The organism is Thalassobacterium sedimentorum (genome assembly GCF_031127905.1).
Classification (GTDB): Bacteria; Verrucomicrobiota; Verrucomicrobiia; order Opitutales; family Coraliomargaritaceae; genus Thalassobacterium; species Thalassobacterium sedimentorum.
Map to the genome: position 1 here is coordinate 115343 of NZ_JARXIC010000002.1, position 115343 is coordinate 230685.

A 115343-nucleotide genomic window follows, 5' to 3' on the forward strand; every position below is an offset into this window, starting at 1 on the left:
TGACCTCACTCACCTAGTAGTATACCCTATGAGCGAATTCAAAACTGTCCAAGAACTCAAGCAACTCGACCCCTCGATTGCTGTCCCCTTCCGTAGTATTTTCATTCTGCGCCGAAAAACAGTAAAAACAGCTAAAAACGGCAACCCATTCCTGAGTATTGAACTTGGTGATGCGGGCGGTAGCTTTACAGCCAACGCATTTGGTGATTCCGCAGTCTTTGCTGCTTTGGAAAATGTACCTGAAGGCGCCATGATACGCCTCTCTGGCAAGACAGAGTATTATCAAGAACGCTTCTCGCCTCGCTTACAAGCAGCCGAAGAAGTGGCCCCAGAGGACGAAGAAGCCCAGAGCATGCTCAGCCAACTAGTGGAAGTGCCACCAGAATCTGAGAGTGAACTATGGGCTCATATCGAAGACGCCATCGCAGCGATCAAACACCCACAACTGCACGACACCGTACAGCGAGTTATGGACGAAGTGGGCGCTCAATTTCGCACCAGTACCGCTGCCATTAGTATGCACCACGCTTATCGCCACGGCCTACTGGAGCATACCACACACATGGTACGTGCCGCGCGTGCGCTGCTACCACTCTACCCACAAGTCGATGCTGACCTTGCAATCGCAGGGATCATCTTGCATGACATCGGGAAGCTAGAGGAATATGAAGGCGACTTTGCGGCCAAAGTTAGCCGTATAGGCACCCTACAAGGGCATGTCGTGCTAGGCTTTCGCACTGCCCGCAAAGCTGCACTGCAATCCAAATTAAATGCCGATCTGACCGAACGTCTCGAACACATCATTCTCAGCCACCAAGGTGAAAAAGAATGGGGTGCCGCGGCAATGGCAGCCACTCCAGAAGCCGTCTTTGTCTCTATGGTCGATAATCTCGATGCTAAAATGGGCATGGTACAACGCGTCTTGCGCAACACGCCCGAAGGCGAAGAATTCTCTGAATATCTGATGGGACTAAAAACCCGCGTCCTGCTCACCCCGCCCGACAAGAGCTAATACTGCACAGGCATCCCAAGTATCAATTAAGCATAGCCAATCAGTATAAAAGCATTCATTAACAATGACCGATGCATACCTCTAACCGAAGACCTCTAAAGACACGTTCCATGGTTTGGGCACAGAAAGCGGCAGCCTATGCCGCACACGCGGGCCTAAGTCCCAATCAAATATCACTTTTAGGTATCATCATAGCCGCGATCGGTGGCTTTATATTAGTCAGCGCAGGCCACTTGCACAACAATGCTTTCAGTTATGCGCTGCTCTGCATCTTAGCAGCCATCACCATTCAATTACGACTTCTATGCAATATGCTCGATGGCATGGTTGCCATGGAATTTAAGCAAAAAAGCGCCCTTGGCGACCTTTACAACGAACTCCCGGACCGGATTGAAGACAGCATCTTTCTAGTCGCCGCTGGCTACGCATTCGGCACCCCGGGATGCGTCACCCTAGGCTGGCTAGCAGCATTGTTAGCTGCCTGTGCCGCCTATGTTCGCGTATTAGGTGGGTCACTGGGGTTCAAGCAAGACTTTTGTGGACCTCAGGCAAAACAGCAGCGCATGTTCTTACTCACAGTCTCACTACTCATCGCAAGCTTTTGGTCGCCAATGATAGTGTATGGCCTCGTGCTGATCACTCTCGGCACGGTAATCACCATTGCACGCCGTCTATTCCGCTTAGCCAATTTAATGCAATCAAAATGATTGAGGAACTAGTCTGCTGGTTCATCAAATTATTCACAGGTGCAAGGGCGCAGTGGACGGTAGGATTTGATCAGTTGCAACCGGGGCAACGCGTTTATTTTGCCAACCACAGCAGTCACTTGGATTTCCTCATTCTCTGGGCCACACTGCCGCCTGCACTGCGTCATCACACTCGACCTGTAGCTGCCAGAGACTACTGGGCAAGGAGCAGGCCACGACTGTGGTTATCGCGCAAAATTTTTCGAGCGATCTTAATCGAACGTAAGAACATTTCACGCTGCAATAATCCTATCGATCAATTAAAAGCGTCACTTGAGCAGGGCGACTCCCTCATCATTTTCCCGGAAGGAACACGTAGCTCAGGTGATACAATTCACAACTTCAAGAGTGGCCTCTACCACCTGGCCAGACATTGCCCACAAGCTCACTTTATTCCAGTTTACTTAGAGAATTTAAATCGTGTGCTACCCAAAGGTGAGTTTATCCCACTCCCTCTAATCTGCTCCGTAATTTTCGGCGCTCCACTACGAGATGTCAGCGAACGCTCTAAAGACGATTTTTTGAACGAAGCTAAAAAATCCCTCGAAAGATTGAACCCATTATAACATGCCCGTCCTATCCATCGATTCTGAACTAGGCGCCATCATTGTTGGCGTCGTATTACTACTCTCTATCGCATCAATCATTGGATACGTATTGGCTCAACGCACACAGTCAGATAAGTCGAAAGCAGTCATCGACAACCTGAATGCTCGCATCCGCGCATGGTGGTTCATGGTCCTATTCTTTGGCCTTGCAGTGCTCTCAGGAAACACTGGCTCCATCATATTGTTCGCTCTCATTTCCTTCTTAGCCCTACGCGAATTCATAACTCTCACGCCCACAAGTCGAGGTGATCACCGCACTCTCTTCTGGGCCTTTTTCATCATCACTCCCCTCCACTACTTCCTAATTTGGATACACTGGTATGGACTGTTCAGTATCTTAATTCCCGTCTACGCGGCACTGGTTATGCCAATCCGAAACGCCACGACAGGCGACACCAAAGACTTCCTAGCCCGCACTGCCAAAGTACAATGGGCACTGATGGTTTGTGTGTATTTCGTCAGTTATGCGCCCGCTCTACTCACCCTAAAAATACCCGGCTATGAGGGACAAAACGCCAAACTCCTCTTATTTCTGGTTCTCGTAGTGCAAATGAGTGATGTGCTACAATACGTCTGGGGTAAACTGACTGGTAAACGGAAAATCGTCCCTCAGCTTAGTCCCAATAAAACAGTCGAAGGCTTTATCGGCGGAGTCCTTAGCGCCTCCTTACTGGGAGGCGCACTCTGTTGGATGACACCATTCAACTTTTGGCAGGCCACACTACTCGCATTCCTAATCTGCCTGATGGGTTTCTTCGGCGGATTAGTTATGTCCGGCATAAAACGAGATCGCAACATCAAGGACTTTGGCACACTGATTCAAGGCCATGGCGGCATTCTAGATCGCATCGATTCCATCTGTTTCTCAGCTCCATTGTTTTTTCACCTCGTCCGCTTTTACTTCGCCCTGTGAATACAACTAAGATGCTCTCCCAAAGCACGGCAAAATAGCCCCCCACACAGGTCATCCCTAGGCTTAGATACGTATTGCTTACTGTAGCTGGAGCAACTAGCCTCAGTGACGATGAATAAGTCCCTCTTCCTGCTGATCTTTCGGCGTATAACTCAGTCGTTTTGGTTTATACCTACCGGACTATTTCTCTTCGCTATCTTAATTGCTTTCGTACTCACGGGAACAGACCACTGGATCGGACTCAGTCAGAAAATCGACCACGTTGACTGGCTCTACGCAAATAGTCCGGATGGAGCACGTGCCGTGCTATCCACTATTGCCGGCTCTATGATTACCGTCGCAGGTGTGCTCATTTCGACGACAGTTGTGGTACTGACTTTGGCCTCTCAGCAGTATGGACCTCGACTGGTGAAAAACTTCATCGAAGATCGACCAAGCCAAATCGTGATTGGTTCTTTTGCAGCTTGCTTCATCTATAGCATCTTAGTCATGCGTAACATTCGCTCAGGTGAGATCGAATTTGTCCCGCAGCTGTCGATACTGGTCGCGGTGCTTTCAGCGGTGATCTGTATCGGAATGATGATCTATTTCATCCACCATATTTCGATCGCAATTCAGGTCCAATCGATTATGGAGCGGGTACATAATGATCTCGATGGATTAGTCGAAGCCGTCTTCCCTGAGAACTTATCACAAGCATTGGAAACACCTGGCAATCAACTGGACAGCGAAGTCGTCGCTAAAAAGCTGGCCAATAAAACACTGAGTGCAGTGAACACAACCCGGCCAGGCTATCTCCAAGCGGTTCGTAGCGAACGCCTAATAAAATTCGCGCAAGAAAATTCTCTAGTAGTTAAGCTGCTGGTTCAGCCTGGCTCATTTCTAATAAAAAATGAACAGCTCTGCCAAGCCCTGGCCGAGCAGTCCTTGTCCCAGGATGCAATAGATAGCCTACTCAGCTGCTTTGTTTTTGGCCGTTTTCCTACCTGTGAACAAGACATTCTATTCCCCATTAAACAACTGGAGGAAATGGCCATTCGCGCGCTCTCACCGGGAATCAACGACCCCCACACAGCAATCGAATGTATTGATTATCTGGCGACATCCTTACGTGCGATCGCCCTGCGCCCATTTCCGTCCCCCTATCGAGCGGACCCACAAGGAGAACTACGGGTCATTAGTCCCGTACATAATTTTGAAAAAATACTACGGGTTGCTTTCCAACAAATTCATCATTATGGACGCGAGGATATCAACGTGGTGAATCGCATTTTTATGGCATTACAGAAAATCGGTCAAAACGCTCAACTGACAGTAGCACGCCGTGATACTCTAGCCCTGTTTGCAAAAGAACTCTTAGATAAAAGCGAATCCTGCGCGAGTAGTGAAGGAGACAAGAAAAAGATCCGCCAAGCATATCAAGCCGCAGTGCGCACACATTTGAGTGAACGCACTGCTCAAGCTTAATCACTGGTGCAGGCTGACACCTTCAGCTACTCAACTTGCAAAATTAACCCTTTTAAATAACAACTTTCTGGGAAATTTAATAACACAGGAAAATCAAAAGGCTGGGCAGTGCGTGTAAAAATGCGAGCTTCACGGCCAGCAAGGCTGGCAGCACGTGCAATCGCAGCCTCAAAATCGACAGCCGTAGTCATGGTCGAACGACAATAAGTGGCCAGTAAACCGCCAGCAGGTAGGCAATTAAATGCATGCAAGTGCAGGGCTTCTACTGCAGCAGAATCCCATTCTTCGGAATGCGGTGGATCAAGTATAATGGCATCCAGATCTCCTAAGCTGCGCTCAGCTAAGAAAGCTACCACATCAGCCTGAATCGTTTCTACGAAACAATTGTTTTTCTGCGCCTGCGCTCCAATTGCTTTCACACAGATTTCCGAATTATCCACAGCGACCACGTGCTCGGCTCCATTACGTGCGGCTTGCAGCGCAAAAGCCCCACTATGCGCATAACCATCCAGCACGCTACGCCCCTCGCATAAACTCCCAACCAAGGCATGCTGCTCGCGTTGATCCAAAAAGAAGCGTGGTTTCTCGGGGTTCAAGAGATCGAGTCGATAAGCAATACCATCTAATTCCACCCAGCGTGCCTTTAAATTCTGCCCACTCAAAGTGCGCGCTCCGTCCGCTTGTAGAAAGACGATCTCTTTCGGCTCGCAAGCATCCTGAAGGCAAGTAACGATGTCTTCCATTACACTTTCCAGAACGGGATGCCTGTCCTGTATCGTCAGAATACCGTCATACCATTCGACGACTAAGCCTGGCACATAATCCGCATCGGAGCATACCAAACGCTGACAATGCTCATCACTGCGCCGACCGAGTGCATCATTAATGGCGGAAGCGATATAATCGGCATCAAAATCCGCGTGCTCGGCCAAACTAAATCGCCGCCAAGTCGCGATGGCGTTATCAGGATCATACAGCCCGGTACCAACAGCTTGCCCCGAAGCATCCAACAAAGTGGCCACACAAGCTGCCGTAGGCAAATCACCGGCAAGTTCTGCACGTGATACCCATGGATGGCCTAGCCGGAGTGGAGCGGAGGACAATTGAAGTGTAATTGAGTTTTCCATTGGATTGATTTAAAAGTTCGAAGTTAATTCTGATTCAGACCGTGAACGCGTCGCCATGTAGGATGCAGATGATACAGCTGGACAACTCCAACAAGCGGGGTAATCGCTATCGCGCCCGAGCAAAGAGGCGCAGCGACATCGCTAGCATGACAAGGTTTGGTATCCATGCGGCCAGTATCGCAGGGATGAGCTGCCGCTCGCCCATAATAGAAGCCACGCTGATTAATACATAAAATATCGCAAAAAAGCCCATCGCTTTGGAGACACCAATCATCGGGTTCGTGCGCACCCCCGCCACTGCAAACGGCACTGCAATGCCCACCACAACAAGGCAACTAAAGGGAGCTGCCAAAAGCGAATAATAACGCACTAGGTAAGCACGTACCGAAGGATTCTCCTCCGGGGTAACAGTATCAATGATGCGCCGCAATTCATTCAAAGAAAGCTCATTTGGCTCCTTGTGTAAGGCGAGCATCAGTGAGGGATCCTCATCAAAATCTTCAAATTTCTTTTCCTTAAATGTAAGCGAGCGCAGTGGATCCCCCGTGTGCGGGTCCAGCAGTAATTCTCTGCCATCGACAAAGACCCAGTGTCCTCGCGTGTTATCGAAGTATGCCTCACTGGCAGAAATTCGACTCAACTCCTGGCCACTGGCGTCTCGCGAGTGCACATTGACGCCCAGTCCCAACCAAGCACGTTCACTAAAACGATTCATAAACCAAAGCCGACCATCCTTTCGATTATCAAAGCCCAGATTATACAGCAGTCCCACCTCACGCGCATCATGATCGACCTCGTCAGCAGCGAATTCTAAGTTATCTAAAAAAGTTCGGGATTGCTCCACCGCCCGTGGGATCACCGAAGCAGTTAAATAAAGCAGTAACAAAGAGAGCACTAAGCCTGCTGCCCACAGCGAACGGCTCACCCGCAAGAGGCTCGCTCCGGAGGCGCGCATTGCAATAATCTCGTTATTACGATGTAAGGTGCCTAACGTAAAAAGCAGCGAGACGAGTAAGGCGATAGGTAAAATCGCAGGTAAATAAGTCGGCAGAGCTAAACTATAATAGAATATGATCTGCTGAATACTGGCATTGGTGTCCAGCAAGTCAGGCAACGAGTCATACATGTTTTGCAAGATCAGAATACCAACAATCACACCCAAAGTGAGTGTGAAACCGATAAGCCATTCCTTTAAAACATAGCGATCAATCAAAGACATGACCCAATCTAAAAGCCCCCGCAGACTAAAGTCACTCCGATAGCTGTAATTTTTTTCTGGCACCCCCCGCCTTCTGAGGCCTTGATAACCAACCAGATGGTAGAACGAATCAAAGAATCTTGGAATTCTCGACTGGGCGTTATTCTCGCCGTTGCAGGAAGCGCGGTAGGACTGGGTAACTTTTTACGCTTTCCAGGGCAGGCTGCCGAATATGGCGGCGGCGCATTTATGTTGGCCTACTTCATCTCCTTTTTACTAATTGGGCTACCAATATGTTGGGCAGAATGGGTCATGGGACGCCATGGTGGCCAAGCAGGCTTCAATTCCACCCCTGGAATATTCAACTACATCACCCGCAAGCCAGCCTTCAAATATATTGGAGTGATCGGGGTCCTCATCCCCGTAATTATCTACATGTATTATGTGTATATTGAAGCATGGTGCTTAGGCTATGCGATCAACTTTTTGGTCGGCAACATGGACTTTACCAACGTGCAAGAATCAGGTGATTTCTGGGGTAAATTTATAGGCATCGGTGCCGACGGTAGTGCTCTTGGCTTTGGACTGACTCAGGTGGGCATGTATCTCCTATTAGTCTTCATACTGAATTTTGTGTTAATTTACCGCGGCATATCCAGAGGTATTGAGCTATTTTGTAAGTATGCCATGCCCACACTAGTGCTCATTGCCTTCATCATCCTCATCCGCGTACTCACCCTAGGCACACCCAATGCCACACATCCGGAACGCAATGTTAGCAATGGTTTGGGCTTCATGTGGAATCCAATTAAGCATGTAGTGGAAATAAAAGATGAAACTGGGGCATGGGTCATCGATCGCGAGGTCGTCGATGAAGATCGGCTCATCGCAATAAAAGCCACCGCGCAACATAACGATACCATGCGAGTGCGCGAAATATCCATGCAGCAGCAATTATTCAATCCTCAGCTATGGTTGGCAGCTGCTGGACAAATCTTTTTCTCCTTATCGGTGGGCTTTGGTGTAATCATTACCTACTCCAGCTATATGTCCAAGAATGACGATGTGGTATTGAGCGGCCTGGCAGCGACCAGTGCCAATGAATTTTGTGAAGTCGCCTTGGGAGGCCTAATCACCCTCCCGGCAGCAGTCACTTTTCTAGGTGTCGCCGGTGTGGCAGGTATGGGCACATTTGGTTTGGGGTTTAACGTCCTACCAATGGTTTTTGCCAACATGGCCCTGGGCGAAATATTTGGTTTTCTCTTTTTCTTCCTACTCTTTTTGGCAGCCGTCACCAGTTCACTGTCCATGCTACAACCCGGCATCGCCTTTCTTGAGGAAGCAATGAAAATCAACCGCAAGCAATCTGTGATCTTCCTAGGACTAATCACTGCGATTGGCTGCGCATTTGTCGTCTACTTCAGCAAAGATGTCAAAGCACTGGACACCATGGACTTCTGGGTGGGAACCTTCTTAATATTCGTACTTTCAACGCTGCAAATCATTATTTTCGGTTGGATATTAGGGGTCGACAAAGGCTTGAAGCTAGCCGATCAAGGCGCCGCCATTCGCATTCCACGCTTTTTTAAGTTTGTTATGAAATTCGTCAGTCCAGTCTTTCTCCTGACTATTTTTACCCTATGGGCTGCGGCTAATATCTTTGGCCTCGATCTGCATACCGGTGAAACGCACTACAGCAATTACATCGTGGACCTATTCATTGAACCTAACAGAGTCGCCCGGTTGAGCGTCGTATTGATTGCATTGGTCGCCGCTCTGTTTACTGTCATCGCAGCACTCTCCCCCCGCTATAAAAACCTGAAACAGAAGCAATAAATAATTATGACTACCGCAGGCTGGATAATAATGGCACTCTCCGTAGGATCTGTGAGCTTACTGCTAAGTTGGTGTATTTTCAAAGTAATGACCACACCGGATGAAACTGAGCACATTCATGGCTTTGAGCAAAAAACTCCGGACACAAAATAAATCATCCCCCCCGAGACAGCTCCTGCAGCTTGACGTGGCAGCGAGAATCACTCTAAGCAGACCGCTAAAAAAGCACAGAAGAAGACCCAATAGGTTTATAAAATTATAAAAAGTTACAAATTGTACCCCGTAAGGAAGGCATCGCAGGCTAACTCAAACTCACCACGCAGCGCGGGTTCAATGTCAGAGATATCCGTTAACTTCTCATCGTCGATTGCATGTTCGACTCCGCGATAAAAGGCAGCCAAGCGTGCCAGGCCCAAATTCCCGGCACTCCCCGCAATAAAATGCACAATATTGCTCAAGTGCGCGCGGTCACCCTGCGCACAGACCTGGGAGAGAGCAGCCAACTTGGCTTCACTTTCACTAACAAACAGACCAAACAGCTCACGTGCAAGCTCCTGATCTTCCTCTCCCTCATCACACATGAATAGCATGTCAACCTGCTCCCGATCCAGGACCTGACTATTCTTATCATAATTAACGTGCTCTAGGTGTGGTGCTTCAGACATATCTTTAAGATCAATACAGACTAGACTACTTACCTGCAGCAAGAAGTGGCGTGATCTGCTTACAAAAAGTATCAATGCTCCGCTCCACTTGCAACCTTGCAATCAAATTCTCTGCAAGTTCTCGGCCAGAATCTTGACGGTTGAGAAATTCAACTATCGAATCCGCCAATGCCTCCGCATTATCAGGTTCAAACAATAAAGCATTCTGCTGATGCTGTAACAGCTCCTGATTGCCGCCGACGCTAGTCACCAAACAAGGAAGCTTCGCAAACATCGCTTCAAGCACCGTCATCGAAAAAGGCTCTCCCTGCCGGCTGGTATATAACAAAGCATCATAGTCCGCGTAAAATTTGGATAATTCGCCCGGACGAATCCCTCGCATAGTGACCTGATCAATCAATCCGGCAGCCTCGATACGCTCACGCTTGGCCTTACGCTCGCTGGGCTCCCCCATCGCAAAAAGGTCCAGCGAGACCTGGATTCCACGTGCCTTCAAAATACCAACCGCATCCACCGCAATATCGGCCCCCTTCACTTCCGTCAGGCGACCTGCCCACATAAAATGCCGCCGAGTCACATACGCTTCTTTAACCGTAATCTTCTTGGTATCTATCGCCGGATAAATAACAGGTAAAGCGTGCACCTGCTTTAGACCAGCCTCCGTCAATTGCCCACGCAACCACTGGCTCGTCACATAACTATTTTGAAAGCGCAACTTCTGAACCGCTCCAACTGGCATCATCCCCAATACACTACGCGCCTTTCCCAGCACACGAATCATGCCACGATACAGCTTGGAACGTCGGCTGGGATTATCCAACCACCAACGATACCAGGGGTCACGGTTAAAAAATTCAGGCATCAACCAATCCATGTGTAAATCATACACCACATGCTTCCCCTTGGCCTGTAGACGAAAAAGCAAGGACTTGGAAAGACCGCGCATGTTCCAGACATAAATCACATCCGGTTTGAAACGACGTATACGATACTCAAGCGACTCTGCATTATAACGCTCATGAGCATAAGTCGCTTTATAGGAGCGACCTAGTAATGAATCCTCCAGTGGCTCTGGATAAAGGCGTAGCTCTCTGAATACGCCTTTTTCACCAGGGACCCCCATTGGCGGTAAACGATGATCCGAAGTCAGCACCTGCAGCTGATGCCCCTGCCGAGCCAAACCTTGAACGGTCTGGCGGCAGCGCTCATCATGCCCACTATACCCCAATGGCGGATAAACTGACGTTAAAACTAGGATTCTCACATGGGCAATGAGTCAATGAAGCTAGAACCAATCCAGCCAAATCTCAACAAATCCAGAAATTCCCTAACCATTACTCAATTTAGCGCACAAAAATCATTAGTTTCTCTAGAAAAACAACGTATACGAATCCATCCCGTGAGCTTTAAACGATCCGGGGCCCACCAGTACCACTTTCTTTGCGCTTGCTGAAAGTTCAGGACATTGGCCTAATTCACTCACCAACGTTGATAATCCATTCAGACCTATGCCCGACTATTACATACGCACACCTGAGCAAGACGAGTCTCGCGGCCCCTTCGACATCTCGAAGCTACTCACCCTTGCTGAAGCTGGTCAGATAAATCCGAATACCCTGTATTATGATGAAAATAGGGAAGAATGGGTGCCTCTCGCTCTCAACGAGGAACTCCATGCACAAGTATTCCCGGAAAGGGAAAAACTGGCGTTAAAAGTAGATGAAAGTAAACAGACAAAGTCTAAAGCGAAGGCCCAGAGTCCCAGCGAAAAAGCGATTGACGTCGAAGCCATGCTGGCTGCAGCAGAAGGTAACACAGCTGAAAAGCGCAAACAGATCCGTCGCAAAAAAAGCTTTGAACGAGCCGCGAACCTCTCCTGCTCGGGCCTGGGCCTAATGATGCTGCTGTCTGCTCTGGTCATGGTGCTACCGCTGGTGCCGGAAATTCAAGGCGCACTCAACAATGGCAACTTTGCCGCAATATTTAATTATGTCAGTATTTTGGTCGCGATCTTCGACTTCATCATCGGCCTACTACTCTTTTTATCAGTGACCGAGGTATTCCCGCTAGCCCGCGGCCGCGCCATGCTCACCCTTGGTTTTGGCGTTTACGTGGGCTGGGCATTAAACGATCCCTTATTGATGCAACTCGCTGCCGCGGCAGGTGTTGGCGCATTTCTCGCCACAATTTCTCAACGCATGAGTACCATGCTACTTGCTTTCGTGCTCGGCATCGGAGGTAACGGCTACCTAGCCTACCTCGCTCTCAATGGGCGCTTCGATGGCTTCTTCGACAGCATCGTACTTAACTTGGTCACAAACTAGACCGCGCAGATCGCGCATATATTTTGCATAGTAAAGACAACAACTCACTGGCCTCCAGAATACGCCGTAATAGTGACAAGTTACAACTCTACGCGCTACGGCTACAAAGGCTACTGCGTAAAGAAATTTGGGAGCTTGAGCACTTGGGACGCCGCACGGTCAGGGCTCGCATTTATCACCTACTGCGTATTCTCACACTCACTGCGCAAGGACTGAAACGAAATCAGATTCCCATGCAATCCGCGGCACTGACTTTTTATTCGTCGATCGGCATCGGCCCTATCATCGCATTCGGCATCATGATTTCAGGCTTTCTAATCGATCGGGACATCGCGGATCCAAGTGCTGACCCACACGAAAGTGTGGTGGTCAGAAAAATCACTCAAGTCATCACCTTTGCAGCACCACAAGTCTCCGTTACCGTCAACGGAGACTCCCCCAATCAGACAGGCACCGAACTCGCCCCGGAGCTACTCGAACTGATCAGCAATTTTAGCTCGGTCGCCAAATCCGGTACTGTCGGTGTAATCGGCACCCTCGTGCTTCTGTTCATCTGCCTGCGCGTACTCACATCTATAGAAAGTTCCTTCAACACACTCTGGGGAGTGGAAAAAGGACGTAATTTCACCGAACGCATTGTCACCTATTGGACCTTTATCAGCTTAGGTGCCCTGATTGGCTCTGCCGCGATTTCCCTACAGATATTAAATGTGTTCATCAGTTTTGCTGAGAATTTACCCTTTGGCACCTCTATTACTGCAATCATACAGTTTTTTCTGCCCTTACTCACTGTGATCATGATCACTCTGCTACTCGCTGCTTTTCTACGTTTCATTCCCAATACACAGGTGAAGTGGAAACCTGCGCTACTAGGCGCGCTGCTAGTAGTCACCCTCCTTCAGATCTATAAAACACTTTCATTTCTATACGTCCAACAGGTAGTCAGTAATAATAGCCTCTACGGCTCAGTCGGGATCATCGTGGTACTCATGCTGGGACTCTATGTGTTCTGGTTGCTCATTCTCTTGGGCGGTCAAGTGACTTACGCAGTGCAAAACGCGGATTTCTTGACCAATGAAAACGCCTGGCAGAAAACCAGCGAACGCGCACGGGAGCTAATCTCTCTGAGCGTGCTTCTAATTGTGATGAAACGCTTCAAATCCGGGCACCCACCAGTCAAAACCAGCGAATTATTAAAAAAATTACGTGTGCCCAGCCACATACTCAACACGAGCATCCACCGTCTCTGCACCATAGGTTACCTCTACCAAATTGAAGATCACAATGCCGAAGAGGAGCGTGACCACGCCTATCAACCGGGCTGTCCTCCCGAAAACATCTCGCTAGCCGAATTCAAACAAAGCATTGAAACCTTCGGCAATGATGAAGGCTCCAACATAGCCGCCAGCACGGATCCGGCGACTCGTATCTATATCGACGAAGTGCTCTCGCTGAAGAATTGCCCCAAATCTGAAATGACACTCGCTGATTTAATTCAACTTAAAGATTCCCCTAACTAAGAGATCACAACCAATTGGTTGACAGAGCTCAATGGGCACCTAACCTCCACCGCTTTTTCGTATCTCATGATTTCTTGGATTCAACACCACCTCATCCGTCACGGACGCTGGATATTCCTGTCCCTGCTGGCTCTTATTATCGTCGCATTCGTCTTTACTATTGGCAATACGCCTGGTTGCACGACGGATCGCAGTGGCTATCAGGAGAATTTATTCTATGGAATAGACCTGAATGCCTCCCGCGAACGTGATGTCATCATCGAGAAGGTGCAGCTTAGTGCCTATCTCAACGGGCAGCAAATACGCAGCGATGAGCAATTTCAAAATCAACTGACCAGCCGCATCGCTCTACTACACCTTGCGGACGAAATTGGTGTCCCAGCTCCTGATCAGCAAACACTGGCTGATTACATCACCACCAAAAACGCTTTTCGCGGTGCAGATGGTGAATTCAGCGCCGATGCTTATACCAGCTTTGTCGATAGCATGGAATCAAATCCACGCAGCCAGCAAGGACTCATTCTCATCGTCTTGGAAGAAGATTACCGGATGAATCAAATTGGCTCCGTGCTCTCCGGCCCCGGCTACCTACTTCCCTCTGAAGCACTGGCACAAACACAGCGCAATCGCACCAAGTTGACGCTCGCAACCGCTGAACTCGATTACGCCGCATTCACTCCGGAAATCCCTGAAGACAAAGCTGCTCTGAGTGAGTACTACGAAAACAACAAGCTTCGCTATGAGATTCCAGAGCGAATACAGGCCAGCTATGTTGCCTTTAAAAATGATCAATACGCCACTCAACTACCCGAAGCAAGCGAAGCCGAATTGCGCGAGCACTTTATAGCCAACCGTGCTCAGTTTGTAGCCGAGTTCGAAGCCAACAAAGCCAGCTCAACAAAGAACAGCGATGATACAGCAAGCGATGATACAGCTGAAGCCCCCGTCACTTTCGCAGATGTGCGTGAGGCGGTTGCCCAAAGTTACCTGACTGAACAAGAAAGCCGCATAGCTAATCAAGCCGCACAGGCATTCGCCTACAAACTCTACCGCGACGAAATCAAACGTGACTCAGCAGCCTTTAACGAGTTACTCAACACGTCCAATGTCAGCCTGACTAAAATCGAGCCTTACACACTGGCTGGAGCCAGCCAACGCGCACTCTCAGCTGAGCTACTCGAGTCTGCATTCCAACTCGGAGGTAACCGTTACTTCTCCGATGCCTACCCAATCGATGGCGGATTTGCAGTTCTTATCTACCAAGGCCGCATCGCTCCTGAGGTACCATCACTTGAAGAAGTGCAGGATGAAGTTCTAGCCGATTATCAGGCCGAGGAAAAACGCCGCCTGTTCAATGAAAAAGGTGAAAACCTGCAAGCCGAACTGGAAGCTAAACTCAGTGAAGGTAGCACATTTACCGAAGCCGCTGAAACGCTCGGTCTAAACGCACAAAGCTTCGAGACCTTTAGCGCTCAAGACGCCCCCACTGAACTCAACCGTAGTGCCCTGCAAAAGGCCCAAAGCATGCAAGCAGGCGAAATCTCTCCAATGCTCACATCGGGAGGCACCGGAATCTTCGTCTATCTAGAAAACAAGGAAATTCCTGAAATCGCCAATGACGACGAAGATCTTACCCAAGCCGAAGAGTATCTGGCACGCTTCGCAGCCTACACCAGTGGCACCTCCTTTGCCAACGAACTAGTCTTCCGCGGTCTGCCCGACACCTCAACAGAAGAGCTCGCAGAGTAAGTACACACCGACTAAATAACATGGACTGGAGTCAATTCCAACGAATCGACCCTCACCTACTGGTCGGTCTGGTTAATACCGAGCTCCGCAATCATGCAGCCTCGCTTGACGACCTCTGCCGCACCCACGACATCGATCGAGATGCACTCTGCGCGCATCTCGCAAGCGCCGATTACCACTATAAATCCGAACAGCAGCAATTTCGCTAACCGCATCTTTAGTTAACCTCGAGCTTAGCTAAAGATGCGGTTACAAATGCTTTTGAATCGCCTGATTTAAACTAGCGGCCACGCTGCTGTCTCCAAAAGTGCCCACACGAATACTCATCTCATAGAACACCGGAGATTTAGTGCGGTAACTGACAGTAATTTTCTCGTCTCCCGCATTCCGGAAAAGATACTTACCCGCGGTCTGATCCCCGGAACCATTGATATACTGAAGTCCAAGGTCCTGCCCGCCTCGCTTAATCGCCTGCTCCAACTCTTGTGCACTGGCATCAACCGGAACTTGCAAGTCCCCGAGTACATACGCAGTACCACCAGCCGCAGCCCCACCGGCCACAACCGCAACACAACCCGAAAATTGAAAGGTAGCCCCAACCAAGAGAACTGATACGACGCCGACACGGATTAATTTATTCATACGAAAAACATAGCACACAATCTTTAACACTCAACACAAGTAAGACTCACAACACTTGATTTTTTCTGCAACAGCCCTAGGCTGCTGCGCCTTTTGAAAAAGTCATCATCGATCTGCGATAATGACTTCTCAAAATTCATGTTTTAAACTCAAAACAACCAATTATGACAACAAAAGCACCTGAACGCCACGAATTCCAAGCCGAGGTAAAGCAAGTCCTCGATATCGTCGTCCACTCGCTCTACACGGACAAAGAGATCTTCGTCCGCGAGCTCGTCTCCAATGCGTCTGACGCCACCGAAAAGTTGCGCCACACGCAAGTCGCCGAGAAGGATGCCGACATTTTTGACGCCGACCTCGATCTCGAAATCCAAGTCACTTCCGACGAAGAAGCTGGTGAAATCACCATCCGCGACTTCGGCATCGGCATGACTCACGATGAGTTGATCGAGAACCTCGGCACTATCGCCCACTCTGGCTCCAAAGCCTTCCTCAACGCGCTCAAAGAAAGTGGCGAGCGCAACGACAATCTAATCGGTCAGTTCGGCGTGGGCTTCTACTCCGTCTTCATGGTCGCTGATTCGGTCAAGGTATACACCCGTTCTTGGAAAAAAGAGGGCGGGTGCTACTGCTGGTCCAGCGATGGCTCGGGCGCCTACGAGATCGAGCAGGTCGAAGGCGAACGCCGCGGCACACGTATCGTCATCTCCCTCAAGGATGAATACAAGGACTTCGCAAAGAAGAACCGCATCGAAGAGATCATCAAAAAATATTCTGCCTTCGTGCAGTTCCCAGTCAAAGTGGACGGCGAAAAGCTCAACACCATTGGCGCGATCTGGCTCAAGAGCAAAAACGACGTCACCGAAGAAGAATACAAGGACTTCTACAAATTTCAGGCCAAGGCCTTCGACGAGCCACGCTTCTGGCTGCACTTCAACGCGGACGCACCGCTTGAAATCAACGCCCTACTCTACGCTCCCACCGAAAACATGGAAGGCTTCGGCTTCGGCCGTATGGAGCCCGGAGTCGGGCTTTACTGCCGCAAGGTGCTGATCGATAGCGAGCCCAAGAACTTGCTACCCGACTGGTTACGCTTCGTGCGCGGTGTGGTCGACAGTGCTGATTTGCCACTCAATATCTCGCGAGAGTCGATGCAAGACAGCAGCCTAATCCAGAAGCTGAACAAGGTCATTACCAAGCGCTTCCTCAAGACACTGGAAGAAAAAGCCAAGAAAGAGCCCGAAGTTTACAATGAGTTCTGGAGCAGCTTCGGCCTGTTCCTCAAGGAAGGTGTCACCACTGATTTCACTCACCGCGACCAGTTGCTCAAGCTCTTGCGCTACGAATCGTCGTACACCGAAGCCGGCACGACCACCAGTCTGGCCGACTACCTTTCACGCGCTCCCGAAGGTCAAAAGGAAATTTACTACCTCTTCGGCCCCAGCCGCGAAGCGATCGAGAGCGGTCCTTACATTGAGGCATTCAAGGCGCGTAACATCGAGGTGCTCTACCTCTACGAGCCGATCGATGAGTTCGTCATGAACCACGCCCGCGCCTTCGAAGAAAAGAACTTCGTCTCCGCCGACAACGATGAGATCGATCTCGACGCCATCGCGCCCGAAACCGACACTGACAAAGGCGAAGCTCTCGAAGCCAGCGCATCCGAAGCCCTCTGCAGCTTCATCAAGGAAAAGCTCGGCGAGGAAGTAAGTGAAGTTTCCGCCAGCGAGCGCCTGGTCGGTAGCCCTGCCATGATCGTCAACGCCGACAAGCAAATGACTGCTCAAATGCGCAAGATGATGAAGGCTATGCAACAAAAAGCAGGTGGCCCCGAGATGCCAGGCATGGGCGGCGAGCCTCCCGTGAAATTGCAAATCAACCCACGTCACGCCTTGGTCAAGAACCTCGCCGCGCTGCACGCAAGCAACGGCGAACTCGCTGGCCTCATCTGCCAGCAACTCTTAGACAACGCCCGCATCGCGGCGGGTCTGCTGGAGGACCCCAGCAAGATGGTGCAGCGCAACTACCAAATCCTCGAGCAACTTAGCTCGAAATAAGGGAAAAATTATAATATAAAGCCGCGAAGATTCGAAAAGCTTCGCGGCTTTTTTATGCCGAACAACTATTCGTAAAAGTTTGAGCTGACTCTAGATGTTTACACCTCAAGCGTCAGGACATCATTCTGAACCTTGAAAGTAACGACGCTCTGCTCGGCAATATCGCCACTCAGTATGGCCCGGGCCAAGCGTGTTTCGACCTGCTTCTGTAAAAAGCGCTTGAGCGGACGTGCTCCATAGACTGGATCATAGCCTCGTTCGCCAATCCACCGACGAGTGGCGTCGTCGAATTCAATAGTAATCCGACGCTCAACCATACGCTTATTCAAGTCAACCAATAGCAGATCAACAATTTGTGTGATCTCTTCCAATGTCAACGGCTTGAACAACACAGTATCGTCGATACGATTTAAAAACTCCGGACGAAAACCTTGTCGTAATTCCGCCATCACCGACTCACGTACACTTTCAGGAATGTCAGAAGCTGTAACGCCCTCAGTCAAATAACGACTGCCGACATTAGAGGTCATAATAATGACGGTGTTCTTAAAATCCACGGTGTGCCCCTGTGCGTCGGTGATGCGCCCGTCGTCCATGACTTGTAGGAGCACATTGAATACATCGGGGTGCGCCTTCTCAATCTCATCGAAGAGCACCACGCTATAAGGCTTGCGACGCACGGCTTCGGTCAGCTGACCACCTTCATCATAGCCCACGTATCCGGGAGGCGCACCGATTAAACGAGCCACAGCATGCTTCTCCATGTACTCGGACATATCAATCCGCACGATATTATCCTCGGTATCAAAGAGTGTTTGCGCAAGGGTGCGCGCCAGCTCGGTCTTACCCACACCGGTGGGCCCCAAGAAGAGAAAGCTACCGATCGGCCGCCGCGGATCTTTAATGCCGGCCCGTGCACGCAGGATGGCCTCAGTGACTAAAGTCACCGCTTCATTCTGCCCCACGACCCGCTCGTGCAACACTTCTTCCAGCCGGAGCAGTTTCTCTTTTTCCCCTTCCACCAAGCGTGTGACAGGTACTCCCGTCCACTTAGAGACGATATCAGCAATCTCGTCTTGCGACACTTCCTCTTTTAATAAAGCCCCCTCTTTTGCCTCCACGGCTTCCAGCTGCTTAAGCTTCGCCTCCAGTTCTGGCATTTTTCCATGCCGTAGCTGAGCTACAAGGTTGAGATCATAATTACGCTCTGCTTTTTCCATCTCGATTCGAGTCGCATCCAACTCCTCGCGCACTTGACGGATTTGGTCGATCGCCCCCTTCTCACTATCCCACTGAGTGCGTAGGACCGACTCTTTTTCACGAATATCAGCGAGTTCCTTCGATAGAGTTTTAAGACGCTGCTTAGAGGCATCATCCTTTTCATTTTTCAGAGCAGCTTCTTCAATTTCAAGCTGCAAAGCACGACGCGACAACTCATCCAACTCCTGCGGCATCGAGTCCATCTCCGTACGAATCATAGCGCAGGCTTCATCGACAAGGTCGATCGCTTTATCAGGTAAAAAACGCTCACTAATATAGCGATGCGAGAGCACAGCAGCTTGCACCAGCGCATTATCCTGAATACGCACACCGTGGTGCAATTCAAAGCGCTCACGAATTCCGCGTAGTATCGAAATAGTGTCCTCAACATTGGGTTGATCGACTTGCACCGTTTGGAAACGACGCTCTAGCGCAGCGTCCTTTTCGATGTATTTGCGATATTCATCGAGGGTCGTCGCACCCACACAGTGCAACTCTCCTCGTGCCAACATCGGCTTGAGCATATTGCCCGCGTCCATTGCACCTTCGGTCTTTCCAGCACCTACAATTGTGTGCAACTCATCGATAAAAAGCAATATCCGCCCCTCGCTGTTTTTAACTTCAGCGAGCACGGCCTTCAAACGTTCTTCAAACTCCCCCCGATATTTTGCACCCGCCACCAGAGAACTCATGTCCAGCGCAAAGATAGTCTTGTCTTGCAAGCCTTCCGGCACGTCACCACGTACGATACGCTGTGCAAGCCCTTCGACGATGGCCGTCTTACCCACACCTGGCTCGCCAATGAGCACCGGGTTGTTTTTAGTCTTACGCGAAAGAATGCGAATCACACGGCGGATCTCAGAATCACGCCCGATCACGGGGTCCATCTTGCCCTTGCGTGCCATTTCCACTAGATCGATCCCATATTTCTCCAGCGCTTCAAAAGTACTTTCTGGAGTACGGGAAGTCACCTTTTGGCCCGCACGCGCAGATTCAATCACCTTTAACACTTTGTCATAATCAAGCTCGAAAGAGTCAAAGAACTTGCCCAGTTTGCCTGAACTGCCCACTTGCAATAGCCCCAAGAACAAGTGCTCGGTGCTGACAAAGTCATCCCCCAACTGTTCCTTGGCCTGATCCGCCTCAGTGATTGTTTTTTGCAAAGCAGATGACACGTATACCTGACTGGCATTCACACTGCCAGAAGCTTTAGGCAAAGCATCCAACTCACGCTTCACAGCCAATTCAACCGCCGACGGTGATACTTGCATACGCTCTAGCAAGCCAGGCACAATCCCTCCCTCCTGTTGAACAAGAGCAAGTAGTAAGTGCCACGTATCCAACTCTTGCTGCCCGTGTTGACGTGCAATGTTCTGTGCCTCCTGCACGGCAAAAGCTGATTTTTCGGTAAATGTATTAAAATCAATATTCATACATGTGTAATCGCATATAACGTTCCAAACTGAATACAGTCACAAAAACCCGCAACATATTGATAAAGAACAAACACCAAAAAAACAAGAAAACAAATACTGTAGCAATTGACCTTAAAAACGAGACAACGACCCCGCCGGAGAGACATTTTGACTCACCGATTAAATCGTAACTTCACTTAACATAATAAAGTAGCAGCGAGCACATAGCCGTCGATCAATAAACTCGCCGCATCTCAATTCGCTCTTCTAAGGCTCGCTCGCCCAAATACAGCTCAACTAAGCCTTGAACACCTGCTTCGCCCGTTTTCGGCGAGGAAAGACTGTACGACAAATTTCACACACCGTGCCATCACAACCACGCGCGGTACAATACTCACGTCCATAGAAAATAATCTGCAAGTGCAAGTCATTCCAACTGGACTTTGGAAACAAATGCTTCAGATCTCGCTCGGTCTGGGCCACATTTTTCCCATTGGTGAGGCCCCAGCGCTGCGCAAGCCTATGAATGTGTGTGTCGACTGGAAACGCGGGCACCCCAAAGGCCTGTGCCATCACCACCGAAGCCGTTTTGTGCCCCACAGCAGGCAGTGCTTCCAGCGCCTTCATATCTGCGGGCACCTCGCCACCATGTTGATCCAACAAAATACGTGAAAGCCCCGCAATGCCTTTCGCTTTCATCGGCGACAGACCGCAGGGACGAATAATCGCGCGAATTTCCTCCTCCGGAATCTTCACCATCGCCTGGGGCGTATCGGCCCGCTCAAAGAGTAAGGGCGTGATCTGATTGACCCGCACGTCGGTGCACTGGGCCGACAGCAGCACAGCAATCAACAGTGTATATGGGTCTTTATGATCCAAGGGCACAGGCGGATCAGGATAGAGCTCCTGTAAGCGATTTTGAATATAAGCGGCGCGTTCTTTTTTAATCATTGGAAAAGGTAGTCTTGTTTCTTGCTCAGGATGCGATCTTAAGCCAAAAACTGAGCTAAGCGCTTCTACACTATTGAGCAATTTCAAAGCATAGATCCACACCAATGAAACTATCCGACTCCCTTCCCGAAGAACTGCGTCAGACACGTGCAGTCGAAGTGCTAGAACGCTCGCTCGCACAAAATCGACTCGGCCATGGCATCCTGCTACACGGCGAGAGTTTGGAAAACCTCGAAACAATTGTGCGCGCTATCGCCGCTCACCTGCTGGAAACGATGCGTAACCCCTTCGAACACCCGGATTGTTTCATCCTACGCCCCAGCGGCAAAGCTCGCTTGATCAAGGTGGGCAAGACAGAAGAAAACAACACCATGCGCAAGCTGGTCATCGATATAGCCAAGAGCTCCAATCAAGGCGGCCGCAAGGTCGGTATCGTCATCGACGCAGACCGCATGAACCCCGCCTCAGCCAACGCCTTTCTAAAGACCCTCGAAGAGCCACCTGCCGGCACCACCTTGTTTTTACTCACAACACGTCCTTACGATCTACTCGATACCATTCGCAGTCGCTGCCTCAATTTCCGAATTCCAGCGACGCTGGAAACCATTCAACACCCCGATTGGGCATCCTGGGTAGTCTCCTACCGTGAATGGCTCGGACGCCTGATAAAAGGTCCCAACAAGAAGACCATCCCCCACATTATGATGGGAGCCTACGGCCTCAACGCCCGCTTTCAAGCGATCCTCAATGAAATGACCGCAACCGCCTGGAAAACGCAAAAGGAAAGCCTGCCTGAGCATATCACCTCCGATGAAAAAGACGCGATGGAGGTCGGCCTCAGCAAGGGCTACCGCAAACAACTCTTCGGAGAAATCGAAAAAGCCACCGCCGGCTTCGCCCGCGACATCGAAGCCCTCAACACCGGTGAACTCCCCGCCAGCGCCCTACACCGCGCCACCGAAGCATTGGAAAAATCCGCGGGCTTGATGGAGATCAACTTCAACCAAGTCGCCGCCCTAGAGCTCTTCTTCCTAAGCTCCCTACGCATATGGACGACCGCGCGCTAGCGCGCGGAGTGAGGGTGAAAGTGAGAGTGAAAGTGGCCTCTTAGACGGAGTGACTGCTTCGCAGAGTGAAAGTGACAATCTAACGTAAAGTAGTGACAGCTGGGAAAAAAGAATTATACAGGCATTATGAAACTGGATAATTTTGGTGCTTTGATTAAAGCGAATAAGTTATTTGACCATGTGGTGAACGACCTGCGGCCTTTGAAGACTGAGTTTGCTTGCAAGCGATTAGTCGAACAACAATTTGCCTCCGCCGACTCAATTGCTGCCAACATCGAAGAAGGCTACGGTCGAGGAAGTCGTAAGGATTATCGTCATTTTCTTATTATTTCACGTGGCTCCGCCCAAGAAACCAAAGGCCGCTACGGCCGCCTAAAACACTGGTTGAAGCAAGAAGATATCGAAGCTCGCCAAAAGCTTTGCGACGAAATCATTGCCATACTTTCAAAAACAATCAATACACTCGGTCAATAGCCATATCCTTGATCACTCTAACCTTCACTCTCACTCTCACCTTCACTCTCACTCCGTGAGAAGCACGGCCTCATGTGCGGACGCTACACACTGCACGTACAAAAACAAAAACTGGCTGAAGCCATTGCCTTAGCACTGCCTGATGCCTATGAGCCAGACTATAACATCGGCCCGGGCCGTGAAGTGCTCAGCATTGCAAACCGCACACGCCAGACTCCAGCGGCAGCGATGATGCAATGGGGCCTGCGAACCCCGCAAAATTTCCACATCAACGCTCGTATCGAAACAGCGGATACAAGCCCGCGGTTCCGCGACAGCTGGCACACGCATCGTTGCCTGCTACCAGCCAACGGCTATTACGAATGGTATCAAGACGGCATCACCAAACAGCCCTACTACATCTACCCCGAACAAGGTGTGCTACATTATTTCGCGGGGCTCTGGTCCCCAGCCCCTAAAGATGAACCCTTCCCTTCGGTAGTCGTGCTCACAACCGTCGCTCACGATTCTCTGCGCGATATCCATGAACGCATGCCGGTCATTTTACCTAATAATTCTAGTGCCGACTGGCTGGGCGGCGCGCTCGACAAACGCGACGCACTCGCACTCTCGGATAAGGTTTCACTGCAAAAACATCCCGTCTCACGAAGAGTCAACAGCGTGCACAATAATGACAGTCAATTAATCGAAGCCACCGCGGCACTCTCGGACGATCAACTGATGCTGTTTTGACTGAATATCGGAACGGCACTTGTCTTCTGAATAAAACACAGACAATCTATCCACATGGAGCCCTGCAACACCCCAGCCTGCCAATCCGCCCGGGAAATTTTCCACGAATTGGATGATTACTACGATGATCACAACCTCTACTTCCAGACCATTAGCTCGGTGCTGGATGCAGCCAACCTGCTCAAAGTAGACCAACGTCTCAAACTCATCCTCTCACAGCCCAAGAACGAGATCATGGTGCACTGCCCCGTCAAAATGGACGATGGGCGCTGGCGCCTGTTTAAGGGCTACCGCGTGCAACACAATAACGTGCTGGGCCCCTACAAAGGCGGCATCCGCTATCACAGCGAAGTCAAGCTGGACGAGGTCAAGACGCTGGCACTGCTCATGACGATGAAATGTGCGCTGGCCCGCCTGCCCTTCGGCGGCGCCAAAGGAGCGCTTAAGATCGATCCACGCTCGGTCAGCCGCAGCGAACTCGAACGCGTCACTCGTCGCCTCACCGCTGCGCTGGGTAACAATATCGGCCCGGATTACGACATCCCTGCCCCCGACATGGGCACCAATGCACAAATCATGGCATGGATGGCCGATACCTATATCAATTTCGCCGAGTCCTCCACCAAGGTCACCGCCCGCGGCGTCGTCACCGGCAAACCTCTCGAATTCGGCGGCTCCGCTGGACGCGAAAAAGCCACTGGCCAAGGGTTGGTCTATGTGCTCGACGCCCTCCTCCCCGGCATGGACATGGACGTATCAAAGCTCAGTTTCAGCCTGATCGGCTATGGCAATGTCGGCTCATGGACCGCTCGCTTACTCCAAGCACGCGGCAGTCAACTCAAAGCAGTGATGGACCACACCGGTGCCATCCGCAACGAAGCCGGCATCGACGCCGAAGCACTGGCGCAGCACGTGCAAGCCACTGGCGGCGTGAACGGTTTCGCCCGAGCCGACGCAATCGACGCGCCCAATTTCTACAGCACCCCCGTCGACCTCTTCATACCTGCCGCACTGGAGCAGATGGTGGACCTCGAACACGCCGAACGCTTACAATGTAAAGTGGTGGTCGAAGCAGCCAACGCTCCCACCACCCCACGCGCAGAGCAGCATCTACTCCAAAAAGGCGTAGAAGTGCTGCCCGCTATCCTGTGCAACGCCGGCGGTGTGACCGTGAGTTATTTCGAATGGAAACAAAACCGACAATCCGAGACCTGGGATGAAGAACTGGTCGACGAGCGTCTGCGTAAAGTGATGACACGCTCCGCCGAGCGCGTGCTGGCCACCGCCAAGCGCCTCGACTGCAGCATGCGCCTTGCCTCCTACGCGGCCGCGATCGCACACCTGGATACAGTCTATGAGATGCGCGGCGTATTTCCGTAAAGGCCCGCTATGATTATCCAGTCTTCAAGTCCTGCTTATAGAAGTGCTTTGAACTGGCGCAAAATCCATTCTCACGCTTAATGGGCAGCTATGACTATAGATGAACGTCTCTCGAAATATCTTGATCAAACTCCGGCCATCGACGATTCGGCCTATGTAGCTGAAGGCGCCGTCGTCATTGGCGCCGTCTCCCTGGGGCTCAATTCCAGTGTCTGGCACAATGCAGTGCTGCGCGGCGACATCAATACCATCGAAATCGGCGAAGGCTCCAATGTGCAAGACGGCACTGTCGTGCACCTAGCCGACGACTACGGTGTAAAAGTCGGCAAATATGTAACCATCGGCCACTCGGCCATGATCCACGCCTGCGAAATTGGCGACGAATGCCTGGTCGGCATGCAGGCCACGATACTTGACGGCGCTGTCATCGGCGAACAGTCGATTATCGGTGCGGGCGCACTGGTGACAAAAGGCACGCAAATCCCCGCAGGCTCGCTAGTGCTCGGGGCTCCAGCTAAAGTGGTGCGCGCACTCAGCGATGAGGAACGCGCGGGACTGAAAGGACTCGCCGAAAAATACGTGACCGTATCGCGTGGCCACAAAAAGCGTTTTAGCTAGTACGCACGCAAGGCGAGCTTGACTCCAGTCTCACTGCCTCCGTGCGGAGCCTTCACGCACGATCCGGCTGCCACAAACCGCCTTGGCCTGAAAACTCTCACGCCTAAGACAGCTGAGGCTTGCAATTCAGTCATAACTCCTTCTCATCAACGAGCGATTGAGACTTATTCTCAGCCGATACTATTTACCATGCGACTGAACGAAATCAAAAAAGGCGGCCTGTTCCGCGTCAAAAACCTAGATTGCTGCAACGACTGCGTCTCGAGGCTAATGTCAATGGGCTTACTGCCAGAGCAAGAGATCCGTCTCGTTCATGAAGCACCTCTAGGAGATCCCATCGCAGTGGAATTCAACGACTGTCAAATCAGCGTGCGTCTGGAAGATGCCGCCCACGTCGAAGTCGAGCCAATTTAATGAGCGCTACCGCATCCAACCGCCGAATTGCCCTGATCGGAAATCCGAACACCGGCAAAACCTCGCTATTCAACACGCTAACAGGCATGCGCCAGCGCGTAGGCAACTACTCTGGTGTAACTGTTGAAAAAAAGACCGGAACATGGACAATGCCCAATTCCGAATCGGTCGAGTTGATCGACCTGCCCGGCACTTATAGCTTGAGCGCCAGTTCACTGGACGAACGCGTCGCGGTGGATGTCATCACGGGCCACGGCATGGCAGGCAGCGCGCCGGATCTAGTCATCGTGGTCGTGGACGTCGAAAACCTACGACGCAACTTGTTTCTAGCCTCGCAGGCCTCTGAACTTGGAGTGCCCATGGTGATCGCGCTAAATTGCTGGGATGTGGCAGAGAAAAAAGGCTTACAGATCGACAGTAAACTTTTGGAGCAGCGTCTCGGAGTCCCCGTGGTCCCGACTGTCGCCAAACGCAAGAGTGGGACCGACGAACTGGCCAAGGCAGTTGAAAAAGCGCTCGCCACGCGCCCGACACTGGTACGCCCCAAATGGCCAGAGCCAGTCAAAAAAGCGATCGCATCGCTACGCACGCAACTGGTCGATCAGCGTAATGAATCCCTGAGCGAAGGTGAATTACAACGCCTACTGTTTGATAACAAAAGCGCCGTGCGCGAACGCCTACAGACACCGTCCGATGAACATACACCGATCATCGAGGCTGCCCGCGATCAACTCTACAAAGACGGGTTTCAACCCGACGCTGCGGAGTCGACCTTGCGCTTTCGCTTTCTCAATCCTTTGCTCAACGACGTATTGGAGCGTCAATCGGCCCTAAAAAAACGCAGTAAGTCAGAAAGTATCGACCAACTCTTACTGCATAAGTTCTGGGGCTTGCTGGTCTTTGTGGGGATGATGTATGTCGTCTTCCAATCTGTATATACTTGGGCGGGGCCCATAATGGATTTGATTGAAGGTATTGTAGGATGGATGCAGGGCATCGCTTCCGACGCGCTGGTGGCGACTCCCATGCTGCAAAGTTTGATCGTAGATGGTATAATCGGTGGAGTGGGTGCATTTTTGGTCTTCTTACCACAAATTCTAGTGCTATTTTTCTTCATCTCCATCCTGGAAGCCTCCGGCTATATGGCCCGAGCAGCCTTCCTAATGGACAAACTTTTCCAATGGTGTGGCCTCAATGGCAAAAGCTTCGTACCACTACTAACCAGTTTCGCCTGTGCGATCCCTGGAATTATGGCCACTCGCACCATTAACGACAACAAAGCGCGGGTGATTACTATTCTGGTCGCTCCGCTGATGAGTTGCTCAGCCCGGCTCCCCGTATATCTTTTACTAATCGGTGCCTTCATCGAGCCCAACTACGGCCCTAACGTAGCAGGCGCAACACTCTTTGCCATGCATTTCATCGGCGCCTTAGTCGCCGCCCCCTTTGCATGGGTACTCAACAAAACTGTCAATAAAGGCCGTAAACCCCTGCCCTTCGTAATGGAATTGCCCCACTACCGAGTGCCTCAAGTCAAACTGGTCTTTCACCGTATGTATGAAAGTGGTAAAGAATTTGTCGTGCGCGCAGGCACTGTCATCTTTGCCATGACGATCATTATTTGGGCACTGCTCTATTTCCCACGTTCAGCAGAGCTCGAAGAAAATGTAACTGCAGAATACATCGGTCAAATCACTCAAGGCGCCATGAGCGAAATTTCCGGAGAAATCGAACTAGATGAAGTGCAAAGCACTGAGCTAGAGGAGCAAATTTCTGCGCGTTACCTAGAACAAAGCTATATGGGCCGCTTTGGAAAGTTCGTACAACCGATCTTTGCCCCTGCCGGCTATGACTGGAAGATAACCGTCGGCGTGCTGGCGAGTTTCCCTGCACGCGAAATCATTATTTCAACTCTGGGCATTACCTATGCCCTGGGTGGCGAAGTCGATGAGGAATCGGACGACCTCCGCAGCACCTTAAGTAAGGCCAAATGGGAATCCGGGCCGCGCAAAGGTGAACCCGTATTCAACATTCCGGTCGCATTCTCCATCATGGTATTTTTCGCTCTTTGCATGCAATGCGGTGCCACTCTTGCCGTGATTGCCAAAGAGCTGAACTGGTGGTGGGCGAGCGGTAGTTTCTTCGTTCTGACAGGCTTCGCCTGGATCGCGGCAGTGGTTGTCTATCAAGTCGGCATGCTCTTTGTATAGTAGCTAATCAAGATACGAAAATATGGAACGCATCGAAATCATCCTAGTCGCAATCATCATCCTAGGCGCGCTGCTGTATCTCTATAAAACATTTAAACCCAAGGGCAAAAATGGCGGCGGCTGCGGTTGCGGCACAGTCGACTGCAAAGTGCCCAAGCCCAATATTCAGACACCTAAAAAGCCGAACAAGTAAACTAGCATCCGCAGTTTATAACTACCGCTGGCTTAACCACAATGTGCTAAAGTGACAGCCGCTGTCTAAATTTAAGATAAATGTAGTCGACCTAGCCTCAATCACTCGGATCTTCAACACTCCGCGCTGGTAATTGACTTCCAAACTCCCTCAAAAAATCAGCTGATTCGCGAGGCCCAGGCCAGCGCCACCAACCCCATGGTCAGCAGTCCGACCCAGTATCGCTGCTGCTCGAGGTAGACAAATGCTCGCTGAAAAATTGCCCCAACGAAGCCCAATACCAAGCCACACAAAAAACCACTAATATGCGCCGCGACATCAACGATTCCATGTAGCGCACCATCACCAATTCCTGTAAGTCCAAGTAGAGTAATTCCACCAAAAACAGGCATGAACCAACGTGGCATCAACCAACTCTCCTGAGCCTCTGACAGCGCCACCCATAGCCCGACCCCAGTCAAAAGTCCTAAAGCACCAAAAACAGCCGTCGATGCACCAATAGAATAATGCGCTTCTGGATAATAAACCCAGGCGTTTAGCATATTGCCCAGCACACCACTGGTCAAAACCAAGAACCATCCCGATGCCGCTCCGAAAAAACGAGCGACAAAGAAAGCAAAGCCCATCCCTGCCACTAAATTGGAAACCAGGTGCACGAGATCACCGTGTAAACAAAGCGCTGTTAACGCGCGTGCCCATTCTCCATCAGCTACCATTGCGAGCGAATCGCTGCGCCCTTGCGATAAAACGTCGCCTCCCTGCTGCCACCGATAACAAAACACTAATAGGAGCGCATACAGCAGAAAGCTCAGATACCCAAAAGTGAATTCACGATAGCGGGTACCAGCGTATCGACGCGGGCTCGCGTCTAATTCCGAAATAGCACGCAACTCAGCAGCGACTGAGGTCGCATCAACTGCAGCCACACAGACGACATACTGCCCATCGTGCACGAGAGTCCAATACGCCTTCCCCATGGCAAGAATTGCCAAGCCCGCATCCCCAGCCGAAGCAAAGCTTCCATACACTGCCACCGGCACGAGGCCATCGGGCGCTTCAAAGCCTATCAAAGAAAACTCGCCCCTTACTGGATTATTTTTCAAACTCGCCATCGTAAGATCATGCTGCAAGCTATGTCCTACAATCAATCTATTAACTGAAACCCATTATGTTCAAAAAATTACTCCTCGGACTTCTTCTGATCGCGCTTGCCGCTGGTGCGGTAGTCTACTTTGTCCTTTCCGGTGGACTAAATAAGCAGATCAAAAACGCAGTCGAAACATATGGCCCCCGCGTCACGCAAACAGATGTCACGCTGGAGGACGTAAATCTCTCGATTCTATCAGGCAGTGGAACTCTAAAGGGTCTTAATGTAGGGAACCCGGAAGGCTATCAAAGTGAGCATATTTTTGCACTCGGGCAAATCGACTTAAAAATCGATACCAGTACGATTCTAGATCAAACCATTATCATCGACCATATTCTAATCAAGGCACCGGCCATCAGCTATGAGAAATCTCTAAGCTCTTCAAACGTCAAAGACTTGATGAACAATATCGAGGCATTTACAGGCCCCTCCAGCGGGCCCAGTCCCGATCCTGAACCCAGCACAGGCGCAAAGAAACAAGTCGTCATCAAAGAACTGCTCATTGAAGATGGCACGGTCTACGTAGGCGCACTGGGAGTCGGGCGCACCGTCACACTGCCTCGAATAGAAATGAATAATATTGGTGAAGGAGGCTCCATGACGATGGCTGAAGTCATGGACCTAGTCCTGACTAAATTGCTTCAGTCCATCGGCCCAGCGATCGCTGACGCTGGCGATCTACTCAAGGAGGGAGGCAAGGCTGCTCTGGACGCAGCGTCCAAACAAGCAACACAACAACTCGACGATGCTGCTAACGAAGCTGTCAACAAAGTCGGCGAAAGCCTAAAAGGCCTGCTAGGCAACTAGTATCCGGCTTCAGTCAGCATGAAGGCAATCATCTGGGGCTCTTGTGGCTCACTCCCCTCCCCGACTTCTTCGGCATCGATTCGCCAGAAAGTTAGGGACGCCATATGGGGAGCGCGTACAGAAAAATTTGAAAAGCGCGAGGATATCGACCGCTACCTCGAAACCTTACCGCACAGCGCGCGCGGCACCTACAAAGCGAATACTTCGTGTGTACAAATCGTAGCCGATACAGATGAATATATTTTCTGTGACGCAGGTACAGGGCTACGTGATTTTGCTCTCAGCTTAGGAAAAAAGCCCTCGGTTGCCACTTATCATATCTTCATCTCGCATTTGCATTGGGACCACATTCAGGGCTTCCCATTCTTCACTCCAGCCTACTTACCGGGGAACCGTATCATCTTTCACGGTTTCCATAAAGAAACTGAGCGAGCAATCCGTGCACAAATGCAAGCACCTTGCTTTCCAGTCCCCTTTGAAGCCATGCAGGCCACCATTGAATTTGATATCAAAGAGAACGGCGCAAACTTCAATGTGGGAAATGTCCACGTTTCAACCATAAAACAACAACACCCAGGCGACTCCTGGGGCTACTGCTTTCAGGAGAGAGAAAAACGTATCATCTTCTCCTCTGATTCAGAACATGGGCCTGAAGCACGTAATGCAGGCTACCCTTTCGTGGATTTTTTCAAAAACGCAGATGTACTCATTTTTGATGGACAATACACCTTCGAGGAGGCCACCAATGAAAAAAGGAACTGGGGTCATTCTGATCATATTACAGCAGTCGAACTCTCAGCCCGTGCAAAAGTGCGCCAACTTATCGTCTTCCATCACGAACCGGCCTATACCGACGCCGAAATTGAAGACATTCATAAAGACGCACTGAGTTATAGCGCCGAATACAATCAGCAATTATCCAACCACGCAAATAAACCGACTTACCCACAGCGTATCGAACTGGCCTTCGACGGCCTGGAGATTGAAGCCTAATCCTATTTTCACATGCCTAACACCACCGAAACTGAAAACCTCGCAAAGCGTAAAATCAGCAAAGCAGAAATCAACGAACTTCCACTCATCGCTTGGGAAGGCGAAATTCGAATACTGGAGGACATCGAAACAATGGAAACAGCGGTGGCCGAACTCATCACCGAATCCCACCTCGGATTTGACACGGAAACACGGCCTACTTTTAAAAAAGGTGAGTATTACCCACCCGCACTCATACAACTCGCGACCGAGCATTGTGTTTACCTCTTCCGCATCAGTAAAACAGAAAGTTTCGCCCCCCTCTTGCCAATACTCGAATCTCCCGACATTCTAAAGACAGGAGTCGCCATCAAAGATGATGTCAAAGAACTCCGAGCGATGGATGAATTCGCCCCCGCAGGCTTCGTTGAGATCGCAGATATCACACTCAAATTAGGTTACGAGAACCGTGGTTTACGTGCATTAGCGGGACTACTGCTCCAAGGACGCATCAGCAAAGCCGCACAAGTATCCAACTGGGCACGCGCTGAATTAGACCAAAAACAAATTCGATACGCAGCAACCGACGCCTGGATCAGTCGTGAAATCTATCGCAAAGCAATCGACGAGCGCGATGCCTAAAACATCTCCCGTAAAAGCAAAAACCAACTTGCTGTCAGCGCAAAAACCAAAAGTAAAGCCCCCAAAATTACCATCGTACGCGCAAACTTAGGATATGGTATGGCATTACTAACGCCAAAAAGTTTATTGCAGAGCGCATTTCGCAGTTCACGCTTACGTTCCTCAGAACTCGCAATCATAAAAATACCAAGCACTCCAGGTAGAATACAAATCACCATTTGTATAAGTAGTAGTGCGAAACTGAGGTTTAAAAGCTGCATAAAATTCGAATTTGTAAAAGAGCCTGCATGATACGAATTCTTGATTTTGCCAACTTTAAAATAACCGCATTGTTAATCTAAATTATAATTTAATTAACATTTGATTTTTCCGAACGTAGCGTCATTAGCTTATAGCCATGATTTCGTTCAAAAAAGGTTCTTCTCTCATTTTGACTGCCATTGCACTGCCGCTATTAGGCCAAACAGACACAGCGCAAATGCTGCCGACGCTCTACATCGATGCGCAGCAAACGGCGAATCTACTGCCGGTCGCCACCTATGAATCGCCCATCTCCAACTTGGAGTTTGAGCCGCGCGTGGATCTGCAATCGCGCGGAATGGCCGAAGCGCAAGGCGACGTCACCGTGCGGGGCGGGATTTTTGAAAATACGGGCTTCCGCGTGGGCAGTGCGACCTTGATCGACCCTCAAACGGGGCACTACTTCGCGGAACTACCCATCGCGCCGGAGATGCTCGACAGCGTGAAAGTGCTCACGGGCACCGAGAATGCGCTCTACGGCTTCAATAGTTCGGTCGGCACCCTCAGCTACAGCTGGAGCCAAATCAGCGACGGCGGCAGCCTGACAGTGGGCGGCGGCGACCACGATTTGAACTTTCAACGTATCCATCACGGCCAAACTGGCATGCTGGGCGAGAATGGTGACTGGAGCTGGGGCCTAGAAGCGGAAGTGTCGCGCTCTGAAAGCGATGGTACCATCGAATACGGCGACCACGACTTCAACCGTACGACGGGACGACTACAGATTCTAGGACCAAACTCGCAAACGGACTTCTTTGCGGGTTATCAATCAAAGTTCTTTGGCTGGCCGGAATTATATGCAGCCCCTTACGGAGCCAATGAAACGGAGAACCTGAAAACACGCCTCTTCATCATCAATCATCGACAAGAATACGACGAAAACAGCTACTGGGAGGCGACTGGCTACACGCGTCGCCACTCGGATCACTATGTCTTTAATCGTTTTTCTCCAGACGATGCCTACATCCACGAAACCGAAGTGCACGCATTCGCACTGGCCGGTAAGCACGCTTTTAGCTCTGTCTTCGCGCTGAACTACACCACGCAATTTACCGCCGACGAAATTGAATCGACGACTCTAGAACACAGCTTCACCTCGCGCAGCTATTTCAAAGCGAGTCTGATGCCAGAATATCGAATGCAGCTCAATGAGATCGACACGCTCACTGTCCGAGCAGGCGCCAGCTTCGACGATACCAATCGTAATCCGTCTTCTATTTCACCGGCCTTTGACATCACGTGGCAACGCACACACGGCAACGGAAATAGTGATAGTGCCTATCTCTCCTTCACAGAATCTAGCCAAGTCGCTGGCTACACAGCCATCGGCGGAAGAACTGCTTTCGGTCAATTATTTGCCAGCGATCCTGACCTGGACCGTGAGAGCAGCCAGAACTTAGAACTTGGCCTCAAACTCACACGTAATGATTGGAGCTTCGAAGGCGCAATTTTCTACCGTTGGGACGACGACCTCGTCGACTGGACTTATAGCAACCTCAGCCCCTCCGCTCGCACCGCTAACAATGTCGACCTAGAAACCTTCGGCGTCGAACTCATCGGCACCAAGCACTGGGGCAATGTCGAAGGCATTCTGAGCTACACGTTCCTGACTAAAGACGAAAACTACGGCGACGCGAATATTGATGCGAGTTTCTACGCGCTCAACTATGCAACGCACCGCGTCACCCTAGGTGCGATCTGGCGTCCAATCGATATGCTCGAAGTCCGCATCGACAACGAATGGCGCGAGAATGAAGATAATGCACTTCGCAATAGCAGCGACACTGCCCTCTTCACCAACCTGAGCCTGAGCCTCTATCCACCACAGATCGAAGACTTAGAGCTCTTCTTCGCCATCGACAACGCTTGGGATGACGACTTCGAAGACGTGCCCGGCACTCCTGGCCGCGGGGACCAATACTCCGCCGGTATGACTTACCGCTGGTGACTCGATTGCTCACTCTAAATCACATCAAAAAAACGGCGAGTGCTTCGTAGCACTCGCCATTTCTGTGTAAAATTTAGCGGCACTCCTAATACTGTCCGTTTTCTTGGCGTTCGAGTTCTGCCAACTCTTCCTGAGCCTTAGCAATCCGCTCCTGCGCTTCTTGAATGCGAAGCGCACGCGCCTGCGACTCCTCATAAGCCTTTTTCTTAGCGGCGAGTTCTGCTTCGACACGAGCAGCTTCACGCTCGGCAGCTGTGACATCCGCAGCGGTCGCCTTGCGTGCGATCTCGTCACGGATACGCTTCTCTTCTAAAGTTTTGATTTCGGACTCGAGCTTCTCCTGAGCCTGAACTTCTTGCTCATACTCATATTGGCGCTGTGCCTCCGCGGCCTGTAGCTCTTCTTGGCGCTTATCAATTTGATTTCCCCCGAGCCCGCCTAAGGCCCCACCAATCACGGCACCAGCCACGACATTTGCGTCGCCGCCATCGCCCATTTGAGCACCTGCAATCCCGCCGAGCACTGCGCCCGCCAAGATCCCGATATCACGTCCGCGATTCGGATTGTTCTGGCAACCCGTTGCAAAAATGAGAGCCAAGATTAAGATGGTAGAGGCAAAAAGTTTGTTCATAAAGCTATCAATAAGTGCCCTTGCAGAAATTGCAATGCACAGAATAATAAGACTTCCTCTCAATCTAAAGTTCCGAGCTATCTATGAGTCTACGAAATCCTGAACGCGGCCTCTTCTCTGTCAAAGGCCTCATTTTCACCCTTGGTTTGATCGCCTCCTTCATTTTTGTCGGCACTCTCTACGGACTCATTATACGCCCCGGGGCCAATCAGGCTGATCTGGCTAACAGCTATGGCGTCGATGTCGGCAGCTCTTTTTCCAGCCTATTCGTGATACTCAAAGACTATGAGCAGCAAATTTGTATCTCCCTCTTTCTCTGGGGGCTGATGATCCTGATCTATAAATTCATACTGCTTAACTACGAGGCCAAGACACTCGGCCGCTTCGCGCCCGAAAGCGAGGGGCTGGATACGGAGCCCGAAGTCGATCTACTGGCTGGCGCGCGCAGCATCACACGCGAGCGCGCAGGCACACTCTCTGCCGAGATTGATAGCAAGAGCCAACAGCACGACTTGCATAATAAGATCCTCCCCTACGTGATGGCGCGTGGACTCGAACGCTATCACATGACCGGCAGCGTGCCCGAAGCCACCGAAACTATCATGGGGCGACTTGAAGTGGCCTCCGAGCAACAAGAAAGCGAGCTCTCCATGCTCCGCTACCTCGTCTGGGCGATCCCTTCCATTGGTTTCATAGGCACCGTGCGCGGGATCGGCGTGGCACTGCAGCGCGCTGACGAAGCGCTACAAGGCGACATTTCCGGCGTCACCAGTGCGCTGGGCGTGGCCTTCAACTCCACCCTGGTGGCCCTCTTCATTAGCATCGTACTAATGCTGCTCATACATCTGCTACAAGGCGGCCAGGAAGGCTTGATTCTGCGTCTACAAACCTTCTGCCGCGAGCAACTGATCGATAAACTCTACGACCGCGAAGAAACCGCTATCCGTGAGCAGCAGACCGAGGATAAAGAGCAGAACTCAGCCAGCCAAGACGAAGCAAGGAACGAACGTTAAACCTCAGCCCACCGCCCAAGCACTTAAACTAGAGATTATTTCCCGTGAAACGTCGCCGCGAAACACAGAGCTCCGCACTCTCTTTTATGGACTGCATATGCTGCGGTTTCGGGGCCGTGCTCTTGCTTTTCATTCTCACGGCAAAGGCGCAAATCACCGATAGCCAGGAACAGGCCACTCAATCGCAAGCGGCCGCCGAAACACTGCAGGCCGCCATTCGCGAAACTGAAGCGAAGCAAAAGGCACTGGAAAAAGAGATCGAGGCTCTGGATCCGCAACCAGACAGCAACGCGACCAGCGTCGCTCAATTGGCCGCCGAACAAGAACGCCTCGCTAAAGCGATTGAAGCACAGGCCGAAGCCCTCGCAGCACTGGAATCCGAGGCCGACCCCAGCGAAGAGCCCGCGGCACTCGATCGCCCCTCTGCCGACAATAGCTACCTCTCAGGCCTACGCTTACGCGCCCCGCGTGCGGTCATTCTACTCGAAAGCTCCGGCAGCATGCTGGCAGAAGATGCCAACAGCGCCGTGAAAATCATCCAACAAGGCCGCGGCAGCAACGCCCCCAAATGGCTCCGCAGTAAAGCCGCCGTGCGCGCCGTGCTAGCAGCCATCCCCAAAGGCACCCAAGTGGCGATCTTTGCCATGGCTGAAAATACCCAAGCACTCTCCGGTAGCCCACAAAATCCTTACATCGATCCCTACGATAACAACGCCCTGCTCTCCTGCTTGGATCGCCTCGACAAACTCCAAGCCAGCGGGGGCGCAGACCTCGCCAAAGCCCTGCAAACCGTCAACCAACTCCAGCAACGCGCCAGCAGTTTACTACTGATCGGCGACGGACTCCCCAGCGCTCCGGCGCCCAGCAACGGAGCCCTCAGCGAAGCCGACCGGGTGCAACTCTTCAACCGCGCCATGGCCCAGCAATTTACCTATCCCTTCAACACCATCCTCTTCCCCTTCGAAGGCGATCCCTCCGCGGCAGGCCTATTCTGGAAACTCAGCGGCCGCACCGGAGGCATCACCCTCATCCCCGACAACGACTGGCCGGCCGCGCACTAACGCTAGCGCAATGACGGATGGCGGATGGCGGATGGCGGATGGCGGATGAATAATAACTGACATCATTTATCCCCCATCATTCATCACCCATCCCCCATCATTCATCATTCATCATTCATCATTCATCATTCATCCCCCATCCATAAATGATTAAACGCCGCCCCATCGAGGTTTTCAGCCTCTCATTTCTCGACTGCCTCTGCTGTGGCTTCGGGGCGATCCTGCTATTGTTCATCCTCTCGATCGGCTCAGGACCGCACGGCGTCGAAAGTGAAATCGACGTGCCCACCCTAAAGTCCATGCAAGCACAGCTCGCCATGCTGGAAGCCGATGTCGCTGAAAAGGCCGCCTTGCTGGAAGCCGCCATTCATAGCGAACAAACGAGCGCCGAGCGTGAACGCATCCTTTCCCTCATTCAAGAACTGGAGTCCCAACTCGCCGACTTACAACAAGAGTATGACAGCCGCAAGGCCAACCTCAGCACTGCCGCGCAAGCCGCCTCCGAGGCCAATCGCTTACTGCAAAGCTTTAAACACGAAGACCTCCCCCCCATTGGACTGCCAGCCGAAGCCACCCACGTCGCCTTCGTCATCGATACCTCCGGTAGTATGCGCAACCAAATGACCGCTCAATTGCACTACAGCGTGATTGACCAAATCCGAGAACTCTTGGACAGCCTGCCCGAGGTGCGCAGCATCCAGTTCCTCGATTCCAGCGGTAATTATATGATCGGCAACCGCGCAGGCTTTTGGCTGCCCGACACCTCTGGCCTGCGACAACAAGCCTTGAAGCAAATCCTCAATTATCGAGTCGCCAGCGTCAGCGATCCCGAACCCGGTCTACGCCGTGCCATACGCGATCTCAAGCCCAGCCTCAAAGCCGACGATTCCATGAGCATTTATTTCATCGGCGACGACTTTCGCGGCTCGACCCAGAGCCTCCTCATCCAGCTCGACCGCCTCAACCCACGCAATCCCGCCACTGGCAAGCGCCCCGTATCCATCAGCGCCATAGGATTCCCCACTCTCATCAACCCCTTCCGACTCGGCGCCGCACAAGGCAACGAGCGCTACGCCAATATCATGCGCGAAATCGCCGAAGCCCACGACGGCGTGCTGATCTTAAAGCCGAGCCTTTAGGAATCCACTTCGGTCAAATCCCCCGTCACGTAGCGGTGCAAGACGCTCGATACCAGCGTTTGATACGGCATACCGTAGCGATTCGCTTTTTTTTGCAAAGCACTCAAGTCGCGCGACGAAATACGAATATTGATCCGTTTATCTTTGTTGTAGGTCTGCTGTGCAGCCTCTTTCAGCAGCGCAGCCTCTCGATCGCTAGGTGCCCTTGCGGCATTTAAAATATCATCCTCAGCCTCAAGCAGTTCTTTTTCGTAATTATCTTCTTTCATCGCTTTTCCTCCAAGTAATGTTTCGTCGCTTTCCGACCCGGTATAATTGTTTTCAAGAATAAACCCGAGTCATTCTCAACATACGGCACCATATAGAAATAGTCATTCATACGGACATACATGATTCTCTGATTCGGATATTTCTCAACATTCGGGTGATCTGAAAGTGCCAAGACATCACCTTGACTAATGTGATAAATAACATCCTGAAAACTCACTCCACGTTCTCGACGAAGTAGAGAATCTTTTTCATCAGACCAATCGAACATCATTACACCTTTGCGAATGTGTGCCTTTTGTCAACACAAGCATCTCAATTGCCCTTAAAATCTAAAAGATCCTAGGCCCACACTTTACAGCATCCCAATTTCGGCCGAATCTGTTTAGGTGGACGTCCTAGAAACAGCTTTGACCATACCCGACCTGTGGCAACAACAGGCGGTCAACTTGCTGCGCGCGCAGCACGACGTCATTGTGGATGCCCCCACGGGTGCGGGCAAAACCTTCATTTTCGAACATCTGGTCGAACGCGCCTTTCCCGGCAAAGCGGTCTTCACCGTGCCCACCCGTGCACTGGCCAACGATAAATTCTGTGAGTGGCAAGCCAAGGGCTGGCGCGTCGGGATCGAGACAGGCGACGTCAGCTATCAAAGCGACGCTCCGATCGTGATCGCCACCCTGGAAACGCAAAAACGCGCCCTGATGACCGGGCGTGGTCCGCGCCTACTGGTAATCGACGAATACCAAATGGTGGGCGACCATGCCCGCGGCGTGAACTATGAGCTAGCACTCGCCATGGCCCCGCCTGACACCCAATTACTACTACTCAGCGGCAGCGTGGCCAATCCCCGAGACATCGAAGCTTGGCTACAAGGCTGCGGCCGCACCGTCGCCACCGTGCGCCATCGTGAACGCCCGGTCCCATTGGACGAGATTCACCTCGACGCCCTGCCCGAGCAACTGCCCAAGAACATCCATGGCCGCTGGCCACGCTATATCGCGCGCGCACTCGCGGCCGGCCTCGGCCCCGTCTTGATCTTCGCTCCCCGTCGCAAGGCAGCCGAAAGCCTCGCCCGCAGCCTGGCCGCCGCCCTGCCCGAGCCCGACACCATCGTGCTCACACCCGAACAAAAGGCCCTCGCCGGCAACGAGCTGGCTCGCACCCTCAAGCAGCGCATCGCGTTTCACCACAGTGGCATGAGCTACGCACAACGCGCCGCGCTGGTCGAGCCACTCGCCAAGGCCAACCAGTTAAAAGTCATCGTCGCCACCACGGGGCTCGCCGCCGGCATCAACTTTGCCATGCGCTCGGTGCTGGTGCTGGATCGCGAATACCGGGTCGCCGAAGCGCATCGACACCTGCGCCCCGATGAGCTGCTACAGATGTTCGGCCGCGCCGGACGCCGCGGCCTCGACGATCGCGGCAGCGTGTTGTTCACCGGTAATGCCCCCCGACTCAACGAAGCCAAAGCCCTACGCCTGCAACGCGAAGGCAACGTCGATTGGCCCTCCCTACTCACAGTCATTCAAACCGCAGTCGAAGATGGCAAGCAACCCTTGCAAGCCACCCGCGAGTTAACCGCCCGCCTTTTCGCCCGCGAGCCCATCCAGCTGGGCTTGGACGACTTTCTGCACCAGCGCAAAAGCAAAGCCCACCCCACCAGCACCCTCAATCACGAACAATCCCTGTCCGGCGGAGTGATTACAGAATTCAAGAACAGCGAAGGTATTTGGGAACGCAAACGAGCCCCCATCCTGTTCAAACTCAAAGACAGCTGGTACCTCGATCGCGGCAGCTGGCGCCCGGGACTCAGCAGCCCCAAAATCGTCGCCAGCCTGCGCATCGGCACCATCTGTAAATTCGGCACCGGCAAAGACCGCCGCTACGGCCTGGAAGTGCCCCTCGCCACCTTCCCCCAAACCCGTGACGACAACCGGCTCAGCCTGAGTAAGTGGCTGCGTAAGGCACTGCGCGAACAAGAGCGCCACCAGGGCAAAACACCCAACATTCCCAAGCTCTGGACACTGGAAAAAATCGAGCGCCGCATCGTGCCCAATCTCGCTTCACTCACTCGCGGCGGACGTTCCGTGCAGCTCGGCGAGCGTAACGGCAGCCTCTACGCACAACTCGATTACAGCGAAGGTGAAATCTACGCGCTCAAAGACCTCAGCGGCAAAGGCCTACTCAATCCCATCGAGCGCAAACGCGAAATCACCGGCAGCCACCCCAACAATCAACATTCTCCCCACTCCCCACCTTGTCACGGCGTAGCAAAGCGAAGACAGATCTCCACTTCCCAGTCCGCGCAGCGGCCCCACTCCACCCCACGCAGCGTCGCCGAACAATGGCATGCACTCGGTCTCATCGACCATCGCGCCCACCCCACCCGACGCGGGATTATCTTTTCTTTCTTCAATCACGGCGAAGGCCTCGCGGTGGCCGCCGCCCTCGAAGCCAAGCACTACCCGATCGAAGAACTTGTTTACGATCTCGCCAATTTGCGGGCCGGGCACCGCTTCAACGCACTCGCCCTTGCCGGTCGCCCGCTGACCGCCTTCTGCCAGGAAGCCTACGGCTTGCGCAGCATCCCCGGCTACCTAAGGCGCGGCGTGCCCGAAGACTACGGCGAAGGCGCCAGCGAAATCCTGTATAACATCGAGCACAAAAGCAGCCATGCCGCCGCCTACATCGACGACGAGCTCAGCCAAGGCGACATCGAACGCGCCCGCCTGGAATGGCGCAGCCTACGCTTGCACATCGCACACGCCCCCGACTACGAATGGGACCGCTGGCTCAAATTAAAAGAAACATGCATCCAATCCCTAGCCAACGACCGCCCCAGTCTCCCCTTTGAAAACCTGCCTCCACTCACACGACAACAGCGCCAAAGATAACTTCCTTACGAGCGTAGATAGACCCGACAGAGCTCCAGCAGCAACTCAGCCGCCATCAAACGAAGAAGTCACCACAGGCTCAACCTGAAGGTTCCGAAACGAGCGTAAATCCCCCCACTCCGCACAACGCATCGGATAGTCATCCCGTTTACGTTCCAAACCATGACTCTCTCGCAGACCAGTGGCCAGCTCTTTCAAAAACGAAGCCGAACCAATCGCAGTACCCGCCGTGAAATAGCGCACCCGTAGCCGCAACACATCTGACAAAGGCAGCTTACCATGATTCTCAATCACCCGCTGGGCCACCACAGGGTCAATCCGCCCATAATCTTTGCCCACAGCCCCCTTACTTTGGTAGCCCTTACCGTATAAAATCAAATTATACGAAGGCAGCACCGCCTTCCACGCAGCCGACAAACAAAACACCCGCTCATACCCACGTCGCGCCTCACGATTGCCTCCAATCGCACGCCCATAGCTGCTAAAGTGATAGTCCGCAGGGTCCGCAACCAAGCCCGCCCGCACTGGATTCAAATCAATATATGCCGCCACCGTTGAAAGCGCCTCCGCCGAGGCCTCCACAATCACACTGTGGAAACGATCCGACCAAATCGTCCCCTTATTCTGATGACGATAATTATACCAAATTCCAAAACGCTGTTTCAACTCTCGTACAAAAGCCGACAAATCATGCATCCGAGCCAACAAGCGCTCACGCACAGCTTGGCCCGCCTCCCCATTCACTTCAAGAAGCCTGGCCAGCATACCCGGCAGCGGAGCCGAAGGCGGGCAATGCCCCTCCGAATAAAGCAGCCGATAACGCCGAAGCAATTCACTGTCAGAGACATTCACATCTGAAGGCACAGAGACCAACAAATGAAAATGATTCCCCATCACGCAATAGGCTAAAACATCCACCCCACAAAAGCCCGCCTGCTTGCGAAGAATTTTAAGAAACACAGCCTTCGCCTCATCATCGAAAAGGAACTGTCCACAGGCCGTCCGACTCGTCACATGGTAGACCCCCACTGATCCCTGCACCAAATGCCTCCCCCGAAAACGTCCCTGCATCATAAATCCCATATCAAAAGCCTAAAACCTCAATTACAGCTGACAAGTTTATTTATTTTAAATACCCTGTGTAATATATAATAATTTACTTTTTCAAGCATAGCACGGTTACCTCGAAAAACTAAACCAGTTAGGAAGCAAGCACTACCGCTCCTTCTTTTTACTGTATTTCTCTCCTTTTGATTTCAGCTCACGACGATGACGACGACCGACTGTGATCTGATGCTTTTTTTTACGCTGACTCAAACGCTCTAATTCGAAGTCGAGTTTTAGATAATTAATAAAGCGCTCCTTGCTGAGTGTGCCCGCTGCGATGGCGGCCTGAACGGCACAGCCTTTATCAGAGCCATGCTTACAATCTTTAAATTTACACTGTGCTGCGATGGCATCGAAATCAGCGAAGCTGGCCTTGAGGCTTTTGGCATCGGTCCACATGTGAACTTCGCGAATTCCGGGGTTATCGATCAACATGCCGCCCCTTCTAAGGCAAAGTAACTCGCGCGCAGTGGTGGTGTGGGTGCCTTTTCCGGTAACGGCATTGACATCGCCAGTCCACAGCCAGTCCTGACCAATTAGTTGATTGATGAGAGACGACTTCCCTACACCACTGGACCCTATCAGTGCAATCGTAACTCCGGGTTGAAGGTAATGTCGAATCGCATCCACACCCGACTGGTCAATCGCTGAGGTAATCGCAACTTCAACGTCGGGGTTGAGCGCACGCAATGCATCGGCTGCCAATTGATTGGCTTCATCAGAATGTAGGTCGGCTTTATTAATCAACGCCACTGAACGTGCGCCGCTGCGCTGCATCACTTCAAAATAACGCTCCATACGACGCTCGTTGAAATCTTGCCCGGCATCAGTCACGACAAAGACGATATCAACGTTAGCAGCGATGACTTGCTCTTCCGTTCCTTTACCAGGGGCTTTGCGTGAGAGACAGGTTTGACGCTCTAAACGTGCACGGATCACAGCATCGTATTCATTCTCATCTGCACCCATTTCGAGAGCAACCCAGTCGCCGACTGAAGGAAGGGCGGCATCCGTTTCAGCCGCATGATATACGCTCCCCCCCAGCGAGACTTCGATCTCTTCGCCTCCCTCAAGCACCGCTCCATAAGAGATTTTATTATCGCGAATCAAACGCGCAGGCACCCAGCCCTGCTGTAAACAGTCTACAAATTCCGCCGCAAAGCGGTCGTTCCATCCTAGGTCTTCAAGTGTCATTTCGGCAGAATACTAAGTGCTTACGTCCGCAGCACAAACATTCTATTCGTAGGGACACGACAAGCCAACTCTCTCAGATTGCGAATCAAAAACAAATAAAGATGGGAGATAAAACCACAGATTCATGGAATTCACATAGAGCAAACGCTCCAACCAATAAACGCTAGCTATGTTTATCATCTGCGGTAAAACATAAGCAGGAGTATACTAAGATTACGATTATGACGCGAAAATTCTGCTAGCTCTGGCTCCAGCCATTCTCAAATCACGCCCCTACGTTTTAATTGCTGTGTTTATGCGTCGCATCAACCCGACATTTTGTTTTCCTACGGGATATGCCTACTTTTCAATCACTGGGACTTTCAGATGCACTCGTTGCCGAACTCGCGCGACTCCACATCCACACACCTTCAGACATTCAGACACAAGCCTACGCCACTCTCAGCGCACACAAGAATGCTTGGCTCAGTGCACCTACAGGTAGCGGTAAAACGTTGGCCTATCTACTCCCGTTATTAAACCAACTGGATGTGGTCGCAACAGACTTACAAGTCATGATCTTAGCGCCGACCCAGGAGTTGGCGGTTCAAATACACGACAGTATTCGTCAATTGGATGCAACCGGGAAACTTGCTATTCGTAGTCAACTCTTGATCGGCAACGCATCAGCTAAACGTCAAAAAGAAAAGTTAAAGAAAAAGCCTCATATCATTGTTGGTTCTTGCGGCCGCATGCTGGAATTAGCCAACAGTGGCAAACTGAAACTACATAAGTGCCAAGCCGTTTGCATCGACGAAGCGGACAATCTGCTCGCTGAAGACCACATCGAAGACCTTGAAGCATTGCTCAAAAAGATGCCGCGCGACCGGCAGCTGATCTTCGCCTCCGCCACGGTAAAGAGCGACACCTTTCGAAACGCCGAATTTATTGGTAAATCGGTGCAATGGATCAGTGGCCAGGCGATCGCATCTGACACAGAGATCGAACATGTCTATATCGAGTCTAGCTTTCACCGCAAGATCGACACTTTGGGCAAGTTATTGCGACACTTGCAGCCAGAGTGTGCCCTCATCTTCACCCACCGCAATGTCACCGCCGAAGAGGTTGACGGGGGACTGGAAAAATACGACCTATCGCACACAGTATTGCACGGCGACATGAGTAAATTCGATCGTCAAATGGCCATGAAGCAATTTCGCAAAGGCACCGCAAGGGTTCTGATCGCTTCCGACATCGCCGCCCGAGGCTTGGATATCAAAGGTCTAACACACATTATTAATTTCGACCTCCCCAGCCAATCGGACGACTACCTACACCGTGCCGGACGCACCGGACGTATGGGCGCAGTCGGCACGGCGATCTCCATCGTCACCGACCAGGAACTCCGACTCATACAACGCTACGAGCGCGACTTATGCATCACAATAAATATGCTCAAACCAATCACTTGAATTGCCAAGAGTCGGCAACTCTCATTCTGCCAGATTAAAGCGAAATCGTGCAATCGGACGGCAAGCGGAAGATGGCACATGCACCGACGCGTTTTGAAACGCTGATTGAACCAACATGAAGTTTCCATATTTAACTGAGAGTACAAAACCTACGCTCACTGAATTTCCCAGAAATCAGGACTTAGCATCAGAATAATACAGAACGCAATTTGGCCCCCGCATCGCATAAGTCTAGATTTGGGCGCCGCTTTATCTTGCTCCCAGAGCTACCAGAACCAGCTAGGAGCAATATAATAGATCTTCACGAGCAAACACACCTACTCAGCCTAGTAAATTCTTAATATCGTCTAAACTCACCTTGGAATTGGCTGCTTCGGACTCCTCAAAAAGTTCTTTTAGAATTTCAGCCTTCTGAGCCTGCAATTCCAAAACCTTCTCTTCGACGGTGTTCGCTGCGATGAGTTTGATACTGGTGACAACCTTAGTCTGACCAATACGATGAGCCCGGTCTGTCGCTTGAGCCTCTGCAGCTGGATTCCACCAAGGATCGTAATGCAGTACAGTGTCCGCTCCGGTCAAATTCAGGCCAGTGCCTCCGGCTTTCAGTGAGATCAAGAACACAGGAATACTTTCATCCTGATTGAATTCATCACAAATCGCCAAACGATTCTTAGTTTTGCCATCCAAGTAACAAAACTTGTGGCCTTTTTTCTCTAAATGCTCTGACAGCAGCTTAAGTGCAGTCACAAAGCTGGAGAACACTAAAATACGGCTTCCGGCGTCCAGACACTCGTCCAACACTTCGTCAAAAGCAGCGAGTTTCGCAGAATCCTTTTCAGGAAAATCTTCATCTAAAATGCGCGGATCGACACAGGCCTGACGCAGTCGTAGTAACTCTGTAAAAGCTGCAAACTGAACGCGTCCCGCATTGGCTCCAGACATTTCAAGATTGAAAATATCACGTCGGGTTTTCTCTAGGGTTTCTTGATAAAAACGCTGCTGCTTGCCACCAAGCTCGCAGAAGAAAGTCTTCTCAATCTTATCAGGCAGTTCAGGTGCAACTTCTTTCTTAGAACGACGCAGGATGTAGGCGGCGGCACGCTCTGCCTGCCGCTTATTATGCCATGCTTTATCATCTTGCGACAACTTCCCGGCAGGCTTTTGCAAGTAACCTGGCATTAAGAAACTAAATAGAGAAAGCAGGTCATCCAACGAATTCTCCACAGGCGTGCCGGTCAACAGGAAACGCCCATCTGCATGAAGGCTCATTAAAGTCTTAGCATTCTGACTCCGACGGTTTTTAATATGCTGCGCCTCGTCACCGATAACAACGCACCAATCCATCGTGCTCAGCAATTCCGCATCCTGACGGAGTGTGCCATATGAAGTAATAATGAGATCGTACTCCTCCAGAACCACTGGCTCCTTAGCTCGTCGCGGACCATGGTGCTTCAAAGTTTTCAGATTAGGCGTAAAGCGAGCGGTCTCACGCTGCCAATTCTCTACCAGACTAGCGGGACACACAACTAATGCCGGATGCCGAGCCACTGAAATATCCAATTCACCCGTATCCTGCTTCCGAATACACTCAATCAATGCAAGTGCTTGCAGAGTTTTCCCCAAGCCCATTTCGTCGGCGAGAACCCCTCCGAGCTGATGACGATACAGGTGCCACAGCCAAGCCACACCAATCCTCTGATAAGTGCGCAATATCGCATCGAAGCCAGGTCGCACCGGAGCCGCTTCCAGCGCACCGACTTCCTTTAGAGCACGGCTACGCGACTGCCAAGCTTGAGGCGGCTGCCAGCCTTCACACAACTCATCTAGCAGATCCTCTACATCACTTAAATCCTGTGTATCAAGGCGCTTGGAAAAAGTCGGCGTAAAAGGACGATCCGCCTGACCGCTGATCGCCCGTTCAATCTCATGCAACTGCTCAACAGATTGACTATCCAACAGGGTAATTCCTCCATCGATAGACTCTACATAATTCTTACCACTAGCCAGTGCACGTCGCAGCTCAGTTTCATCCGTTTGTTGACTAAGACTGATGTCCAGTGCAAATTTACCAGCATCCTCACGCGCCTTCACATCTAAAGCAGAGATTTCAACCTCTTTAAACTTAGCCTGAAAATTTTCAGTAAACTCAGCCCCCCATTCGACCTGGAGGGCCTTCCAATGAGTCGCGAGAAAATTAAGCGTCTTATGCCGATCACGCAACCACCACTTACGATTACTGGGCTCGAGCATAAAGCCCTCCGCTTTTAAAATCCGTCGCAGCGGCTGCACCGAATCCGCATCCCCTGCTGGCATGCGAATCGCAATATAATGAGTAGAGCCATCCACCACAATCCGACTCGTCGAATACCCCTCCATGGAATCAGCCACCGCACTCGCGACCGGATAGTCCTCTTTACTAGTTTTCCACAATTTCGGACGTTTAGCCTCGGCAATACGACGTAGATTAGGACGGGACTTCTCGCGCAGGCTGATATCCGAGCGAAATCGCTGCCGCGGCGGCTCTGGATCCAAGGCAACCGGTTCAGACTCCGATGCCGCCCCCTCGACCGAGACCTCGGGCTCAGCTTGCCCAAGAAATTCATAGACACCCGGCAAGGTCCCCTCAACCCATGCGATGGGTGCATTTGGTTTTTTAACCCAATAAACGACCGGTTCTCCCTTAAGCGTATCCAAAAGTCTGCGTAATTGACCGCCAGTCAGCTGCATGATGCTTGATAGCTTCCCCCCACACCAGGATTCCACCAGTTTTAGCACGGCGACTTGCTTCGGCACGACTGTGTATTTTTGCCGTGGGTTCAACTTATTTAATGGCAGAATTTCCCTCCCTGCTGCACCATCGAGCTTCAGAACTATGGCACCTCGCTGAGCTGCAGCTTCTAGGTTTGGCGGTAAAAAGACCAACACTCTCAAAGGGATGCCGCCTTCACCCAGCTTAATAGAGCGCACCCGTGGCAACTTAGGCTGCTCACGTGGCGCAGCCTCAGGCTCTGGTGCGGCTGCCAAAGATTCGGCGACTTGCGCGTGCTTCGCTTCTTCACGAAGCGCCTGGTAGTGCAACGCAGTTGCCAAGACATGCACACAAACCTTACGTTTGCGTCCATCTGGGCAGCTACAGCTACTCTCCGCAAATACCGTAGAACGCAGATTTAGCTCTGGAGTGAACTGACCATCTCCCCCATTGACAAGTCCTTTTAAAACCGGACTGTCCCACTCCGCCGATTCAACAGCGTGGGATTCAAAGAGTTTTTCAGCTGCACGGAAGACGATGCCGCCACCTAGATCGATCAAAAAATCGCGGTCAAATTTCGGTGCTGGTTTAGATGCAAATGCCATAAAGGCAGTGAATCGGACAAAATATTCAGGAAGTGGCAACCCCGCAAAAATATTTTCTATTTCCAGAATTGCAGGAACTCAATGATCCCCTATCGATGGCGTGATGAAAACCAAGGTTGCTGTTATACTATCGGGCTGCGGCGTCTACGACGGAGCGGAAATCCATGAATCCGTGCTCACTTTACTAGCACTAGCCAGGGCAGACACCCAAGTCTGCTGTATCGCACCGGATATCACGCAACGCCATGTCATTGACCATGCGAGCGGCAATGAACTAGAAGACGAAGACCGCAACGTAATGAGCGAAGCCGCTCGAATCTCGCGCGGTGAAATCCTCCCCCTTGACAACGTAAGAGCCGCAGACTTCGATGCCTTCATTTACATCGGCGGCTTTGGCGTGGCCAAAAACCTTTCGAGCTATGCCTTCGACGGTCGTGACTACGACGTCGATCCGGCAGTTCTGGACCTCATTCAAGCAGCCCACGAAGCTGGCAAGGCTCAGGGCTTCATGTGCATTGCCCCGATTTTAGCCGCTCGTGCACTGGGAGGCAAACAAGTGCAATTGACGATCGGAAATGACCCCGAAACCGCAGCAGCACTCAATGACAAAGGCGCCAAGGCCATTGACTGCCCAGTCGACTCGATCGTAATCGACGAGGCCAATCGGGTCGTAAGTACCCCCGCCTACATGCTAGCAGAATCCATCCTCGAAGCTGAGTCCGGCATCAATCAACTCGTCGAAGCAGTGCTCAAGCTGTGCTAAAGACTGAAAAATTATCCAGATTGAGTACTTGACGACGCGAATTTGAAGCATTTAATCCGCGCATTCCAAACGAGCCTAGCTCCAAAACCTTTAATCTAAGACACACATTCCATGGGACAGCCAAAACGCAAACAATCCAAGCAACGCAGCCGTAAACGCCGCGGTGCCACTACTTTCGCACTTCCACAACTGTCGAAAGACGCGCAAGACGGCACACTTTTCCGTCCGCACCGCGTAAATCCTGCCAATGGCATGTATCGCGGCCGCCAAGTGCTAGACGTTGAAGTCTAAGCATTCGACGCCTCATAACATTGATATCTGACTTCCTATATGGGCGCACCCGGCGGTAAATGCACCATCGCGGTTGACACCATGGGGAGCGACCTCGGGCCCACGGAATTCATCCGTGGGCTTTTGTATGCAACTGAAGAGCTCGCTCTTGATTGCAATTTTACCTTAGTCGGCAAAGGTCGTCTCATCGAACGATTACTCAAGGTTCGCCAACTATCAATCGCCCCTGCCAGAATCAACATCCACCATGCCAGCCAAGTGGTGGAAATGGACGAAAAGCCAATCCAAGCTTTACGTAAGAAAAAAGATTCTTCGATGGCGCAAGCGATTGAGCTGCTACGTGAAGGCAAAGCCGATGCGGTGGTGAGCTGCGGCAATACCGGCGCTCTCATGGCAGGCGGCACACTGCGCCTACGTCCACTCGACGGCGTAGATCGTCCCGCGCTCGGCATCATTATCCCGAGCAAACGCACTCCCTTTGTTCTAATTGATGTCGGCGCCAATCCAGAGTCAACGGCACTCAATCTTGTTCAAAATGCCGTATTAGGAGCCAACTACGCTAAAGCAGCCCTTGGCTGCGAACGCCCGAGAGTCGCGCTGCTGACCATCGGAACCGAAGAAGGCAAAGGCAATAGCCTGATCAACGCAACACATACCGACTTACAAAAAATCAACGGTTCTGTCATCAATTATATAGGCCCCATCGAAGGCTTTCAGTTGTTCGAAGGCAACGTTGATGTCGTCGTCTGTGACGGCTTCGTAGGTAATATCGTACTCAAATCCAGCGAAGCACTCTTCGGCTTTATCGGGGCCACCATCAAAGAAGAACTGGTGCGCAACCTCAAGCGTAAGCTCGGAGCCGCACTCGCGAAATCAGCCTTTCGCGATATGAAGGAGCGCCTAAGCCCAGATCACCACGCGGGAGCCCCACTGCTAGGGCTCAAAGGTAATATTCTGAAATCGCACGGTTCTTCCAATTATATTGCAATTGCCAACGCTTTACGGATTTCCCGCGAAGTAGTGATGCATGATATGATTGACTCAATCGGCTCAGATATCAATCAAGCTAATGACCTGATCTAAATCAAATTGCCTGTCGCTTGACAGACGCAGCGCAATTTCGAATTAGTCATTCAAGTAGAATCAATATTTATCAATGTCTCAGCCAACAAAATCCGTCATCATAACCGGCACCGGTGCCTTTACGCCCGACAATGTAGTGACCAATGATGATATGGCGCAAATTGTAGACACCTCGGACGAATGGATCCGCACGCGCTCGGGGATCAAGGAACGCCGCTTCGCTGCCAAGAACGAAAGCACCAGCGACATGGCATTGCTGGCAGCAGAAAAAGCCATCGATGCCGCCAAAATCGAACGCAGCGAGATCGACCTGATCATCGTTGCCACGATGACGCCCGACATGCCCTTCCCCTCTACGGCTTGCCTCCTACAAAGCAAGCTGGGACTCCCCAACATTACCGCGTTCGACATTCAAGCAGCCTGCTCAGGCTTCATCTACGCCCTAAATGTGGGCAACCAGATGCTACGCACAGGAACCTACAAGAAGGCACTGATCATCGGCGCCGAGAAAATGAGTTCTATATTGGATTTCGAAGACCGCAGCACCTGCGTACTCTTCGGCGATGGCGCTAGTGCCGTCATACTAGAAACAACAGAGGCTCCAGCAGTCGGCTTACTAGACACGATCACAGGCTCTGATGGTTCAGACCCCAGCCTACTCTATCAGGCAGCGGGGGGCTCCGCGATACCAGCGAGTGCCGAGTCGGTTCAAGCCCGCCAACATTTCATAAAAATGAATGGCAAAGAGATCTTCAAACTAGCCGTCCGTGTTATGGGGCAAGTGAGTCAGGATGTCTTAGACCTCCACAATTACAGTGCCGACCAAGTGGATCTACTGATTCCACATCAGGCTAATATGCGCATAATTGACAGCTTGGCCAAGCGAATGAAATTGCCGATGGAGAAATTTCACAATAATCTTGATCGCTTCGGCAATACCTCCGGCGCATCCGTCGGCATCGCTCTGGACGAAGCCTTCCGCAAGGGCCGCATTCAATCAGGTGACCTCATCTTACTGGTCGCTTTCGGGGCAGGCTTGACCTGGGGAGCCTCACTGATCAAATGGCAATAACTGACACTCGCACTCACTAACCTGCAACGCACACACTAATATGCAACGCACTCTCTCAAGCTTTCTTGCCCTCTGGCTCTTACTGGCCAGTTCACTACACGCTGAAATCGGGCTCAACCCATTCAGTTGGTTCTCAGGCGACGATGAAGACATCGTTTCGCTCAACATAGCCAGTGCAGCAGAAGAAGCCGAAGCCGCCAGCATGCTCAAACATGGCAAGGGGCAATTAGAGGCGGGCAGCACAGGCTCCGCGAGTCGCACATTTAAGAAGATAATCAAAGGATACCCCAACGCAAAAGCCACAGCGGATGCACGCTACTATCGCGCACAAATTTATATGACCGAAGGTAGATGGGTCAAAGCTTTCCGAAACCTGCAAGAAATTATTGCCAGACACCCAAACTACGAAAACTTCGATCAAGTCATCAGCTCTCAATTTGACTGCGCAACTGCGCTCATGGAAGGCGCACGTGGCCGCATCCTTTGGATCATTCCCGGATTTAAGCAATACACCGAGGCCACCCGTGAGTTCGAACAAATCGTTCGCAACGCCCCCTACAGTGACTACGCCCCCCTATCGCTAATGAATATCGCCATCGTATCCGAGCGACAGGACAAACCTGAAGAGGCCATCGATGCCTTGGATCGCTTGATCAATTACTACCCACAGAGCATGCTGGCGCCAGACGCATACTACAATATGGCAGAAACTTACTCAAACTTGGTCAAGGGCGCCGAATATGACCAAGGCTCCACCCGCCAAGCGATCAGCTACTACGAAGACTTTCTCATTCTATTCCCACAAAGCAAGCATCTCGGTGAAGTCGAAAGTAACCTGGACTCAATGGAAGATCTACTCGCTCGCAGCCAACTCAGTCTTGGCGATTTTTACTATAATTATCGTTCGAACAATACAGCGGCACTCGTGTTTTACAATGAAACCATTACCATCGCGCCGGAATCGCAAGCAGCGGAAGAAGCACGCCAGCGCATTGCCGATATAGAAGCAGGCGTTAAGCCCACCAACAGCGCGAGCATACTACGTAAAATCCTTTCAGACTAATTGGATTAATTAGACTAATTGGCAGTCACCTCACAAATATAGACAATGAAGATGCTCCCACACGCCCTGCGCGCAACACTGCTCGTCACATTCACAGTTCTGGCAACTGCCTTTACCAGTGCTTGCAAATCCTATCAATTAGGCAACCCCACGGAGCTCCCCTTCAAAACAATCTACATCAAGCCAGTTTCTAACGATAGTTTTGCACCCCAAGCACAAGCACTGCTGAGCACTCAAATTCGTAGCACCTTCATTCGAGATGGTCGAACTCAGCTAGTCACCAGTGCAGAAACTGCTGACGCGGTCCTGTTAGTCAATTTGACTGAATATCAACGAGCCGCCGCCGCAACTCGAAGCGATGACACCGCAACTGCTGCCGACTTCGACCTCACTTTGAGCGCCGAAGTCTCCTTATTTAACCAAAATAAGGGCGATTACTTTTTCCAAGAGCGCATCATTGAAGAGACTTCACACGCCTACGTAAGCAACCCATACCAATCAGCGACAAGTCCTGAAACGCAAGATTTCCTACAGTCTGAATATCAAGCCATGTCCTTGCTCACAAGAGACTTGGCACGTAAGATAACTGACGAAGTGCTGAGCCCTTGGGAAGCGAAATAAATCGCAATCAGCCTGTCCTCCCCTCCACACGCCTAACTTCGATGAAGCCACGATAAGCGCTTCAACGAATCGTGCGCATCGGCACAAGCTCGATCAGTGTCATTTCAGTCGGACAATTAAAGCGCAACGGCGGCAAACCATGCCTGCGATTAGAACCTGCACCAGCAGAAACATTCAGGTACGGAATCCCCACACGCCGAAAGCCCTTCGCCCACTCTCGGGGAATTTCACTATCGATCACCAAAGCTCCGTAAAAAGGTAAGTTGACCTGCCCTCCGTGAGTATGACCCGCCAGACACAAATCTATGGGAGATTCGGCCACTGAAAGCGCATAATTAGGTGAATGCCCAAACAAAATCCGAAAATCATTCGGATTTGACTGCTCTAACCATTGCTCGATTGAGCGCATCGCCCACTGCCCGGACTTTGATTGATATAAGCTCAAGCCATGCAAACTAATAGCCCCCTGCCCCACCTGAATACGTTGCTGACGCGAAGACAACATCACCAAAGGTCGTAAAGCCTCTGGCTGATAACGATATAACTCACGTTCCGTGTCACCAAAAACTGCATAACTCCCATAACGTGGATTCACTTTTTCTATGAGAGCGTGCAATTTTGGCCACTCGCTTTCAAAAGTCGCTGGAGCGACCACCTGGAGGAAATCGCCAGTATTGATAATTAAATCAGGCTGCAGCTCCTGAATCCGTTCAAAAATGCTCTCCTGATATGCACCTATTGCCCCTGCCTGAATATCCGCAATGTGCAAAATACGCACCGTCTGATCCAATTTTGGCGTCTCCAAACGCACCTGTCGCACCACTAGCCGCTCCGGCTCCACATAGGTGACATAATACCGCAACAAAAACAAATCGAGCCCTAAGAAGGCATAGATACCTGCCACCCAGATTAAGGAGCGCCGCGAACTCGTCCACGTCACAGCAAGCCCTAGACATAGCCCTGCGACTCCAAACAAAATCAAGGGAAGCTCAAATAAATTAAAATCATACGCACGGTGTATGATCGTAAAGTTCGGCGCAAGCATCCCATCCTGAATATATAAATAATTACGCACCAAAACATACAGTCCGATCACAAGAGCGATTAAGCTCCCCCAGACCCAAATACGTCCACTACGTGAGCGTGAAGCCACATCGGTCATTCCAAGGCCTGTCAGCTCCGTCATAATCCAGCCTGCTTTCTAACTACTAGACGAATACTAAACGGGATCAGTGCCAATGCCCCAAAAAACCAGCAAAGCGTCAACTCCACAGATGCCTGAAATCCACTCTGCCTAGCTTTTTGATACATCATAACTCCTAAAAACAAATTAATTATCTGCAAATTACAAAACAGCACTAAAAACGCAATCGGATGATCCGCAAAGCTACGCGCTGCATCATAGCTGGCGGTGGTCACAACTTCAGGCAATAATGCCGCTTGATAAGAACGCCAAAGTAAAATCAGCAAGATCAGCGAAAACAACGGCACCACCGACCATGGCTGAGCAATCCACCGCATATAACGAGCGCGCGGAAAAGCAATCATCGCGATCCAAAACGGGGCCGTCATCAAGGTAATCACCAAAAACAACGTATCCAATTCACGCGCTCCAAACAGCTCAATCAACCAAATCGGCATGCCTGCGATGGTACAATTACAATAAACGACCGAATGACACCCCGTTCAAACACAAGCTATCCGACAATCTTTGCATAAGCCTCAATATATCGCTCAAGAGTCCCCGCCAAGACATCCACTGGCAGTGCTGGCGGCGGCGGCGTCTTATCCCAATCCAAAGACTCAAGATAATCCCGCACAAACTGCTTATCGTAAGAAGGTTGCGCCCCTCCCGGCGCAAAACTACCTTTAGGCCAGTAACGCGAGGAATCTGGCGTTAAGATTTCATCAATCAGATAAAGCTTCCCCTCACTATCGGTACCAAATTCAAACTTAGTGTCTGCCAAAATAATACCTGCCGCATCGGCGCGCGCCAGTCCCATGGCATACAATCCAAGACTTAAATCATGCACCCGCCGAAAAAGGTCTTTGCCAATCAATTTGGCAGCATCTGCACAATCGATTGGCATATCGTGTCCGCTCGCCGCCTTTGTCGTCGGCGTAAAGAGAGGTTTAGGCAAGGCACTACTCTCCAACAAATCATCCGGCAAGGGATATTCAAATAATGCCCCGGATTGCTGATAGGCCTTCCACCCCGACCCCGACAAATAACCTCTAACCACTGCTTCGATAGGGAGCGGCTTCAATTTTTTAACGATCATACTACGATACTGAAGCTCAGGATAGGCTTCACCAAGTTTAGCAATACGTGCAGCATGATTATCAACCAGATGGTGTTCAGTCAGCTGCTCGGCACACCCAAACCAATAGAGGCTAATTTGAGTCAGTAAAATACCTTTCCCCGCCAAGCCCTCATTCATCACCACGTCAAATGCCGACACACGATCAGTCGCAACCATCAGCAGCGCGTCTCCCATATCAAAAACTTCTCGAACTTTCCCCGCAGCTACTAGCGGATATGGCAGCCCCTCCACTTTAAGGAGTGCTTTTTCAGGCATCGGAAACGGTAAATCAATATTGGACATAGCCCTTAGATGAGTAACTGAGGCCCGCCGCGCAAACGGATTTTAGAGGTAAAATGAGAAAAAATGCACTTTTTTGAAAAAAGGGCTTGCAGAGATGAATCCGAAACGTAGCTTCCGTGACTTCTCCTCACCTCCCGTTCGTCTAGCCCGGTCTAGGACACCTGGTTTTCATCCAGGCAACAGGGGTTCGAATCCCCTACGGGAGGCCATTTTAAATGGCAATTAGAGCGGATTTGCTAATTACATTTAGCAAATCCGTTTTTTTTTGTATCTACCAACTCCCAAGCGAATAATCAGGCCCAGAGCTCCCCTGACTCTATCAAACTGAAATGCGCCGACTTTTGTTCCAGCCGGCTACAAGTGCGATCGACGCTAATCACCGACATACAAATGTGAAGGCCTTGTAAAAAGGAAGCGCTCAAAGCTTATCCGATTTACAGGCATGTGCTAAAAACTCAAATACGTATCTTCACAGGCCCAAACTAAGGCTCCTACTTAGATCAAGCTCACTCCAAACCTATCAGATACAAGATAACCAAGCATTTCATATAATTTCCTTCAAAAGCGACCACGTAACTCAACAATTCGACGAATCAGACACGTGAGTCATTGGAATGGAACGGACAGCTTAAAATCGCGCCTCCCTCACAGCAGCGAGCGCAGGGAAAACGTGATCCCAATATGTATTAAGCGCCATTCCTAGGCTCTACCGTAAAATACAGGGCGAATGCAGCCAGAATAGGCTTGCTTCAAAGGCAACGCGAACGATCCACTCAGCGCCTAATCCATATCACATAAAAAAGAAACTTTTAGATGACTCCTTTGTCAGTTTGTAACAGGAACACCCTAACCGTTCCAAACCGAATAACTCAACTTAAGTATTTCCATAATCATGACACAGCTATTAGATGCCAATAAGCCAGAGACTCATCGCAACCCGAACCTAAATATCGCAATGAAAAAAGTAATCGTCATCGAAGATCAAACAATCATGCGCGACCTCATTTGTCAGTTGATTAGCGGTTACCCGAATATGCAGGTAATCGCGCAGTCGGGCGATGGTGCTGAGGGTTATGAGCTTTGCCTGGAGCAGGCACCAGATCTAGTGATATTGGATATCATGCTCCCAAAGCTGAACGGCAGTGAGGTGCTGCGTCGCTTAAAAGCTAAAAACCCTAAAATCAATATTCTGATATTCTCCGCGGCGTCGTCCAATACAATGGTCAATCGTCTCTTAAAGTCCGGTGTCACCGGTTATATTGAAAAAGATGCGGGACTGGAAGAGCTGGAAAAAGCAATCAATTTAGTGTCAGAAGGACGCTCTTACTTCAGCCCGCGGGTAGTCGATGCCATGCGTGAACTCATGGTTAGTGGTGGACAGGATGATTCATTGGAAGCGCTCACCACCCGCGAACGGGAAATCGTTCAATTAATCGCTGAAAGCTACAGCAATAAAGAAATTGCGGCAAAACTGGGCATGAGTGTTCGCACCGCGGATACTCACCGAACCAATATCATGAAGAAACTGGATTTACATGATGTTGCTGCACTGACCCGCTGGGCGATTGCCAATTTACTCGTCGACCCCAGCGATGGCGACATTAGCACAGCGCAGTCCTAGCGCCACACTTTCACCGCACACACTACGCGGCAGCATTGACTTCAGCGGCTGCAGTCTTTGCATGCAGGCAGTATGGGTAATTCTTTTGGCACACTATTTCGTATTTCCACTTGGGGTGAGAGTCACGGCGGCGGCATTGGCGTTGTAATCGACGGCTGCCCGCCACGCCTACCGCTTTCGGTTGAAGAAATACAAATTGAACTGGATCGCCGCCGCCCAGGCCAGAGCGATATTACGACACCTCGTAAAGAAAGCGACCGCGCCGAAATCGTGTCAGGCATCTACGATGGTCTAACCACAGGCACCCCGATCGGGATTTACGTACCCAATGGGGACCATCGCCCTGCTGCCTACTCAGAAATGAAGGATAAATTCCGTCCTTCTCACGCGGACTTCACGTACCAAACAAAATTTGGCATTCGTAACCACGAAGGTGGTGGCCGCTCCTCCGCACGCGAAACCATTGGTCGCGTGGCCGCAGGCGCCATTGCCAAGAAAATCTTAAAGCTTAGCGGCGACATTGAAGTACGCGCCTACATCACCCGCGTCCACGACATTGAAATGCCCGCAATGAACCACTTTCCAAGCCTGGAAGAGGTCGAGGCCAGCCCCGTACGCTGTCCACACGCAGCGACAGCCGAAAAAATGGTCGACCGTATTAAAGCGATGCGCAACGAAGGTGACTCCGTGGGGGGCCTCATCGAATGCCGCGTACGTAATGTTCCCGTAGGTCTAGGCGTGCCTGTCTTTGACAGACTGGAGGCCGACTTAGCCAAAGCCATGCTCTCCATCCCCGCAACCAAGGGCTTCGAAATCGGCAGCGGCTTCGCCGGCTCACTTATGCAAGGCTCCGAGCATAATGACATTTTCGTCAATAAAGAGGGCCACATAGGCACCGCCACCAATCGCTCCGGTGGTGTGCAAGGCGGAATCAGCAACGGCGAAGAGCTCATTTTCCGCGTAGCCTTCAAACCGACGGCTACGCTCATACAAAAACAGGCCACAGTTGACAAAGAAGGCAACGAGACCGAATTGATGGGCCGCGGACGCCACGACCCTTGTGTCGTACCACGCGCCGTGCCAATTGTCGAATCTATGGCCGCACTGGTAATCATCGACCACTGGATGCGCCACAAAGCACAATGCCAGAGCTTCGGCTTCGAAAATAAATAAAAACTCAGCTCTCAAAAACCACAATGTCCGACCTAGCCCCCCTAGTGTACTTAGTCTACGGAATCCCGAATTCAGGACGCCGCGAAGTCATTTTCGATTTAATCGAAGGCGGCATCCCCCAATCGGAGCAGGTGCTCTACTTTCGACCAGCTGATGAAGCAGACAGTACTCACGATGAACAGATCGAAGCACTCGAAAACGTAAGCGTCGTCGAATGGAGCTTAAAGGACAGTAAGGTAGCTCACGGCAAAATCACCGCAGCACCTGACAAAATTATTTTCTTAGCCCCCGGCCTCAGCGATCCCGCCGATTGCGCGGAAGCCATCAAAGCTTGGACGGATCACAATCGTTGTCGAATTGCACGCATCATTACAGTAGTACACTGTCATTTACTCTCTGTGCAGGAAAAAGCAAAATCATGGTTTGATGCCTGTATCCACTTTTCGGATGTCGTACTTCTAAACCGTCGCGAGGAGGCCGGCAATAAATGGGTCAAAGACTTTGAAACTGCCTATAAAAAGATGTGCAATCCAGCCCGCTTCATCATGGTTAAAAAAGGCCGCGTCACCAACCCTGCCGAAGTACTCGACCCCGAAGCACGGCGCGTCTCACTTTATTTCGATGAACTCATCCCAATTGAAGACGATGAATTCGAGGACGAACATCAGCCCGACGACATAAAGCCCGATATGTACATTGAGCGTCTGGAAAGTGGTCAACGTGCCAAGCCCATTCCCGAAATAGGCAAGTTACTCAGCTAGCCATCTCTTTCTCAATGGTCGTCAAGCGACGCTGCTTCTGCCCCAACTTTGGAATGCAGGCAATCAACGCCTTCGTATAAGGATGCTGCGGGCGGCTCAAAACCGTATCCACCGGCCCCTGCTCGACGACGTCTCCGCGATACATCACAATCACTTCATCGGCAAAACCTTTTACAATGCCGAAATTATGCGTAATCAACACGATACTCATACCTAGTTTCGCACGCAGGTCCCGTAACAAATCCATAATCTGCGCCTGAATAGTCACATCAAGTGCTGTCGTAGGCTCATCGGCAATCAACAAGTCTGGTTCGCAGGCCAAGGCCATCGCAATCATTACCCGTTGCTGCATGCCACCGCTCATCTCATGCGGATAGGCACTGTAACGCTGCCCGGCGTCCCGAATGCCAACTAACTCAAGCAGCTCCACAACCCGGCCTCTCACATCATTAATGTCGGGGCGGTGCAATTTAACCGCTTCCGCAATCTGATAGCCCACCGTAAAGACCGGATTGAGCGATGAGGATGGTTCTTGAAAAATATAGGCGATGCCATTGCCTCGGAGATTTCGAATCGCTTCGGCGTTCATCTTTAACACATCCTCCCCCTGAAATAGGATTTCCCCACTCACACTGCAACTCGGCGACGCAGGCAATAACTGAGTCAAAGCCATGCAGCTGACACTTTTCCCACTGCCACTTTCTCCAAGAATGGCCACCGTCTGTCCGCCCGCCTGCACTGAAAAATTGATACCGTGTACCACCTCGTTGGACTCGCCGCGCGAGTGAAAAGCAATACGTAGATCGGAAACTTTGAGCAGGTCGGTCATGAGAAAATAAACACTAAACATCGAACACCGAACGTCCAATGCTGAATTCTTAAAAAAGCCTGCTTCATTCCGACTTCAACCTTTGACCTTCTCACCGAGTTTGCATCTTCGGATCCACAATATCCCTTAGCACATCGCCAAGCACATTATAAGCGATCACAGTTACAAAAATCGCAAAACCAGGGCTTAGTAACCACCAGAAGTTCAAATAAAACACCTTCACATCCTGGGCTTGTGACAGCATAAGCCCCCAGGATGCAGAAGGCTCTTGAATGCCAAGACCAAGAAAAGAAAGGGCGGCTTCGCCCAGTACATAGCCAGGAATCGAGAGCGTCGCCGCAACCAGCAAATAACTGACCAGATTCGGTAAGATATGCTTACGCAAAATAACAAAGGGTGGCTGTCCCATGCTCTCGGCAGCCATGACGTATTGATTCTGTCGAATGGAGAGCGTCATCCCACGCAATATCCGCGCAGTGCCAGCCCAGCCAATCAAGGCCAGAATCACCACAATCACAAAAAACATCTGGTCAGATGCGAAGTGCGGAGCTAAAGCAGAACGTAATGCCAACAGCAAATACAGACCGGGCATAGCCATCATAAATTCCACCAAACGCATCGCCAAAAAATCAGCACGTCCCCCGAAGTATCCGCTCAGTCCACCGACCAAAAAGCCGAGTATTGTGGTAATGGTGATCCCGAGTAGACCAATAAACAGCGACACTCGCGAACCAAAGACCAAACGTGAGAACACATCACGGCCAGTTGAATCACTGCCAAGTAAATAAACGGGCCCGGCATCGTCTGCGACTTTGAATAAATGACGACTCATTGGAATGAAACCGAACAAACGATACTCAAATCCGGGTGCAAACAATTGTAGTGGATACGAAGTTCCCTCGATCGCTTGGTAACGCGCCTCAGTGGGATCAACGAGTTGGTAAGCTTGCACCCGCAGCCCACCATCGCCCCAGAAAATAGCCGTTGGTGGATGATAGGTACGCTCCAAATCTTGCTCGTTCGTCGCATAAGGCGCCAATACATCCGCAAAAATTGCAGCCACATACAGTATGATCAATACAGAGGCGGAAACGATCCCCAAAGGGCGTCGAAAGACCTCTCTAAATAATTTCCACAGCAACTGCATCTTACTTTTTACCCTCCAAACGTATACGAGGATCCGACCAAGCGAGCAGAATATCAGCCAAGAGATTCCCAACAACCAACATACTACAGCCCAACATCACCGAAGCGAGCACAACGAATTGATCTTCACGCAGTATCGATTGATACATCAGCTGGCCCAATCCTGGGTATTGCAAGACAATCTCCACCATCAGCGCACCACTCAAGAGTCCCGAAAAAGCAAATCCGAAGGCACTGACCAAGGGGTTAATTGCATTACGCAGCACATGTTTAAACATAACAATCCGCTCACGCAGCCCCTTGGCCCGTGCCGTCGTCACAAAGCCTGCCCGTATGGTATCGAGGAAATTGGCTCGCATAATACGCATAATACTGGCCACCGAACCGATGCCCAAAGCCAGCGTAGGCAGTATTAGATGATGTGCTCGATCAATAAATTTCCCTCCAAAGCTAAGATAATCATAATCGATCGAAGTAGCTCCACCGAGTGGAAACCACCCAGTCTGAGCCGCAAAGAAAACCAACAGCAGTGCTAGAAAAAACTCAGGAATCGAAAGCGCGGCATAGGCCATCGCCGCAGAGATACGGTCAAAAATCGAATCCTTATACACCGCTGCCAAGACCCCCAGTGGGATCGCGATCGCCCAGGAAAAAACAAAGGCACAAACCGACAGCAAAAAGGTGGCCCAAATGCGCTGACCGATCAAATCCGAAACTGGCAATTTATATGCCCAAGAGTGCCCGAGGTTTCCTTGTAAGACATTACCTAGCCACTTATAGTATTGCACATACCACGGCTGATCGAGGCCGAACTCTGTCTCAATAGCCTGAATAAGTTCAGCTGGCACATCACGCTGTGCTTTAACTGGCGTTAAGAAGTCGCCTGGAGCAAGACTCATCAAAAGAAAAACTAACATCGTGATCCCCAGCAACAACGGGATCAAGGTCAGCAAACGACGAATAATAAAGGCGATCATTCGCTCACCTCCGCCCAAAGTGATTCCGTATTCCAAGTCAGCCCACCGAGTGGCGTGGGCTCCACATTACGCCAGCGGTTACGATAGCCAGCATAATCTTTGGCACTGACCAAAAAAATAAAAGGTTGCTGCTCTGCGAGAATGGCCTGCACTTCATTAAAATACTTTTTGCGCGTATCGACGTCTGTGTGCCGCCCGACTTCACGCATCAATTCATCAATTCGCGCCTCCCACTCGGTGGCCGGCGCCTGCTGTTGTGGATACCAAAAATGCATGCGTCCCCCACTCATTAAAATATCTTTGCCCGCATAAGGATCCGGCGCCCCGCCACCGAGACCAAGCATGCAAGCCTCATATTCGAAAGCGTCGGAAATTTTAGTCACGATGGTATTAAAATCGAGAAACTGTAGCTCCACCTCAATACCCAGTGCTGCCATATTTTCTTTAAACACAGTGGCCATTTCGACACGCAATCCATTATTGGAATTGGTGATCAGAGAGAACTCGACTCGACGCCCGCCACCGTCAAATAACTGCTCATCGCGATACTCAAACCCCATTTCACGGAAGAGCTCGCGCGACTTTTGAACTTGGTAAGGATATTTTCGAATGTCATCGTTATACCAGAACTTACGCTTTGGGGATACGTAACCGTTCAATATGTCCGCACGATTAAAAAAGACACCACGGATAATACCTTCGCGATTAATTCCATAAGAAATCGCCTGACGGAAACGTTTATCCGAAAACCACTCAAATTTATAGGGAGCAATATAGGGCTGGCCCTCCGAGTTAGTCCCAGGGTTGAGATTAAACCAGATAAAATTAGTTGTATTGGAAGGCCCCATATCCAGGACCGTGTAATCAAAGCGCTCCTCACCGCGTCGCACCCAAGCCACGTTATCAGGACCAATAGACTCAAAATCGGTTTGCCCCTGCGCAAAAGCTACATTGCTACTGTTGGCGTCTTGCACGATTTTCGAGATAATTCGATCTACATAGGGCAGACGCTGCCCCTGCGAATTCACCTTCCAGTAATTAGGATTACGCGCAAAAACCATCCGTTCTCCGGGCCGATACGATTCTAATACAAACATATTCAAGCCCACAATTTTCCAAGGCTCGTTAATCGCTGTTTCAACACTCCACTGGTCCAACAGTGTACCGTCCTGATAAGATTCATACAATATATGCTTGGGTAGAATCTCCTCACCACCGCCAAATAGTAAAAACGGCGCATATACCTCAGGAGTCGTAAAGCGAACCGTGTAATCGTCGATCATTTCCACCTGTGGCTCCTGCCCGTTGATTTGCTGCCCAAAGGTCGAACGCGAATTATAGCGATAGAGTGGACGTCCGTCATCGCCCAACAACAGCTCTCCCGTGTCAGGATCACGTTTTTTAGCAAAAAATGTTTGCCAGGTAAACACCACATCCTCGGCAGTGAAAGGATGCCCATCACTCCAATACACCCCCTCCCGAATATAAAAAGTGTACTGCATGCGATCTTCTGAAATTTCCCATGATTTCGCCAAATTAGGAATCACCTCACCTGACTTTGGATCCAAGCTGATCAAACTATCCAGTATCCGACCAATCACCACCGAACCGCCCACCGATTCATTCACTAACGGATTCACCGTAGCAACATCACCCGCAACGGTCTCGATAATGTGAGCACCAAATTCTCCATCAGTGAATGCATCCACCACCAACGCATCCACCGGTACTGCCTGCACAACTGCTTCCGGCCGAACCGGACGCGGCTCCGACTCACAGCCAAGCAACCCAAACACCACCAGCGCAAGAATCACAACCAGAGGACAGGAGCGTATATTATGATGACGGTAGCATGGCATACAGACCCTCTACGAAAGCCGCAGCGGAGCTTTGTTCAACGCTTTTCACTGGTTTTTCACTTCTCTTTGAAAATTTGAAACTTTTCTTTCCTAAACAACGATCTATCTTGTTCTACTATAACTATGTCGCAATCTTCGCCTACCCCTCAAAATTTTGCCATCGAAGATGCCTGGAAACCCCTACCTGGCGGATTCTGGCGTATCGAAGAAGCACAACACTTCCTGCGACGAGTCGGTTTTTCAGCCTCTCCGGAAGCTGTAACCAGCGCCTTGCGCGGCTCGCCCAAAGCTTATTTACAACAAGCCTTTCGCCCCGACTCAGGCATGCAACGTAGCGACGCGCTTAAAGAATTCACGGCCAATATCCATCAGCGCTACCAACACATATACAGAGAAGTTGAAGACGAAGAAGAAAAACGTAAACTGCGCCAGGAAATTCAGCGGGAAGAAAATGAATTATTTCGAGGCTTTGCGATGGATTGGTTCTACTACGCACGCCAACCCCAACAAAGCGCCCGCGAGAAGTTTGTCGTCTTCTTGCAAGACATCTTTGTAGTCGAGCAAAACAAAGTAAGAGACACCGAACTACTCTTCTCCTTACAACAGACGCTGCGGGAAGGCACCACCAATAGTTATCCGGAGCTGTGTAAAAAAATCAGCCGTGAACCAGCCATGGTGCGGTATCTTGATTTACTGCAAAATACCGCCCGCAAACCCAACGAGAATTTCGCCCGGGAACTGTTCGAACTCTTCACCTTGGGCGAAGGCAACTACACCGAAACGGACATCAAGGAAGCCGCTCGTGCGTTCACAGGCTATCGAATCAAAAAACGACGCGAGTTCTACCAGGAGCAACGACTGCACGACGACAGCAAAAAGACCATTTTCGGAGAAACCGGCAAATGGAATGGCGATGATGTCGTCGATATCACATTCAGACAACCCGCGGCCAAAACCTTTCTGATTCGCGAGCTCATTAAATTTTACCTAACTGAAGAGGTCGTGCCCGAGCCCTACATTCAAGCACTCGGGGAACAATGGGCAGAGCATAACTTCAGCCTCAGCTATCTGATCGAGACCTTTTTTCAAAGCCGACTGTTTTTCCATCCCGCCTACCGTGGCAATATGGTGAAAAGCCCCCTACATTTCTACATCGGGCTCTGTCAGGATTTACGCATCGACATCGCACCTTTCGAAGCACGCGTGCTGCGCAGCATGGCTACCATGGGGCAGTCATTCTATAATCCACCCAATGTTCGGGGCTGGCTTTATGGCGAGCATTGGATCAACTCGACAACGATTAGTGCACGTCGCCAACTCGTCGACTATATCTTCGCCAAACTTGACGAAGAAAATCTAAACGCTAATGAACAGCGCGACTTGGAAGCTGCACGTGAAGCTGGCCGCGGCAACTTTCTTGTCACTCAAGAGCGCCTCCAACAGGTGCTCAGTCTCGCTGCTGACGATCTAGCCACCCACCTCACCACCTATTTCATTACCGCCCCTTCGCGTGCCACCTACCGCAACGCACTCCAATCCATACTGGGCAATACCCAAGACGAAGGCGCCGCAAAGCGTGTGCGCTACGCCATCATCGCTCTACTCCAATCCCCCGCCTATAATCTTTGCTAACACTAGATGCGGTTCACCAACTGCCCCACTCCACAGCATGCAAAACCTTCCTCTAACTCGCCGTGAATTCATCCGTGGTGCCGGCGGCCTCGGCTTCTTAGCATTTAGCGGCGTGGCCCCTGCGTTTCTAGCTCGCAGCGCCATGGCACAAACACCAGCACCCGAACGCGATCGCAGCATACTCGTCATCATTCAACTCGCTGGCGGCAACGATGGACTCAATACCGTCATCCCCTTCACAGACGACCGCTACTACAACCTTCGCCCAACACTGGGACTGAAAAACGGTCTGCTGCACCTAAACGACGATCTGGCTCTGCACCCCTCTTGCAAAGATCTACATAAGCTCTACAATGATGGCAAAATTTCCATCGTCCAAAACGTTGGATATCCCAATCCCAACCGCAGCCACTTTCGCTCCACCGAGATCTGGGAAACTGCCAGCGATGCTGACACCTTCCAACGCGAAGGCTGGCTAGGCCGTTATTTCGACAACGACTGCGCAGGAAATCCTGAAGCAGACAACATCAACGCGGACCCCACCGCGATCCATGTGGGTGACATGATCCCCCAGAGCTATTTATCGGAAAAGTCACACTCTTTATTTGGTATGAAACATCGCGGTCGCTTCGATCGCGGCAATGATCCCGCCGACCTCGCCTACGAAAAATTGCTGCAAGCCGACCACATAGAAGGCAACGCCAGCTATCTACAACATACCATGATGAACACGCTCGTCACCGAACGACGCGTCGAGAAAATTATCGCCAATTATAAAGCCCTGAGTTCCTACCCAGGCACAAAATTGGCTCAATCACTCAAACGTGTCGCCGCCCTCATTCACGCCGATATGGAGACCCGCGTCTATTTCGTATCACAGAGTGGTTATGACACACATGCGAATCAATTACGCAATCAAGCGCGTCTGTTGAGCGAGCTATCGACTGCGATGAGCGCATTCCAGAAAGACCTCAATGCCCACAAAAAAGACGATCAAGTACTCACGATGACCTTTTCGGAATTCGGGCGACGCCCCGCCGAAAATGGCAGCGGCGGCACCGACCACGGCACAGCCGCTCCACTCTTTGTGATGGGCTCAAAAGTCAACGGCGGCCTGCTCGGCAAATCTCCCGAACTAGTCAGCGACGTTAAAAAAGACCTCGAGTACTCCACTGACTTTCGCGGCGTCTACAGCAGCGTCCTCGATAAATGGCTGGAGGCGGACTCCAGCAATATTCTCGGCAAACAATTTGAGCCAGTACCCTTCGTCTAAACCCCAATGCGTTTAACTAAAACAATTATATATGGATGATTGTGGTTTTGATGTCACCGTACTGACTCAGATAGAACTTAGTTTTAGGTCGATTGATGACGTTTTGTCTCACAGACCTCGGACAGGAGCGCTTTCTTTTCTTCGGGATAGTTTCCTGTTTAAGCTCTTCGAAGGCCTTGGATATAGACAATTCAATTAATTCCGGGGTGATTTGATCATAAACCAAAGAGACAAAATCCCAGATCGTTCGCATTTTATCCAGAGTTTTTCGAAAGCTGACTTTAAGCATCGTCCCCTCGCAACTTCCTAATTCACGATTGACCGCACCACGAACGGAAGCGATGAGCGCACTACTCCAAACGGCGATGATGATTTCCTGCACAGCGCAGAGCACATTTTTACTTTGCAGTAGTGCCGTTTTCTTTAATTCGTTTTTCAACTCTCCAAAATACAGTTCGTGCTCCCAGCGCTTAGCATAAAGCTCAACCAGCTCAATGGCTGGATGCTCGCGGGCATCCAGTAAATTGGTCCAAAATCGTAGCGTAACGACTTCCCCCTGTCGTGTGGTCAGTTCAGCTCGGATTTCACGCACAGTCAAGTGCCCTGCGAGTGTTGCCGGACGCTTACGAGAGCGTAAGGGCACCTGGATCGTTGCCGAGCCATCGTCGTGACGCTCAATGACCTGCTGACAAGTGGTCGACTCGCTAACGCGTAGGACAAAAGCCCCATTGCCGGATTCGAAGCGTTTAACCAGTTCGTTCGCGAAATAGGCATTGCCGTAGAGTCGATCAGCCAAGAACAGGCAATCACGGGGGATACGATCCAACAATTTGTAACTCAAAGCTTGCTCTGATTCTCCTTCGCACCCGACCTCTACAGCCAAAGGGTTGTGCAGGCCTAATTCGACCAGACATACGACATTAATACGCACGAAGGCGACCTCCTTAAGTTCTGCCTGTTTACTGCGCCGTGAAGTGCCTTTTTGAAAATGATCAGCAACATCTTCGGTGTTTTTCAAATTAAAAGAGGTTCCATCAATCGCAACAAGCAGACGATCCTTATAGAAGCTCAACGGGTTATGCGCTCGCTCTGAACGGACTCTCAAGCAATACTCACTGACTTTCTGCATCGCTTCATAGCTTACGCGCTGACGACTCTTGAAGATACCTGCATCGCTCATATTCAGCTCTAGAGCGCGTTTCAAATTCGAAGACAAATTCCCAACACCATGAATGCAATGATAACTCAGCGCGCACAACAGCTCTAGACACGATAATTTCGAGCTAGCGCCACGACGATCGCGGGCATTAAGCAAGCTATCCGATAATTCATCGCTTATGCCGATGAAATTACGAAACGCTTCGTTGAAACGACCCAATAGATGGTAACCGCCAGAGGATGATGCGAACATCCTAATTCTAATCGACACTATTATATTAAAGTACAAGCATTTTGTTCACTGACCGCATCTTTTAGTTAAACGCATTGGTCTAAACCCCGAGCGACCTAGCCGCTCTCTGTTTGCCGAAGCGCCAGCGATGAATAACAAAGACCATCGCCACAGTAAACACGAAGTACCAAGCAAAAGCCTGTAGCGAATCGATAAAAATCGAATCCTGAATCCTATCCTCAGACAAATCGCCCTCGGATCGAGCTTGAATCCATACAATTGAACCCGAATACAGTAAGGACACAACGCCATAGCTAAAATTAGTGCTCAGCCCGCGAAAACTCAGCACAGTGGCACGCTGCTCAGAGGGTGCCGCCTCATTTAAATAGCGGCTCACAAAGAAGCCCGTCAATTGAATCGAAGCATACAAAAAGACCGCAGGTATAATGCCCCAAAGTGGAATCGCCAGCCCCAGTCCTAATAATCCCACGAAGACCGCTCCTGCTGTCAGCAAAAAATTCCAAACTGGCGTATTTCTTTCAGTCAAAATACGCGCGACTCGCGGCACAAAGAGCCCCATTAATGACATGCCTGAGCCAATTAAACCATAAGTTGCGATGGGCCACTCGATTACATTCCAATACTCACTCGCTAATGTCAGGAACTGGCGTACCACACTGTCAATCACCATTGCGGCCAGCAAAATACCGAAGGGCAGTGGCGTGGCCCAGATCCAACGCGCAGCCATGCCTGTTTGCCGCCAGCTCTGAACAAGCGTCGCGCGCACACTGAGGGCACAATCTCGTGGCGTCTCTCGCATACGCAGCGCCATACAAAAAACAATGACGCCCGAAAAGAAAGTCAGCAGTACCGGCAATCGAACCAACTGTGCTGGCTCCACCACCCAGTCGATTCCAACAAATTGCAACATTGCATTCACCATACGCGGATCATAAACGGCAGCACCGATCATCATTGCAAAAAAGAAGGCCAGCGAGGTATCTCGCTGCACCCGCTCCAATACACGAGGCCACTCATCTTTCAGCCCCGCAGCTTTGAGCGAATCATACACCAAAGCCTCATCCGCGCCGCTGGCGGCCGCCTCTGCCGTACCACTGAGCACTCGATTCAATACAAAAAATGCAAATAACCAGCCTCCGCCATCAATCGGTGCGACCAATAAAACCGCCATTTCCAAAAGCATACAAACACCCGCAAGCAACAGTAAATTACGCCGTCCGATCGTATCCGCTAAGGCTCCTGAAGGCACTTCCAAGAGGACAATCGTTGCCGCCCAAATTCCATTCAACAAGCCAAACTGCGCCAGCGTAAGACCGTAATCCAAAAACAAGAGCGCATATACCGGGTAATAAAAACGAGCCGAAAAGAACACACGAAACAGTGTGAAACTGCGTACATTGCGCCAAGCGATAGTTTCTAGGTTTACGATGTCCATAATCAAAAATTTGTGACAGCCCCAAAGCTTGCCACCCACAACAGCACGACATGCGACGCACTTGTCACTCAAATAAATGCTGAAATACAACACACACTGATAAACCTCACCCGGATCGCCTCAATATTCTTAAATTGCACAACTACAGACAAGTATCAGCTAATTGAATCAAGTGCTCAGCATCGTTTTCAGGTTTGCAAGCTGCGCAGAAAGCCACACAAACTTTCACCTCATTTTTATTTAACTAAATCCGAATAATATTATGTCCGAACCAAAACCTGTAAAAAAAGTTGCCCTGCTCACCGCTGGTGGCCTGGCGCCTTGTCTCTCCTCTGCCGTCGGTGGCCTGATTGAGCGTTACACAGAGCTTTACCCGGACATCGAAATCATCTGCTATCGCAGCGGTTATAAAGGTCTGCTACAAGGCGATAGTATCAGTGTAACAGAAGAAATCCGTGCCACTGCAGGCACACTGCACGCACACGGCGGCAGTCCCATCGGCAATAGCCGAGTCAAATTGACCAATGTAAAAGACTGCATCAAACGCGGCTTGGTCAAAGAAGGCGAAGACCCCCTAAAAGTCGCAGCCGATCAATTAACTAAGGACAATGTCGATGTGCTCCACACCATCGGGGGCGACGATACTAATACCACTGCTGCCGATCTAGCAGCTTACTTGGCAGAAAACGACTATGACCTGACTGTTGTCGGCTTGCCAAAGACCATTGATAACGACGTCTTCCCCATCGCTCAAAGTCTGGGCGCATGGACTGCAGCCGAAGAAGGTGCCAAATATTTCGAAAACGTAGTTGCCGAGCACAACGCCAACCCACGCATGCTGATCATCCACGAAGTCATGGGTCGCAACTGTGGCTGGCTGACTGCAGCCACCGCGGATGTATACCGCAAGCGCCTCGACCGCTTGGAGTGGGCCGACGAAATTGGCCTGAGTGCCGAGCGCAAGGAAGTACACGCCATCTTCATTCCAGAGATGGACCTGGATATCCAAGCAGAAGCAAAACGCTTGAAAGCCGTGATGGATGAGCACGACAACGTAAATATTTTCATCTCAGAAGGTGCAGGGGTCGAAACCATTATTAAAGAAATGGAAGCAGCTGGCGAAGAAGTACCCCGCGATGCCTTCGGCCATGTCAAACTGGATGCAGTCAACCCTGGCAAATGGTTCGGCGAACAGTTTGCCAAGATGCTGGATGCAGAAAAAGTGCTGGTTCAAAAAAGCGGCTACTTTGCCCGCGCAGCCCCTGCGAATGTTGAGGACATTCGCCTGATTAAGAGCTGCACCGACTTGGCAGTCGACTGTGCAGTCGTACGTGAAAGCGGCGTAATCGGCCACGATGAAGACGATCGTAACATCTTGCGCGCCATTGAATTCCCACGTATCGCAGGCGGCAAGCCGTTCAATATCGACACACCATGGTTCGAAGAACTACTGGACGCGATTGGCCAAAGCAAAGGCGCCAATATCGCCAAAGCCGGGCACTGAAATCTCAACTGAGTGAGCACTCCACATTCATCCAGGCGCGCTTGGCATCCGCTAATCGCGCCTGCGATGGCAGCGCTCTCAACTTATTGGCCGGCGATCTTACTGATTCAGTTCGCCGCACTGACGGTCGTATTGGCCTACTATTTCATCGATGGTACTGCTGGTCTCTTTGCCACAATTGCGGGATGGAAGCAATCGGGCGGCCTTTACTTTGCTGCAGGCTCAACGATCGTCAGTGGCGGCATTTTACCAGAACTGATTAAGCGGCGCTTTCGCCCCCCCGAAGTATCCGCCCCTGGTATCGGCGAGCTTTGCCATCAATTTACAATGTGGGCAACTCTTGGTATCGTAGTCGACTTGATGTATCGCCTACAAAGCCTATACTTCGGCAATGGTACGGATCCAGCAACACTCTTAACCAAGGTATTCGTCGACCAGTTCATATTCACTCCACTGATCAGCCTGCCATGCATTACGCTGTGGTTTGCCCTCAGAGAGGTCCATTATGCCCCCCGTGCATTCGTAGCCTATCTGCGATTCCGCACACTGCTTAACCGTGTACTTCCTTTATGGACGACCTCTTTATGCTTCTGGCCGGTCATGCTCTGTATTGTATTTTCGCTACCTGCTCCTCTGCAATTTCCACTCTTTCTACTAGGAAATGCCGCCTTTAGCATACTAATGATCTTCATTGTACGCCATCAGACTCACTGCGAGTGATACCATCATTAACACATCTGCTCAGGCGACAGCGGCCTGTAAACTATATGCGTGTCGAAAAAGGCCTAATACACCCGAGAAAACACGGTTAGTACTCGCCCCAGCTTAAGAAGTTATATTTCACGGGGAAGTGAACTCGCCTTTAATGACTCCCCCACTACCAATATCAGTAAACGAAAAAGCGCCTAATTGGCGAAAAATCGTCAAAAAATACCAGCAACCCTGCCTCAAGAAGAGTCTCTGGCAAATTGCGAATTCGATGGGTTCCTACATAGCACTGTGGGCAATCATGTATTGTACCGTTTCCTTTTCATGGCCACTCACACTGGGCCTTGCCGTATTGGCTGCGCTTTTCCTGGTACGAGTATTTATTATTTTTCATGACTGTGGACACGGCTCTTACTTTAAATCCAAAAAAGCCAACAACGCAGTCGGTTTTGTCGCAGGCCTGATGACCTTAACCCCTTATCGACACTGGCGCTGGCAACATGCGGTCCACCACGGCACTTCTGGAAATTTGGACGAGCGCGGCATCGGCGACGTTTGGACAATGACAATCAAAGAATACAAAGCCGCCCCACTCTGGCTAAAAATTCAATATCGTCTCACTCGGAACCCCTTCATTCTGTTTGTGCTGGGCCCCCTGGGTCTTTTTATCGTTTACCAGCGTTTTTCCTATAAAATCGCCAATCGTCGCGATCGAATCGATGTCTATAAAATGAACGCCTGCATCGCACTCTATGCGGTAGCAATGAGTCTGCTCTTCGGTTTTTGGAATTTCCTGTGGATACAACTGGTCGTCACAACTGTCTCTGGAGGCGCGGGCATCTGGCTATTTTACGTACAACATCAATTCGAAGATACTTACTGGCGAGCTGGCGATGAGTGGGACTACACCGACTCTGCCATGCAAGGCAGCTCCTTTTACCGCCTGCCTGCGATCTTAAATTGGTTTTCCGGTAGCATCGGCTATCACCACATTCACCACCTCAGTTCACGCATCCCCAATTACAATCTGAAAGCCTGTCACGAATCAGAGCCATTCTTCCAACAGGTACCAGAATTAACACTACGCAGCAGTCTGAAGTCCCTAAAATTAAGGCTCTGGGATGAAGAGTCAGGCAAGCTGGTGGGCTATAGCGCCTTAAAGAATTAGCCAGCTCACAGCAACAGAGAGTGACTTATAAATACTCTGCAATCACAGCTTGCAGTGTTGGACGCATCGCATTCGCTAACTCTGGATTGGCGTATGCGACCCAGCTAACAGGAGTCGTAGTATCCAATGGATAGTCCAACGGCTGACCATTTGGTTTTTCAATCACACAGCCAGACTCCTCCATAATCAGGGCAGTCGCTACGTCATAAGGGTGACAGGAAAGATTAGATAAAATGCCCAATTTAGCAAAAGCCTCAGGACGTAAATCGGCGATAAAGCGATCATGCCCAGCCAACAGTTCGTAAAACTGTCCACCCGTCGAAATGTATTGATCGTTAAATACCAAGGGTGAGGGCGAATCTGCTTGTCCATACAGACGCCCCCACAGTGCTTCCTCCACCTCGCTCAGCAGTGTCAAACCTGCAGGAAAGAAACGGGTGATCGTGCCAAAGGCATGTCGCACTTCAGTGGCACGGCTCGGTTTGAGAACCAACAACTCCGAACGAAATGCATCGCGAACATCCAGTGCAACAGTTCTCACTCCGCCGCCGCGAACAGCACTCACTTGATCCGCTCGCCACTGCCGCGTAGTGGGCACCTCAGTCATCACGGCCACCTCGATATCAGCAATGGTATTGGCCGCCCCACGCTGCGGCGCGATACCGGCAAGAATCCAGGCTGCACGTTTATCATACATAATACCACGGGTCCCATCGATAGGATCGATAATACACTTTAAAGTGGTTTCACTCACTGTACTACCAACGGGAAAGGAGAGTATCTCACCATCCTCCAAGCCCTCCATCACGATTTCAACCGGCCACTCGCTGGGCCAATTAGCTGTAAACCATGCAGTAATGGTTGCTTCTGCAACTCGATCGATCGCATAAATAGTGTCAGCAGCGGTCTCCTCGGAAACAGCCGCGAGCGCCTCAACTGTAGTACGCCCTCGCTCAACCAGAATCGCTTCTAGAATCGCCTGCTCTAAATCGCATAATAGCGTGCGGATCGTTTCCTGATTTTCTTTCACACTGAACAGATGTCCCCTGGGGAGAAGCATGGCAAGGCTATCTCCAGCACATTTTCTGATTGTAGCCATGGAGTGATCCCGCTCCTACTATGTCCCCAATCTCATGGATTTACTGTCAAAAAAAATCACTTTTCGCCACGCACTCGCCCAATGGTACGCCAAGGCTCAGCGTCCACTCCCTTGGCGGACGCAACCAAGCCTCTACCGAACAGTGGTATCCGAGCTGATGGCCCAGCAGACACAGATCAAAACAATGCTGCCCTATTTCGAACGCTGGATGCGGCGCTTCCCCAACTTCACCGCGCTGGCCGAGGCCTCGTCCGAAGACGTACTCAAGCATTGGGAAGGGCTGGGCTACTACAGCCGAGCCAGGAACTTACACAAGCTAGCTCAGCAATACATAGCCGCCGAATCAAAGCCACGGACCCAGGCAGCATGGCAAGCACTGCCAGGCATCGGCCCTTACACCTCCGCCGCTATCAGTTCCATCGCACTTGGCGAAGCCGCCGCGGTGGTCGATGGTAATGTGGTTCGCATCCTCGCACGCCTAAACGACGATGCCCGTGTTTTCAAAAACAACGGCGAAGCCGTAAAGGCCTTCACGACGACCGCTGATGCCCTACTAGATACAGCCAATCCCGGTCAACATAACCAAGCCATGATGGAACTTGGCGCCACGCTTTGTCTCAAACACAAGCCACTCTGCACAGTTTGCCCCGTCGCCACCTTCTGTGCTGCCAAGCGCAACGGCACTCAAGATGCGCGTCCAAAAATCGAGCGTAAAGCCAGCATAAAAATCGAGATCAACCGCGCCTGGGTGCTTCAAGGTGACAAACTATTACTCCACCGCATTGCCGAAAATTCAAGCCAACTGGCAGGCCAATACGAACTTCCCACACTCGAAGCTGTTAGCGCCAAGACAAGTAAAAGACGTCTACTCGCCAGCAGATCGCGTGCAATCACGCACCGCCGCATAAAAGAGCACATTTACCAAACAAAGCCTAAACGAACACTCGACCACTCAATCGAATGGATCGCAGTGAGGGACCTCCCACGCATCACACTCTCAGGCCCACACCGCCGCTGGATCAACGAGCTGATGTCCATGCACAATTCAGTTGCAGGCACACAGTAAACCTCCGAATAGGCTTTCAGTAAAATGCTGCATTCTAAGTTGGACCTTAGGCCCTAAACACCACTAGCTTGCTGCCTAACATGCCAAAGCCTCAAAAATGGACTGCAGATGATTTTGAAATCCGCACCTCTACCATCGAAGGTGCGGGCATGGGACTTTTTGCCAAGCACGCAATCGCAGCAGAAGACACGATCGGCTATTATACTGGTGAGATCATCACTGAGAAAGAATTCCACGACCCCGAACGCCCTTTTTCAGCCTATATTTTGTGGGTCTGCCGCACACACATTATAGTGGGCGAAGGCCCCAAGTCGAACTACACCCGCTACATCAACCACAGTGATACACCCAATGCCTTTTTAATAGTGTCCAGTCGCTGGAAAACTGCTCGCTTCGAAGCCCTGCGCGAGATCCAGGCAGGTGAAGAAATCTTCTTCAACTATGGTGAAGATTACTGGGAAACAGAAACCGCGGAATAGAACGAAATCGAATAAACCCACCACGCAGAACTACTAAAGCTCCATACCGCTCTGATCAATCCTCTACGCAAGCGTCCAGCCCTCGGACAAATCAAAAAAGTAATTAGAAACTTTGAAGCGTATTACTCGATTCGAAGCTAGAACTCCGCACTTTAAGCCATGCCTGTAAGCCTTAACCATTTTACTTCAACGCGTGTTCAAAACGATGTCGATGACGACACACAAAAAAGTCGTCTCATTCAGGTGCCCGCAGGATCAACTGCTTCTTAATTGTATCTGGAACAAACCCGCTCCACTTTGCTCAAAGACCTCAGCTATGAATATACATTCCATCTACACTGGCCTCGATGAGGAACAACGCAGTAGTATTTCCAATCTACCCCGCGGCGACCGCTTAGTGGAACTTGCCACCCTTCGTAATCGTCCCACACGTGAACTAATGACTGAACTGGCCGAGCTCGCCGAAATTCCAGTCATCAAGGATATCGAGTTAATCGAAAATCCAACGGCCACCCTTCCCTTGCGCATGATTCATGAGTATCAATGCATTCCGATCAAGACCGAGGCCAACGATCAATTTGAACAATCAGCTGCCGATCAAAACTCCCCCATTGCACTCGCCACGCTGTGGCCCCCCGACGATGCAATGGATCGCTGGATTTACGCTGTCAGTGGACGCCAAGCCCAATGGTTTATCGGTGACCCCGAACAAATAACTGAAACGATCACGCAACACTTCGGCGTCGGGGCCGGCAGTCTCGACGAATCCGACCTAGTGACCGATGTCTCTGAAAACGATGAAGCCGAAGACGAAGACGCCGCTGTGATCCGCTTCGTCAACGAAGTGGTACAAAAAGCTGTCAGTGATCGTGCCACCGATATTCACTTTGAGCCACATCGCGACGAATTACAAATTCGCTATCGAATAGACGGTGAACTCGTCCCAGTAAGGGTTCCTGACAATTTGATCCGCTTCCAGGGAGCCATTATATCGCGCCTAAAAATCATGGCTAAGCTCAATATCTCGGAAAAGCGCCGCCCCCAGGACGGACGTATTTCCTTCGGATCAGGCGGTTCTGAATTAGACATCCGGATCTCCACCTTCCCAACAATGTATGCGGAGAGCGTCTCGCTGCGTTTGCTCAATCAGAAGTCCAAACCGCTTTCAATGCGCGAGCTCGGGCTAGCCACTGATGAAGAAAAGAAACTCACTCAATCACTCGCCACACCACATGGCATCATCCTAGTCACAGGCCCGACTGGATCTGGCAAATCAACCTCATTGACTGCCTTCATCCGACTGATCAATAAGCCGGAGCGTCGTATCATTACTGTCGAAGACCCAGTGGAATACGAAGTGCCCGGCGTCAACCAAACGCAGGTGCACCCGGAGATTGGGCTCACATTTGCCCAATCCTTGCGCGCTGTGCTACGACAAGACCCCGACGTCATCATGGTCGGCGAAATCCGTGACCGTGAAACTGCTGACATTGCGATTCGCGCCTCACTGACGGGACACCTAGTACTTAGCACGCTCCACACCAATGATGCCCCAGGCGCACTAACCCGCTTGGTCGACATGGACATCGAGCCCTTCCTAATCGCCTCTTCAGTAGAAATGATCATAGCTCAGCGCTTGGTACGCCGTCTCTGCCCAAATTGCTCACAACCTGCCAACTACGACGAACGTCAAATCGCCAGCTTTTTGGCCACCATGCGAATCGATCCCAGCGAAGTTCAATTCGGCCCTCTGGCAAAAGCCGCCTGTGGCTGCGAACGCTGCCGTAAGCTCGGTTTCCGCGGACGCGTCGGTATGTTTGAAATCCTTCGGGTAACAGAAGAGATCCACGAGCACATTGTAAAACGTGACTCTGCTCGCATGATTCGACAAACTGCAGTCGCCCAAGATATGCGCACTTTGATGCAAAGTGGCTGGGCACACGTCAAAAGCGGCACCACCACGATCGAAGAAGTCATGCGTTTCGCTGAATTAGAAAGTGACGAAAAGTAATTTCGCTCACCGCCATAAAGTTTTGGCTCAACACTAATTCAACTAATTCAATCGGCCCGCTTACGCATCTTCGCTTTGGCTTCTTCAAACTTGATACGATTACAGTTACAATGCGGACAAAGTGGCGTATTATAAAATAACACCATCTTTTCGCCCAACTTGAGCGGCCGTTGCTGCCCCAGCTCTACCAAACGCATCGCCGGGCCACAACTTGGCACAATTACACCCAACACATCGAAAAACGCATCGATTGCAGAACCTTTTCCTTTCTTTGACTTTGGCGAATGACGCATACAGCAAAGATAGAACAGAGTTTGATGATTTTCCAATCGTCCTCTGCCTTTTTTTATCGCTCACTTGAGCCTGCGAAACGGTTCCTGCATAAACTGTCACTCGCCTCTCCTATTTTCATTCATGTTTTTTCGCGCTGTCATCCTGGCTCTTTGCCTGCATTCCACTTGCCTGCTGAACGCAGCCGCATCAACAGAACGTATCGAATTCTACTACGGGATTGCTGAAGGGAACTACCTCATCGGCGACCTCAAAGGAGCCGAACGTGGTGTCGAGCAAATGTTACGCCTCGACACCAACTACTTACCTGCACTGACACTGAAAGCACGAGTCATGTTGGACCAAAACAAATCCGCGGCAGCCCTCGTAGCCGCCGAGCGAGCCATCGCACTCCAACCGGCCAAACTCGAATACACCTTACTTAAAGCCTTGGTCTTAGGCCAGATGCAGCGCCGCGATGAAGCCAGCGTGCTTATTCAACAAGTTCTGGACAATGCTCCCCCCACTAGCGATGACGCACGCGTAGCAAATCAACTACTCGGCCTCATACGTATGGCCGAAGGAGAATGGGATCAAGCAGCTGCCGCATTCAATAACATCTACCTAGCAGACCCTGGCACCGCAAGCACCAGCCTTCGCCTCAGTAGCGAAGCCTATCTCGAAAAAGCCCGCACTGAAATGCAAGCAGGCGCTCACGACGCAGCCATAGCCGCCATCGATCAAGCTATTGCTGTCTATCAAAATAAGACCGGCCAAGAAGCCTTGCAGCAGCGCACCGCTCTACGCCTAATGCGCGCACGCTTGCTCACACAGCTAGGGCGCTTCGACAGCGCGATTAAGGACCTACAAGTGCTTAGCGGCCAACAACCTGAAAACTACGAAGCACTCATCACACTCGCCTCACTGTACGCCAGCGTTGAGCGTTGGGATTCGCTCGAAACAGTCATTGAGCCCATCGCTCAACGTCCCGAGCTCAGAGATGTAGCGCTCTACTTCGAAGGTCGCTCGGCACTCGCCAAAAACCGCGTCGGCACCGCGCGCGCAAAATTCGAGGCAGGCATCGATGCCCTACCAAAAGATGCAGACCAACTACGTCGCTCACTGTATTTCTATCGCGGTATCTGTCTGGACAGGCTCAATCGCCGGACGGAAGCACAAAACTCGATACTGGATGCCATCGATGCGGGCTTTCGCCCAGAAACCAGTGAAGAAGCCGTGATTGCCAGCCGCAGCCTTTTGCGCGCGGATCGCGCTAGTGAAGCGATCCCCCTACTCGAAGCGATCACATTGAATCGAATCGAACCGGGCGCAGCGATATGGGCGATGCTCGGACGAGCTCACATCGCCACCGAAACCTTCCCCCTCGCACTCAGTGCCTTAAACGAATCACTTAGCATCGATCCCAATCAGGCCGAAATCCGTGCCTTACGTGGATCCCTACTACGTAAGATTGGAGATCTGGAGGGCGCGCTCGTCGATTACAACGCCGCACGGCAACTTGCCCCCCAAGACCCATCCATTGCCTATGCCAGCGGTCTAGTCTACCTACAAATTGGACAACTAACCGAAGCAGAGAAAAACTTAGCGTTCGCCGCGCAGGCACTTCCAGATAATGCAGGCCTCCAACTACTACACGCCCTGCTTGCCTACGGCCGCGGGGATGTTAGTCGCGCTCGGAGCTCACTACAGACATACCAACAGCAAATTACCCAACAACAAAATCCCAGTGCCAGCTATCTCGACTACCTACTACGACAACATGATCATCGCAACTTACCCGAATTAGACACCGATGAGGTGAGCCAATACTATCTCGGCAACTTCACTCGTAAACAAGCACTTGACGCATCCGGAAGAGCCAACTCCCCAGAACAAGCCCGTCAACAAATGTGCGCCACCGCCTTTTGGCTCGCTCAATTCGAAAAATTAAATGACCAAGTCAAAGCTTATCGTGAACTTCTAGCCATCGCCGTGGAAATCGGCAACCCGGACCTCATTGAGTACCAACTCGCGAAATGGCAGTTAGAGCAACTTCAATAATGCTTCAAATCAAACTGTGCCACGGAATCACTGGTATCGAGCTGCGGCTCGGCAATACTTAAACGCTCCGCAGCAATCCCCTGTGCCGTCATTAAATGCTCGCGAACCGCCTCTGCACGATTTGCCGCCAAATGCATACGTGTGGCATTTGAAAGCTGAATAGCTGGCAGTAAGACTTGCAAGATTTGCTCCCGATCCACTTCGACATCGGCAACCGCAGCTACATCCGCATCCTTAGCACTATTCGCCCATTCGCGATAACGCTTAAACAGCCGTGTTTCATAAAGTTTCTCATCATTAAAATCCGACTCTCCCAATAGCTCTCGGCGCAACTGTGCCTCTGCAAGCGTCTGTTCATCTTCGGACGAAATCTGTGCAGTAATCACAAGCCTCAGCCCTGGACGCTCTTTCAGAGCCGCAGCCAAAGTATTTAAGCGCGTGATCATCGCCGGCGCGAGCTTTGCCGAACCCACATCAAACTGCACCAAGGAGAGGTCTTCATCCCCACTAGCGACCAATCCAGAAAGTAATTTGAAAGGTGCCGTCGCCACATTAGTAATCAATCCCACAATCGCAGTGCGTACAATCTGCCCAATCCCCACCTTGGGATCACTCAAATCTCCCGAAAGCGGCAGCGACAGATCCATCACCCCATTCGGCCCTTTGAGTAAAGTCACCGCAAGGTCCAGCGGTAACTTGAGCGCCCCCTCACTCTCGACCTTATCGCCAAACTCCAACTGCTCAATCCGGATTCGATTACTCGCCTGCAATTGATTTGCCTGAATCTGCCAGTCCGACTCTAAATTAAACTGCCCACTAACAATACGCCGCCCAACGGCCTGCCCGGAATATGACGAAAACGCGGGTAGAGATAGCCCATTTAACGAGGCCTTAAAATGTGTGCTCTCTTTCAAATGGCTGGCATTGAGCCCCCCTTCCAATTGAAAACTACTATCATTAATCTCACCACTAAAAATGAGCTGTGCCGGCTCAGCATCGGAAAGATCCAAACCGAGAAGCTCTAACTCCATGGCATTCATCACCATGTGTGAAACGGGCTGCACACTTTCATCGATCAAACTTAAGTGCCCCTGCCGAACTTCAATCGCATCAATACGGACGGGCTGTCGCACATTTTGAGATTCCTGCGCGCCCACTTCAACTGGAGCGGCTCCACTCTCGGGGGCCAGACCAATCTCAGGCGAACTCTTCTTAGTCACGAGCAGTTCAGGCTGCTCCAGCACCAGCGACTCCAGCGCAAGTGCAAACGGAGAAAGCTGCATACGTAAGCCGTCCAGTCCGAGCTTAGACCAGTTAGCCACTACATTCTCATCATAAATAAACGCAGCATCATTAACTATAACCTCCCCCAGTAAGAATTGCTCACCGGAGCCCGCATACTTCAAATGACCATCAAAGTTGAAAGTACCGCCCTCGATCAAAGTCCCCCCAAAGTGCTGCGCATAAGGCGTCAATACAGTAAGTGGCAACTGTTCAACTTGCAGCACAAGATCTAACTCGGGCCCGGCGGCCGCCACAGTGCCAGCAATATGCGCAGCACCAGACTCTTCGATCAAATAATCTGACGATAATTGAAACGGAGCCTCCAAGTCCGAAGTGAGACCAGTCAGCTGCAGGTGAGGAATCTCCACAACCAGAGATGCCCGTTCCTCAGGCAAGAGATCCTCCCAAACAATACGATAATTACTGAGCTCGAGCTGCTCGATACGATAACTCAAGCTAGGCAGCGTAGCCTCATTCACAGCAGGAGCAGACGCTGTGGGCCCAGATTCCTCAGCTGAATCTGGTCGGGCCAGCAATTGCGTTAGGTTAATCAAACCATCACTGTCACGAGAGACATGTAGCTCGCCAGCTTCAAACTGAATGTGAGCCACATCCAAGGCCATACTCGGGAAATGGAACTCCAGCCCCTCCAGCGTCACGGCATCCAAACTCAGGAATGAATCCTCCTGCCCCAGCGGCTGACAAAGTAGTTCCGTCAATGAAACTTGCCCGTTCTGAATTCGTAATAAATCTTCTAAATTAGAAAGATCGAGTCGGTAATCAAAGCTCAGTCCCAAGAGCGCCCGCTGTAAACGAAAGCGGATAAACTGAGCATAATATGGCGACAAGTCATGCACCGCCAAACCACTCAGCGAAAAAGTCCCTGCACTACGTATTGGTTGACTATGAAAGTCTCCCTCCCAACTCAACAATGCGCCATCATCGGTTTGCGCCACAAAACGCATAGCCGTCTCTCCCTCCACCACTGTAGTCAAATCACGCAACGTAAAATTAATCGGATCCGCAACTTTCCGATAGAGCGACTGAGCCGTTTGATCCACAAATTCAGCGCGTCCCTCGGCCACCTCTAATAAGTCCACACGTAACTCGGGAATTTCAGTTAAATTTAAGGTCTCCACTAACGCACGCCAGTCGCCCGCTGTTGCCGTATTATCAGTGGTCGCCGCAGTGGTGGACATCACGGGCCTTTTCTCATAGCGGATATCAGCTCCCACCAAGCGAACCAAGTCGAACACAGGATAAAAACGGATCAAAGTACTCATACTCACATTGACCTCTGCTTGCTGCCAGGCCAAGGACCAAGCGCCTTCCCGGTCCATCAGAGACAAGCCTTCAACCCGTAAAGAGCCCGAAAACGGATTGATACGAACTGCATCAATCTTGGATTCTGAACTAAACTGCGCCCGCAATTCACTCTCCCCGAAATGCCGAATCAAAGCTGGAGCAATCAAGAACCCAAGCAATGCATACCAAATCAAGAGAGCTCCGCATAGGACCAAGACCTTTGAAAATCGATTCATAGCACCAAATTAAGCCTTTGTCAGCATGATGCAACTCATAGTAAAATTTCCCGAGATCGCAGGCCCATAGCCTTCACGAAGAACGCCTTCAACTGCAATAAAGCCATGCCCACTTTTTCCTTGCACCCACCGGCTTAAGTCACATCTTCCTGCCCTTCAGCGTTAGAGCGCGCTCTGAGAAGAGCCCGTTCCTCGACTTCTCTCTTATCCTTCTGGATAGAAGAGTTCAACGGTTCAGACGGCTCAGTGGCGGTCTGGACGGCTTCGACAAATCGGAGCCCCCAAGTCGTGATCACAGCAATCAAAATAATATGTCAAAATCAGCACCCGTCGGGGATACAACAATCGATAAAGCAGCGATCATTAAAGAGTTCGGTGCCAATGAGCAGGACACAGGTTCTTCTGAAGTGCAAATCGCACTACTGACAGCCCGCGTTAAGCACCTCACCGAGCACTTGCGTGAAAACCGCAAAGACTTTCACTCACGCCGTGGCCTCATCGCGATGACAGCGCGTCGCCGCAAGCTCCTCGATTACCTCAAACGCACCGAATTCAATCGCTACACCGCGATTCTCGAAAAGCTTGGTCTTCGCCGATAGCAAAAAAACTTTTCCAATGCCGGACTTCCCTAGCGGGAGTCCGGCATTGTTCTTTTTCCCTCGTTCTTAATCTTAATCGTAATCCTCTAGTAGTCGAAATTTCGCTTCGCACAGCCTAGCGCACCGCGCGAAAACAGCTTACGTCCGACATTTGAGTCACCGATAAGCAGCAGACTGGCAAAGCCAAACCTGCCACCCAAAAATCCAGATAAGAGGATTACGATTAGGAGTAAGATTAAGAGCTGAAGGTCAGATACCTCACCAGAATCATCGATCCAATATTGAACGTTTCATGTTCGATATTCATCGTTAGCTCCTCTCACAGTATTTTCATCCGAGCGACTCAACCGATTTGAGTCGCGAGCGACAAAGTAAGGTCCGATCCCAGAACAGTCGTTTTGAATGCATAAAGCAAAAAAGACATAGATAATGAAACAAAAACATAACGTAAAAGTTGAAGGGCTCGATATCGAGTTCGCAACAGGCACCCTAGCAGGCCTCGCAAGTGGCGCTGTAACGATCCGCTCCGGCGAAACTGAACTCTTCGTTTCCGCCACTGCAGCGTCTTCTCTCCGCCCAGGACAGGACTTCTTCCCCCTCACAGTCGATTACCGTGAGAAATTTTCCGCCGGAGGCAAATTCCCTGGTGGCTACTTCAAACGTGAAGGCAAGCCTTCCGAAAAGGAAATCCTAACATCCCGCCTCTGTGACCGCCCCCTCCGCCCACTCTTCCCAAAGGGCTTCATGAACGAAGTTCAGGTGATCGGTCTCCTCCTCTCAACGGATCAGCTCAACGAGCCAGATGTGCTGATGGTCAATGCCGCATCTGCCGCGACTCTGATCTCTGACATCCCTTGGAATGGTCCAGTCGGCTGTGTGCGCGTCGGTCAAATTGATGGCGAATTCGTCACCAACCCAAACCACGACGAAATGCTCGACTCCGACCTTGACCTCATCTACGTCGGTTCCGAAACCGAAATGCTGATGATCGAAGGCTCCGCTGAATTCATCTCTGATGAACGCTTCTACGAAGCACTCCAATACGGTCAACAAGCCATTCAGCCCATAATTGCAGCACAAAAAGAGCTCGCAAAGCTAGCGGGTAAAGAAAAGAAGGACTTCCCTCTACTGGTGACTCCTAAGGAAATCGTTGATTTCTGTGAAGAGCACGCAGCAGCTGGAGTCAAAGAGGCGCTCAACTGCGACAGCTACACCGAGCGCAAACTTGCAATCGAAACCATTGCCAAAGAAACCACCACTGCCCTGGAAGCAAAACTTGGTGCCGAAAACGTAAAGGCTGACGATGTCGCACGCGCCTTCGACGAAATCCAAGAGAAACTCTACCGCCAAAATATACTCGAGACCGGTAAACGGGTCGACGGTCGTGGCGCAAAGGATCTCCGCACCATCTCCTGTGAAACAGGCGTGCTCCCTCGCGTGCACGGTTCTGCGATTTTTAACCGTGGTGAAACACAGGCATTGGTCATCTCGACACTCGGTACCAGCCGTGATACACAAGATATCGATGGCCTTACCGGTGGTGCCACCAGCAAGTCCTTCATCCTACACTACAACTTCCCTCCGTTCTCTACGGGTGAAGCAGGTCGTTTCGGATTCACAGGTCGCCGCGAAATCGGTCATGGTGCTCTTGCTGAGCGTTCACTGCTGCCAATTCTGCCTCCTGAAGACGAGTTCCCATACGCCATCCGCGTCGTCTCGGAAGTGATGAGCTCCAACGGCTCTACTTCCATGGCTTCCATTTGCGGCGGTTGCTTATCACTCATGGATGCAGGTGTGCCCATCACTGCTCCCTGCGCGGGCATCTCCACTGGTCTCGTGACTGAAAAAGACGAGAACGGTAAGATCACCAAGAGCGTACTTCTCACCGATATCCTCGGAGCAGAAGACCACTTCGGCGACATGGACTTCAAGATTGCTGGAACTCCAGACGGTATCACAGGCTTCCAACTCGACCTGAAGATTACAGGTCTGCCCTTCGACATTACACTCGAAGCAATCAAGCAAAACCGTGATGCTCGTATGAAGATCCTCGCGATCATGTCTGAGCACATGCCAGAGTCACGCAAAGATCTCCGTGAGCACGCACCACGTATTCACACCATCAAGATCGCTCCCGAAAAAATTGGTGCCCTCATCGGCCCTGGAGGTAAAAACATTCGCCGCATCACCGAGGTATCTGGCGCACAAGTCGACATCAACGACGAAGGCCAGGTTCTCATATTTGCTACAGACAAAGAATCCATGGATCGCGCGATTCTGGAAGTGGATGCCTGCACAGCAGAAATCGAAGTCGGCAAGACCTACCGCGGCATTGTTCGCGGTGTGAAAGATTTCGGTGCCTTCGTCGAATGCCTACCTGGCAAAGAAGGTCTCGTTCATATTTCCGAACTCGCAGACTTCCGTGTCAACAAGACTGAAGACATCTGCAAACTTGGCGACGAAATGGTCGTAAAGTGCATCGGAGTCGAGAAGGGCAAAGTGCGCCTATCCCGCAAGGCCGCACTGGAAGAAGCTAAAGAAGCAGCTGAAGAGGCCGCACCTGAAGCCGAGGCAACTGAAGAAGCCACAGCCGAGTAGCGTCTCGGCGATCTACGTCGCTAAGGTTGAAAATTCCATTCAAAGCGGTCACCGAAAGGTGGCCGCTTTTTTATTACAGCCCACGATGCTGAATTCTGCTATTTACGCCCGATATTGACCAGCTCCCGGTAGAGTGCCTGCCACTCGGCAGCAAGACTGGTGGTGCAAACCGGTACAACTGCACGATTGTACCAATAAGTGGCATTGTCCGCATCCCCCTCAACTCGATGCAAGTAGGCATGCACCCATGCCGCCTCCGCGGTAACCATGTCTTGCACCATCGCATGTGCTTTGGCCCAGTCGCCAGCTTGCTCCGCCTCCAAGGCCTGAATGTATACATTCTTCTCTTCCATAGGAAAAATACTCAGGAAATCTGCGTCACTGCCCATGGCAAGCTCTCACCCGCGCGATAGGGCACGACATCGCCGTAACGTGCTGGCATCTGCAGACCAATTTTTTCCAGCTTAACCAGCTTCGAAGGTGCAGTAAAATTGTGAATGCGTTGAGCATTGCCACTCACAAAAGCTTGTAGATTATCCAGAACATCGTGCTGCTCAAAAAGCTCTACCAATGTCGGCAAACACACCGGTGCGGTAAAGAGCCCTGCCGCACAGCCGCAACACTCTTTCTTCGAGATTGGATGCGGCGCCGAGTCACTGCCAAACATTAATTTGGGATGCGCTGCTAATGCAGCCTGCAATAATGCTTCGCGATCTTCTGGCCGCTTGGCGATCGGCTTGCAGAATAAATGAGGATTCAGCAAACCGCCCGCCACATCATTGAGTGTAATCACCAAGTGATGCAACGTGACAGTGGCATATAGATTCTCATAGCGATCCAACAACTCAACCGCATCACGGGTGGTGATGTGCTCCATGGTAATTTTTAATTTGGGAAACTTCTCTGCAAGCTTGGCGTAAACAGGCAAGAATTCCTTCTCCCGATCCATCACAAAGCCATGTGTTTCTCCGTGAATCATTAGCGGAATGCCCATCTGCTCCATTAAAGCGAAGGTCGACTCAACTTCATCCAGTGCTTTAACGCCCGCCTCACTATTAGTAGTGGCACCAGCAGGGTATAGTTTGATGCCGAAAATGTGTTCGCGGGCCGCTTTCAACTCCGCTTCGGAATATTGACGAAAAAAGAGCATCATCAATGGATCAAAGACGTCATCCCCCTGTGCGGCCTCAATTTCCTTACGATATTGCAGCAGGCGCTCCAAATTATCAACTGGAGGCACTAAGTTTGGCATAATAATGGCCGCCGAGAAATGTTGGGCAGTGAGCGGCGTAACGCACTCCAGCATTGCCCCCTCGCGCAGGTGCAAGTGCATATCGATAGGCGAATTGATCGTAAATTCCATTATGCCAAACTAGTGGATGCAAAAGCAGGATCGCGAATAAAAAAATTACGAAAGCTATCGCGGCTGCCCCGGTGTACCACAGCCAGAATCATTATTCTCATTCGTAAGCTGCACTGATGAAGCCACCTGCTGCCCAAATTACGCAATCCGTTTGGGCTGCAGTAAGTTTGAGCCAGTTTCCTAGCCACGCTCAATACAATTCACTCAATTCACTTGTTTGAAACTGAAATCAGCATTGCGACCGAACGCTTGAGGACATGATTAAGGAAACCGTTAACTTCGAATTTTGGATCTTGAAAGCATACCTGCGAAACAAGCACTACAAGCGCGGAATAAAAATCGAAGAGGCCCCGAGCAGTTCATCCGTAACCGGGTGCCTGATTTCACAGGCCGCATAATTCTCACGACCACCATACTTCGCACGCTTCAAGAGAAACTGCCGAGCGATTTCGCGCGCTTCGACCGAATAGTCTATGGGTACATCCTCCGTCGGCAACCACTTGAATACTAAGCCATCTTCTTCCACTGTTAAACTAACAGCCTCATAGTTCTGATGGCACCAAATCCGCATTTCTGCCCAAAAGGCAGCCTCCCCCTTTTCCGTGCCCAAGCGATACCTCGAGCTTGCCTTTGAGCCTAAATCAACGGTGACTGGCTGCACATCATATTGTTCACTATACTTCCCTTTGAACCACCCATAAAAATCAGTTTCATACACTGATAAACTTAGATAATTTCCATCAATACGACAAAAAATCTCCCCTCCCGAGGAGACAGCATCCACTTCAAGGGTCACTCCCTTACGAAACTCCATAAAACCATAATCTTTGCCATTATAACGGATCGGCACGCGCACATCTAACTTTAAGCGTAGCGTGTCCGGCCACAAGTGGCGCTGTGCCGCAATTTCCTTAAAGGTAATAATTGGCAACGGCTCCGGATCAGGCGTCACAAGTGGCTCGGGATCAGGCACCTCCGCTACCGTCACAGGCTCTTCCGCAACAGGCAGCTCAGTCACCACTGGGACTGACTCGTCCGGTGTGACCGACTGAGACTTGGGCTCAGGTAATCCAATCGCCACTCGAAGTGATCGTGCGAGATCCGAATCTTCCGTCTTCGCTGCCCAAACCACGACAATTACGCAACCAGCCCCCAATAGCAAAAAGACCAATAGCGTTTTTAAAAGTGCGACACGTTGCGCTTTGTTTTTTCTTTTCAAAATAACACAGTAACGTTTTTTGCGAATTCAGTCAAGAGGTCAAAAAGACTCAATTCAACGCAAAGTAGTGAAGACGGCCTTTAGCAGATAGTTTAATAACTCTCAACAGTATCTACGCTGCCACCTCATTGTTTTCAGAGTATAAAAACACACAAACAAGAAGCACATGAACGCGTATCATATAACTATTGCTGTGGAATACTGCCTGAATTCCAATCTAAACGACGATTATTAGCGACAGAGACCAATCTATGCGATAGACATACCTCGCAGACATCCGCAAACGGCGAATGTCTGAGAATAAAATAAGACACACAAGTAATATGAGCACAGGAAATGTAAAATGGTTCGACGCCGAAAAGGGCTACGGATTCATCACTCCAGAAGACGGCGGCAAAGATCTCTTTGTCCACCATTCTGAAATCAAAATGGACGGCTATGCCTCCCTAGAAGACGGCCAAAAAGTATCCTTCGAAATCGGCAGCGGCCCTAAGGGTCCCTGCGCGACAGAAGTCGCCCCCGCCTAACCAAACAGAAACCATTTATCACAAAACGCGCTCTTAAAATGGAGCGCGTTTTTTTTGGGCTCCGGTTCGCGGCAAGCTGACCCGGCTGGATATGCGCTCCGACTACGACTCTCAGCACTACAACTCCAAGTAATTATACAAATTCTAAGAATGATATGACTAGAAAGAATGCTTCCGAGAGCTAAGGAGACAAGCCTGCTAGCGTTTGAGTTTAAACTTTTTTCGAAGTGATATCAGAGCTGCAAGGGATCAACCGCAAAATACTGACTTGCATTCAAAAATTCCCCTTGCGCATCAAGCCATGCGGGATCTTGCGTAATTTCCTTCATTGATTTCTCAACGTTGTTACAAAACAGATATACCTTGGGTCCCAGGCAAATGTATGCATCCATTCCAATGCCGTCCCCCTCTCGGGTGAAGCTAAACTCACCTCCCAGCTCAGTCTGTTCATGCGTTAATTCCTGACGCAAAAGCAGGGTACTATCTGCAAATTCCTCCATAAAAGCTTCGCGGCGTGGCCCCTCGTAATAATGTAACTCTGGAGACTCTCCTGCCAAACTTACAATGGCTAATTCGTCAAAAACCGCACGTCCATAAGCGGCATTCAATAATGTAAAGGATTTCTGAATGCGAGCAGTCGCGGCGTTTATGTCCATTCATGGATCAAAAATGAACTGCAGGCTGGGTTCAAGAATGATAAAAAATTTCTGCACAGCCAAAACAATCTCCAGTCAAATTTTCAAACTAACAATGGCGCACTGGCCACGCTAGCTAAGACCTCGCCCTCTTCGATAGGATAGCCGCGCAGAAAATCCGGCGCGGGCAACATGCGTCCCCCGGGACGTTGCAATTCATGCAGCGAAACCACCCCCTCAGCTGTGGCTACCTCGACGCTGTCACCGACTGCCACCACTGTGCCCGGCTGCGCACGACTGCTGCTAGTGGATACCGTGCAGCGCCCCACTTTCACCCGTGTCTCCCGATGATCGAAGTAGGCTCCCGGCCAGGGTGTGAAGGCACGCAGGCGCGCATCCAAACCGGCCGCGGATTGATTAAAGTCGAGCGCGCCATCTTCTTTCGATATTTTGCGACAGAAAGTAGCTTGGCTCACATCTTGGGGCACAAAATCAAGCTGCCCGCTCAGCGCCGCAGCCAGGTCGCGCTGTAGCAGCGGCACCACAGCCTCCCCCACCTTGGCGCGCACTATGGGACTGGTGTCGGTGCTTTCAATTCGCACAGATTCACGATCGGCGACATCACCGGCATCCATTTCTTTCACGATCTGCATCAGGCAGACCCCGGTCTCCTGCTCCCCGAGCGCGATGGCGGTCTCGACAGGCGAGGCGCCCCGATAGGCGGGCAAGAGGGAGCCATGAAAATTCAACATTCCATGTGTGGGCGCTTCGCGCACCGACTTCGGCAAGAAGTGCCCATAGGCCATCACAAAAGCCAGCGCGACCGACTCCGCGCGCAACCACTCCGCCAGCGCGGCGTCGGGCTTGTCTGGCTGCAAGAGCTGGATGCCCTGCTCGCTGGCATAGGCCGCGACGGGATTTTGCTGCAGCTTTTTACCGCGCCCTTGCCGGCGGTCGGGCTGGGTGACGACCGCCGCCAGCGTGCACAACTGCGAGCCCTGCTCGACTAGATAACGCAGCCCCGGAAGACAGATGGCATCGGAACCGAAATAAACGATTTTTGGTAGATCAGACATAGAAAAAATCAGTGCTAGAGGAGTTCTTGTTGGCCCATGTTCTCGCGCGCGGCGTCGGAGGCGCTGCTCTGTAAAAAGAGCCAGCGCAAGGTGGCCTCCGCCAGCGTCGGCTCCTCAGAGAGACGACGCAAGAGCAAGGCCGAGGCGAGCGCATCATACAGCGCACAATGATAATGACGCCGCTCGGCCGGGCAAATCACCACGGCCTGCGCATCCAGCGCCGCTTGCAGCTCAAACAATGTGATCAATACCTGCAGCTTATGCTGCTCTAACTGCGGATAAATACTGCGGTAGATGTAGAGCGTGTCCAACCAAGGGCCCCAACTGGTGGTGCTTTGCCCCGGCTCCGAAAAGTTGGGCGAAGTGCGCGGATAGGACCAAACCGCGCGCAAAAAGCCGTCTTCCACTGCAGCATTGTGCGCGCAAAAAGGGCCCGTCTCACGCAGCCGCGCAAAGAGCGGCCACTCCGCATCGAAGCGTGCCTCGCCCGCGGCACGGTCTTCAGAGATGCCATGTTGTCCACGGTCGATGTCGGTGATCGTGCCGATGGGTGCACAGATCCGCGTCTGCGAAGCGACAATCTCGCCCTGCTGCAGCGTGACGTAGCCGTATTCCACGACCCCGCTCTGGCGGCTGCCTTCAAAATCAATGACATGGATGGGAGTTTCGAACATGAGAAATTAATATGCGAGCGCAGGCTAACTCGGAGGCAGCCCCGCGCAAGCGCAGAGACTGTCCTTTGCTTTTTTCGCAGGGGTTTCACTGGTAAGCCCCTAGGTTTATGAATTTGATATTTGATTCACGCACACAGTCGTTCAAACAATATTCCTACTTCCAACTTCTCACTTCTCACTTCGTGTTTCAACTCATCCTCAGACGTCTACTGCAAGCCATCCCCACATTGTGGGTGATTGCGACAGCGACCTTTGTCCTGATGCAGCTCACGCCGGGAGGGCCCTTTGACACGGAAAAAGATATCCCGGAAGAGGTGCAGGCGCTGATCAATGCCCACTACGGCTTGGACCTGCCAATGCATGAGCAGTATCTACGCTTTCTGGGGCAACGCTTGCGGGGCGATTTCGGGCCTTCTTACAAATACGCAGGCTGGGATGTGGACGAAATTATCGCGCAGAGCTTTCCGGTCTCATTGGAGCTGGGCTGCTACGCGCTGCTGGTCGCCTTGGCAATCGGCACCCCCATCGGCGTGTTCGCCGCGCTGCGACACAAGCGGCCGTCGGAAACTGCACTCATGGGCTTTGCCATGCTGGGCATCTGCCTGCCGGCCTTTGTGCTGGGGCCCATCCTGATCATGGTTTTCAGTATGCAACTCGGCTGGTTCAATCCCTTTGGCTGGAATACAGCCAGTGACCGGGTGCTGCCCTCAATCACGCTGGGGCTCTTTTATGCAGCCTACATCGCGCGCTTGGCACGCAGCGGCATGTTGGATGTGATGCGGCTCGACTATATTCGCACTGCCCGCGCCAAAGGTTTACGCGAACGTGCGGTGGTGCTGCGGCACGCGCTGCGCACTGCGCTCTATCCGGTAGTCGCCTACCTGGGGCCCGCTGTGGCAGGACTGATCAGTGGCTCCTTTGTCGTGGAAACCATCTTTTTCATCCCCGGGCTGGGCAGTTTCTTTGTCAATTCCGCCTTCAACCGCGACAGCACCATGGTGATGGGCACCGTGCTGTTTTACGCCGTGCTCATTTTATTTTTCAACCTACTGGTGGACCTCATTCAAATGTGGATGAACCCACGCACCCGCCATGACTAAGCTCGAACGCGAACAGACAGCGACCGACGCACGTTCACTGGGACGCGACGCCTGGGAGCGCCTGTGCGCCAACCGCATGGCACGCATCGGCGGCGGACTCTTTATCGGCATCACCCTACTCTGCTTGATCGGGCCCTTTTTTGTGCCCTACTCGCTGGAAACCACCCAGTTGGCCTACGGCGCACAGCCTCCTTCTTGGTCACACTGGTTTGGCACCGACGAACTCGGTCGCGACTTACTGATACGCACTTTGATTGGCGGGCGCATCTCCATCGGCGTCGGCTTCGCCGCGACCGCGGTGGCGCTGCTGATCGGAGTCGTCTATGGTATGATTGCCGGCTACTACGGCGGCCGTATCGAAGCCGCCATGATGCGCTTCGTCGACACGCTCTACGCACTGCCCTTCACCATTATCGTCATTTTGCTCACCGTCCTGCTCGGCCGCAGTATTCTATTGATCTTCCTAGCGATCGGCGCGGTGGAATGGCTGACCATGGCCCGCATCGTGCGCGGGCAAACCAAGGCGCTGCGCAAGCAGACTTTTATCGATGCCGCCATCGTAAATGGCGTGCCGACTCGCCGCATTCTAGGCCGGCACATATTGCCCAACCTACTCGGGCCGGTGATTGTCTTCACCACCCTCACCATTCCCGCCGTGATTTTATTGGAATCCGTGATCAGCTTCCTCGGCCTCGGCGTGCAACCGCCAATGAGCTCCTGGGGCATCTTGATCAACGAGGGCGCAGTCAAACTCGACATCTACCCTTGGATGTTGATCTTCCCCGCAGCCTTTTTCTCGCTCACGATCTTCGCGCTCAACTTCGTGGGCGACGGCCTACGCGACGCCCTGGACCCCAAGGACTCGGGCGATTCCTAGGGAAACCTAGCTAGAAGCCCTTCTTGCGCAGAACCTCTTCAAGCTGAGCTTGGAAGGACTGCACATCTTCGGGGCTAGGACGGTATTCAGGGTCATCGCCTGGAATCAGGCCAAGCTGTCCTGCAGCGCTGAGTTGCCAACCAAGGCTGACGCCATCGCTGAACTTCACCGTGCCACTGACCAGCGCGCCCGGGCGCATAATCGCATCCACATCAACAAATACAGAGCCATCGCCCCCCTCATCGACAAGTTCCGCCTCGGCGTTTTCGGTTTCCGCATCGGCGGCGTCTTCACCCGCTTCCGGCTCGTCTTCCACCACTGCGATATCCAAGTCGTCGACCAAGAAACGCACATCCATATAAGTCATGGAAATTTCAAATTCTTCGAGCAGCGCTCGCTGCACATCGGCCAGCGAGCGGCCTGCTTGAACCCATTGTGTAACTGAGGCTTTTTGTTCGTCGGTAAGTTGCATAATCGGTCAAGTTGAAGATGGCGTGCCGCTCGTCAACCACGAAGCAGGAAATTGCAGACGAGAAGACAGCATCTGGCCCCTCGCTGCAAAGAACGAGAGAAGGGCCTAACCAAAGACCTGTCGCTTCAACCCATTGATCACAGACAGATCGCCCCAATCGGCACCCCGTAGAGCATTCACTTTCGGCGGGTGCTTTCGGCCCTTCTCCATTTGCCAAGCCCCCACGAAGCCATGGACAAATTCCTGCGAGCCAAAAATGGCTCCGTCCGTAAAGTAGCGCACACGACAGCGCAGGATCGCAGGCTTACTAAGACAGCCATCCTCTTGCTCCAATACCTTCAGAGCTTGCTGACGCGTCATCTCAGGCAAACCAGACTCCGCAGCCCGTTTACCAAAGATCAACAAGCGATGTGACTTCAAAGCCCCCGAGACTGCAGCCTCACCGCTCTGCCTCTGGCCAAGATAATCCCTCCAAACTCCAAGCAAGCCCTCTTGCGCTTTCTGATCGCCCGCGACTGCCTCCGCATAGCCACAAAAACGATAATCCTTCGGATCTTCAACGATCCCCGCCCGCACAGAATTCAAATCAATATAGGCCGCCATCGTTTGCAGCGGGTTCCCCTTCCCTTCGACAAGAACCGACTTAAAACGCTCCGCCCATAATGTGCCGTAGCGCTGATGCGAGCGATTATACCACACAGAGAAGCGCTGCTTCACCGCCTTCATAAACTCGGAAACATCCCCCATTCGCGCGCGGAGTTTCCGGCGAATGACCTCTGCATCCTCACCGCCCGCCTCAAGGGTCTTTACCATCTGAGCAACCGAAGCTTCCTGATACTTCGTAGGCTTAGGGTAAAGAATCTTATAGCGGCGCATCAGCTCGACATCAGATACCTCCTGCCCATCAAACACACGCACCAGCACGTGAAAGTGGTTCGACATAATGCAATAAGTTAAGATCTCAACCCCCGAAAATTCAGCCACTTGCCACAGCATCTTACGCAAAATCTCTTTCTCCCGGTCCTGCAACAAGCGCTCACCATTCACAGTGCGAGTCATACAGTGATAAACGGCACGGCTCCCACTCACCTTTGTCCTTCGAGTCCTCATATATAAATGAAAATGCCACAACCACGGCATTTCGTCAACATTATTTAGCCTGTCCCTTATTTTAGATACTGTCCCTTCTTTAGATATGTCCCTCTTTTAGATATGTCCCTCTTTTAGATAACAACGTCCCCCACAAAGCTGCTCAAGTAAACGCATGCTTAGCCGAACATCCACATGGGCACACCCACTTTACTCCAACTTACAGCTACCTGGCTCAATCAGGTAGAACGATCTTCAGAAGTTTGCTGAGATATTTATGGGAAATCACTCGTGAATTGTCGTTTAATTGTAGCGAATTGGCGAAGCTATTTCGAGTTGAGGCGCGCTACAACCGACGCTCGAAACCGCTTCGTGGACTTCTCTACACAATCAGGTGTTTTCTTAGACTTCTTCTGAACATGGCTATAATGATTTTCACAGCGCTTGCTGTGTGCGATACTTGGTGGGTGTCATGCCGGTGTCGCGTTTAAAGCTGCGACTGAAATGCGGGGCGTTACAAAAGCCTGTGAGCGCGGCGATGGTTTCGATGGGTTCTTGGGTGGTACTGAGGAGTTTGCGCGCTTCAGCGATGCGGCTGCGGATTAAGTATTCGCGTATGCTGCTGTGCATTTGATTGCGGAAGCGTAGCTCTAAGAGGCGACGACTCACCCCGAGGTGCTCGGCGATTTCGAGGGTGCCGATGGAACGGCGCAAATGAGTAGCGATGTAAGCCAGCGCTTGCCTGACCAGCGGGTCGGTGGCGGCCAAGGCATCGGTGCTTTGGCGCACGGTGATGCCTTGCGGGGGGATCAACTTGAGGCGCTCCGCGAGGGGCTCGCCCTTTATGATTTGATCCAACATGGCGGCTCCTTCGTAGCCGATGCGCGCAAGATCGTAGCGCACACTGGAGAGCGTGACCCACTGACTCTCGCAGATCAGTGCGTTGTCATCCGCCCCCAAGAGTGCGACGTCGTCGGGAATGCGCAGTCCGGCTTCATGGCAGAGGTGCGCCAACCAGGCGGTATCGTAATCGCTTTTAGTGTAGATGGCACAGGGCTTGGGTAAATCCAGCAAGCGCTGTGTGATGTAAACGGGATCCTGCGCCTTGACGGTATCGAGTCGCACACAATCAATACCGGCAGCGGCCAGTGTGTCACGATACGCCTGATAGCGGGTACGACTGACTGGGTTGATCGCCAGCCCGAACCAGGCGCAGTTCTGGTGCCCGAGTGCTATAAAATGCTCCGCACCGAGGTGCCCCAGCGCGGTATTGTCCGCAGCCACCCGGGGCAGATCAATGTCTTCGCGCCAGATCGACAGGTCGACCGTCGGCACATCGGCTTTCAAAACAAATTCTTCCAGCTGACGACTGAAATTCAGCGAGGTAATGATGCCGTCGCCCTTCCAGTGCTCGGGCAGCTGAAAATCCTTGAGAATGCTGACGTCCAAGTGCCAGCCATGCTGCCCCGCATAACGTGCGATGCCTTCATGCGCGGCTTGGTCGTAACTGCCCAAAACCATCAAAATATGCTTCCTGCGTGCCATTTGCGCAAAAGTGCAAATCTTTCTAGGAATATGCAATTTTTATCTTAAAGGCCTGCGGCGTATGTTGATCGTTTTTACACAATCCCGGTCGTCCTTTCGAAAGTAGAGGCACGGCTGCAATCAATGTCCCCACAACTAGTTCTCTTATGGCTATCGATATCAAATCCCCTGACTCATGTGAATACGGCTGCATCTCGCTCGGCGAGGTGATGCTACGCCTCGATCCCGGCGAAGGCCGCGTCCACACCACGCGTCAATTTACAGCCTGGGAAGGCGGCGGCGAATACAATGTCGCCCGCGGCTTGCGTCGCTGCTTTGGTCTGAAGACCGCGGTGGTCACTGCGTTTGCGGACAATCCTGTCGGTCGCTTGGTAGAAGACTTCATTCTACAAGGCGGCGTCGACACTGACTTCATCAAATGGGTGGAATACGACGGCATCGGCCGCGAGGTGCGCAACGGCCTGAACTTCACCGAGCGCGGCTTCGGCATCCGTGGTGCTGTCGGCTGCCCTGACCGCGGCAACACCGCCGCCAGCCAGCTCAAGCCCGGCGACATCGACTGGGAAGAGATCTTCGGCAAGCGCGGCGCACAGTGGTTCCACACTGGCGGCATCTACGCAGCGCTCAGCGCCACCACGCCAGACGTCGTCTTGGAAGCAGTCAAGTGTGCGAAAAAGCACGGCACCATCGTCAGTTACGATTTGAACTACCGCCCATCACTCTGGAAAGACTTCGGCGGCCTCGCCAAGTGCCAGGAAGTGAATCGCGAAATCGCACAATATGTCGACGTGATGATCGGCAATGAAGAAGACTTCACCGCCTGCCTCGGCTTCGAGGTCGAGGGCGTAGACGAGAACATCTCCCACATCCCAGTGGAAGCCTTCAAAAAGATGATCGGCACCGCCATCAAGCAGTTCCCAAACTTCAAGGCCACTGCAACCACCTTGCGCGCAGTCAAAACCGCCACTGTCAACGACTGGGCCGCCATGGTTTGGCACGACGGCGAATTCTACGAGTCCATGCAGTTCCCGGAATTGGAGATCATGGACCGCGTGGGCGGCGGCGACAGTTTCGCCTCGGGCCTGATTTACGGTTTCCTTTCCGAAAACGATCCCCAGGAAGCGGTCGACTACGGCTGTGTGCACGGCGCCCTCGCCATGACCACTCCCGGCGACACCACCATGGCCTCGCTCAAGGAAGTGAAAAAGATCAAAGCCGGCGGCGGCGCTCGCGTGGATCGCTAGAGAACATCGAACGTTGAACTTCCAACGTCCAATGCTGAACCTTGCTTCAGCACTCAAATCTAGTTTCTAAAATCTCTCATTCAAAATTCAAAGTTGGACCTTGGATGTTCAACGTTCCCCCATGTCTGATCTACAGAAATCCCCTGTCATCCCTGTCATCGTGCTCGACGATGCCAACGACGCCGAACCACTCGCCGAAGCGCTGCTGGCCGGTGGCCTCAACATTATCGAAGTCACCTTCCGCACCGCGGCTGCAGCGGAATCCATTGAGCGCATCGCGAAGGCCTTCCCAGAAATGCAGGTCGGCGCTGGCACCGTGGTGACGCCCGAGCAAGCCAAGCGCGCGATCGATGCCGGCAGTAAGTTTGGCCTCGCACCGGGCACCGATCCGGAAACGATCGCTTATTTCAAGCAACAAGGGGTGCCCTTCATCCCCGGCATCATGACGCCCAGCGACATCCAAGCCGCCGTCAAAGCAGGCTGCACTTCGCTCAAGTTTTTCCCCGCAGGCGCAGCGGGCGGTCCCAAGCTGCTCAAAGCAATGGCCGCACCCTACGCAAACCTGGGCATTAAATTTTGCCCCACAGGCGGCGTGACGCTCGACAACATGAACGACTACCTCTCGCTACCCGAGGTCTTCGCCATCGGTGGCACATGGCTCGCCACCAAAGCGCAGATCCAAGCGAAAGAATGGGGCACCATTACCCAGCAGGTGAAAGACGCACTGGCCAAGTCCGCAAAATAAAACTGGTCACAGCGACTCATGAAGCCCCCCCTGGACTCGCACGGGCTTCAGTTTCAATGATTCGCAGCCCAGCTACTCACAAGATATACCGCTTGACCGCTTAGAGAGCGCTTCTATGTTGCCAGCATTCACCTATAATTTACTGCCGCGCACATCTATGAAGCACCTTCTCAACCTGAGCACTCTAATTCTCTCCATCGGCCTGCTCCAGACCAGTCTGCATGCGCAAAATGATGCCGACCCGGAACTACTTCGTTTGGGGAATGGAATCGCCGCCATGGCGGAAGGAGAAATCATCACAGTCGAAGAACTACGCCGTGAACTTGAGCCCATCATTCCAAGACTGCGAGTGGAATCAAAGAATGCTCAAGAATTCTCCAAACGCGTCGACGATCTCAGTAAAGAAGTTCTGCAAAATATGATCGACCGCATCATCATCGTAAAGGCGGCCGAAGAAAAAGGGATCATGATCCCCCCCTCCTATATTGAGCAGGAATATGATGACGTCATTCAACGCGACTTCGGTGGCGATCGAGGTCGCTTTCTGGAGTATCTACGAGCGCGCGGAGAAACCGCTCGCGACTTCCGCAAAGACATTTATAAGCGTGTAGTAGTCAACGTAATGCGCCAAGACACTCGCCGCTCTCAATCGGAAGTCAGCCCTGAGCGAATCGAGGAATTCTACGTCAAAAACAAGATTCGCTTCTACCAATCCGAATCTTTGCACCTGCGCCAAATCATCCTCACCCCCATCGCAGACGAGGGTCTGGTGACGCTACGTCAAACCGCAAATAAAGTCATGAATGAGCTAAATAGCGGCGCTAACTTCGGCGATATGGCACGCAAGTACAGTCAAGATGAAATGAGCCGCAACGGAGGCGACTGGGGCTGGATTGAACGCAAAGACATCCGCAAGGAACTCAGCGACGTCGCCTTCTCACTACAGGAAGGTAGCTATAGCCAGCCCGTAGAAATCAATGGCACCATCTTTATTCTCTACGCGGAAAAGAAACGGGACGAAATGATCCAGCCGATTGCGCAGGTGCGAGATATTATTGAAAACGTATTAATCGGCGAGATCGCCCGCGAGACGCAAGAAAAGTGGCTGCAAGACGTGCGCAACGAAGCTTACGTGCGCTACTTCATGTAGTCGACTCGCTCCAGGCCTAACTCAAGCCCTTTCGCTGCGCTCTTTCTCAGTCTTAAGGCGTAGCTGACCACAGGCCGCCTCGATATCGTGGCCTTTCTCGCGACGGATCGTGCAGGAAACTTTCGCCTTACGCAGCGCCTCCACAAAGGCGTCCTGGCGGGGCACACTGGGGCGTTTCCACGGCAAGCCTTCCACTGTATTATAAGGAATGCAATTCACGTGAGCGTGAAGCTCGCGGGCAATTTTAGCCAATTCACGCGCCTGCTCCATGCTATCGTTGACGCCCTCGATGAGAATAAACTCAAGCGTCAACATACGGCCATGACGCTGTTGAAAGGCCTTGGCCGCAGGGATCAATTCCTCCAGCGGGTACTTTTTATTGACCGGCATAATCTGCTGCCGCACCTCATTCGTGGCCCCATGCAGCGAGATCGCGAGCCGCACTGCGATCCCCTCTTCAGCTAGCTTCAAAATCTGCGGCGCCAGCCCAGAAGTGGACACCGTGATACGGCGCGCCCCAAAATTCAGGCCCCAGTCCGCATTCAAAATACGGATGGTGCGCACCAGCGTATCGTAATTCGAGAGAGGCTCGCCCATGCCCATGAACACGATATTATCAAAGGAGGCAATCTCCTCACGAGCGCGATCCGTATGTGCGTCCTCGCGACGGCAGATATGCATCAATTGCGAAACCACCTCCGCAGCCATCAGATTGCGACGAAAGCCCGCCAAGCCGGAGGCACAAAATTTACAACCATACGCACAGCCCACCTGGATCGACACACAGACTGTCTTGCGCGAATTTTCCTGCCCCACTCCCGTCTGCGGCGCGCGAATCAAGACCGTTTCAATCAAGGACTTGTCTTCCAGCTCCAGCAACAGCTTCTGGGTCACATCATTGGAGCGCTTATCGATCACAGGCGCCGTCGGATACAAGATGAACGTGTCATCCAACCAAGCACGAAAATCCTTGGGCAGATTCGTCATCGCATCCCAGGAATCGACGCGCTTTTTATAAAGCCACTCCATGACTTGCTTGGCACGAAAGCCCTTATAGCCCGCCGCTTCAATCTGCGTTTTCAGGCTTTCGAGAGTTTCGCCAAAGAGGCTCGGTTTTTGAGGTGTAAATCGCACGCAGGGGAACTTGCACGGTTTATTCAGAAATTCCACTGCAAATTTCGTGTTGCAAAAATCAGATAGTGCTCTAGCGTTCACATATAAGATCATGAGTGTCATTTATTCAAGCAATCGCCGTATCAAAGACATGCTGGCGAGCGAGCGTCCGCAAGAGCGCTTGGAAAAGCTTGGAGTGGAAGCGCTCAGCGACCGCGAATTACTAGCGATGATCCTACGCAGCGGCCCTCCTGGTGTGGATGTGGTGAGCATGTCTGAAGAACTGCTCCACAAGGCTGGCAGCCTCACGCATCTACTGCGCTGGGCTGCCAAGGATTTTCAGCAGATACGGGGCATCGGCAAAGTGAAGGCACTGCAGCTGATCTCCGTGATGCAATTCGCCAAGCGCATCTTAACCGAAGACATGGGCAACGAGGTCATCTTCGACAGCTCGGCCATGGTTGCCCGCCATTTTCGTCCATTAGTCGCGGGCGAAGAAATCGAACGCTTTTGGGTGCTCTGCCTCGACCGCAAGAACCGCCTAATCAAGCGTGAAGAAGTGACCAAAGGGACGGCTACGAATTGCCTGGCGCACCCGCGTGAAGTCTTTCGCGAGGCCATCAAGCAAGGCGCCACAGCCATCATCGCCGTGCACAACCACCCCAGCGGCGATCCAGCCCCCAGCCGCGCCGACATACAAGTCACACGCCAACTGCGCGAATCCGCCAAAGTCATCGGCATCGACCTGCACGACCACGTCATCGTCGGGCACAAAGCCCACGACCCGCAGGGTCTCGGCTACTACAGTTTCAACGAAGCCGGCCTCATCTAGCCTCCGCCCTCAAGTCCCCGCCCTCGAGTCCCCGCCCTAAAGTCCTCCGCCCTCACGCCTCAAGTTTCAGCCCTGCGGCTTCTGCACCACCCAAAAGCGGCAATCATCAGAAAAGGCTTCCACCTGCGCAGACTCTTGGCCCAGTTCGCTGCGCATGACAGAAGCTTCGACACGGAAGCCCACTTTTGCCAGCAGCGCCTGCATCTCGGCCACGGTCGGCACATGCATAAAGTGCGCCCCATGATCGGTCGCCTCAGTGCGATCGCCAAAGTCATCCAACTCCGCCTTTTCTGTGCCGTACTCCCAGCGCAGGCTTTCAGCCTCCCAGAAGTCGCGATGCGCCGAACGCTCACGATCATGCGAAGTAAAAACAAACCAAGCGCCCGGACGAATCACCCGCAAAATTTCCCGCAAGGCCTGTTCCCGCTGCGCGAGCTGCGGGATCTGCATCAAACCGTTAAAACCAAAAATCGCGCCATCAAACAGATTATCCTCGAACTCTAACTGCGTGGCATCGCACACCCGGCAGTGCATCGCATACTCCAGACGCTTAGCCAACTCGCGCGCCTGCGTCACCATACTGCGCGAATAATCCGTAGCCAACACATTCCGGTAGCCCAGCTCATACAAACCAAGCGTAATACGCCCCGCGCCACAGCCCAATTCTAGCAGCGAATCCTGCGGCGAAAAGACACGCGTGAAAATTTTCTCCTCCGACGCCCAAAGCCCCAGATCGGCCGCAGCTTGCGCGTAGTAGTCCACGACACCCTCCGAATCAAAATATGCTTTTACCTGTTGTACGTCCATCTCACAGAGTCAATATCTAGCAGCGACACAGGCAAATCGAAATCAAGAGAGATTCCACCCCGATCGACACGCCTCTCGAACCGCAGCCTAATATTTACAGGCGCACAAAAACTTTGTAGGGTTGCCAGCGGAACGAAAGCACCCATTTTCGTGACTCACTTGACTCATGTTGGCTCTAATTAAGACAAGCACCCTGCTAGTCATCGCGCTCCTATTCGCGACGGCGGCCCTGCTCATTCCCTCGCACCTACGCTCGATCGACCTCGTAGTGATCGAATCCAATGCCCAAAATGGTCGTGCGGTCCGAGCGGTGCTCGACGAAACCATCAGCTCTGCACACACGGGTTCGACCCTGCGCATTCTAAATGCCACTCAAGTGTCCCCTACAGTTGCACAAGCTTACCAAGCGCAAATCCAAGCATTAGTAGAACAATACCCAAGCCTACGTGCCAGTGGTGGCCCGGACCGCAGCTTCGAAGACTTTTTAGCCCTAATACAGTTCGCACCCAGCACTGAAATCGAACCTTTAGCGCTACTGCCACAATTACTACCTCGCAGCGAGCGTGCCTCCCTCAGCAATATGCTAAAAGAATCAAGCAATGCCAACGTCGCGGCCCTGCTTGATGCTCGCGACCTACCTGGTCTAATTCGTCTGCATCCCGCCAGTCACGCAGCCGGCGCGCCTTACGACGCGGGCATTCTAACTCTCAGCCTATTAATCGAGGGCGGACACTTCAGTCCAACACTCGCACAACAGATCGGGCAAACAGCTGCACAAGCCAAACTGGGCACACCGACCGCGGTGCACGCACTGGAAGATTTTGCCATCGCCACCCTCTCACTCGGGCGCCAACTCGACCATCGCTCATTAGCCGACTTGGCTAGTATCACAGGCAGTCTGGCTGATTGGGGGCGGATGGGCACTCTCTTTAGGGCACAACCAGACCGAATCGATGCTCTATACGCCGCACTACGATTTGCGGGCAATCCAGATTCTCTCTACAACTACCTCGCAAAGAACCCTGAAACTGGCAACAACGACCTCGACACAGCTCTAAAAAATGGCCCTGCCGCGACGCAACAACTACTGGCGGAAGCACTGCCTATATTTCGCCCGACACAACTACTGAATCAACTATTGGAACTGACCTCAAGCTACCGCCCACAGAGTGTGATCGAACTGAGTCAAACCAATCGAACCGCAGCACTCACAGTCAAAGCCAGCCTATTCATGAGTGCCGGCCTGGCCTTTGCGCTCGCAATGGGAGCTGCGTGGCGTGCCAGCTTGAGTGAAATCAAAGCAGTTGAGCGTAGTACGCCCTCGATAATCGCTCGCAATGTGTTCACAAGCCTGATCGTCGCACTCACTCTATGGGCCTGCTTCGAACCTGGGATACTCAAATCCAAAAACACTGAAAGCGAAACCGACTCTGCACCACGCATTGAATTTGTCGTCGCCGACACACTTAACTCTCTAAAATCACCTGTAAAAGCCATGCAAGAACTCAATCAAGTCACCCTACTCGTACTCGCGCTCTTCTTTATCGCGCAATTAATCATCTACTGCTTCTGCCTGATTAAGCTAAAAGAAATAGCCAAACAAAAACTCAGCGCCTCACTTAAAATCAAATTGCTTGAGAACGAAGAAAACCTCTTCGACTTCGGTCTCTATGTCGGTCTGGGCGGCACCGTACTTTCACTCATTCTTGTCGCCGTGGGTATTGTCGAAGCCAGCCTGATGGCTGCCTATGCCTCGACTCTTTTCGGCATCCTCTTTGTTGCGATTCTAAAAGTGCTCAATTTACGTCCTTACCGTCGTCATCTGATCATTCAAGCCAACTCAGAAACTGCAGATGCCAATGGTGCATTGATGAAGAACATTGAGCTGTAATCACTTCGACCACAGAGGTCACTCACAAGAGTTCAACACATTCACATACACGATTTCACAAGATCCTGAGCTCCAGCCGGACTCCTTCCATTGATTTGCTAACTTTTCTTAATTTATGAACAAAACACTCATGCTCGTCATATGCGACTTCTTGCTTCTGAGCATGCTCGCCTTGGCACGTTTCGATCCACCCGAAGAAAAACCGGAAGTAGGCCTCGACGTCACAGCCGCCTCTGCCACTGCGGAAGCCGAGCTTATCTCGCTCTTGGAAGAATCGCTGCAGTCGGAGCTCAATTCACGCCAGAATCTGACTGAAGACCTGACCGAGACTCGTGAATCCTTACAGGAAAAAGCACGCTTACTTGCAGAACGCGAAGCCGCGCTCGCCGCCACCCAATCCAATCTGGATGCAACCACTGCCAAGGCACAGGAACTCGAGCAAACGAAAGCCGAGATCGAAGCCGCACAAGCAGCCCTAAGCGCGGAAAAAGCACGTCTGGAAGCCGAACGTAGCGAACTCGCTCAACGTTTCGACAGCACCCGCACCCAACTCGAAGCCGCCAAAACAGAACAAGTCTCGCTCGTGTCCACTCTGGGACAGTTAAAAGAAGAAAGCTCCGTTGCCAAAGAAAAGCTCAGCAAGACGGAAGAAGAGCTCATCGCCCGTGAAATCATGCTGGCCGAACGCGAAGCCGCACTCAAAGCTGCGGAAGAAGAAAAAGCGACACTAGCAGCCGAACGTGAGAAGCTGAATCGCCAACTCGAAGTCGCTCAAGCAGAACGCCGCTTACTAGAACAGAACCTAACTGCGGAACAGGCCGAAAAACTGCAATTACAACGAGAGAAAGAACAAGCCTTCGCTCGTGCCGACCGCCTAACCGAAAACGTCTCTCAACTAGGTGCTGGAATGAGTCAACTCGGCCAGGGCGTCTCCACCCTCACTCAGGCCTCTGAAGCGATTAAAAAAGAAATTGAAGCCGCTCGCCCACAAACCATGAGTGAAATTTTTACTCGTTTTCAGAACAATCGTGCCAACCTACGTTTCACGGCAACCGAAGCCGGCCTATTTGGAGCAGAGAATGTACGTACCTACGAGAGCAAGAGTATTCTTATAACCGACTCCAATGGGGCCAATTACCTCGTCACTCACAGCGCGAACTCACCGTTCGCCTTCAATAAGAATGCCAATAATCTACTCGCAGCCAGCCTAGAAGTAACGCTAGGCAATCGCCGTTTTCCTGTCAGTCAAATCGGCTTTCTCAGCACCGATCCTCGCATACTCTTCATCCCCTTACCGCAGTCGCTCGTCGATAATTCTGGACTAGAAACCTTCCCCCTGGCCCTCCAACCAGAGCGCTGGGAGGAAGCCGTTTTAGTTAAAAACGATGAAAGTAACTTCGGCCGCACAGGCTTTCGGCGTTTGACCGAAAGCGAACGCTTTCTCAAAATGGATCGACCGGCACTGGGACAATTATTCGCTGATTTTGCATCAACGCGCGGCGATCTCGCCTTTACCAAAAATAGTCAATTCATTGGCATTCTGACCGATTCGGAACACGCCGTCGTTATCGACGACTTTCTCGCCAGCGGCATCACTCAACTCGGCAACCAATTCAACACCAGCCAAAATGCCGCGACTATGGAGCGACTGCGCGATCGTGTTCAGCAACTGCCCGAAAAAATTCGCTAACATCAGCGACCTGTCATTTACTGGTGAATAATCTGTAAATGACACTTGTTCTATTCGCTAAAAAACGTAATATATTTATGTTCTGCCCCACCCACAACATCACCTCCCGGGCTTCCCCCGAAAGCTGATACTTCTCAGCCCCGACCAATCTGAGGAGGCGGTGCTACGTGCACATTTGGAGCGTGATAATGCAGATCGCTACGATTTACTCCAGATACAGAGCTTAGAGGAGCTACGCTGCTTGAATCTCTCCAAGGTTTGCAATGTCATTCTACTCGACATGCGTGCAACCAGGGAGCACTCCTTGGCTATCATTCGTTATGTCTCCAAATTGCAAGTCAACGTCGCGCTAATTGCGCTGTGTCACAATCATGAGCAACTGCAGCACTACAAAGATGTAATTCAACATTTGGATGACTACATTCTAGCCGAACATTTAGTCGACGGAGAACTCCCCATCCGTATCACCCACGCAATTCGTCGGCGACATAAAGAGCAGGCTCTCTTACAAGAAAAAGCCCGCTTACAATCATTACTGGACGCGATTCCCGACGCCATTTTTTTTAAGGATCGAAACAGTCGCTTTACCAAGGTCAATCGACGTATGGAGACAATCTATGGCCAATGCTATGAAAGTATTATCGGCAAAACTGACTTCGACCTCTTCGCAAAAGAGCACGCTCAAGAAGCCTTCAACGACGAGCAAGAAATTCTGCGTACTGGTGAGCCTTTAATCGGTAAATTAGAAAAAGAAACCTTTGAAGATGGTCATTTCAACTGGGTCAACACCACCAAAGTCGCCCTGCGGGATGAACAACAGAGCATCATCGGCACGATGGGCATCTCACGGGACATTACTGAGCTAAAAAAAGCACAGGATACTCTAGCCCAAGAACGCAGCATGCTCAAAACAATTATCGAACATGCACTAGCTGGCATCTTCGTTAAAGACCTGGCGGGGCACTACCTAGTTGTCAACAGGCGCCACGCCAAGTATTTAGGTGCACAGTCGGAGGTCGAGGTGATCGGTAAAACGCTGTATGACTTTTTCGAACAGCAAGAAGCCAAACGTATTTCCTCTATGGACGCTCAAATAATGGCGAGCGAACATGGAATTGAAAACATGGTCGATTATCGCCAGCGCACAGACGGCACAGAGCTCTGGTTGCTGACCAATAAGGTTCCCTTACGTGACGACTCAGGTCACTGCATCGGCTTAGTCGGCATTTCTCTGGATATTACCCAACAAAAATTAGCCGAGCGCAAATTAAAGACGACCATTCAAACCTTGGAAGCGACGAAGCTACAATTGATTGAAGCGGAAAAACTAAAAACTGTTGGCCGTTTAGCTGCTGGCGTCGCGCATGAGGTCAAAAATCCTCTCAGCGTGGTTAGTTTAGGAGCCGAATATCTCGAGCATCAAATCGATGGCCCCGAAGAGATGCTACAAATTATTCGCGACATGCGAGCGGCGGTGCAAAAAGCCAATCAGGTAATTTTTGAACTGCTCGATTACTCCTCTCCTCACAAAATAGATATGGAGCCCGCCAATATCAACGAGATCATACTTCGGGTGTTAGGATTAATGCGTCACAACTTCAACGAGGCCTGTATTAAAGTTCAAGAAGTCCTCAGCGATGAAATTGAGCCGGTGCGCTTGGATGCCTCCAAAATGGAGCAAGTGTTTATCAACCTCTTTCTCAATGCGATATCTGTCATGCAAAAAGGTGGCGAGCTCACCATTCGCACAAATTCCATGCAGGTAAAGAGCGCTGGTTCCAATGTATCGAGCGCAATGACTGAACTCTTTCGTATTGGCGACCGGGTGGTCGTCATTGAAGTATTGGACACCGGTCAAGGACTCAACAAGGACGCGCTAAGTAAGGCCTTTGAACCCTTCTATTCAACCAAAGCGACAAACGAAGGCACCGGGCTCGGCCTTTCAGTCACCCGCAGCATAATTGAAATGCACCATGGCATGATAACTCTGCAAAACCGCAAAGAAAAACCAGGCGCCTGCGTACGCATCGTACTCCCCGCCGCAACCGATAATGACTAGATGATTAAATTACGTAAAAACCCCACCGCCAAAGATGCCAGACGTGTCTTGGTCATCGACGATGAGCCTTCCTTTACCCGCATGGTTAAGCTCAATCTAGAAGACACAGGCAACTACATCGTCGAAACACTCAACGAGAGTCGCAAAGCGCTCATAACTGCCAAGACTTTTGAGCCAGAGATTATATTACTTGATGTTGTCATGCCTGAAGCTGACGGTGGCGATGTGGCCCTACAGCTACGCAGTCGCCAAGCGACCCAGCACATCCCGATCATTTTTGTCTCCGCCATGGTCTCGCAAAAAGAATCCAAAAAGGGCTTCTATCAAAGTGGCGGTGAGCACTTTCTCGCTAAGCCCATTGATAAAGACACCCTCTGCGGAGCGATAGAAACGGTACTCTCCACCGCGCATTAATCCGGGCACCACACTTACGAAAGCTGAAGCACAAGCAATCGTCTAATGGTGCTTTCGTAAGGTAGAAATTACAATATAAATGCCCAACAATCCAGAAACCAAAAAGCCAACAATTCCGATGGCAGGATAGCCCCACAGTAAAGGTGTCACGCCCGTAGTGATCACTAAGGAAGATCCCATCAATAAGGATCCGATAATAATACCCACTGTCAAACGATTCATCGAGGCAGTAATAGTCTCTTCGATATTCTCCGTTCCAGTATGATGAAAATTAATCTGCAGTTTTTCGTCTTCGACCTTTTGCAGAATGCGCTGCATATTTTCCGGAATGCGTTGCATGCTGCGAAACATATTGAGCATAGGAAATAAAGTCTGACGCTGAATACTGGAAAAGCTCCATCGCTCCTTGTTAAGTTTGACTAGATAAGGTCGCGCTACTTTCTGAATATCAAAATTCGGGTCCAACAGGCGAGCCGTCTCTTCCACACAAAGAATTGATTTAGACAGCAAGGCATAATCAGCCGGCACTTCAATACCGTTACGACCAAGTAGATAGAGCATTTCTAAACCAACAGTCCCCATTTTAGTACCAGTAGGACCGAATTTACGGTGCTTATTGAGCAGGAAGGTAATCTCTTTTTCCAAACGACGACGATCAATACGTCGATTATCAATCGACATAGCCTCGGCGACTCGAATCACTTTATCAGCATCACGCTCAGTAATCGCTCCAAATAAATCCGCCAGATAAAAACGCATCTGCATGGTAATCTGCCCGGCTTGCCCCCAATCAATAAAGCATATTTTATGGTCTGCGGTAATTAACATATTCCCGGGATGGGGGTCAGCATGAAAAAATCCAGTCCCCACAATCTGGTGAAAAATAGACTCACCGCCTAAGCGTGCCACTCGTTCCGCGGTTTCCGTCGCAAGCGTAATTTGATCCGGCGCAAAGCCATCCACCCACTCTGTAACCAAAAGTCGACGCGAAGTCAGTTCACGGTAAACCTTTGGCGCAAAGACATGGGGTTGCTCCGTATTCAGAGCAATGAAAATTTCGGCGTTATCAGCCTCGTTCCGATAATCGAGTTCCTCCTCCAGTCGTTTTTCGGCCTCACGAATTAATGAGGGAAAATTATAGGGGCGCAGTTCTTCAATGCGTGCATGTACTTGCTTCGCAAACCAGCCAATAATCTCCATATCTGCCGAAATCGTCTTATGTATTTCAGCACGTTGTATTTTAACCGCAACCTCGGCACCTGTCGAAATAAGCTTCGCACGATATACCTGTCCCAAAGAACCCGCCGCAATGGGATGCGGATCAAACTCCGCAAAGACATCTTCCAGCTCACAACTCAGTTCCCGCAATGCAACCGGCTTGATCTTCTCGAAAGGTTGCGTCTCAACATCACTACGTAATTTCTTGAACTCCATCACCAATGGCTCAGGGAGTCGATCGGGCCGCGTGCTGAGGATTTGTCCAAACTTAACAAAAATGGGGCCCAGCTCTTCACAGGCGTTGCGCATACGCTCGTATGCAGAAAGATGGGTAACTTTTTTACGTACTAAGTTTTTAAGCAGGAACTGGGGCGTATCCAGCTGCAGCAATAAATCTTCAAAACCCCAACGCACGAGAATCGCCACAATTTCGGGCGCCCGCACTGCATTCGCTAAATAGTTAAAGGGTTTCATATATTAGGTAAAAGATCCTGCCGGAGCTTCGCGAGTGAAGTCCGCTAGCACGACACGGCCTCACAGGTGAAGGCCCTATAAAAAAGTCGCGCGAGGCAACCTCAGTCCCCATTCGGAAACTCTTTGTGCAGCTTTCCTTCGAGTGCAGTCACACGGGCAGCAAGCGCATCGTATTGATCCTTCGTCACCACGTTGGCCCGGTGCAGCATCTCATTAAACAATTTGCTGGCCTCAACCTTTGCTTTTTCAGTTTCCTGACGTCCTTCTGAAACGATTTTATCCGACATCGCGGAGGCCTCGTCTTTAGTTAACTTTCCTTTTTCTACCAACTCATCAAGTGATTCCAGAACTTTATCCTTCGTCACGACGGCCACGCCAATACCAGCCAACATAGTTTTCTTTACGAGATCGATCATAGTACAGAAAATACCTCAGTCTTCGTAAAAACACAAGAGCGCAAAGTGAAGTTAATGCACTTCGAATATTTCCGAAGAGGACAGGCCTAGCACAGATTCATCCCAATGCCCCAAGTCGGGGATCAGCTGAGGATCATCAGCACCTGAGAGCAAGAAAGAGCTCAAGCTGCGTCCGCGGGGGAGTCCCCGGAATCTAGTTTGGAACGGTCCTTCACTTTTTCTTTCTCCGCCTTCCCATTCGCATCTCCTTTACCTAAGTGTAACTTAGGCTTGCTACGACCTTCGACTACGCCGCGATTGATCACAACCTTCTCGACGTTTTCCGTTTGCGGCAACTCATACATGACATCCAGCATGATACGCTCCATTATAGAACGCAGCGCTCGGGCACCCGTCTTAAGCTCGATCGCCTTTTCTGCAATTGCAGCGACAGCGTCACGCGTAAAGTGCAAATCCGCACCTTCCATTGAAAAAAGCTTACGATATTGCTTCACCAAAGAGTTCTTGGTGTTTTGCAAAATGTGTTCCAAATCAGAGCGGGAAAGCTCATCCAGTACAGCAACCATGGGCAGACGACCGATGAACTCGGGAATCATACCAAAATGCACAAGATCTTCCGGCTGCGTCTCACGCAGTAATTCACTAACAGGCACCTCATTCTGATGACGATTACGCTCCGTATCAAATCCCATTGCTTTCGAACCAACCCGATTCTGCACGATCTTATCCAGGCCAACAAATGCCCCACCACAGATAAACAAAATGTTGGAAGTATCGAGTTGAATATACTCCTGGTTGGGATGTTTGCGCCCCCCTTGTGGCGGGACATTACAAACTGTGCCTTCCAGAATTTTAAGCAGCGCTTGCTGCACCCCCTCACCGGAAACATCGCGGGTGATCGAGACGTTGTCCGTCTTACGCCCAATTTTGTCGATTTCATCCACATATATGATGCCACATTCTGCCTTTTTAACATCATACTCGGCAGACTGAAGCAGACGCAGAACGATATTCTCAACATCTTCCCCGACATAACCAGCCTCAGTTAAAGTCGTGGCATCAGCGATGGCAAAAGGCACGTCCAACATTTTAGCCATTGTGCGAGCGAGCAGTGTCTTACCACTTCCAGTCGGTCCCAACAGCAAAATATTACTCTTCTCAATCTGAACGTCATCGTATTCACCGTCCAGCTCCTCGAAACCACTCGCCTGCTCAATACGCGACTCAGAACGCAATCGCTTATAATGATTATATACGGCCACCGCTAAGGCTCGTTTCGCATAGTCCTGACTAATAATATGCTCATCCAGCGCAGCGGTAATCTGAGCGGGTTTGAGTAGATTAAAGTGTCCACTGGATGCTGTCGCCTCTGTCTTAGGCGTCTCATTCGCTTCCGACAACTCGCGATCGATAATGGTTTTACACACTGAGACACACGAGTCGCAGATGTGCACACCAGCAGGACCGGCGATCATTTTGCGAACTTCGTTTTGTGCTTTTCCGCAAAAGGAGCAGAAAGTCATTCGTGTGGACTTAGCCATAATCTATATAAAAATTGAAAGTGTAAAGGGAAGCGGGCAAAGAGGCCCCGGAAACGGCACCGATTACCCGATGGGCTTGGCCTCGATAACCTTATCGACAATGCCGTAGGCCAAAGCGTCTTCTGCTGTCAGATAAAAATCACGATCGGAATCAGCCGCGATTTCTTCAGCCGTTTTGTTGGTGTGGCTGGCAATTAAATCATTCATGCGTGAACGCCAGCGCAAGATTTCACGCGCAGCAATGGAAATATCAGAAGTCTGGCCAGTCGCACCACCGGTAGGCTGGTGCATCATCACGCGGCTATTCGGTAGCGCATAACGCTTCCCTTTAGTTCCTGCAGCCAACAACAAAGTCGCCATACTTGCAGCCTGCCCCACGCAATATGTGACGGTGTCACACTGGAGAAAGTTCATCGTATCGTAAATAGCCATGCCATCCGTCACGCTGCCCCCTGGCGAGTTAATGTAGAGGCTGATATCCTTTTTAGGATCTTCCATCTGTAGGAAGAGCATTTGCGCAATCACAGCATTGGCAACAAAGTCGTTAATTGGCGTGCCGATAAAGATAATGCGATCCCGCAATAAACGGCTGTAGATATCCCAGGCACGCTCAGTGCGCCCCTCGCGTTCATAGACAGTTGGAAGTGGTACGTAGCTCACAGTGTAATTAGTTGGTTTCTGAATAAATTGATAAGAAGGCACTTACCCTATAGGCCAAGTGTCGAATATCAAATGCTTTTGAAGTTTCTGCAGTGTCGCAGATAATTGAAAGACTGATTTCCGTCAATTAAGCAAGTGCAGCACTCAGACGATGCTGCACTCACAATAATTGACAAGCGCTATCGAAACATAGGGCACACGACACGCTCAAGTGCACCATAAGTCCGTGTCTTCCAGGAACCGACGCAGGAAGCACTAGGCGTCTGCGGCATCCGCCCCCACAGGTACAGCGACGACTTCACGCTCGGCCTTCTCTGCCAGCAGATCCATGGTTTTCCCTAAAATGATATCACGACGCATTTGATTGATCCGATTCTGATCTTTCTGCAGTTCTTTGACCAATTTTTCTGGATTTTGTCCCGACTGCTGCGCTTCCATCATAATCATACGGCTGAAATCTTCGTTCTCGACCTTGATCTTTTCCTTCTCGGCGATCTTCGTCAGAATCAGGCGTGATTTGAGACGATCATGTGCCGCCTTACGTGCACCTTCATGCAAGGAGTCCTTATGCTTTTCAAATTCTTCTGCCGAGACTCCCTGCTGCATGTTACGCTGCATAAAATCTCGCAACACCGCTTCCGTCTCTCCTTCTACGCCACTCTCAGGAACTGGAAAATCAACAGCCTTGAGCAACTCCTCAGTGATCTGCTGGCGTTCAGAAGTTGCATTCTGTTGTTTCTTCTGGTTCTCAATATTCTCAGCGATCTTAGTGCGTAATTCCGCCTCATCAGCAACTTGAAGGCTATCAAAGAAGGCTTGATCCATCTCGGGCATAACTTTCTCACGCACTTCCTTAGCCTCAATACTGTAAACTGCAGTCTTTCCCGCCAAGGCCTCAGGCTGAAAATCTTCCGGAAATTCCATAGTGACTTCCTTAGTATCGCCCGCTTTCATGCCAATGAGCCCGTCGACAACGGCGCGCACTCCAGGTGCATCCTCAGAACCAGCTTCTTCCCACGTCACCTTTTGGGTTCCGAACATGGGTGAATCAGGTACCAAATCAGCAACGAGCTCGTCACCTATTTTACCCTCATAGCCGCACTGTACATAATCCCCTTTTTCCGCGGCCTTCTCGGCAACATTGAACTCAGCACGTTGGCTAAGAATCTGATCCAACATCTTAGTCACTTCCTCCTCAGTGGCTTCAGTCGGTGTGTTAGTGACCTTGAGACCTTCATAGGCTGGAACTTCAAATTCTGGAATGACGTCTACGGTGAAAGTCACTACAGCATCTTGTCCAGCGGCAATCTCACCTTCATCCAGTTCGACGATTGTAAAGACTTCGAAATCAGCCCCCGCAACACCCGATTGATGGGCTTGAGAAATCACTCGCTGCTTAAGTTCTTGTTTTAGATCTTTTGCGAATCGCGTGCGTACCATGCTCTCTGGCGCTTTGCCGGGGCGAAAGCCGGGAATCTTAGCTTGACGCTGGTAGTCCTTAATAAGTTTCGCTTCTTGCGCAGCCACTTCTTCAGAAGTGACTGTGACTGCGATAGTTTTGCGAGTTGCGTTGATTTCTTGAACGTCGGTTTTCACGGTGTGTATGTGTGTTGAATTAGGTCGGCGAGAAAGAACGCCGCACAGGAAAAAGCGGGTGAATAAAGGGTATAGCTATTTTACGGTCAATGCCTATATTTACGCGAAATGGCAGCAATCGCATTTAATCAGCGAGAACCTGCCGATCGTCGTCTCTGTATTAAAAAAATCTTCGCTCTAGGGCCTAAATAAAATTCAAGCCCAAACAATAGATAGCGGCTCCATCAGAAGAGTGCATCCAATCTAGACGCACTCAATACGCTTAGTTAGACTTCGAAGGCGCGACAGCGGCGTAAAGCAGCACCAGCAAATTTGCACCGGGAACCAACATGAAAAGCGTCCAATAAGCTGGCCGCCCCATATCACGCAGGCGCTTGAGGAGCTGCATCAACCCCACCATCGAG

The 115343-nt window shown here is 51.3% G+C and carries 102 protein-coding genes and 1 tRNA gene (1 of these 103 cut by a window edge); 60 read left to right on the forward strand and 43 right to left on the reverse strand.

What is annotated here, in order from left to right:
• Positions 1-28 precede the first annotated feature (28 nt).
• From QEH59_RS01500 to QEH59_RS01520, 5 genes are all read left to right on the forward strand, one after another.
• Positions 29-1012, forward strand: coding sequence for a 3'-5' exoribonuclease YhaM family protein (locus tag QEH59_RS01500; RefSeq protein WP_308983593.1), 984 nt, complete (start codon positions 29-31; stop codon positions 1010-1012).
• A gap of 71 nt (positions 1013-1083) precedes the next feature.
• Positions 1084-1719 carry a CDP-alcohol phosphatidyltransferase family protein gene (locus tag QEH59_RS01505; RefSeq protein ID WP_308983594.1) on the forward strand — a complete coding sequence of 212 codons (636 nt, stop codon included), beginning with the start codon at positions 1084-1086 and terminating at the stop codon, positions 1717-1719.
• On the forward strand, positions 1716-2324 hold the full coding sequence (locus QEH59_RS01510) for a lysophospholipid acyltransferase family protein (protein ID WP_308983595.1): 609 nt from the start codon (positions 1716-1718) through the stop codon (positions 2322-2324). The genes QEH59_RS01505 and QEH59_RS01510 overlap by 4 nt, the downstream gene beginning before the upstream one ends.
• A gap of 1 nt (position 2325) precedes the next feature.
• Positions 2326-3279 carry a phosphatidate cytidylyltransferase gene (locus tag QEH59_RS01515; protein WP_308983596.1) on the forward strand — a complete coding sequence of 318 codons (954 nt, stop codon included), beginning with the start codon at positions 2326-2328 and terminating at the stop codon, positions 3277-3279.
• Between the two features lie 111 nt (positions 3280-3390).
• Positions 3391-4746: a DUF2254 domain-containing protein gene (locus QEH59_RS01520; RefSeq protein ID WP_308983597.1), complete on the forward strand. Its 1356-nt coding sequence runs from the start codon at positions 3391-3393 to the stop codon at positions 4744-4746.
• 26 nt (positions 4747-4772) lie between these two features.
• Here the strand turns inward: QEH59_RS01520 and QEH59_RS01525 are convergent, their stop codons facing one another.
• The gene (locus QEH59_RS01525; protein WP_308983598.1) at positions 4773-5873 is read right to left on the reverse strand and encodes a class I SAM-dependent rRNA methyltransferase; all 1101 of its coding nucleotides are present in this window, start codon (positions 5871-5873) and stop codon (positions 4773-4775) included.
• A gap of 106 nt (positions 5874-5979) precedes the next feature.
• Positions 5980-7155 carry an LptF/LptG family permease gene (locus QEH59_RS01530; protein WP_308983599.1) on the reverse strand — a complete coding sequence of 392 codons (1176 nt, stop codon included), beginning with the start codon at positions 7153-7155 and terminating at the stop codon, positions 5980-5982.
• 33 nt (positions 7156-7188) lie between these two features.
• Between QEH59_RS01530 and QEH59_RS01535 the strand changes: the two genes are divergently transcribed.
• Complete coding sequence (locus QEH59_RS01535) at positions 7189-8907, forward strand: sodium-dependent transporter (protein WP_308983600.1); 1719 nt, start codon at positions 7189-7191, stop codon at positions 8905-8907.
• Positions 8908-9173: 266 nt separating this feature from the next.
• On the opposite strand, the gene QEH59_RS01540 is transcribed toward QEH59_RS01535, so the two are convergent.
• Positions 9174-9572, reverse strand: coding sequence for an Hpt domain-containing protein (locus tag QEH59_RS01540; protein ID WP_308983601.1), 399 nt, complete (start codon positions 9570-9572; stop codon positions 9174-9176).
• A 25-nt stretch (positions 9573-9597) separates the two neighbouring features.
• The gene (locus QEH59_RS01545) at positions 9598-10836 is read right to left on the reverse strand and encodes a glycosyltransferase family 4 protein (RefSeq protein WP_308983602.1); all 1239 of its coding nucleotides are present in this window, start codon (positions 10834-10836) and stop codon (positions 9598-9600) included.
• Between the two features lie 244 nt (positions 10837-11080).
• On the opposite strand from QEH59_RS01545, the gene QEH59_RS01550 reads away from it, so the two are divergent.
• From QEH59_RS01550 to QEH59_RS01565, 4 genes are all read left to right on the forward strand, one after another.
• A complete protein-coding gene (locus QEH59_RS01550; protein ID WP_308983603.1) occupies positions 11081-11896 on the forward strand; it encodes a DUF4339 domain-containing protein in 816 nt (271 codons plus the stop codon).
• Positions 11897-11919: 23 nt separating this feature from the next.
• Positions 11920-13416, forward strand: a complete 1497-nt coding sequence (locus tag QEH59_RS01555) for a YihY/virulence factor BrkB family protein (RefSeq protein WP_308983604.1) — start codon at positions 11920-11922, stop codon at positions 13414-13416.
• A 66-nt stretch (positions 13417-13482) separates the two neighbouring features.
• Entirely contained in the window at positions 13483-15165 is a 1683-nt protein-coding gene (locus QEH59_RS01560; RefSeq protein WP_308983605.1) for a peptidylprolyl isomerase, read from the forward strand.
• Between the two features lie 20 nt (positions 15166-15185).
• Positions 15186-15374, forward strand: coding sequence for a DUF4250 domain-containing protein (locus QEH59_RS01565; protein WP_308983606.1), 189 nt, complete (start codon positions 15186-15188; stop codon positions 15372-15374).
• Between the two features lie 40 nt (positions 15375-15414).
• On the opposite strand, the gene QEH59_RS01570 is transcribed toward QEH59_RS01565, so the two are convergent.
• Complete coding sequence (locus QEH59_RS01570; protein ID WP_308983607.1) at positions 15415-15807, reverse strand: DUF3568 family protein; 393 nt, start codon at positions 15805-15807, stop codon at positions 15415-15417.
• 164 nt (positions 15808-15971) lie between these two features.
• Between QEH59_RS01570 and htpG the strand changes: the two genes are divergently transcribed.
• The gene (htpG, locus tag QEH59_RS01575; RefSeq protein WP_308983608.1) at positions 15972-17864 is read left to right on the forward strand and encodes a molecular chaperone HtpG; all 1893 of its coding nucleotides are present in this window, start codon (positions 15972-15974) and stop codon (positions 17862-17864) included.
• Positions 17865-17962: 98 nt separating this feature from the next.
• Here the strand turns inward: htpG and clpB are convergent, their stop codons facing one another.
• Positions 17963-20557, reverse strand: coding sequence for an ATP-dependent chaperone ClpB (clpB, locus tag QEH59_RS01580; RefSeq protein ID WP_308983609.1), 2595 nt, complete (start codon positions 20555-20557; stop codon positions 17963-17965).
• A 279-nt stretch (positions 20558-20836) separates the two neighbouring features.
• A complete protein-coding gene (gene nth / locus QEH59_RS01585; protein WP_308983610.1) occupies positions 20837-21490 on the reverse strand; it encodes an endonuclease III in 654 nt (217 codons plus the stop codon).
• Positions 21491-21594: 104 nt separating this feature from the next.
• On the opposite strand from nth, the gene QEH59_RS01590 reads away from it, so the two are divergent.
• From QEH59_RS01590 to QEH59_RS01625, 8 genes are all read left to right on the forward strand, one after another.
• Entirely contained in the window at positions 21595-22557 is a 963-nt protein-coding gene (locus QEH59_RS01590; RefSeq protein ID WP_308983611.1) for a hypothetical protein, read from the forward strand.
• A 126-nt stretch (positions 22558-22683) separates the two neighbouring features.
• Positions 22684-23031, forward strand: coding sequence for a four helix bundle protein (locus tag QEH59_RS01595; protein ID WP_308983612.1), 348 nt, complete (start codon positions 22684-22686; stop codon positions 23029-23031).
• A 72-nt stretch (positions 23032-23103) separates the two neighbouring features.
• Positions 23104-23763 (forward strand): SOS response-associated peptidase, encoded by a 660-nt coding sequence (locus tag QEH59_RS01600; protein ID WP_308983613.1) that lies wholly within the window; start codon positions 23104-23106, stop codon positions 23761-23763.
• A 54-nt stretch (positions 23764-23817) separates the two neighbouring features.
• Entirely contained in the window at positions 23818-25143 is a 1326-nt protein-coding gene (locus QEH59_RS01605; protein ID WP_308983614.1) for a Glu/Leu/Phe/Val family dehydrogenase, read from the forward strand.
• A gap of 90 nt (positions 25144-25233) precedes the next feature.
• Entirely contained in the window at positions 25234-25761 is a 528-nt protein-coding gene (locus QEH59_RS01610; RefSeq protein WP_308983615.1) for a gamma carbonic anhydrase family protein, read from the forward strand.
• Between the two features lie 189 nt (positions 25762-25950).
• Positions 25951-26175: a FeoA family protein gene (locus QEH59_RS01615; protein ID WP_308983616.1), complete on the forward strand. Its 225-nt coding sequence runs from the start codon at positions 25951-25953 to the stop codon at positions 26173-26175.
• Positions 26175-28385, forward strand: a complete 2211-nt coding sequence (gene feoB / locus QEH59_RS01620; RefSeq protein WP_308983617.1) for a ferrous iron transport protein B — start codon at positions 26175-26177, stop codon at positions 28383-28385. Before QEH59_RS01615 ends, feoB begins: the two co-directional genes overlap by 1 nt.
• Positions 28386-28407: 22 nt before the next feature.
• Positions 28408-28578 (forward strand): FeoB-associated Cys-rich membrane protein, encoded by a 171-nt coding sequence (locus tag QEH59_RS01625; protein WP_308983618.1) that lies wholly within the window; start codon positions 28408-28410, stop codon positions 28576-28578.
• A 158-nt stretch (positions 28579-28736) separates the two neighbouring features.
• Here QEH59_RS01625 and QEH59_RS01630 read toward each other — a convergent pair whose 3' ends face one another.
• Positions 28737-29708: a rhomboid family intramembrane serine protease gene (locus QEH59_RS01630; RefSeq protein WP_308983619.1), complete on the reverse strand. Its 972-nt coding sequence runs from the start codon at positions 29706-29708 to the stop codon at positions 28737-28739.
• 38 nt (positions 29709-29746) lie between these two features.
• On the opposite strand from QEH59_RS01630, the gene QEH59_RS01635 reads away from it, so the two are divergent.
• Genes QEH59_RS01635 through QEH59_RS01645 form a run of 3 tightly spaced genes read left to right on the forward strand, consistent with a single transcriptional unit; the run spans position 29747 to position 32146 of the window.
• A complete protein-coding gene (locus QEH59_RS01635; protein WP_308983620.1) occupies positions 29747-30532 on the forward strand; it encodes an AsmA family protein in 786 nt (261 codons plus the stop codon).
• A gap of 18 nt (positions 30533-30550) precedes the next feature.
• On the forward strand, positions 30551-31525 hold the full coding sequence (locus QEH59_RS01640; protein WP_308983621.1) for an MBL fold metallo-hydrolase: 975 nt from the start codon (positions 30551-30553) through the stop codon (positions 31523-31525).
• Between the two features lie 12 nt (positions 31526-31537).
• Positions 31538-32146, forward strand: coding sequence for a 3'-5' exonuclease (locus tag QEH59_RS01645; RefSeq protein ID WP_308983622.1), 609 nt, complete (start codon positions 31538-31540; stop codon positions 32144-32146).
• On the opposite strand, the gene QEH59_RS01650 is transcribed toward QEH59_RS01645, so the two are convergent.
• On the reverse strand, positions 32143-32406 hold the full coding sequence (locus QEH59_RS01650; protein WP_308983623.1) for a hypothetical protein: 264 nt from the start codon (positions 32404-32406) through the stop codon (positions 32143-32145). The genes QEH59_RS01645 and QEH59_RS01650 overlap by 4 nt on opposite strands.
• 137 nt (positions 32407-32543) lie before the next feature.
• On the opposite strand from QEH59_RS01650, the gene QEH59_RS01655 reads away from it, so the two are divergent.
• Positions 32544-34394, forward strand: a complete 1851-nt coding sequence (locus QEH59_RS01655) for a TonB-dependent receptor plug domain-containing protein (protein ID WP_308983624.1) — start codon at positions 32544-32546, stop codon at positions 34392-34394.
• A gap of 85 nt (positions 34395-34479) precedes the next feature.
• Here QEH59_RS01655 and QEH59_RS01660 read toward each other — a convergent pair whose 3' ends face one another.
• Positions 34480-35025, reverse strand: a complete 546-nt coding sequence (locus QEH59_RS01660; RefSeq protein WP_308983625.1) for a glycine zipper 2TM domain-containing protein — start codon at positions 35023-35025, stop codon at positions 34480-34482.
• A gap of 83 nt (positions 35026-35108) precedes the next feature.
• Between QEH59_RS01660 and QEH59_RS01665 the strand changes: the two genes are divergently transcribed.
• The 3 genes from QEH59_RS01665 to QEH59_RS01675 all read left to right on the forward strand — a co-directional run bounded on the left by QEH59_RS01665 (position 35109) and on the right by QEH59_RS01675 (position 38238).
• Positions 35109-36038 carry a MotA/TolQ/ExbB proton channel family protein gene (locus QEH59_RS01665; protein WP_308983626.1) on the forward strand — a complete coding sequence of 310 codons (930 nt, stop codon included), beginning with the start codon at positions 35109-35111 and terminating at the stop codon, positions 36036-36038.
• Between the two features lie 44 nt (positions 36039-36082).
• Complete coding sequence (locus QEH59_RS01670; RefSeq protein ID WP_308983627.1) at positions 36083-37099, forward strand: vWA domain-containing protein; 1017 nt, start codon at positions 36083-36085, stop codon at positions 37097-37099.
• Between the two features lie 146 nt (positions 37100-37245).
• Positions 37246-38238, forward strand: coding sequence for a vWA domain-containing protein (locus QEH59_RS01675; RefSeq protein WP_308949859.1), 993 nt, complete (start codon positions 37246-37248; stop codon positions 38236-38238).
• On the opposite strand, the gene QEH59_RS01680 is transcribed toward QEH59_RS01675, so the two are convergent.
• Positions 38235-38507 carry a hypothetical protein gene (locus tag QEH59_RS01680; protein ID WP_308983628.1) on the reverse strand — a complete coding sequence of 91 codons (273 nt, stop codon included), beginning with the start codon at positions 38505-38507 and terminating at the stop codon, positions 38235-38237. The genes QEH59_RS01675 and QEH59_RS01680 overlap by 4 nt on opposite strands.
• A 408-nt stretch (positions 38508-38915) precedes the next feature.
• Here QEH59_RS01680 and QEH59_RS01685 point away from each other — a divergent pair, with 408 nt between their 5' ends.
• Positions 38916-41402, forward strand: coding sequence for a DEAD/DEAH box helicase (locus QEH59_RS01685; RefSeq protein WP_308983629.1), 2487 nt, complete (start codon positions 38916-38918; stop codon positions 41400-41402).
• Between the two features lie 45 nt (positions 41403-41447).
• On the opposite strand, the gene QEH59_RS01690 is transcribed toward QEH59_RS01685, so the two are convergent.
• Together QEH59_RS01690 and rsgA are read right to left on the reverse strand one after the other, a co-directional pair.
• A complete protein-coding gene (locus QEH59_RS01690) occupies positions 41448-42485 on the reverse strand; it encodes a transposase (protein ID WP_308983630.1) in 1038 nt (345 codons plus the stop codon).
• A gap of 132 nt (positions 42486-42617) precedes the next feature.
• The gene (gene rsgA, locus QEH59_RS01695; protein ID WP_308983631.1) at positions 42618-43703 is read right to left on the reverse strand and encodes a ribosome small subunit-dependent GTPase A; all 1086 of its coding nucleotides are present in this window, start codon (positions 43701-43703) and stop codon (positions 42618-42620) included.
• A 335-nt stretch (positions 43704-44038) separates the two neighbouring features.
• Here rsgA and QEH59_RS01700 point away from each other — a divergent pair, with 335 nt between their 5' ends.
• Positions 44039-45154 (forward strand): DEAD/DEAH box helicase, encoded by a 1116-nt coding sequence (locus QEH59_RS01700; RefSeq protein ID WP_308983632.1) that lies wholly within the window; start codon positions 44039-44041, stop codon positions 45152-45154.
• A gap of 321 nt (positions 45155-45475) precedes the next feature.
• Here QEH59_RS01700 and QEH59_RS01705 read toward each other — a convergent pair whose 3' ends face one another.
• Entirely contained in the window at positions 45476-48508 is a 3033-nt protein-coding gene (locus QEH59_RS01705) for a DEAD/DEAH box helicase (RefSeq protein ID WP_308983633.1), read from the reverse strand.
• Between the two features lie 103 nt (positions 48509-48611).
• Between QEH59_RS01705 and elbB the strand changes: the two genes are divergently transcribed.
• The 6 genes from elbB (at position 48612) to lptE (ending at position 53401) form a co-directional block, all read left to right on the forward strand.
• Positions 48612-49271 carry an isoprenoid biosynthesis glyoxalase ElbB gene (gene elbB, locus QEH59_RS01710; RefSeq protein ID WP_308983634.1) on the forward strand — a complete coding sequence of 220 codons (660 nt, stop codon included), beginning with the start codon at positions 48612-48614 and terminating at the stop codon, positions 49269-49271.
• A 111-nt stretch (positions 49272-49382) separates the two neighbouring features.
• Entirely contained in the window at positions 49383-49562 is a 180-nt protein-coding gene (rpmF, locus tag QEH59_RS01715; RefSeq protein ID WP_308983635.1) for a 50S ribosomal protein L32, read from the forward strand.
• 39 nt (positions 49563-49601) lie between these two features.
• Complete coding sequence (gene plsX, locus QEH59_RS01720) at positions 49602-50645, forward strand: phosphate acyltransferase PlsX (protein ID WP_308983636.1); 1044 nt, start codon at positions 49602-49604, stop codon at positions 50643-50645.
• 73 nt (positions 50646-50718) lie between these two features.
• Positions 50719-51717 (forward strand): beta-ketoacyl-ACP synthase III, encoded by a 999-nt coding sequence (locus QEH59_RS01725; RefSeq protein WP_308983637.1) that lies wholly within the window; start codon positions 50719-50721, stop codon positions 51715-51717.
• A gap of 40 nt (positions 51718-51757) precedes the next feature.
• Positions 51758-52780 (forward strand): outer membrane protein assembly factor BamD, encoded by a 1023-nt coding sequence (gene bamD, locus QEH59_RS01730; RefSeq protein WP_308983638.1) that lies wholly within the window; start codon positions 51758-51760, stop codon positions 52778-52780.
• A 45-nt stretch (positions 52781-52825) separates the two neighbouring features.
• The gene (lptE, locus tag QEH59_RS01735; protein ID WP_308983639.1) at positions 52826-53401 is read left to right on the forward strand and encodes an LPS assembly lipoprotein LptE; all 576 of its coding nucleotides are present in this window, start codon (positions 52826-52828) and stop codon (positions 53399-53401) included.
• 61 nt (positions 53402-53462) lie between these two features.
• Here lptE and QEH59_RS01740 read toward each other — a convergent pair whose 3' ends face one another.
• The 3 genes from QEH59_RS01740 to QEH59_RS01750 all read right to left on the reverse strand — a co-directional run bounded on the left by QEH59_RS01740 (position 53463) and on the right by QEH59_RS01750 (position 56007).
• A complete protein-coding gene (locus QEH59_RS01740; protein WP_308983640.1) occupies positions 53463-54587 on the reverse strand; it encodes a metallophosphoesterase in 1125 nt (374 codons plus the stop codon).
• Complete coding sequence (locus QEH59_RS01745) at positions 54584-55030, reverse strand: abscisic acid-deficient protein Aba4 family protein (protein ID WP_308983641.1); 447 nt, start codon at positions 55028-55030, stop codon at positions 54584-54586. Before QEH59_RS01745 ends, QEH59_RS01740 begins: the two co-directional genes overlap by 4 nt.
• A gap of 68 nt (positions 55031-55098) precedes the next feature.
• Entirely contained in the window at positions 55099-56007 is a 909-nt protein-coding gene (locus QEH59_RS01750; protein WP_308983642.1) for a phosphoribosylaminoimidazolesuccinocarboxamide synthase, read from the reverse strand.
• A gap of 131 nt (positions 56008-56138) precedes the next feature.
• Here QEH59_RS01750 and QEH59_RS01755 point away from each other — a divergent pair.
• The 4 genes from QEH59_RS01755 (at position 56139) to QEH59_RS01770 (ending at position 59562) form a co-directional block, all read left to right on the forward strand.
• Positions 56139-56216, forward strand: a tRNA-Glu gene (locus QEH59_RS01755).
• A 683-nt stretch (positions 56217-56899) separates the two neighbouring features.
• Positions 56900-57628 (forward strand): response regulator transcription factor, encoded by a 729-nt coding sequence (locus QEH59_RS01760; protein ID WP_308983643.1) that lies wholly within the window; start codon positions 56900-56902, stop codon positions 57626-57628.
• 72 nt (positions 57629-57700) lie between these two features.
• Positions 57701-58801: a chorismate synthase gene (gene aroC, locus QEH59_RS01765; protein ID WP_308983644.1), complete on the forward strand. Its 1101-nt coding sequence runs from the start codon at positions 57701-57703 to the stop codon at positions 58799-58801.
• A 23-nt stretch (positions 58802-58824) separates the two neighbouring features.
• On the forward strand, positions 58825-59562 hold the full coding sequence (locus QEH59_RS01770) for a GTP-binding protein (RefSeq protein WP_308983645.1): 738 nt from the start codon (positions 58825-58827) through the stop codon (positions 59560-59562).
• On the opposite strand, the gene QEH59_RS01775 is transcribed toward QEH59_RS01770, so the two are convergent.
• The 4 genes from QEH59_RS01775 to QEH59_RS01790 all read right to left on the reverse strand — a co-directional run bounded on the left by QEH59_RS01775 (position 59555) and on the right by QEH59_RS01790 (position 64373).
• On the reverse strand, positions 59555-60391 hold the full coding sequence (locus QEH59_RS01775; RefSeq protein WP_308983646.1) for an ABC transporter ATP-binding protein: 837 nt from the start codon (positions 60389-60391) through the stop codon (positions 59555-59557). The genes QEH59_RS01770 and QEH59_RS01775 overlap by 8 nt on opposite strands.
• Positions 60392-60482: 91 nt before the next feature.
• The gene (locus QEH59_RS01780; RefSeq protein WP_308983647.1) at positions 60483-61538 is read right to left on the reverse strand and encodes an ABC transporter permease; all 1056 of its coding nucleotides are present in this window, start codon (positions 61536-61538) and stop codon (positions 60483-60485) included.
• A gap of 1 nt (position 61539) precedes the next feature.
• Complete coding sequence (locus tag QEH59_RS01785) at positions 61540-62514, reverse strand: ABC transporter permease (protein ID WP_308983648.1); 975 nt, start codon at positions 62512-62514, stop codon at positions 61540-61542.
• A complete protein-coding gene (locus QEH59_RS01790) occupies positions 62511-64373 on the reverse strand; it encodes an ABC transporter substrate-binding protein (RefSeq protein WP_308983649.1) in 1863 nt (620 codons plus the stop codon). Before QEH59_RS01790 ends, QEH59_RS01785 begins: the two co-directional genes overlap by 4 nt.
• A gap of 123 nt (positions 64374-64496) precedes the next feature.
• On the opposite strand from QEH59_RS01790, the gene QEH59_RS01795 reads away from it, so the two are divergent.
• Together QEH59_RS01795 and QEH59_RS01800 are read left to right on the forward strand one after the other, a co-directional pair.
• Positions 64497-66005 (forward strand): DUF1800 domain-containing protein, encoded by a 1509-nt coding sequence (locus QEH59_RS01795; RefSeq protein WP_308983650.1) that lies wholly within the window; start codon positions 64497-64499, stop codon positions 66003-66005.
• Between the two features lie 37 nt (positions 66006-66042).
• Positions 66043-67278 (forward strand): DUF1501 domain-containing protein, encoded by a 1236-nt coding sequence (locus tag QEH59_RS01800; protein ID WP_308983651.1) that lies wholly within the window; start codon positions 66043-66045, stop codon positions 67276-67278.
• Positions 67279-67303: 25 nt separating this feature from the next.
• On the opposite strand, the gene QEH59_RS01805 is transcribed toward QEH59_RS01800, so the two are convergent.
• Positions 67304-68689 (reverse strand): IS4 family transposase, encoded by a 1386-nt coding sequence (locus tag QEH59_RS01805; RefSeq protein WP_308983652.1) that lies wholly within the window; start codon positions 68687-68689, stop codon positions 67304-67306.
• A 79-nt stretch (positions 68690-68768) separates the two neighbouring features.
• Entirely contained in the window at positions 68769-70124 is a 1356-nt protein-coding gene (locus tag QEH59_RS01810; RefSeq protein WP_308983653.1) for an MFS transporter, read from the reverse strand.
• Positions 70125-70386: 262 nt separating this feature from the next.
• Here QEH59_RS01810 and QEH59_RS01815 point away from each other — a divergent pair, with 262 nt between their 5' ends.
• From QEH59_RS01815 to QEH59_RS01825, 3 genes are all read left to right on the forward strand, one after another.
• A complete protein-coding gene (locus tag QEH59_RS01815; RefSeq protein ID WP_308983654.1) occupies positions 70387-71628 on the forward strand; it encodes a pyrophosphate--fructose-6-phosphate 1-phosphotransferase in 1242 nt (413 codons plus the stop codon).
• Between the two features lie 12 nt (positions 71629-71640).
• Positions 71641-72348 (forward strand): hypothetical protein, encoded by a 708-nt coding sequence (locus QEH59_RS01820; RefSeq protein WP_308983655.1) that lies wholly within the window; start codon positions 71641-71643, stop codon positions 72346-72348.
• A gap of 259 nt (positions 72349-72607) precedes the next feature.
• Positions 72608-73504, forward strand: a complete 897-nt coding sequence (locus QEH59_RS01825) for a fatty acid desaturase (protein ID WP_308983656.1) — start codon at positions 72608-72610, stop codon at positions 73502-73504.
• A 25-nt stretch (positions 73505-73529) separates the two neighbouring features.
• Here the strand turns inward: QEH59_RS01825 and QEH59_RS01830 are convergent, their stop codons facing one another.
• A complete protein-coding gene (locus tag QEH59_RS01830) occupies positions 73530-74603 on the reverse strand; it encodes a hypothetical protein (protein WP_308983657.1) in 1074 nt (357 codons plus the stop codon).
• Between the two features lie 34 nt (positions 74604-74637).
• Between QEH59_RS01830 and QEH59_RS01835 the strand changes: the two genes are divergently transcribed.
• From QEH59_RS01835 to QEH59_RS01845, 3 genes are all read left to right on the forward strand, one after another.
• A complete protein-coding gene (locus QEH59_RS01835; protein WP_308983658.1) occupies positions 74638-75669 on the forward strand; it encodes an A/G-specific adenine glycosylase in 1032 nt (343 codons plus the stop codon).
• An 80-nt stretch (positions 75670-75749) separates the two neighbouring features.
• A complete protein-coding gene (locus tag QEH59_RS01840) occupies positions 75750-76148 on the forward strand; it encodes an SET domain-containing protein-lysine N-methyltransferase (RefSeq protein ID WP_308983659.1) in 399 nt (132 codons plus the stop codon).
• 316 nt (positions 76149-76464) lie between these two features.
• On the forward strand, positions 76465-78159 hold the full coding sequence (locus QEH59_RS01845; protein WP_308983660.1) for a GspE/PulE family protein: 1695 nt from the start codon (positions 76465-76467) through the stop codon (positions 78157-78159).
• 47 nt (positions 78160-78206) lie between these two features.
• Here QEH59_RS01845 and QEH59_RS01850 read toward each other — a convergent pair whose 3' ends face one another.
• Positions 78207-78488 carry a hypothetical protein gene (locus QEH59_RS01850; RefSeq protein ID WP_308983661.1) on the reverse strand — a complete coding sequence of 94 codons (282 nt, stop codon included), beginning with the start codon at positions 78486-78488 and terminating at the stop codon, positions 78207-78209.
• 85 nt (positions 78489-78573) lie between these two features.
• On the opposite strand from QEH59_RS01850, the gene QEH59_RS01855 reads away from it, so the two are divergent.
• On the forward strand, positions 78574-80490 hold the full coding sequence (locus QEH59_RS01855) for a tetratricopeptide repeat protein (RefSeq protein WP_308983662.1): 1917 nt from the start codon (positions 78574-78576) through the stop codon (positions 80488-80490).
• On the opposite strand, the gene QEH59_RS01860 is transcribed toward QEH59_RS01855, so the two are convergent.
• Entirely contained in the window at positions 80484-83315 is a 2832-nt protein-coding gene (locus tag QEH59_RS01860) for a DUF748 domain-containing protein (RefSeq protein ID WP_308983663.1), read from the reverse strand. The genes QEH59_RS01855 and QEH59_RS01860 overlap by 7 nt on opposite strands.
• A 311-nt stretch (positions 83316-83626) precedes the next feature.
• On the opposite strand from QEH59_RS01860, the gene rpsO reads away from it, so the two are divergent.
• Positions 83627-83914, forward strand: coding sequence for a 30S ribosomal protein S15 (rpsO, locus tag QEH59_RS01865; RefSeq protein WP_308983664.1), 288 nt, complete (start codon positions 83627-83629; stop codon positions 83912-83914).
• A 429-nt stretch (positions 83915-84343) separates the two neighbouring features.
• The gene (gene pnp / locus QEH59_RS01870; RefSeq protein ID WP_308983665.1) at positions 84344-86512 is read left to right on the forward strand and encodes a polyribonucleotide nucleotidyltransferase; all 2169 of its coding nucleotides are present in this window, start codon (positions 84344-84346) and stop codon (positions 86510-86512) included.
• Between the two features lie 98 nt (positions 86513-86610).
• Here pnp and QEH59_RS01875 read toward each other — a convergent pair whose 3' ends face one another.
• The 3 genes from QEH59_RS01875 to QEH59_RS01885 form a co-directional block, all read right to left on the reverse strand.
• Positions 86611-86865 carry a hypothetical protein gene (locus QEH59_RS01875; protein ID WP_308983666.1) on the reverse strand — a complete coding sequence of 85 codons (255 nt, stop codon included), beginning with the start codon at positions 86863-86865 and terminating at the stop codon, positions 86611-86613.
• 11 nt (positions 86866-86876) lie between these two features.
• Positions 86877-87875, reverse strand: a complete 999-nt coding sequence (gene pyrC / locus QEH59_RS01880) for a dihydroorotase (RefSeq protein WP_308983667.1) — start codon at positions 87873-87875, stop codon at positions 86877-86879.
• Between the two features lie 319 nt (positions 87876-88194).
• The gene (locus QEH59_RS01885; RefSeq protein WP_308983668.1) at positions 88195-89094 is read right to left on the reverse strand and encodes a hypothetical protein; all 900 of its coding nucleotides are present in this window, start codon (positions 89092-89094) and stop codon (positions 88195-88197) included.
• 323 nt (positions 89095-89417) lie between these two features.
• On the opposite strand from QEH59_RS01885, the gene QEH59_RS01890 reads away from it, so the two are divergent.
• Positions 89418-89621, forward strand: a complete 204-nt coding sequence (locus tag QEH59_RS01890) for a cold-shock protein (protein WP_308983669.1) — start codon at positions 89418-89420, stop codon at positions 89619-89621.
• A 233-nt stretch (positions 89622-89854) separates the two neighbouring features.
• Here QEH59_RS01890 and QEH59_RS01895 read toward each other — a convergent pair whose 3' ends face one another.
• The 3 genes from QEH59_RS01895 to QEH59_RS01905 form a co-directional block, all read right to left on the reverse strand.
• Positions 89855-90277 (reverse strand): hypothetical protein, encoded by a 423-nt coding sequence (locus QEH59_RS01895; RefSeq protein WP_308983670.1) that lies wholly within the window; start codon positions 90275-90277, stop codon positions 89855-89857.
• An 83-nt stretch (positions 90278-90360) separates the two neighbouring features.
• On the reverse strand, positions 90361-91332 hold the full coding sequence (gene fmt / locus QEH59_RS01900; RefSeq protein WP_308983671.1) for a methionyl-tRNA formyltransferase: 972 nt from the start codon (positions 91330-91332) through the stop codon (positions 90361-90363).
• 14 nt (positions 91333-91346) lie between these two features.
• Positions 91347-92006 carry a 3'-5' exonuclease gene (locus QEH59_RS01905; RefSeq protein ID WP_308983672.1) on the reverse strand — a complete coding sequence of 220 codons (660 nt, stop codon included), beginning with the start codon at positions 92004-92006 and terminating at the stop codon, positions 91347-91349.
• Positions 92007-92188: 182 nt separating this feature from the next.
• Between QEH59_RS01905 and QEH59_RS01910 the strand changes: the two genes are divergently transcribed.
• A complete protein-coding gene (locus QEH59_RS01910; RefSeq protein ID WP_319834704.1) occupies positions 92189-93106 on the forward strand; it encodes an ABC transporter permease in 918 nt (305 codons plus the stop codon).
• Positions 93099-93983 (forward strand): ABC transporter permease, encoded by an 885-nt coding sequence (locus tag QEH59_RS01915; protein ID WP_308983673.1) that lies wholly within the window; start codon positions 93099-93101, stop codon positions 93981-93983. The genes QEH59_RS01910 and QEH59_RS01915 overlap by 8 nt, the downstream gene beginning before the upstream one ends.
• A gap of 10 nt (positions 93984-93993) precedes the next feature.
• Here the strand turns inward: QEH59_RS01915 and QEH59_RS01920 are convergent, their stop codons facing one another.
• The 3 genes from QEH59_RS01920 to QEH59_RS01930 form a co-directional block, all read right to left on the reverse strand.
• Positions 93994-94455, reverse strand: a complete 462-nt coding sequence (locus tag QEH59_RS01920; RefSeq protein ID WP_308983674.1) for a hypothetical protein — start codon at positions 94453-94455, stop codon at positions 93994-93996.
• Between the two features lie 105 nt (positions 94456-94560).
• Positions 94561-95565: a transposase gene (locus tag QEH59_RS01925; RefSeq protein WP_308983675.1), complete on the reverse strand. Its 1005-nt coding sequence runs from the start codon at positions 95563-95565 to the stop codon at positions 94561-94563.
• Positions 95566-95979: 414 nt separating this feature from the next.
• Positions 95980-97089, reverse strand: coding sequence for an AraC family transcriptional regulator (locus tag QEH59_RS01930; protein WP_308983676.1), 1110 nt, complete (start codon positions 97087-97089; stop codon positions 95980-95982).
• 146 nt (positions 97090-97235) lie between these two features.
• Here QEH59_RS01930 and QEH59_RS01935 point away from each other — a divergent pair, with 146 nt between their 5' ends.
• The 3 genes from QEH59_RS01935 (at position 97236) to QEH59_RS01945 (ending at position 100228) form a co-directional block, all read left to right on the forward strand.
• A complete protein-coding gene (locus QEH59_RS01935) occupies positions 97236-98333 on the forward strand; it encodes a PfkB family carbohydrate kinase (protein WP_308947931.1) in 1098 nt (365 codons plus the stop codon).
• Positions 98334-98454: 121 nt separating this feature from the next.
• Entirely contained in the window at positions 98455-99078 is a 624-nt protein-coding gene (locus QEH59_RS01940; RefSeq protein WP_308983677.1) for a bifunctional 4-hydroxy-2-oxoglutarate aldolase/2-dehydro-3-deoxy-phosphogluconate aldolase, read from the forward strand.
• 157 nt (positions 99079-99235) lie between these two features.
• Positions 99236-100228 carry a peptidylprolyl isomerase gene (locus tag QEH59_RS01945; protein WP_308983678.1) on the forward strand — a complete coding sequence of 331 codons (993 nt, stop codon included), beginning with the start codon at positions 99236-99238 and terminating at the stop codon, positions 100226-100228.
• Positions 100229-100249: 21 nt separating this feature from the next.
• On the opposite strand, the gene rlmN is transcribed toward QEH59_RS01945, so the two are convergent.
• Positions 100250-101362, reverse strand: a complete 1113-nt coding sequence (gene rlmN / locus QEH59_RS01950; protein WP_308983679.1) for a dual-specificity RNA methyltransferase RlmN — start codon at positions 101360-101362, stop codon at positions 100250-100252.
• Between the two features lie 91 nt (positions 101363-101453).
• On the opposite strand from rlmN, the gene radC reads away from it, so the two are divergent.
• Complete coding sequence (gene radC, locus QEH59_RS01955) at positions 101454-102173, forward strand: RadC family protein (protein ID WP_308983680.1); 720 nt, start codon at positions 101454-101456, stop codon at positions 102171-102173.
• Between the two features lie 66 nt (positions 102174-102239).
• Here radC and QEH59_RS01960 read toward each other — a convergent pair whose 3' ends face one another.
• Positions 102240-102980: a class I SAM-dependent methyltransferase gene (locus QEH59_RS01960; RefSeq protein ID WP_308983681.1), complete on the reverse strand. Its 741-nt coding sequence runs from the start codon at positions 102978-102980 to the stop codon at positions 102240-102242.
• A gap of 166 nt (positions 102981-103146) precedes the next feature.
• Here QEH59_RS01960 and QEH59_RS01965 point away from each other — a divergent pair, with 166 nt between their 5' ends.
• The 4 genes from QEH59_RS01965 (at position 103147) to QEH59_RS01980 (ending at position 109034) form a co-directional block, all read left to right on the forward strand.
• Entirely contained in the window at positions 103147-104871 is a 1725-nt protein-coding gene (locus QEH59_RS01965) for a hypothetical protein (protein ID WP_308983682.1), read from the forward strand.
• 115 nt (positions 104872-104986) lie between these two features.
• Positions 104987-106561: a coiled-coil domain-containing protein gene (locus tag QEH59_RS01970; protein ID WP_308983683.1), complete on the forward strand. Its 1575-nt coding sequence runs from the start codon at positions 104987-104989 to the stop codon at positions 106559-106561.
• 160 nt (positions 106562-106721) lie between these two features.
• Positions 106722-108620 (forward strand): PAS domain-containing protein, encoded by a 1899-nt coding sequence (locus QEH59_RS01975; RefSeq protein ID WP_308983684.1) that lies wholly within the window; start codon positions 106722-106724, stop codon positions 108618-108620.
• On the forward strand, positions 108621-109034 hold the full coding sequence (locus QEH59_RS01980; protein WP_308983685.1) for a response regulator: 414 nt from the start codon (positions 108621-108623) through the stop codon (positions 109032-109034).
• Between the two features lie 42 nt (positions 109035-109076).
• Here the strand turns inward: QEH59_RS01980 and QEH59_RS01985 are convergent, their stop codons facing one another.
• From QEH59_RS01985 to QEH59_RS02010, 6 genes are all read right to left on the reverse strand, one after another.
• Complete coding sequence (locus QEH59_RS01985; RefSeq protein ID WP_308983686.1) at positions 109077-110726, reverse strand: ABC1 kinase family protein; 1650 nt, start codon at positions 110724-110726, stop codon at positions 109077-109079.
• A 101-nt stretch (positions 110727-110827) separates the two neighbouring features.
• A complete protein-coding gene (locus QEH59_RS01990) occupies positions 110828-111142 on the reverse strand; it encodes a phasin family protein (RefSeq protein WP_308983687.1) in 315 nt (104 codons plus the stop codon).
• Positions 111143-111303: 161 nt separating this feature from the next.
• Positions 111304-112683, reverse strand: coding sequence for an ATP-dependent Clp protease ATP-binding subunit ClpX (gene clpX, locus QEH59_RS01995; protein ID WP_308983688.1), 1380 nt, complete (start codon positions 112681-112683; stop codon positions 111304-111306).
• A 63-nt stretch (positions 112684-112746) separates the two neighbouring features.
• Positions 112747-113343 carry an ATP-dependent Clp protease proteolytic subunit gene (locus tag QEH59_RS02000; protein ID WP_308983689.1) on the reverse strand — a complete coding sequence of 199 codons (597 nt, stop codon included), beginning with the start codon at positions 113341-113343 and terminating at the stop codon, positions 112747-112749.
• 255 nt (positions 113344-113598) lie between these two features.
• Positions 113599-114939, reverse strand: coding sequence for a trigger factor (tig, locus tag QEH59_RS02005; protein ID WP_308983690.1), 1341 nt, complete (start codon positions 114937-114939; stop codon positions 113599-113601).
• Positions 114940-115201: 262 nt separating this feature from the next.
• A protein-coding gene (locus tag QEH59_RS02010; protein WP_308983691.1) for a DUF805 domain-containing protein crosses the window boundary here: on the reverse strand, positions 115202-115343 show its end. Its footprint extends 185 nt past the window's final position; only the last 142 of its 327 coding nucleotides appear in the window; its start codon lies beyond the right edge, outside the window; the stop codon is at positions 115202-115204.

Coding starts and splice junctions, on each gene's coding strand:
- QEH59_RS01500 (WP_308983593.1), top strand. CDS start 29: ATGAGCGAATTCAAAACTGTCCAAGAACTCAAGCAACTCGACCCCTCG.
- QEH59_RS01505 (WP_308983594.1), top strand. CDS start 1,084: ATGCATACCTCTAACCGAAGACCTCTAAAGACACGTTCCATGGTTTGG.
- QEH59_RS01510 (WP_308983595.1), top strand. CDS start 1,716: ATGATTGAGGAACTAGTCTGCTGGTTCATCAAATTATTCACAGGTGCA.
- QEH59_RS01515 (WP_308983596.1), top strand. CDS start 2,326: ATGCCCGTCCTATCCATCGATTCTGAACTAGGCGCCATCATTGTTGGC.
- QEH59_RS01520 (WP_308983597.1), top strand. CDS start 3,391: ATGAATAAGTCCCTCTTCCTGCTGATCTTTCGGCGTATAACTCAGTCG.
- QEH59_RS01525 (WP_308983598.1), bottom strand. CDS start 5,873: ATGGAAAACTCAATTACACTTCAATTGTCCTCCGCTCCACTCCGGCTA.
- QEH59_RS01535 (WP_308983600.1), top strand. CDS start 7,189: ATGGTAGAACGAATCAAAGAATCTTGGAATTCTCGACTGGGCGTTATT.
- QEH59_RS01540 (WP_308983601.1), bottom strand. CDS start 9,572: ATGTCTGAAGCACCACACCTAGAGCACGTTAATTATGATAAGAATAGT.
- QEH59_RS01550 (WP_308983603.1), top strand. CDS start 11,081: ATGCCCGACTATTACATACGCACACCTGAGCAAGACGAGTCTCGCGGC.
- QEH59_RS01560 (WP_308983605.1), top strand. CDS start 13,483: ATGATTTCTTGGATTCAACACCACCTCATCCGTCACGGACGCTGGATA.
- QEH59_RS01565 (WP_308983606.1), top strand. CDS start 15,186: ATGGACTGGAGTCAATTCCAACGAATCGACCCTCACCTACTGGTCGGT.
- QEH59_RS01570 (WP_308983607.1), bottom strand. CDS start 15,807: ATGAATAAATTAATCCGTGTCGGCGTCGTATCAGTTCTCTTGGTTGGG.
- htpG (WP_308983608.1), top strand. CDS start 15,972: ATGACAACAAAAGCACCTGAACGCCACGAATTCCAAGCCGAGGTAAAG.
- clpB (WP_308983609.1), bottom strand. CDS start 20,557: ATGAATATTGATTTTAATACATTTACCGAAAAATCAGCTTTTGCCGTG.
- nth (WP_308983610.1), bottom strand. CDS start 21,490: ATGATTAAAAAAGAACGCGCCGCTTATATTCAAAATCGCTTACAGGAG.
- QEH59_RS01590 (WP_308983611.1), top strand. CDS start 21,595: ATGAAACTATCCGACTCCCTTCCCGAAGAACTGCGTCAGACACGTGCA.
- QEH59_RS01595 (WP_308983612.1), top strand. CDS start 22,684: ATGAAACTGGATAATTTTGGTGCTTTGATTAAAGCGAATAAGTTATTT.
- QEH59_RS01600 (WP_308983613.1), top strand. CDS start 23,104: ATGTGCGGACGCTACACACTGCACGTACAAAAACAAAAACTGGCTGAA.
- QEH59_RS01605 (WP_308983614.1), top strand. CDS start 23,818: ATGGAGCCCTGCAACACCCCAGCCTGCCAATCCGCCCGGGAAATTTTC.
- QEH59_RS01610 (WP_308983615.1), top strand. CDS start 25,234: ATGACTATAGATGAACGTCTCTCGAAATATCTTGATCAAACTCCGGCC.
- QEH59_RS01615 (WP_308983616.1), top strand. CDS start 25,951: ATGCGACTGAACGAAATCAAAAAAGGCGGCCTGTTCCGCGTCAAAAAC.
- feoB (WP_308983617.1), top strand. CDS start 26,175: ATGAGCGCTACCGCATCCAACCGCCGAATTGCCCTGATCGGAAATCCG.
- QEH59_RS01625 (WP_308983618.1), top strand. CDS start 28,408: ATGGAACGCATCGAAATCATCCTAGTCGCAATCATCATCCTAGGCGCG.
- QEH59_RS01635 (WP_308983620.1), top strand. CDS start 29,747: ATGTTCAAAAAATTACTCCTCGGACTTCTTCTGATCGCGCTTGCCGCT.
- QEH59_RS01640 (WP_308983621.1), top strand. CDS start 30,551: ATGAAGGCAATCATCTGGGGCTCTTGTGGCTCACTCCCCTCCCCGACT.
- QEH59_RS01645 (WP_308983622.1), top strand. CDS start 31,538: ATGCCTAACACCACCGAAACTGAAAACCTCGCAAAGCGTAAAATCAGC.
- QEH59_RS01650 (WP_308983623.1), bottom strand. CDS start 32,406: ATGCAGCTTTTAAACCTCAGTTTCGCACTACTACTTATACAAATGGTG.
- QEH59_RS01655 (WP_308983624.1), top strand. CDS start 32,544: ATGATTTCGTTCAAAAAAGGTTCTTCTCTCATTTTGACTGCCATTGCA.
- QEH59_RS01660 (WP_308983625.1), bottom strand. CDS start 35,025: ATGAACAAACTTTTTGCCTCTACCATCTTAATCTTGGCTCTCATTTTT.
- QEH59_RS01665 (WP_308983626.1), top strand. CDS start 35,109: ATGAGTCTACGAAATCCTGAACGCGGCCTCTTCTCTGTCAAAGGCCTC.
- QEH59_RS01675 (WP_308949859.1), top strand. CDS start 37,246: ATGATTAAACGCCGCCCCATCGAGGTTTTCAGCCTCTCATTTCTCGAC.
- QEH59_RS01680 (WP_308983628.1), bottom strand. CDS start 38,507: ATGAAAGAAGATAATTACGAAAAAGAACTGCTTGAGGCTGAGGATGAT.
- QEH59_RS01690 (WP_308983630.1), bottom strand. CDS start 42,485: ATGGGATTTATGATGCAGGGACGTTTTCGGGGGAGGCATTTGGTGCAG.
- rsgA (WP_308983631.1), bottom strand. CDS start 43,703: ATGACACTTGAAGACCTAGGATGGAACGACCGCTTTGCGGCGGAATTT.
- QEH59_RS01700 (WP_308983632.1), top strand. CDS start 44,039: ATGCCTACTTTTCAATCACTGGGACTTTCAGATGCACTCGTTGCCGAA.
- QEH59_RS01705 (WP_308983633.1), bottom strand. CDS start 48,508: ATGGCATTTGCATCTAAACCAGCACCGAAATTTGACCGCGATTTTTTG.
- elbB (WP_308983634.1), top strand. CDS start 48,612: ATGAAAACCAAGGTTGCTGTTATACTATCGGGCTGCGGCGTCTACGAC.
- rpmF (WP_308983635.1), top strand. CDS start 49,383: ATGGGACAGCCAAAACGCAAACAATCCAAGCAACGCAGCCGTAAACGC.
- plsX (WP_308983636.1), top strand. CDS start 49,602: ATGGGCGCACCCGGCGGTAAATGCACCATCGCGGTTGACACCATGGGG.
- QEH59_RS01725 (WP_308983637.1), top strand. CDS start 50,719: ATGTCTCAGCCAACAAAATCCGTCATCATAACCGGCACCGGTGCCTTT.
- bamD (WP_308983638.1), top strand. CDS start 51,758: ATGCAACGCACTCTCTCAAGCTTTCTTGCCCTCTGGCTCTTACTGGCC.
- lptE (WP_308983639.1), top strand. CDS start 52,826: ATGAAGATGCTCCCACACGCCCTGCGCGCAACACTGCTCGTCACATTC.
- QEH59_RS01740 (WP_308983640.1), bottom strand. CDS start 54,587: ATGACGGAGCTGACAGGCCTTGGAATGACCGATGTGGCTTCACGCTCA.
- QEH59_RS01750 (WP_308983642.1), bottom strand. CDS start 56,007: ATGTCCAATATTGATTTACCGTTTCCGATGCCTGAAAAAGCACTCCTT.
- QEH59_RS01760 (WP_308983643.1), top strand. CDS start 56,900: ATGACACAGCTATTAGATGCCAATAAGCCAGAGACTCATCGCAACCCG.
- aroC (WP_308983644.1), top strand. CDS start 57,701: ATGGGTAATTCTTTTGGCACACTATTTCGTATTTCCACTTGGGGTGAG.
- QEH59_RS01770 (WP_308983645.1), top strand. CDS start 58,825: ATGTCCGACCTAGCCCCCCTAGTGTACTTAGTCTACGGAATCCCGAAT.
- QEH59_RS01775 (WP_308983646.1), bottom strand. CDS start 60,391: ATGACCGACCTGCTCAAAGTTTCCGATCTACGTATTGCTTTTCACTCG.
- QEH59_RS01780 (WP_308983647.1), bottom strand. CDS start 61,538: ATGCAGTTGCTGTGGAAATTATTTAGAGAGGTCTTTCGACGCCCTTTG.
- QEH59_RS01785 (WP_308983648.1), bottom strand. CDS start 62,514: ATGATCGCCTTTATTATTCGTCGTTTGCTGACCTTGATCCCGTTGTTG.
- QEH59_RS01790 (WP_308983649.1), bottom strand. CDS start 64,373: ATGCCATGCTACCGTCATCATAATATACGCTCCTGTCCTCTGGTTGTG.
- QEH59_RS01795 (WP_308983650.1), top strand. CDS start 64,497: ATGTCGCAATCTTCGCCTACCCCTCAAAATTTTGCCATCGAAGATGCC.
- QEH59_RS01800 (WP_308983651.1), top strand. CDS start 66,043: ATGCAAAACCTTCCTCTAACTCGCCGTGAATTCATCCGTGGTGCCGGC.
- QEH59_RS01805 (WP_308983652.1), bottom strand. CDS start 68,689: ATGTTCGCATCATCCTCTGGCGGTTACCATCTATTGGGTCGTTTCAAC.
- QEH59_RS01810 (WP_308983653.1), bottom strand. CDS start 70,124: ATGGACATCGTAAACCTAGAAACTATCGCTTGGCGCAATGTACGCAGT.
- QEH59_RS01815 (WP_308983654.1), top strand. CDS start 70,387: ATGTCCGAACCAAAACCTGTAAAAAAAGTTGCCCTGCTCACCGCTGGT.
- QEH59_RS01825 (WP_308983656.1), top strand. CDS start 72,608: ATGGGTTCCTACATAGCACTGTGGGCAATCATGTATTGTACCGTTTCC.
- QEH59_RS01830 (WP_308983657.1), bottom strand. CDS start 74,603: ATGGCTACAATCAGAAAATGTGCTGGAGATAGCCTTGCCATGCTTCTC.
- QEH59_RS01835 (WP_308983658.1), top strand. CDS start 74,638: ATGGATTTACTGTCAAAAAAAATCACTTTTCGCCACGCACTCGCCCAA.
- QEH59_RS01840 (WP_308983659.1), top strand. CDS start 75,750: ATGCCAAAGCCTCAAAAATGGACTGCAGATGATTTTGAAATCCGCACC.
- QEH59_RS01845 (WP_308983660.1), top strand. CDS start 76,465: ATGAATATACATTCCATCTACACTGGCCTCGATGAGGAACAACGCAGT.
- QEH59_RS01855 (WP_308983662.1), top strand. CDS start 78,574: ATGTTTTTTCGCGCTGTCATCCTGGCTCTTTGCCTGCATTCCACTTGC.
- QEH59_RS01860 (WP_308983663.1), bottom strand. CDS start 83,315: ATGAATCGATTTTCAAAGGTCTTGGTCCTATGCGGAGCTCTCTTGATT.
- rpsO (WP_308983664.1), top strand. CDS start 83,627: ATGTCAAAATCAGCACCCGTCGGGGATACAACAATCGATAAAGCAGCG.
- pnp (WP_308983665.1), top strand. CDS start 84,344: ATGAAACAAAAACATAACGTAAAAGTTGAAGGGCTCGATATCGAGTTC.
- QEH59_RS01875 (WP_308983666.1), bottom strand. CDS start 86,865: ATGGAAGAGAAGAATGTATACATTCAGGCCTTGGAGGCGGAGCAAGCT.
- pyrC (WP_308983667.1), bottom strand. CDS start 87,875: ATGGAATTTACGATCAATTCGCCTATCGATATGCACTTGCACCTGCGC.
- QEH59_RS01890 (WP_308983669.1), top strand. CDS start 89,418: ATGAGCACAGGAAATGTAAAATGGTTCGACGCCGAAAAGGGCTACGGA.
- QEH59_RS01895 (WP_308983670.1), bottom strand. CDS start 90,277: ATGGACATAAACGCCGCGACTGCTCGCATTCAGAAATCCTTTACATTA.
- fmt (WP_308983671.1), bottom strand. CDS start 91,332: ATGTCTGATCTACCAAAAATCGTTTATTTCGGTTCCGATGCCATCTGT.
- QEH59_RS01905 (WP_308983672.1), bottom strand. CDS start 92,006: ATGTTCGAAACTCCCATCCATGTCATTGATTTTGAAGGCAGCCGCCAG.
- QEH59_RS01915 (WP_308983673.1), top strand. CDS start 93,099: ATGACTAAGCTCGAACGCGAACAGACAGCGACCGACGCACGTTCACTG.
- QEH59_RS01920 (WP_308983674.1), bottom strand. CDS start 94,455: ATGCAACTTACCGACGAACAAAAAGCCTCAGTTACACAATGGGTTCAA.
- QEH59_RS01925 (WP_308983675.1), bottom strand. CDS start 95,565: ATGAGGACTCGAAGGACAAAGGTGAGTGGGAGCCGTGCCGTTTATCAC.
- QEH59_RS01930 (WP_308983676.1), bottom strand. CDS start 97,089: ATGGCACGCAGGAAGCATATTTTGATGGTTTTGGGCAGTTACGACCAA.
- QEH59_RS01935 (WP_308947931.1), top strand. CDS start 97,236: ATGGCTATCGATATCAAATCCCCTGACTCATGTGAATACGGCTGCATC.
- QEH59_RS01940 (WP_308983677.1), top strand. CDS start 98,455: ATGTCTGATCTACAGAAATCCCCTGTCATCCCTGTCATCGTGCTCGAC.
- QEH59_RS01945 (WP_308983678.1), top strand. CDS start 99,236: ATGAAGCACCTTCTCAACCTGAGCACTCTAATTCTCTCCATCGGCCTG.
- radC (WP_308983680.1), top strand. CDS start 101,454: ATGAGTGTCATTTATTCAAGCAATCGCCGTATCAAAGACATGCTGGCG.
- QEH59_RS01960 (WP_308983681.1), bottom strand. CDS start 102,980: ATGGACGTACAACAGGTAAAAGCATATTTTGATTCGGAGGGTGTCGTG.
- QEH59_RS01965 (WP_308983682.1), top strand. CDS start 103,147: ATGTTGGCTCTAATTAAGACAAGCACCCTGCTAGTCATCGCGCTCCTA.
- QEH59_RS01970 (WP_308983683.1), top strand. CDS start 104,987: ATGAACAAAACACTCATGCTCGTCATATGCGACTTCTTGCTTCTGAGC.
- QEH59_RS01980 (WP_308983685.1), top strand. CDS start 108,621: ATGATTAAATTACGTAAAAACCCCACCGCCAAAGATGCCAGACGTGTC.
- QEH59_RS01985 (WP_308983686.1), bottom strand. CDS start 110,726: ATGAAACCCTTTAACTATTTAGCGAATGCAGTGCGGGCGCCCGAAATT.
- QEH59_RS01990 (WP_308983687.1), bottom strand. CDS start 111,142: ATGATCGATCTCGTAAAGAAAACTATGTTGGCTGGTATTGGCGTGGCC.
- clpX (WP_308983688.1), bottom strand. CDS start 112,683: ATGGCTAAGTCCACACGAATGACTTTCTGCTCCTTTTGCGGAAAAGCA.